Annotated in this window: 103 protein-coding genes, 2 tRNA genes and 1 pseudogene (2 of these 106 running past the window's edge); 70 read left to right on the top strand and 36 right to left on the bottom strand. The window is 71.4% G+C overall.

Annotated elements, in window-relative coordinates; all coding sequences use genetic code 11:
* Positions 1-719 carry the start of an ABC-F family ATP-binding cassette domain-containing protein gene (locus LVO85_RS03410; protein ID WP_232745980.1) on the bottom strand. Its footprint begins 925 nt before the window's first position, so the window shows 719 of its 1,644 coding nt (coding positions 1-719); its start codon is at positions 717-719; its stop codon lies off the left edge, out of view.
* Positions 719-1,720 carry a magnesium transporter gene (locus tag LVO85_RS03405; protein ID WP_232745979.1) on the bottom strand — a complete coding sequence of 334 codons (1,002 nt, stop codon included), beginning with the start codon at positions 1,718-1,720 and terminating at the stop codon, positions 719-721. The genes LVO85_RS03410 and LVO85_RS03405 overlap by 1 nt, the downstream gene beginning before the upstream one ends.
* A gap of 149 nt (positions 1,721-1,869) precedes the next feature.
* On the opposite strand from LVO85_RS03405, the gene LVO85_RS03400 reads away from it, so the two are divergent.
* Positions 1,870-2,622, top strand: a complete 753-nt coding sequence (locus LVO85_RS03400; RefSeq protein WP_232745978.1) for an SDR family NAD(P)-dependent oxidoreductase — start codon at positions 1,870-1,872, stop codon at positions 2,620-2,622.
* A gap of 47 nt (positions 2,623-2,669) precedes the next feature.
* On the opposite strand, the gene LVO85_RS03395 is transcribed toward LVO85_RS03400, so the two are convergent.
* The 3 genes from LVO85_RS03395 to LVO85_RS03385 form a co-directional block, all read right to left on the bottom strand.
* The gene (locus LVO85_RS03395; RefSeq protein ID WP_232745977.1) at positions 2,670-2,858 is read right to left on the bottom strand and encodes a hypothetical protein; all 189 of its coding nucleotides are present in this window, start codon (positions 2,856-2,858) and stop codon (positions 2,670-2,672) included.
* 105 nt (positions 2,859-2,963) lie between these two features.
* Complete coding sequence (locus tag LVO85_RS03390; RefSeq protein ID WP_232745976.1) at positions 2,964-3,263, bottom strand: WhiB family transcriptional regulator; 300 nt, start codon at positions 3,261-3,263, stop codon at positions 2,964-2,966.
* Positions 3,264-3,515: 252 nt separating this feature from the next.
* Positions 3,516-5,336, bottom strand: a complete 1,821-nt coding sequence (locus LVO85_RS03385) for a polysaccharide deacetylase family protein (protein WP_232745975.1) — start codon at positions 5,334-5,336, stop codon at positions 3,516-3,518.
* Positions 5,337-5,692: 356 nt separating this feature from the next.
* On the opposite strand from LVO85_RS03385, the gene LVO85_RS03380 reads away from it, so the two are divergent.
* Entirely contained in the window at positions 5,693-6,334 is a 642-nt protein-coding gene (locus LVO85_RS03380) for a DUF3159 domain-containing protein (RefSeq protein ID WP_232745974.1), read from the top strand.
* 47 nt (positions 6,335-6,381) lie between these two features.
* Entirely contained in the window at positions 6,382-6,702 is a 321-nt protein-coding gene (locus tag LVO85_RS03375) for a hypothetical protein (RefSeq protein ID WP_232745973.1), read from the top strand.
* Positions 6,703-6,957: 255 nt separating this feature from the next.
* On the opposite strand, the gene LVO85_RS03370 is transcribed toward LVO85_RS03375, so the two are convergent.
* The gene (locus tag LVO85_RS03370; RefSeq protein ID WP_232745972.1) at positions 6,958-7,443 is read right to left on the bottom strand and encodes a hypothetical protein; all 486 of its coding nucleotides are present in this window, start codon (positions 7,441-7,443) and stop codon (positions 6,958-6,960) included.
* A gap of 545 nt (positions 7,444-7,988) precedes the next feature.
* Complete coding sequence (locus LVO85_RS03365) at positions 7,989-8,402, bottom strand: hypothetical protein (RefSeq protein ID WP_232745971.1); 414 nt, start codon at positions 8,400-8,402, stop codon at positions 7,989-7,991.
* Between the two features lie 260 nt (positions 8,403-8,662).
* On the opposite strand from LVO85_RS03365, the gene LVO85_RS03360 reads away from it, so the two are divergent.
* The 8 genes from LVO85_RS03360 (at position 8,663) to LVO85_RS03320 (ending at position 20,389) form a co-directional block, all read left to right on the top strand.
* Positions 8,663-9,091 carry a hypothetical protein gene (locus LVO85_RS03360; RefSeq protein WP_232745970.1) on the top strand — a complete coding sequence of 143 codons (429 nt, stop codon included), beginning with the start codon at positions 8,663-8,665 and terminating at the stop codon, positions 9,089-9,091.
* Positions 9,092-9,566: 475 nt separating this feature from the next.
* The gene (locus LVO85_RS03355; RefSeq protein WP_232745969.1) at positions 9,567-12,140 is read left to right on the top strand and encodes an ATP-binding protein; all 2,574 of its coding nucleotides are present in this window, start codon (positions 9,567-9,569) and stop codon (positions 12,138-12,140) included.
* A 103-nt stretch (positions 12,141-12,243) separates the two neighbouring features.
* Positions 12,244-12,864 carry an OsmC family protein gene (locus LVO85_RS03350; protein WP_232745968.1) on the top strand — a complete coding sequence of 207 codons (621 nt, stop codon included), beginning with the start codon at positions 12,244-12,246 and terminating at the stop codon, positions 12,862-12,864.
* A 195-nt stretch (positions 12,865-13,059) separates the two neighbouring features.
* Positions 13,060-15,393, top strand: coding sequence for a M64 family metallopeptidase (locus LVO85_RS03345; protein WP_232745967.1), 2,334 nt, complete (start codon positions 13,060-13,062; stop codon positions 15,391-15,393).
* A gap of 454 nt (positions 15,394-15,847) precedes the next feature.
* On the top strand, positions 15,848-17,008 hold the full coding sequence (locus LVO85_RS03340; RefSeq protein WP_232745966.1) for a tyrosine-type recombinase/integrase: 1,161 nt from the start codon (positions 15,848-15,850) through the stop codon (positions 17,006-17,008).
* Positions 17,009-17,265: 257 nt separating this feature from the next.
* On the top strand, positions 17,266-17,415 hold the full coding sequence (locus LVO85_RS03330) for a hypothetical protein (protein WP_232745964.1): 150 nt from the start codon (positions 17,266-17,268) through the stop codon (positions 17,413-17,415).
* Between the two features lie 846 nt (positions 17,416-18,261).
* Positions 18,262-18,774 carry a hypothetical protein gene (locus LVO85_RS03325; protein ID WP_232745963.1) on the top strand — a complete coding sequence of 171 codons (513 nt, stop codon included), beginning with the start codon at positions 18,262-18,264 and terminating at the stop codon, positions 18,772-18,774.
* A gap of 1,087 nt (positions 18,775-19,861) precedes the next feature.
* Positions 19,862-20,389, top strand: coding sequence for a hypothetical protein (locus LVO85_RS03320; protein WP_232745962.1), 528 nt, complete (start codon positions 19,862-19,864; stop codon positions 20,387-20,389).
* A 176-nt stretch (positions 20,390-20,565) separates the two neighbouring features.
* On the opposite strand, the gene LVO85_RS03315 is transcribed toward LVO85_RS03320, so the two are convergent.
* Genes LVO85_RS03315 through LVO85_RS03305 form a run of 3 tightly spaced genes read right to left on the bottom strand, consistent with a single transcriptional unit; the run spans position 20,566 to position 22,464 of the window.
* Positions 20,566-21,165 carry a deoxynucleoside kinase gene (locus LVO85_RS03315; RefSeq protein ID WP_232745961.1) on the bottom strand — a complete coding sequence of 200 codons (600 nt, stop codon included), beginning with the start codon at positions 21,163-21,165 and terminating at the stop codon, positions 20,566-20,568.
* A 32-nt stretch (positions 21,166-21,197) separates the two neighbouring features.
* Positions 21,198-22,019 carry a dCTP deaminase gene (locus LVO85_RS03310; RefSeq protein ID WP_232745960.1) on the bottom strand — a complete coding sequence of 274 codons (822 nt, stop codon included), beginning with the start codon at positions 22,017-22,019 and terminating at the stop codon, positions 21,198-21,200.
* The gene (locus tag LVO85_RS03305; RefSeq protein ID WP_332875402.1) at positions 22,003-22,464 is read right to left on the bottom strand and encodes an NUDIX hydrolase; all 462 of its coding nucleotides are present in this window, start codon (positions 22,462-22,464) and stop codon (positions 22,003-22,005) included. The genes LVO85_RS03310 and LVO85_RS03305 overlap by 17 nt, the downstream gene beginning before the upstream one ends.
* A gap of 692 nt (positions 22,465-23,156) precedes the next feature.
* Here LVO85_RS03305 and LVO85_RS03300 point away from each other — a divergent pair.
* Complete coding sequence (locus tag LVO85_RS03300) at positions 23,157-24,056, top strand: DNA adenine methylase (RefSeq protein WP_232745958.1); 900 nt, start codon at positions 23,157-23,159, stop codon at positions 24,054-24,056.
* Here LVO85_RS03300 and LVO85_RS03295 read toward each other — a convergent pair.
* The 4 genes from LVO85_RS03295 to LVO85_RS03280 form a co-directional block, all read right to left on the bottom strand.
* Positions 24,013-25,527: a hypothetical protein gene (locus LVO85_RS03295; RefSeq protein ID WP_232745957.1), complete on the bottom strand. Its 1,515-nt coding sequence runs from the start codon at positions 25,525-25,527 to the stop codon at positions 24,013-24,015. The genes LVO85_RS03300 and LVO85_RS03295 overlap by 44 nt on opposite strands.
* A 420-nt stretch (positions 25,528-25,947) precedes the next feature.
* Positions 25,948-29,766 (bottom strand): MobF family relaxase, encoded by a 3,819-nt coding sequence (mobF, locus tag LVO85_RS03290; RefSeq protein WP_232745956.1) that lies wholly within the window; start codon positions 29,764-29,766, stop codon positions 25,948-25,950.
* A gap of 605 nt (positions 29,767-30,371) precedes the next feature.
* Positions 30,372-30,448 (bottom strand) — tRNA-Pro (locus tag LVO85_RS03285).
* Between the two features lie 95 nt (positions 30,449-30,543).
* Positions 30,544-31,479 carry a metallophosphoesterase gene (locus tag LVO85_RS03280; RefSeq protein WP_232745955.1) on the bottom strand — a complete coding sequence of 312 codons (936 nt, stop codon included), beginning with the start codon at positions 31,477-31,479 and terminating at the stop codon, positions 30,544-30,546.
* A gap of 62 nt (positions 31,480-31,541) precedes the next feature.
* On the opposite strand from LVO85_RS03280, the gene LVO85_RS03275 reads away from it, so the two are divergent.
* Complete coding sequence (locus LVO85_RS03275; protein WP_232745954.1) at positions 31,542-32,009, top strand: GatB/YqeY domain-containing protein; 468 nt, start codon at positions 31,542-31,544, stop codon at positions 32,007-32,009.
* Between the two features lie 43 nt (positions 32,010-32,052).
* Here the strand turns inward: LVO85_RS03275 and LVO85_RS03270 are convergent, their stop codons facing one another.
* Entirely contained in the window at positions 32,053-34,512 is a 2,460-nt protein-coding gene (locus LVO85_RS03270) for a transglycosylase domain-containing protein (RefSeq protein WP_232745953.1), read from the bottom strand.
* A gap of 10 nt (positions 34,513-34,522) precedes the next feature.
* A complete protein-coding gene (locus LVO85_RS03265) occupies positions 34,523-35,308 on the bottom strand; it encodes an alpha/beta hydrolase family protein (protein ID WP_232745952.1) in 786 nt (261 codons plus the stop codon).
* A gap of 64 nt (positions 35,309-35,372) precedes the next feature.
* On the opposite strand from LVO85_RS03265, the gene LVO85_RS03260 reads away from it, so the two are divergent.
* From LVO85_RS03260 to LVO85_RS03240, 5 genes are read left to right on the top strand one after another with little or no spacing between them, the layout of a single operon-like run.
* Positions 35,373-36,635 carry an NAD(P)/FAD-dependent oxidoreductase gene (locus LVO85_RS03260; RefSeq protein ID WP_232745951.1) on the top strand — a complete coding sequence of 421 codons (1,263 nt, stop codon included), beginning with the start codon at positions 35,373-35,375 and terminating at the stop codon, positions 36,633-36,635.
* A 42-nt stretch (positions 36,636-36,677) separates the two neighbouring features.
* A complete protein-coding gene (locus LVO85_RS03255; RefSeq protein ID WP_232745950.1) occupies positions 36,678-36,836 on the top strand; it encodes a DUF4177 domain-containing protein in 159 nt (52 codons plus the stop codon).
* Positions 36,833-37,306: a RidA family protein gene (locus LVO85_RS03250; protein ID WP_232745949.1), complete on the top strand. Its 474-nt coding sequence runs from the start codon at positions 36,833-36,835 to the stop codon at positions 37,304-37,306. Before LVO85_RS03255 ends, LVO85_RS03250 begins: the two co-directional genes overlap by 4 nt.
* Before the next feature lie 10 nt (positions 37,307-37,316).
* Complete coding sequence (locus LVO85_RS03245) at positions 37,317-38,180, top strand: NUDIX hydrolase (protein ID WP_232745948.1); 864 nt, start codon at positions 37,317-37,319, stop codon at positions 38,178-38,180.
* A gap of 3 nt (positions 38,181-38,183) precedes the next feature.
* On the top strand, positions 38,184-39,008 hold the full coding sequence (locus tag LVO85_RS03240) for an MBL fold metallo-hydrolase (RefSeq protein ID WP_408637664.1): 825 nt from the start codon (positions 38,184-38,186) through the stop codon (positions 39,006-39,008).
* Positions 39,009-39,018: 10 nt separating this feature from the next.
* Here LVO85_RS03240 and LVO85_RS03235 read toward each other — a convergent pair whose 3' ends face one another.
* A complete protein-coding gene (locus LVO85_RS03235; RefSeq protein ID WP_232745947.1) occupies positions 39,019-39,696 on the bottom strand; it encodes a Crp/Fnr family transcriptional regulator in 678 nt (225 codons plus the stop codon).
* Positions 39,697-39,767: 71 nt separating this feature from the next.
* On the opposite strand from LVO85_RS03235, the gene nth reads away from it, so the two are divergent.
* Together nth and LVO85_RS03225 are read left to right on the top strand one after the other, a co-directional pair.
* Positions 39,768-40,514, top strand: a complete 747-nt coding sequence (gene nth / locus LVO85_RS03230; protein ID WP_232745946.1) for an endonuclease III — start codon at positions 39,768-39,770, stop codon at positions 40,512-40,514.
* An 11-nt stretch (positions 40,515-40,525) separates the two neighbouring features.
* Entirely contained in the window at positions 40,526-41,137 is a 612-nt protein-coding gene (locus tag LVO85_RS03225; RefSeq protein ID WP_232745945.1) for an NUDIX hydrolase, read from the top strand.
* A gap of 14 nt (positions 41,138-41,151) precedes the next feature.
* Here the strand turns inward: LVO85_RS03225 and LVO85_RS03220 are convergent, their stop codons facing one another.
* Both LVO85_RS03220 and acs read right to left on the bottom strand, forming a co-directional pair.
* Entirely contained in the window at positions 41,152-41,673 is a 522-nt protein-coding gene (locus tag LVO85_RS03220) for a phage holin family protein (RefSeq protein WP_232745944.1), read from the bottom strand.
* 318 nt (positions 41,674-41,991) lie between these two features.
* Positions 41,992-43,956, bottom strand: a complete 1,965-nt coding sequence (gene acs, locus LVO85_RS03215) for an acetate--CoA ligase (protein ID WP_232745943.1) — start codon at positions 43,954-43,956, stop codon at positions 41,992-41,994.
* Between the two features lie 87 nt (positions 43,957-44,043).
* Between acs and LVO85_RS03210 the strand changes: the two genes are divergently transcribed.
* Positions 44,044-44,931 (top strand): Fic family protein, encoded by an 888-nt coding sequence (locus LVO85_RS03210; RefSeq protein ID WP_232745942.1) that lies wholly within the window; start codon positions 44,044-44,046, stop codon positions 44,929-44,931.
* A gap of 449 nt (positions 44,932-45,380) precedes the next feature.
* Here the strand turns inward: LVO85_RS03210 and LVO85_RS03205 are convergent, their stop codons facing one another.
* Positions 45,381-46,175: a CPBP family intramembrane glutamic endopeptidase gene (locus LVO85_RS03205; protein ID WP_232745941.1), complete on the bottom strand. Its 795-nt coding sequence runs from the start codon at positions 46,173-46,175 to the stop codon at positions 45,381-45,383.
* A gap of 139 nt (positions 46,176-46,314) precedes the next feature.
* Between LVO85_RS03205 and LVO85_RS03200 the strand changes: the two genes are divergently transcribed.
* From LVO85_RS03200 to LVO85_RS03130, 16 genes and pseudogenes are all read left to right on the top strand, one after another.
* Positions 46,315-47,451, top strand: coding sequence for a TadA family conjugal transfer-associated ATPase (locus tag LVO85_RS03200; protein ID WP_232745940.1), 1,137 nt, complete (start codon positions 46,315-46,317; stop codon positions 47,449-47,451).
* A complete protein-coding gene (locus LVO85_RS03195; protein ID WP_232745939.1) occupies positions 47,448-48,137 on the top strand; it encodes a type II secretion system F family protein in 690 nt (229 codons plus the stop codon). Before LVO85_RS03200 ends, LVO85_RS03195 begins: the two co-directional genes overlap by 4 nt.
* Positions 48,134-48,676 (top strand): type II secretion system F family protein, encoded by a 543-nt coding sequence (locus tag LVO85_RS03190; protein WP_232745938.1) that lies wholly within the window; start codon positions 48,134-48,136, stop codon positions 48,674-48,676. Before LVO85_RS03195 ends, LVO85_RS03190 begins: the two co-directional genes overlap by 4 nt.
* A 98-nt stretch (positions 48,677-48,774) precedes the next feature.
* Complete coding sequence (locus tag LVO85_RS03185) at positions 48,775-50,613, top strand: hypothetical protein (protein ID WP_232745937.1); 1,839 nt, start codon at positions 48,775-48,777, stop codon at positions 50,611-50,613.
* 120 nt (positions 50,614-50,733) lie between these two features.
* Positions 50,734-51,435, top strand: a complete 702-nt coding sequence (locus LVO85_RS03180) for a Crp/Fnr family transcriptional regulator (protein ID WP_232745936.1) — start codon at positions 50,734-50,736, stop codon at positions 51,433-51,435.
* Positions 51,436-51,467: 32 nt separating this feature from the next.
* Positions 51,468-52,898, top strand: coding sequence for an FAD-binding oxidoreductase (locus tag LVO85_RS03175; RefSeq protein ID WP_232745935.1), 1,431 nt, complete (start codon positions 51,468-51,470; stop codon positions 52,896-52,898).
* Between the two features lie 196 nt (positions 52,899-53,094).
* A complete protein-coding gene (locus LVO85_RS03170) occupies positions 53,095-53,337 on the top strand; it encodes a hypothetical protein (protein ID WP_232745934.1) in 243 nt (80 codons plus the stop codon).
* Between the two features lie 2 nt (positions 53,338-53,339).
* The gene (locus LVO85_RS03165; RefSeq protein ID WP_232745933.1) at positions 53,340-54,839 is read left to right on the top strand and encodes a phosphatase PAP2 family protein; all 1,500 of its coding nucleotides are present in this window, start codon (positions 53,340-53,342) and stop codon (positions 54,837-54,839) included.
* Positions 54,836-55,885: an alpha/beta fold hydrolase gene (locus LVO85_RS03160; protein ID WP_232745932.1), complete on the top strand. Its 1,050-nt coding sequence runs from the start codon at positions 54,836-54,838 to the stop codon at positions 55,883-55,885. Before LVO85_RS03165 ends, LVO85_RS03160 begins: the two co-directional genes overlap by 4 nt.
* A pseudogene (locus LVO85_RS17160) lies at positions 55,882-56,223 on the top strand (hypothetical protein); the annotation flags it as partial. The gene LVO85_RS03160 and the pseudogene LVO85_RS17160, both read left to right, overlap by 4 nt.
* A 40-nt stretch (positions 56,224-56,263) precedes the next feature.
* A complete protein-coding gene (locus LVO85_RS03155; protein ID WP_232745931.1) occupies positions 56,264-56,764 on the top strand; it encodes a hypothetical protein in 501 nt (166 codons plus the stop codon).
* A gap of 160 nt (positions 56,765-56,924) precedes the next feature.
* A complete protein-coding gene (locus LVO85_RS03150) occupies positions 56,925-57,725 on the top strand; it encodes a formate/nitrite transporter family protein (RefSeq protein WP_232745930.1) in 801 nt (266 codons plus the stop codon).
* A 309-nt stretch (positions 57,726-58,034) separates the two neighbouring features.
* The gene (locus LVO85_RS03145; protein WP_232745929.1) at positions 58,035-58,232 is read left to right on the top strand and encodes a DUF4244 domain-containing protein; all 198 of its coding nucleotides are present in this window, start codon (positions 58,035-58,037) and stop codon (positions 58,230-58,232) included.
* Between the two features lie 26 nt (positions 58,233-58,258).
* Positions 58,259-58,585, top strand: a complete 327-nt coding sequence (locus tag LVO85_RS03140) for a TadE family type IV pilus minor pilin (RefSeq protein ID WP_232745928.1) — start codon at positions 58,259-58,261, stop codon at positions 58,583-58,585.
* Positions 58,582-58,989 carry an Rv3654c family TadE-like protein gene (locus LVO85_RS03135; protein WP_232745927.1) on the top strand — a complete coding sequence of 136 codons (408 nt, stop codon included), beginning with the start codon at positions 58,582-58,584 and terminating at the stop codon, positions 58,987-58,989. Before LVO85_RS03140 ends, LVO85_RS03135 begins: the two co-directional genes overlap by 4 nt.
* Before the next feature lie 24 nt (positions 58,990-59,013).
* Positions 59,014-60,315 carry an acyltransferase family protein gene (locus LVO85_RS03130; protein WP_232745926.1) on the top strand — a complete coding sequence of 434 codons (1,302 nt, stop codon included), beginning with the start codon at positions 59,014-59,016 and terminating at the stop codon, positions 60,313-60,315.
* On the opposite strand, the gene LVO85_RS03125 is transcribed toward LVO85_RS03130, so the two are convergent.
* Both LVO85_RS03125 and LVO85_RS03120 read right to left on the bottom strand, forming a co-directional pair.
* Complete coding sequence (locus LVO85_RS03125; RefSeq protein ID WP_232745925.1) at positions 60,288-60,857, bottom strand: hypothetical protein; 570 nt, start codon at positions 60,855-60,857, stop codon at positions 60,288-60,290. The genes LVO85_RS03130 and LVO85_RS03125 overlap by 28 nt on opposite strands.
* 57 nt (positions 60,858-60,914) lie before the next feature.
* Positions 60,915-63,230 carry a DEAD/DEAH box helicase gene (locus tag LVO85_RS03120; RefSeq protein WP_232745924.1) on the bottom strand — a complete coding sequence of 772 codons (2,316 nt, stop codon included), beginning with the start codon at positions 63,228-63,230 and terminating at the stop codon, positions 60,915-60,917.
* Positions 63,231-63,346: 116 nt separating this feature from the next.
* Between LVO85_RS03120 and LVO85_RS03115 the strand changes: the two genes are divergently transcribed.
* The 3 genes from LVO85_RS03115 to LVO85_RS03105 all read left to right on the top strand — a co-directional run bounded on the left by LVO85_RS03115 (position 63,347) and on the right by LVO85_RS03105 (position 68,234).
* Complete coding sequence (locus LVO85_RS03115; RefSeq protein WP_232745923.1) at positions 63,347-65,665, top strand: sodium-translocating pyrophosphatase; 2,319 nt, start codon at positions 63,347-63,349, stop codon at positions 65,663-65,665.
* A 117-nt stretch (positions 65,666-65,782) separates the two neighbouring features.
* Positions 65,783-66,709 carry a hypothetical protein gene (locus LVO85_RS03110; RefSeq protein ID WP_232745922.1) on the top strand — a complete coding sequence of 309 codons (927 nt, stop codon included), beginning with the start codon at positions 65,783-65,785 and terminating at the stop codon, positions 66,707-66,709.
* A gap of 19 nt (positions 66,710-66,728) precedes the next feature.
* Positions 66,729-68,234 (top strand): DUF7059 domain-containing protein, encoded by a 1,506-nt coding sequence (locus tag LVO85_RS03105; RefSeq protein WP_232745921.1) that lies wholly within the window; start codon positions 66,729-66,731, stop codon positions 68,232-68,234.
* Here the strand turns inward: LVO85_RS03105 and LVO85_RS03100 are convergent.
* The gene (locus LVO85_RS03100) at positions 68,209-68,547 is read right to left on the bottom strand and encodes a hypothetical protein (RefSeq protein ID WP_232745920.1); all 339 of its coding nucleotides are present in this window, start codon (positions 68,545-68,547) and stop codon (positions 68,209-68,211) included. The two genes, LVO85_RS03105 and LVO85_RS03100, sit on opposite strands and share 26 nt — an antisense overlap.
* A gap of 306 nt (positions 68,548-68,853) precedes the next feature.
* Here LVO85_RS03100 and LVO85_RS03095 point away from each other — a divergent pair, with 306 nt between their 5' ends.
* From LVO85_RS03095 to LVO85_RS03085, 3 genes are read left to right on the top strand one after another with little or no spacing between them, the layout of a single operon-like run.
* The gene (locus LVO85_RS03095; protein WP_232745919.1) at positions 68,854-69,435 is read left to right on the top strand and encodes a TetR/AcrR family transcriptional regulator; all 582 of its coding nucleotides are present in this window, start codon (positions 68,854-68,856) and stop codon (positions 69,433-69,435) included.
* The gene (locus LVO85_RS03090) at positions 69,429-71,162 is read left to right on the top strand and encodes an ABC transporter ATP-binding protein (protein WP_232745918.1); all 1,734 of its coding nucleotides are present in this window, start codon (positions 69,429-69,431) and stop codon (positions 71,160-71,162) included. The genes LVO85_RS03095 and LVO85_RS03090 overlap by 7 nt, the downstream gene beginning before the upstream one ends.
* Positions 71,159-73,159, top strand: a complete 2,001-nt coding sequence (locus tag LVO85_RS03085; protein ID WP_232745917.1) for an ABC transporter ATP-binding protein — start codon at positions 71,159-71,161, stop codon at positions 73,157-73,159. Before LVO85_RS03090 ends, LVO85_RS03085 begins: the two co-directional genes overlap by 4 nt.
* A gap of 14 nt (positions 73,160-73,173) precedes the next feature.
* On the opposite strand, the gene LVO85_RS03080 is transcribed toward LVO85_RS03085, so the two are convergent.
* Positions 73,174-73,833: a hypothetical protein gene (locus tag LVO85_RS03080; protein WP_232745916.1), complete on the bottom strand. Its 660-nt coding sequence runs from the start codon at positions 73,831-73,833 to the stop codon at positions 73,174-73,176.
* Positions 73,834-73,948: 115 nt separating this feature from the next.
* Here LVO85_RS03080 and topA point away from each other — a divergent pair, with 115 nt between their 5' ends.
* Entirely contained in the window at positions 73,949-76,651 is a 2,703-nt protein-coding gene (topA, locus tag LVO85_RS03075; protein ID WP_232745915.1) for a type I DNA topoisomerase, read from the top strand.
* Positions 76,652-76,661: 10 nt separating this feature from the next.
* Here topA and LVO85_RS03070 read toward each other — a convergent pair whose 3' ends face one another.
* Complete coding sequence (locus LVO85_RS03070; protein ID WP_232745914.1) at positions 76,662-77,861, bottom strand: trans-sulfuration enzyme family protein; 1,200 nt, start codon at positions 77,859-77,861, stop codon at positions 76,662-76,664.
* A 111-nt stretch (positions 77,862-77,972) separates the two neighbouring features.
* Here LVO85_RS03070 and LVO85_RS03065 point away from each other — a divergent pair, with 111 nt between their 5' ends.
* The 6 genes from LVO85_RS03065 (at position 77,973) to LVO85_RS03040 (ending at position 82,571) form a co-directional block, all read left to right on the top strand.
* On the top strand, positions 77,973-78,458 hold the full coding sequence (locus tag LVO85_RS03065) for an Lrp/AsnC family transcriptional regulator (RefSeq protein ID WP_232745913.1): 486 nt from the start codon (positions 77,973-77,975) through the stop codon (positions 78,456-78,458).
* 30 nt (positions 78,459-78,488) lie between these two features.
* On the top strand, positions 78,489-78,965 hold the full coding sequence (locus tag LVO85_RS03060) for a hypothetical protein (RefSeq protein ID WP_232745912.1): 477 nt from the start codon (positions 78,489-78,491) through the stop codon (positions 78,963-78,965).
* An 18-nt stretch (positions 78,966-78,983) separates the two neighbouring features.
* A complete protein-coding gene (gene tmk / locus LVO85_RS03055; RefSeq protein WP_232745911.1) occupies positions 78,984-79,631 on the top strand; it encodes a dTMP kinase in 648 nt (215 codons plus the stop codon).
* Complete coding sequence (locus LVO85_RS03050) at positions 79,628-80,791, top strand: DNA polymerase III subunit delta' (RefSeq protein WP_232745910.1); 1,164 nt, start codon at positions 79,628-79,630, stop codon at positions 80,789-80,791. Before tmk ends, LVO85_RS03050 begins: the two co-directional genes overlap by 4 nt.
* Positions 80,792-80,865: 74 nt before the next feature.
* Positions 80,866-82,416, top strand: coding sequence for an alpha/beta hydrolase (locus LVO85_RS03045; RefSeq protein ID WP_232745909.1), 1,551 nt, complete (start codon positions 80,866-80,868; stop codon positions 82,414-82,416).
* 78 nt (positions 82,417-82,494) lie between these two features.
* Positions 82,495-82,571: transfer RNA gene (locus LVO85_RS03040), tRNA-Thr, on the top strand.
* Positions 82,572-82,639: 68 nt separating this feature from the next.
* Here the strand turns inward: LVO85_RS03040 and LVO85_RS03035 are convergent.
* The 3 genes from LVO85_RS03035 to LVO85_RS03025 all read right to left on the bottom strand — a co-directional run bounded on the left by LVO85_RS03035 (position 82,640) and on the right by LVO85_RS03025 (position 87,244).
* The gene (locus LVO85_RS03035; protein WP_232745908.1) at positions 82,640-84,157 is read right to left on the bottom strand and encodes a SulP family inorganic anion transporter; all 1,518 of its coding nucleotides are present in this window, start codon (positions 84,155-84,157) and stop codon (positions 82,640-82,642) included.
* Positions 84,158-84,369: 212 nt separating this feature from the next.
* Positions 84,370-85,656 (bottom strand): MFS transporter, encoded by a 1,287-nt coding sequence (locus tag LVO85_RS03030; RefSeq protein WP_232745907.1) that lies wholly within the window; start codon positions 85,654-85,656, stop codon positions 84,370-84,372.
* 34 nt (positions 85,657-85,690) lie between these two features.
* Complete coding sequence (locus LVO85_RS03025; RefSeq protein WP_232746186.1) at positions 85,691-87,244, bottom strand: peptide chain release factor 3; 1,554 nt, start codon at positions 87,242-87,244, stop codon at positions 85,691-85,693.
* Between the two features lie 163 nt (positions 87,245-87,407).
* Between LVO85_RS03025 and LVO85_RS03020 the strand changes: the two genes are divergently transcribed.
* The gene (locus LVO85_RS03020; protein ID WP_232745906.1) at positions 87,408-88,205 is read left to right on the top strand and encodes a hypothetical protein; all 798 of its coding nucleotides are present in this window, start codon (positions 87,408-87,410) and stop codon (positions 88,203-88,205) included.
* A 59-nt stretch (positions 88,206-88,264) separates the two neighbouring features.
* On the opposite strand, the gene LVO85_RS03015 is transcribed toward LVO85_RS03020, so the two are convergent.
* Both LVO85_RS03015 and LVO85_RS03010 read right to left on the bottom strand, forming a co-directional pair.
* On the bottom strand, positions 88,265-88,669 hold the full coding sequence (locus LVO85_RS03015) for a MerR family transcriptional regulator (RefSeq protein ID WP_232745905.1): 405 nt from the start codon (positions 88,667-88,669) through the stop codon (positions 88,265-88,267).
* 108 nt (positions 88,670-88,777) lie between these two features.
* Positions 88,778-89,338: a carboxymuconolactone decarboxylase family protein gene (locus tag LVO85_RS03010; protein WP_232745904.1), complete on the bottom strand. Its 561-nt coding sequence runs from the start codon at positions 89,336-89,338 to the stop codon at positions 88,778-88,780.
* A gap of 142 nt (positions 89,339-89,480) precedes the next feature.
* Here LVO85_RS03010 and LVO85_RS03005 point away from each other — a divergent pair, with 142 nt between their 5' ends.
* Positions 89,481-90,176: a Crp/Fnr family transcriptional regulator gene (locus tag LVO85_RS03005; protein ID WP_232745903.1), complete on the top strand. Its 696-nt coding sequence runs from the start codon at positions 89,481-89,483 to the stop codon at positions 90,174-90,176.
* 159 nt (positions 90,177-90,335) lie between these two features.
* On the top strand, positions 90,336-91,088 hold the full coding sequence (locus tag LVO85_RS03000; RefSeq protein ID WP_232745902.1) for a flavodoxin family protein: 753 nt from the start codon (positions 90,336-90,338) through the stop codon (positions 91,086-91,088).
* Between the two features lie 120 nt (positions 91,089-91,208).
* On the opposite strand, the gene LVO85_RS02995 is transcribed toward LVO85_RS03000, so the two are convergent.
* Entirely contained in the window at positions 91,209-91,724 is a 516-nt protein-coding gene (locus LVO85_RS02995) for an inorganic diphosphatase (protein ID WP_232745901.1), read from the bottom strand.
* Between the two features lie 159 nt (positions 91,725-91,883).
* Between LVO85_RS02995 and LVO85_RS02990 the strand changes: the two genes are divergently transcribed.
* The 9 genes from LVO85_RS02990 (at position 91,884) to LVO85_RS02950 (ending at position 101,095) form a co-directional block, all read left to right on the top strand.
* Positions 91,884-93,341, top strand: coding sequence for a D-alanyl-D-alanine carboxypeptidase/D-alanyl-D-alanine-endopeptidase (locus tag LVO85_RS02990; RefSeq protein ID WP_232745900.1), 1,458 nt, complete (start codon positions 91,884-91,886; stop codon positions 93,339-93,341).
* Between the two features lie 28 nt (positions 93,342-93,369).
* Positions 93,370-94,500, top strand: a complete 1,131-nt coding sequence (locus tag LVO85_RS02985) for a zinc-dependent metalloprotease (protein ID WP_232745899.1) — start codon at positions 93,370-93,372, stop codon at positions 94,498-94,500.
* Positions 94,501-94,506: 6 nt separating this feature from the next.
* A complete protein-coding gene (tilS, locus tag LVO85_RS02980; RefSeq protein ID WP_232745898.1) occupies positions 94,507-95,505 on the top strand; it encodes a tRNA lysidine(34) synthetase TilS in 999 nt (332 codons plus the stop codon).
* Positions 95,506-95,566: 61 nt separating this feature from the next.
* Positions 95,567-96,118, top strand: coding sequence for a hypoxanthine phosphoribosyltransferase (gene hpt / locus LVO85_RS02975; protein WP_232745897.1), 552 nt, complete (start codon positions 95,567-95,569; stop codon positions 96,116-96,118).
* A 117-nt stretch (positions 96,119-96,235) separates the two neighbouring features.
* Positions 96,236-98,257, top strand: coding sequence for an ATP-dependent zinc metalloprotease FtsH (gene ftsH / locus LVO85_RS02970; RefSeq protein WP_232745896.1), 2,022 nt, complete (start codon positions 96,236-96,238; stop codon positions 98,255-98,257).
* Positions 98,235-98,867, top strand: a complete 633-nt coding sequence (folE, locus tag LVO85_RS02965) for a GTP cyclohydrolase I FolE (RefSeq protein ID WP_232745895.1) — start codon at positions 98,235-98,237, stop codon at positions 98,865-98,867. The genes ftsH and folE overlap by 23 nt, the downstream gene beginning before the upstream one ends.
* 8 nt (positions 98,868-98,875) lie before the next feature.
* Positions 98,876-99,706 carry a dihydropteroate synthase gene (gene folP, locus LVO85_RS02960; protein ID WP_232745894.1) on the top strand — a complete coding sequence of 277 codons (831 nt, stop codon included), beginning with the start codon at positions 98,876-98,878 and terminating at the stop codon, positions 99,704-99,706.
* The gene (gene folK, locus LVO85_RS02955) at positions 99,693-100,589 is read left to right on the top strand and encodes a 2-amino-4-hydroxy-6-hydroxymethyldihydropteridine diphosphokinase (protein ID WP_232745893.1); all 897 of its coding nucleotides are present in this window, start codon (positions 99,693-99,695) and stop codon (positions 100,587-100,589) included. The genes folP and folK overlap by 14 nt, the downstream gene beginning before the upstream one ends.
* Complete coding sequence (locus LVO85_RS02950; protein WP_232745892.1) at positions 100,586-101,095, top strand: DUF3180 domain-containing protein; 510 nt, start codon at positions 100,586-100,588, stop codon at positions 101,093-101,095. The genes folK and LVO85_RS02950 overlap by 4 nt, the downstream gene beginning before the upstream one ends.
* Before the next feature lie 323 nt (positions 101,096-101,418).
* On the opposite strand, the gene LVO85_RS02945 is transcribed toward LVO85_RS02950, so the two are convergent.
* Both LVO85_RS02945 and LVO85_RS02940 read right to left on the bottom strand, forming a co-directional pair.
* Entirely contained in the window at positions 101,419-102,552 is a 1,134-nt protein-coding gene (locus LVO85_RS02945; RefSeq protein WP_232746185.1) for an NADH-quinone oxidoreductase subunit D, read from the bottom strand.
* Between the two features lie 41 nt (positions 102,553-102,593).
* Positions 102,594-103,580: an SAM-dependent methyltransferase gene (locus tag LVO85_RS02940; protein WP_232745891.1), complete on the bottom strand. Its 987-nt coding sequence runs from the start codon at positions 103,578-103,580 to the stop codon at positions 102,594-102,596.
* Between the two features lie 31 nt (positions 103,581-103,611).
* Here LVO85_RS02940 and LVO85_RS02935 point away from each other — a divergent pair, with 31 nt between their 5' ends.
* From LVO85_RS02935 to LVO85_RS02910, 6 genes are all read left to right on the top strand, one after another.
* Complete coding sequence (locus LVO85_RS02935) at positions 103,612-104,718, top strand: calcium/sodium antiporter (protein ID WP_232745890.1); 1,107 nt, start codon at positions 103,612-103,614, stop codon at positions 104,716-104,718.
* A gap of 64 nt (positions 104,719-104,782) precedes the next feature.
* A complete protein-coding gene (locus LVO85_RS02930; RefSeq protein ID WP_232745889.1) occupies positions 104,783-106,291 on the top strand; it encodes an AlkA N-terminal domain-containing protein in 1,509 nt (502 codons plus the stop codon).
* A complete protein-coding gene (locus LVO85_RS02925; RefSeq protein ID WP_232745888.1) occupies positions 106,288-106,797 on the top strand; it encodes a methylated-DNA--[protein]-cysteine S-methyltransferase in 510 nt (169 codons plus the stop codon). The genes LVO85_RS02930 and LVO85_RS02925 overlap by 4 nt, the downstream gene beginning before the upstream one ends.
* Before the next feature lie 73 nt (positions 106,798-106,870).
* On the top strand, positions 106,871-108,322 hold the full coding sequence (lysS, locus tag LVO85_RS02920) for a lysine--tRNA ligase (protein ID WP_232746184.1): 1,452 nt from the start codon (positions 106,871-106,873) through the stop codon (positions 108,320-108,322).
* Positions 108,323-108,332: 10 nt separating this feature from the next.
* A complete protein-coding gene (locus LVO85_RS02915) occupies positions 108,333-108,539 on the top strand; it encodes a hypothetical protein (protein WP_232745887.1) in 207 nt (68 codons plus the stop codon).
* A gap of 102 nt (positions 108,540-108,641) precedes the next feature.
* The gene (locus tag LVO85_RS02910) at positions 108,642-108,980 is read left to right on the top strand and encodes a histone-like nucleoid-structuring protein Lsr2 (RefSeq protein ID WP_232745886.1); all 339 of its coding nucleotides are present in this window, start codon (positions 108,642-108,644) and stop codon (positions 108,978-108,980) included.
* Positions 108,981-109,059: 79 nt separating this feature from the next.
* Here the strand turns inward: LVO85_RS02910 and ligD (LVO85_RS02905) are convergent, their stop codons facing one another.
* Together ligD (LVO85_RS02905) and ligD (LVO85_RS02900) are read right to left on the bottom strand one after the other, a co-directional pair.
* The gene (gene ligD / locus LVO85_RS02905; protein WP_232745885.1) at positions 109,060-109,950 is read right to left on the bottom strand and encodes a non-homologous end-joining DNA ligase; all 891 of its coding nucleotides are present in this window, start codon (positions 109,948-109,950) and stop codon (positions 109,060-109,062) included.
* On the bottom strand, positions 109,937-110,893 hold the full coding sequence (gene ligD / locus LVO85_RS02900) for a non-homologous end-joining DNA ligase (protein WP_232745884.1): 957 nt from the start codon (positions 110,891-110,893) through the stop codon (positions 109,937-109,939). The genes ligD (LVO85_RS02905) and ligD (LVO85_RS02900) overlap by 14 nt, the downstream gene beginning before the upstream one ends.
* 17 nt (positions 110,894-110,910) lie before the next feature.
* On the opposite strand from ligD (LVO85_RS02900), the gene ku reads away from it, so the two are divergent.
* Entirely contained in the window at positions 110,911-111,903 is a 993-nt protein-coding gene (gene ku, locus LVO85_RS02895) for a non-homologous end joining protein Ku (protein WP_232745883.1), read from the top strand.
* A 13-nt stretch (positions 111,904-111,916) separates the two neighbouring features.
* Here the strand turns inward: ku and LVO85_RS02890 are convergent, their stop codons facing one another.
* Positions 111,917-112,561: a hypothetical protein gene (locus LVO85_RS02890; protein ID WP_232745882.1), complete on the bottom strand. Its 645-nt coding sequence runs from the start codon at positions 112,559-112,561 to the stop codon at positions 111,917-111,919.
* A 178-nt stretch (positions 112,562-112,739) separates the two neighbouring features.
* Between LVO85_RS02890 and LVO85_RS02885 the strand changes: the two genes are divergently transcribed.
* On the top strand, positions 112,740-114,441 hold the 5' portion of the coding sequence (locus LVO85_RS02885; RefSeq protein WP_232745881.1) for an ATP-dependent Clp protease ATP-binding subunit. The gene runs 809 nt beyond the window's last position; 1,702 of the gene's 2,511 nt are visible here — the first part of the coding sequence; the start codon lies at positions 112,740-112,742; its stop codon lies beyond the right edge, outside the window.

Below are 114,441 nucleotides of genomic sequence, written 5' to 3'. Positions count from 1 at the left end.
TAGACCGCGACCCGGCGCTGGGCGAGGTCGAGCTCGACCACCGTGGTGACGGTGCGCGCGAGGAACTCGCGGTCGTGGCTGACGATGACGACCGGGGAGCGCAGACCGGCGACATACCGCTCCAGCAGGTCGAGGCCGTCGAGGTCGAGGTCGTTGGTGGGCTCGTCCAGCAGCACGACGTCGTGCCGGGACAGCAGGAGCGCGGCGAGCCCGGCCCGTGCCGCCTGCCCCCCGGACAGGGTCACCATCGGAGCCTGCGGGTCGACGTCGGGACCGACCTCGGCCAGCACCTCGGCGCGGCGCTCGTCGAGGTCGGCCCCGCCCAGGGACAGCCAGCGCTCCAGCGCGGCGGAGTAGGCCTCGTCGGCTCCCGCGGCCCCGTCCGCCAGGCCCTGGGCCCCGGAGGCCACCGCGGCGTCGGCCTCCGCGACACCTGTGGACCGGGCCAGGTAGGCCTCCACCGACTCGCCGGCCCGGCGCTCGGGCTCCTGCACCAGCAGGCCCACGGTCGCGGTCGGCGGGTCGAGCCAGACACTGCCCTCCTCCGAGGACAGCTGTCCGGCCAGGATGCGCAGCAGGGTGGACTTGCCCGAGCCGTTGGCGCCGACGAGCCCCACGACGTCACCGGGACCGACCACGAGGTCGAGACCGGCGAAGAGCACCCGTGCGCCGTGCCCGGCCGCCAGGCCCCGGGCCGTCAGGACCGCGCCGGCCGCCATCACGCGCCCCCGAGCAGCAGGGCCGCGACCACGAAGTAGATGAGGAGGGAGAGCAGGTCCTGCAGCACGGTGGCCAGCGGGCCGCTGCCGTAGGCGGGGTCGCGCCCGGCGCGCGTCATCAGCCACGGCAGCGCCATCGCCACCACGGTGGCCACCGCACACGCGGCCATCAGGGCGATGGACACCGCCAGGGCGAGGTCGAAGGAGCCCATCGCCCACCAGACCGCGGGCAGGGAGACCAGCGCGACCAGCACGCCGAGGGCGAGCCCGGTGAACAGCTCGAGGCGGAACATGCTGCGGATGGTGATGCCCACCGACTGGCCGCGGATGGCCAGCGCCACCGTCTGGGTGCCGATGGCGTCGGCCATGTAGACCACCCCCGGGATGAAGAAGGCCAGGCGCACGTCCGCCGCCAGCTGGGTCTCGAAGCGGTCCATGAGCAGCGCGGCGAGACCAGACCCCAGCAGGCCGACGACGAGCCACGGGGCACGCAGGCGGATCCGCTCACCCAGCGGCGCCTCGCTCGCGTGCCGGGCCGTGGCCTGCGAGGAGATCACCCCGGCCAGGCGGAAGACGTCCTCGTCGTGCTCCGCCAGCAGCACCCCCAGCAGCCGCGCCGGCGGGACCAGGCCCCGGAACGTGCCGTCCTGGCCCACGACCGCCAGGCTCGACTCGCCCTGGTGCACGGCCTTCCACGCCGCCTCCTCCTGGGGCAGCCCAGGGGCGACCACCGGCGGGTCGGCATCCATGAGCTCCGAGGCCGGGCAGTCGTCGGCGGCGGAGAGCAGCCGTTCGGCCGGGACGAGACCGACCAGCCGCGTCCCGACGCAGACAGCCACGTCGGCCACGCTCTCGTAGTGGTGGCCGTGCAGGGCCAGGCGCACGTCCCCCGCTCGCGCATCCGGTGCACAGACCGGCACCCGGACCGCGAGGTACTGCTCGATCGACCCGGGCAGGAGGGAGTCCGCGTCCTCGACGGCGGCGGGCTGGGGTGTCGTCATACGGTCAGTGTCTGCCTCTCGGCCACCCAGGGCCAGCGCCTCCCCGAGCAGCCCGGATTCCGGGATGGGCGCCGGCCAGCCTGACTAGACTGAGGTGTGCACTGCTGTGCATGTTGTCCGCCCGACAGGGCCCGAGAAGGAGAAGTCCTATGCGAGTGAAGGGCAAGAACGTCATCGTCACCGGAGGCGCCAGCGGCATCGGCCTGGCCAGCGTCGTGCGCTGCCTGGAGGAGGGCGCCCACGTCGTCATCTCCGACCTCCCGGACAGCGCGGGGGCCGAGCGCGCCGCGGAGCTGGACGGCACGCACGGGGGGCGCTGTCTGTTCACGCCGTGCGACGTCACCGACACCGCTCAGGTGGACCGCCTGTTCACCACGACGGTCGAGGAGCTGGGCAGCGTGGACGCCGTCTTCGCCAACGCCGGCATCGGCGGGATCGGCCCGTCCGACCAGGTGTCCGACGAGGACTTCCTCCGGGTCGTCGACGTCAACCTGACCGGTGTCTTCAGGGTGGCCCGGGCTGCGCTGCGCGTCATGTATGCCCAGGGCAGCGGCAGCATCGTCAACTGTGCCTCGATCCTCGGCATGGTCGGCCAGTCGCAGACCGCTGCCTACAGCGCAGCCAAGGGCGGGGTGGTCAACCTGACCCGTGCCCTGGGCATCGAGGCGGCACCCAAGGGGGTGCGGGTCAACGCCATCGGCCCCGGCTACATCGACACCCCGCTGCTCGCGGCGCTGGACGACGAGATGCTGCAGGGGCTCATCAGCATGCACCCGATCGGGCGGCTCGGCCGTGCCGAGGAGGTGGCCAACGCGTTCCTGTTCCTCGCCAGCGACGAGGCCAGCTTCATCACCGGCACCACGCTGATGGTCGACGGCGGCTTCACCGCCGGCAAGTCGTAGGCCGTCGGCACGTCAGGTGACGCGGGTGCGCTCGCGTCCCTGTGGGCTCAGAACGGCACCTGGGTCGCGAGCAGCCCGGCGGCCGGTGCGCGCCCGCTGACCGCGCGACAGAGCTCGAACGGGTCCATCGCGATGTGCTCGCCGTGCCCACCGTCGCCCTCCTGCCCGCGTCCACCTGCCGGCCCGGTTGTCTGACCGCACCAATGCACGCCGCAGCAGATGCACATCGGCGTCATGGTCGACGACCTCGAGGAGGCGGAGAAGCCCGTCAAGGAGCTCGGCGCGACCACGGCTGTCGGCGGCTCGACGGACGTGGCGGTCGCCGCCTTCGGGCAGCCCCGCTACCCGGCGTCCCTGCCGAGGAGAAGAGCGTCCGCGTTGTCAGCACGGATGGTCTTGCGGTCCTTCTCGGTCATGCCGCCCCAGGTGCCGTATGGCTCGTTGACGCGCAAGGCGTGCTCGCGGCACTCCTCCAGGACGGGGCACCGGCGGCAGATCGCGAGGGCTCGGGCCTCGCGCCACCGGCGGGCAGGACCTCGTTCGGCCTCGGGGTGGAAGAAGACCTCCGGCCCGGTGAGCCGGCACAGTCCTCGGCGCTGCCACTCCCACAGGGTGGCCTCGGGTGCGGGCTGAGCGCTCATGCGGATGGGTCCGTCGGATCGTCGGCGGACCGGGCCGCTCGCGTCGAGCCTGCTGTAGTCACGTGCCTCACGGGGACCCCCTGGGCGGTGTGGTGGATCGACCGCGTGCCGGGGTCCGGGGCAGGTGCCGAGAAAACTCTCAGCGTAGTCGCTCGGCCCGGTGAAAGCCACCCTTGACCGGCGCAGAGGTGCGACATCGGCCAGGGACTCGCGGACTACTCCAACGACGCCACCGAGAAGTAGGGATCGACCCTAGGGGGTGGCGAAGAGCTGGTCGATGGTGACGAGCACGTAGCCCTGACCGTGGAGCCACTCGATGACCGCGGGCACCGCGTCGGCGGTGGTGGGGTGGACGTCGTGCATCAGGATGATCGCGCCGGAGGTGGTCTGTGATTGGACCGTGGCCAGGGTCGTCGCCGGGTTCTTGTGCTCCCAGTCGCGGGTGTCCACGTCCCACAGCACCTGGGTCAGGCCACGGTCGGCGGCGATCGAGCGGACCGTGGCGTTCGTCGCGCCGTAGGGCGGACGCATCGCCCACGGCTGGATGCCGGTGGCTGCGGAGATCGCCGCGTTCGCGTCGGCCAGCTCATCCCGGATAGCGGCCTGCTCCAGACCGGGCAACGAGGGATGGGTCATGGTGTGGTTGCCGATCTGGTGTCCCTCGGCGGTGATCCGGGCGGCCAGGTCGGGGTAGGTGTTGACGTTGCTTCCGATGACGAAGAAGGTGGCCGGCACGCTGTAGGCCGCGAGGGTGTTCAGGACCCGCTCGGTCGGGCCCGGTTCGGGGCCGTCGTCGAAGGTGAGCGCGACACAGTCGTCCACCGCGCAGTTCACCCCCTGCCCCGGAGGTGCAGTCGGCTCCGGGTCAGGAGTGGAGGTCGGGGACTGCGGGTCCGTCAGAGTCGCGCCGCTGATCCAGCCGGTCCCGTCGTCCAGGTAGACCCAACCCCGGCTCATCGTGCCGGTGATCGTCGTGCCCTCGGCAGCCCCGCCGACCACCGGGTAGTCCGTACCCGGGCCGGTGCGGATGTTCGCGCCGGCCGCTGCCGAGACCACCCAGGTGCCTCTCTCACCCGAGGACGGGCTCGGCACAGGATCCGGCGTCGGGTCCGGCTCCGACGTCGGACTTGGCGTCGGACTCGGTTCGGAGGTGGGCTCTGGTGTCGGCTGGGGCTCTGACGTGGGCGTCGGTGTCGGCTCGGGCTCGGAGGTGGAGGTGGGGCTCGGCGTTGGTTCCAGGGTGGGGACCTGGCCGACCAGTGGCACCAGCGTGGCCTCTCGTGCTGCCTGGCCGAGGTCGGTCAGCCAGCCGTCGTCGTGTGCCTGGGGGAAGGTCACCGCAGGTGCGCCCTGGTATGACGGGGCTACGGCACCCTCCTCGAAGCCCACGAGCAGCTCGCCGCTCTCGGTGAAACCGAGCAGGGCCGCTCCCTGCTCCAGGAGCTCCTGGGCGGCGTCCGGGTCGAAGCCGGTCAACGGCTCCTCGAGCCGGGACAGGACCGCCTCGGTCAGTCCCTCCCGGTGCTCGGCGGCGATGAGGTCCGCCCAGGACAGCACCTTCTCCTCACGGGGGTCGAACCACGCTGTCTCCCGGGACCGGTGAGCCTCCTGACCGTCGTTCACCAACGTCTCGAGACCAAACCCGATCACCTCCTCCGACGCGCCGATGATCGTCAGCCGCCCGCTCAGCGAGGGCCGCCCCGCCACCTCGCCCCGGTCGGCAAGCATCTGCCGGTGTTCCTCGACGCGCTCGTCGGCCCACCGGCGCAGGTTCTCGTTGAAGACCGGGTGGTCCTCCAGCTGCGGGGCCGACAGGTAGATCCGGTCCTCCCAGTCAGTGACGGTGTGCAGGCCCAGGCCGGGGACACTGGCCGGGGAGGCCTCGGCCAAGCGCGGCCACTGGTCGGGCTGGGCCTGGTCGGGACTGGGCGGGGGCGCAACCGTCGCGTCCGGCACCGCCGATGCCGTCGTCGAGGACGGGCTCGAGGTGATCGGGACCTCTCCCGAGGGGTCATCGTCCGAGGTCGGGGAGCACGCCGCAACGCTCAGCGCCGCGATCACGGCAGGCGCCACCAGGCGGTGCACCCTCCGTAGACCCGGCCGCGGCCAGCTGACCGAGAGCCCCGGTGCACGCGCCCCATGCCCAGTCAATCCATGGCCGGTCTGGATAGGCGTCCGCATACGGACTCACGCTAGGGCAGGGCGCGTGGACCGCTGCAACTGAGCTGGGTCCGCATCGCACAACAACGGCACCACCTGCCCATGCACGACGGGACAGATTCTCAACCTGGTGGTGCACGGCTCGGGCGTTGGTCGGATTGTCCGTCGTCGGGCACGGCGGGGCCCGTTCGACGTGAGGGATCGTGCCGTGCGACGGTGGCATGGGTACAAGGCCATGGCGGGAACCTGGAGGAGGGGCGCAGGCGCATATGGTGCAGACCGTCGAGGGTAAGGTCCGAGCCGAGCTGGCGCACCGCCTTGGTGGGCTGCGTGGGTCCGTGGAGACCGCGCTTCCGCTCGTGGTGTTCGCCCTCGTCTACGTCACGACCGACGAGACCTGGACCGCGGTGCTGGCCGCCCTGGTCACGGCTGTTCTCGCCTACGGGATGCGGTTGCTGCAGCGCTCGGAGACGACCTTCGTCCGGCAGGGGCTGATCGGCATCGTCGTCGCCGTGGTGTTCGTCTCGATCACCGGCGAGGCTGAAGGCGCCTTCCTGCCCGGGCTGTTGCGCAGCGGCGGCTGGGCGCTCCTGCTGGGCATCTCTCTGCTGGTCCGCTGGCCTGCCGCCGGGTTCGTGATCGGCGCGGTCCTGGACGACATCACCGGCTGGCGCAGCAACCCCGCGATGCTCAGGCTGGCTGACCGTCTCACCCTGGTCCTCCTGGCGCCCATGCTCATCCGCCTCGCCGTACAGGTACCGCTGTACCTGACCGGTGAGGTGAGCTGGCTGGCCATCAGCCGGGTAGCCCTGGACTGGCCGCTACACGCCGCCACCCTGGCCGTGGCCGGCCTCATCCTGGTGCGCGGCAGGACGCCGCTACCCGATGACAGTGAACCGATGCCTGACTGAACGACCCCGCCAGATGTGGGGTCGACCCGACATGGAGGAGGTCCGTCATGGACGGATGGAAGACCGCGGAGCGTCGCGTGCGAGGGAAGGTCCTGCTCGACCACGCAGTCGCTGACGCCCGCGAACGCGGGTTCACGGTCCGTGAGCAGCTGCCCGGTCACGCGATCCTGACCCGCGCCGGGACCCAGCTGACGACGAAGGGCGAGAAGCTCCCGCTCGAGCTGACGGTGAGTCAGGCCGAGGACGGGGTGCTGCTGCGGCTGCGCTACGACACCTTCGCCCTCGCCGACACCGGGGACCTCGAGGGGTTGGTCGAGGAGATCGCCACCGACATCGGCCGCAGTGTTGACGCACGCAACGGTGGTTGACGGCCGAGTCCCAGCGACGCTCAAAGGCATAGGCGTCCTGCTGCGACAGGCTCGCCGGGACGTTCGACCCAGCCCGACCTGAACGGTCGGCCGAGCCTGGCCAGCTCATCGCGCACGCAGACCTCAGGGTCGTCACTGGCCGAAGAAGTCGTTGTGGGGCTCCGATCCACCCTCGATGTCGACACCACTGAAGGACTCCACTGGGAGTCCCTTACTCGTACCGACCCGGCGTCCTGAGTGAGGTATCTGGTCACCTCACTCGCTCCACAGGGTTGTGACCTCCTGTGCTGCGGCATCGATCCTTTCGGCATCCAGTGGCTCGGTGACGTCGATCCCGCGTGCCGGCCATGCGAGCGTGACCTGGAGATCGCCCTCCCCGGACTCCGGGAGTGGCCAGAGCCAGAATTCGTAGTCCCATGAGGTGAGCGTGCTCTGGCTGGACTCGAACGCCAGCACCGGACCCTCGGGCTCCGGCTGCTGAGCCGAACTGGCGACCTGGCCGTCCGGGTACGCCACGTCGATGCGCAGCAGCTCTTCAGGGAGGTCGTCCTCGGAGTCGGGTTGCGGAGAAGGACGGCCCATCTCGCCCATCGGGTCATCCGGTTGTGCCGATCCCTCCTCGGCCTCGTTCGGGTTGGTGCGCACAGCCACCTGCACCTGCAGCCCCGTGCTGTATGCGGTGATGTCCGTGATGGCTACGACCGCGTCGTCACCCTCGACGACGATGGGGTCGACCGCCACGGGCTGCCCGATCTCATCCTCGGGGGCGCCTGCCCACTCGGGCGAGGGCGTCCCTGGGGCAGCCTGACCCCGGCCGGGCTCCCCTGTCTCCGCTGCACCCTCACCGTCATCGGGAGCCGCCTCAGTGGTGACCTCCACATCGCTCGTCGCGGTGCCCTGCTCCGCAGTCTCGCCGTCTTGTTGTTGCTGTTGTGTCGCCTCATCCGGGGTTACCTGGTCGTCGGACTCCTGGTCTGCGGAAGAGCAGCCGCTCACCCCGATGGCAAGCGCTGCGACCACTGCGGCGTACCTCACGGACGCTCCTTCACGGTTGGTCGATTCGGACACCCAGTGAAGCCACGTGGATGGACCGCCCCCCATCGCCGGGCGTGGCCCGTGGCCCCCATCTGCCTACGCTTCCAGCGTCACACGTCTCAGCCTGCTCGCAACCGCGCCATCACGACGACCCAGGGCCCGGTGCCCTCCGCCGGCTGTCGCCCTCGCAGCCCGGCGTATGCCAGGAGGTGTCCGAGGGTAGGGCCAGGCCTCATCCGGCACCGGACTGCCTACTCGAGCCTGAACGCCAGCCCACGCCCGGCCACCGTGCTCAGGACGAGCGCGACGCCCAGCGGCAGGACCGGCGGCCCGACCACTGCCTGCACCACGTGTGCACCCATCATGGCCAGCACGACGGCCAGGATCGGCCCGAGCACTACTGTCGTCAGGCCAGTCACCACACGAGGACGCGCGGCCTCGTCGCGGAAGGCGATGACGAGCGCGGCCGCTCCGCCGAGGAAGGTCCCCGCACCCCCAGCCAGCGTCGCCCCGGCCAAGGCGTACAACCTTCCGGAGGCATCGTCCGCGAACGATGCGAGGAGCTGACCTGTGCCCAGGCCCAGGACAAGAGCACCGAGCACTCCGCCGACGAGTGCCGTGAGCACCGCACGCCGCAGCCGCAGGACGGGTTCCGCGGATGGCATCGGGCAATGCTTGCATCTCCGCACTGCACCGGCACGGCAGACCCCCAGACCACACGTCCGGAGAGGTGCTGCACGACGCTGACCACACGGGCGAGGGCCGCCAGGGCACACCGGGCGGGGCACACGCGGCTGTCTGCGTGCACGCGGGCAGGACGCCCGCCCGTGTCTCCGGTTGCAGCGTCAGTCCCAACCCCTAGCGTGGCGAGAGGGGGCCGGTGACCGGACCTTCCGGTCGCCGACCGGTCGGAAGGAGAGTGCTCATGCGACCTGCATGCCGACAGACCGAGGGCCGTGTTGTCGAGACCCCCGAAGCTCACACCCGTGCTCCGACGCGCCGTCTCCGCACGGCTCTCACCACCGCAGCAGCCGTCGCGGCCGTCTCCGCGTGCGCTCTGGGCGACCTGGTCGCGACGGGCTCCGATCTCGAGGACGCCGGTTACGAGGTCACCTCCCTCAACCATGACCTCGACCACGACGCAGCGACCGGTGATGTCGACGCCGACCTGGAGCTCCTCGAGGAGCACGTGGACGAGACGCACGGCGAGGAGGCAGCGGAGATCATCTGGCGGTCCATCGGCGACGAGGTCGACCAGATCGACCTTGAGATCGTCGGCGCGGACCAGAGCGACTACGCACGGACCTGGACCCGTGCCGAACTGCAGGACCGCTTCGGCGAACCCGAAGGCTGAGCCACCACGCCAAGCAGGACTACGACCACGCGTCGCCCCTCTCCCTCGCCGACCCAGCCACCGGCCACCGCGAGCTGACCCGGGACCGCGTACCGGTCACCGGAGTCGCCGCAGCACGACACCGAACAGCAGGCCTCGCTCCCGCGCGGCGTCTGGAGAGCGGCTGCTCACACTGCTCAAGCGGAGGGTCGACATCGAGGACGGTCGACACCTGCCGTCACGGGCCGACGCTGGCTTCATGGTGATCGAGGCGTCGTCCCTCCTCGCCCCGCGCGACGGAGGACCACACCGCGTCAACCACCGTTCGCCCATCTCCGCACCTACCTCGAGCTGCTGCTGCACCCCAATGGTGCCGGGCTCGTCGGTGGGGAGGGTCCGGTGAGCGTGGTCGGGAGCCGGGGCGCGGCGGCTGTTACGGTGAGAGCAACGTTGCGCACGCGGTGTCCCTCAGGAGCCGTTGCCCGAGGTTGCAGTCATGGACGAGCTCTATGAGCGAGACTCCACCCTCCGGGCCCTAGGTGAGGCGTTCGCCAGGGCTTCCCGGGGGGATGGGTCCGTCGCCCTGGTAGCCGGCGAGGCGGGAATGGGCAAGTCAGCGGTGGTCGACCGGTTTGCGCGGGACCTCGACTCCGCGGTCCGCGTGCTGGTCGGGTTGTGTGACGACCTGGCGATCCCTCGCCCGCTGGGGGCGTTCCAGGACGTGGCCGACCACCTGCCCGAGCCGCTGGCACACGTCATCCGGAGCGGGACCGACCGTCGCGACCTGCACGCGCTCCTCCTGCAGGAGCTGCGCTGCAGCCGGATACCTACTGTGCTGGTGCTCGAGGATGTGCACTGGGCCGATGAGGCCACGCTCGACGTCATCACAGTGCTCGGGCGGCGCGCCAGCGAGCTACCGCTCCTGCTGCTGTTGACCTACCGCACCGGTGAGACCGGGCCGGGTCACCAGCTGCACGCCGCGATCGACGCGATGCAGCGCACGACCTCGGTGCACGTGGAGCTCGAGCCCCTGTCAGTGGCGTCGGTGGCGCGGATGGCGGGTGAGGAGGCCGAGCGCATCTACGCCCTCGCCGGTGGGAACCCGTTCTTCGTCAGCGAGATGGTCGCCCACGAGGACGGACCGCTGCCGCCGTCGGTGGCCAACGCCGTGCTCGGGCGTGTGGCACGGCTGGACCGGGCCTCGCGGGAGGCTGTCGAACTGATCTCGGTGGTGCCCACGAGGGTATCCACCCGGCTGCTGGACCTCGTCGAACCGGGGTGGGCGTCGGCCACCGCGCAGGCCGAGCGTCGGCACCTGCTGACGAGCGACCCCGCTCACGTCCGGTTCCGTCACGCGCTGGTCCGTGCGGCGGTCCGCTCGAGCGTGCCTCCCTCCCGACGACGAGTACTGCATCGTCGGGTCCTGTGCGCGCTCCAGGAGGTGGGCGCGGACCCGGCCGAGCTGGTCCACCACGCCGAGGCGGCCGGCGACCTTGATGTCGTTGCCGAGCACGCGCTCGTGGCCGCTCGACAGGCGCGGGGCGCCAGGTCGCACCGGGAGGCGTTCGCGCACTTCAGCCGTGCCGCTGCCTTCGCGGACCGCCTGGACCAGCAGGGCCGTGCCCGCCTCTGGGAGGACCTGGCCGACGCCGCATACCTGGTGGGACGCACGGACGAGGCCCAGCATGCCGTTGGCTGTGCTGTCGCGGCCTACCGGGAGGCAGGTCAGATGGCGGACGCGGCGCGATGCCTCGGCACCCGAGCGCACGTCCACTGGGTGGCCGGGGACGGCGCACTGGCCCGGAGAGACGCCCGCACCGCAGTGCGCATGCTCGGGCGCGACGCCCCGGACCTGGAGCGGGCTCGGTGCTGGCTCCAGCTCGCCGAGCTCGCGACCCTCGCCGGTCGCACCACCGAGGGGATGCGGTGGGGGGAGCGGGCACTCCGCCTCGCCGGGACACAGCCGGAGATCCGAGCCCGGACGCTGGTCGTGCTGGGGACACTGCGGATGCAGGTCGACCCCGACGACGTGGAGCCGCTGTCGCAGGCCATGGCGTACTGCCGCACCCAGCACCTGCACCATCACATGCTGCTGGCACGCACCGGCTTCGCCTTCGTCAACCTGCACTGGGTCAGGCCGCAGGAGGCGTTGCGCCATGCTGAGCGCGGCCGCAGCGAGGCACGAGCGCATCAGATCGACACCCTGGCACGTTATCTGGACGGCATCTGCGCCTGGTTGCAGCTGCGTGCTGGTCGTCGGGAAGACGCCGAGCGCATGGCCAGACAGGTCCTCGACTCGGCGGGGCCGGCACAGGAGACCGTAGCCCACCTGCAGGCCAGGACGGTCCTGGCAGAGCTGGCGGTCCGCCGTGGAGACCCGGACGCGGACGACGTGCTCGACGCGCTGGTGGTGGCCGCCGACCGGACCGGCGAGCTGCAGCGGATCCTGCCAGTGCTGGAGCTTCAGGTGGAGCACGCCTTGACGCTCGGACGTCCGCTTCCGGTCGAGCGGTTCGCGCGGGTGCAGCAGATCGTCGGTGCCGAACCCCTCCGCCACGGCGGTCTCGGGGGCCGGTTCGCGGCCTGGGCGCGCCTGTGCGGAGTGCCGCCCACTGTCGCCGGCACAGCACCGCCGCCCCACGCTGCCATGCTCACCGGGGACTGGCGGACGGCCGCTCGCCGGTTCGAGGCGGCGGGCTGGGTTCACGACCAGGCCCTGATGCTGTCCCTGGAGGGCTCCCCGGACGCGCTGCTCGAGGCATGCACCCTGGCCAGGTCAGTGGGGGCAGGGCCCCTGGAGCGATGGGTCTGCCGGCGGCTGCACGAGATCGGCGTGCCCGCCCCGCGAGGCCCGCTGGCGTCGACCCGGTCCAACCCGGCCCAGCTCACCGACCGCCAGCTCGAGGTGCTGACGCTGGTCGGTTCCGGGAAGGGCAACACCGCCATCGCCGAAGAGCTGCACATCTCCCCGCGAACGGTGGAGCACCATGTCTCCACCATCCTGACCAAGCTCGGAGCACGCACCCGGGCGGAGGCCGTGGCCCGCTGCGCCGAGCTCGACCTGCTGTAGCGGCTCCGCGCCGCGGACCCAGGCCTCAGATAGGTGGGGCGACGCCCAGATCTGGGTGGCAGCACCGATGACCGGCCTCCGGGTGCCTCCTAGCCTGACGGGTATGGAGCTGGTCGACCCCGCCGACCGTCCCCGCTGTCCGGAGGAGGCAGTCATGACCCAGATCGAGTCCACCGAGACCAATGGCATCGACGTCACCGCCCTGGTCCAGACCATCGAGGCGACCAAGGAGGACCCGTCGCTCAGCTCGTTCACCTTCCGTGCCAGGAGCATCTGGCAGGACGGCACCCACAACGTCGGCCAGATCCACGGGTTCACCCACGCCGGAGCGCAGGACCACAGCCGCGCCGCGCCCTTCGTGCTGCACGGTGACGAACCACCGGTGCTGCTCGGCGCCAACAAGGGCGCCAACGCCGTCGAGCTGCTGCTACAGGGGCTGGCCTTCTGCTACGCGGTCGGCTTCGTCGCCAACGCGGCCGCCCGAGGCATCGAGATCAGCCGCATGGAGTACGAGGTCGAAGGGGACTTCGACGTCCGCCCGTTCCTGGGGATGCCCGGACAGCGGCCCGGGTTCTCCAGGATCCGGGCCACCGGCCGCGTCTCCAGCCCCAACGCGACCCCCGAACAGCTGCAGCAGCTGTGCCGGTACGTCCAGGACACCTCACCCGTCCGCGACTCCCTGGTCAACGCCGTGCCCGTCGAGACCACGCTGCAGGTCATCTGAGCAGGTGGCCCAGCCCAGAGACCCACGTTCCCGCCAGAAGACCCAGACGAGGAGAGCGCCATGTGCCACCCCGTCGAGCACCTGGACGTCGTCCCTGCGGCAGCCACCGCATACACGTGGCTCACCGCCGTGCGGCGACGGTCGTCCCCGTGAAGGACCACGACATCTGAGCCGTACCCGAGGGAGGAGTTGCAGATGACGACACTGAGGCAGGACGCACAGTGGCTCGGTGAGTTCCTGAGCGCGTTGTGGCCGGGCGCGTCCGAGCTGATCGGTGCGGAGTTCACGCACGCGGCCGTGACGGAGTTCAACCACGCGGAGGACGGTGCGGAGGACGGTCGGGACGAGGTCGTGTCGCGACCTCCGGGACCCCTCCGCGTTCCGTCCGTCACCGACCCGCTGGACCGCCTCAAGACTCAGCTGAAGGAAGCGGTGCTGTCGTCGATCGAGATGGACCAGTCCGCGACCACGATGGACCTCACCTCCGAGCCGTCCGCCAGGCCTGGCGCCGAGGTGGTCGAGGCGCACTTCCCGTCCGCCGGATCGGACCGGTACACGTTCACCACCCACATCCGGGCCCTAGGGCCGGTTCTGGGCAAGGTCGTCCGGTTCCGGGTGACGGTGGGTCTGCGCCTGACGGTCAGGTTCTCGGCGGCCGGCGAGCCGGAGGTCGTCGTCCACGAACCCACGGTCGACACCAACAGGCGCGGCGAGTTCGTCAACGACAAGCTGCGCGCCTGGAAGGACGACATCAAGGCCCAGCTGAACGACAGTGACCTCACCGAGGAGCTCGGCTTCCTGGGACAGGCCCGGTACGACGCCGAGGCCGCCCGTACGGCGTCCCCGGAGCTGGTGGTGCCGGACCGCAAGCTGCTCACCGACGGCGTCAACGTCGTCCTCGTCGCCGACGGGTTCCAGGACTCCGAGCTCGACACGTTCCACGACTACGTCGACGCTGCCCGCCGGCGTCTCTACGAGCCCAATGACGACCACGTCCACGAGCCGTTCCACAGCTTCACCTCGGGGCTGCACCTGTGGACGCTGGTGCCCGAGCGACCCGACGACACCGACCACAGCGACGCGGCCTCGAAGGCCAGGGACGACGTGGTGGTCGGCGTCCACCATGACGGCGACAGCCATCGGACCACGCTGGGCAACCTCGCCCGGCTCGCGGCAATCGGCCGGTCGGCGCAGCGGTCGATCTCCGGCCCGGTGATCCTGGTCTTCGTCGCCAACCACGCCGGCGACCCCTTCGCCGACGCGCGCAAGGACGGGGCGCGGGCTCGTGCGATGGCGATGGGCAACGTGGTCATGCACCCCACGAGCACCTCGGCGGACCACTGGGCCGAGACGTTGCTGCACGAGCTGGGTCACACCACGTTGGGCTACCTCGCCGACGAGTACGTCGAGGACAACCGCGCTGACGAGGAGTACCGGGGCCAAACCCGGGCGGCAGCCAACCTCATGGGGCCCGACCGTGGGCAGGACAAGTGGCAGCGGTGGCGCACGGGCACGGACGTGCTCCCTGCCTGGAACGCCTTCCCGGTCGAGGAGACCGAGGGGGCTGGGTACTTCGGGTCGAAGATCTGGCGGCCGGCCGCGCGCTGCGCGATGCAGACCCATCAGGACGACCAGAAGCCGGAGTTCGCCCAGTTCTGCCCGGTCTGCCGGGAGGCACTCACCAGCGGAGTCCGTGAGGCGATGGGGCTGGACGAGTTCCTGGTCGAGGTCAGCGACGCAACCGACACGGACCGGGTCGTCCGGCTCCGAGCCCAGCACCGCACGGACACATCGCTGAGCGACCACGTCTTCGTCGCACCGAAGGGCTCCTCCACGGTCACCGTGACCCTGGCCGCCGGGACTCTCCCAGAGCCGTGGCAGGTCGAGGCCCACCTCGACGGCACCGGTGAGCTCACGTCGTCCACTGACCACCGGGGCAGGAGGGAAGGCTCGCCGGTGCCCTTGCGGTCCTGGACCTTCGAGGGGTCCGACGGTGACACGCTCACCCTCACCGTCCGCTCCGAGTGTCCCTTCATGCCCTTCAGCGAGGATCTCCCGACGTACACCCTCGCGCTGCGGTGTGCGCCCGACCCGGATGCGGTCGACCCACCGGAGAAGCCGAGCAGCGTCACCGGCACCCAGACCCCCAACAACAAGCCCGGCACCCCGCAGCAGGTCACGTTGTCAGCCGCGACGAGCGACCCCAACGGCCAGGACGTGCGACTGGAGTTCCAGATCGTCCCGGACACGAAGAGCTTCGTCCATGCCGACACCCAGCGGACCGACTGGCTCTCGCCGTCATCAGGACATGCCCGCGTCGATGGGCAGGTGACCTTCCGCAAGATCGACCGCCGGTACACGTTCCGTGCCCGAGCAGTCAACGAGTCCGGACGGGCCTCGCCCTGGTCTTCGACCTCGTCGATCACGGTCGTCATGCCGGATCCCGGCGGCGGAGAACACGGCCCGGGCAAGGGAGGCAACGGAGGCCGCCGCCCGCCCGACGACAACAACCCCACCCAGCCCCTGTGACCGCCCCGGGCAGACCCGCCTCACCAGCCTGCGCTCAGCGCGCGGCTGGTGACCTGGACGAGGCCCGGCGTCAGGCTGTTCGCGGTGCCGGCGATGGTTGCAGTGGAGCTCGGCGGAGTCGCAGTGGGAGCACCACAGGTGGCACGAGCTATCCTCACCTGTCACCTGTCCGCTCGTGTCACCACGTGGGTTGTGCCCTGGTGGTGTCCGAGCGACGACGTCACGCGGACTGAAGGTGTAGAGCTGAGAGCGACCGCCGGTCAGAGACCTGCGGTTGTGGTCGGGGTGACAGGATTTGAAATAGACACATGGCCCATTTTGGCTCCCTGTGACCATCAGCGCATATGCCCCTTGAACTGCACGAAGGTCACACTGTTACCTTTGTCAGGAGGGGACAGGATGATGCACAAGTGACCATAGTTCATGGCACGTTCATGGCACGAAAGGCGGCGGCATGGCACGCGAGCGACGGTTCGGCTCGGTGCGCCGACTCCCGTCCGGGAAGTGGCAGGCGCGCTACACCTGGGACGCGCTGGAGCACAAGGCGCCGCGCACGTTCGCGAGCAAGGACGCCGCCGAGGCGTGGCTGCGCACCAAGCGCACGGAGCTCGACACCGGGTGGATCCTCACCCGGGAGAGGGAACGCCGGTCGGTCACCTTCGGCGAGTACGCCCGCGAGTGGCTGGAGGAGCGGCAGGACCTGAAGCCGCGGACGCAGGTGCTCTACGCCGGTCAGCTCGACCGTTGCCTCCTTCCCACGTTCGGCCGGCTCACCGTGAACGCGATCACCACCGACGCGGTGCGGGAGTGGTGGCGCCGCATGGACCCGGACAAGGCCACGGCTCGAGCCCACGCCTACGCTCTGCTGCGCACGATCCTGGAGTCCGCCCGGAAGGACGACCCACCCCTGATCGACGTCAACCCCTGCCGGCTGCGCGAGGCGGGCTCACCGCCACGTCGCCGCCACCGCATCCAGCCGGCGACCCCGGCGGAGCTGGCGACGATCATCGAAAACATGCCGCCTCAGCTGCGGGCCGCTGTGCTGCTGTCCGCCTGGGGCGGACTCCGCTGGGGCGAGGTCGCGGAGCTGCGACGCAAGGACCTGTCCGGCAACGTCGTCCATGTGACGCGCGCCGTGGTGCGCCTGCCTGGAGAGGACCCTGAGACGGTGGCGGCGCGCCGGCGACCACGGTTCGTCGTGGGCGACCCCAAAAGCGAGGCCGGTATCCGCGCCGTCACGATGCCGTCCGCGATCATGCCGGCCATCCAGGCGCACTTGGACGCCATGGAAGACAAGCGACCGGACGCGCTGTTGTTCCACGCCAAGAGCAACCCCGCTCAGCACCTGGCCGTGTCTACCCTCAACAAGGCATGGCACCCGGCGCGGGCCGCGGCCGGGCGGCCTGACCTGCGCTGGCACGACCTGCGACACACGGGAGCGGTGTTCGCGGCGCAGGCAGGAGCGACGTTGGCTGAGCTCATGGCGCGGCTTGGCCACTCGACGCACAAGGCGGCACTGCGCTACCAGCACGCCGCGGCGGACCGAGACGCGAGGATCGCTGAGGCACTGTCATTGATGGTGCAGGCCGGTCTCCCGAGCGACGAAGGACGATGAGCGGACGCGCCCGCTCAGCAGCGGGACACCCACGGCCGCTTCGCGCGTTGGATCTTGTTGCGTTTTTGGTGTTTACGTGAGGATGGGCATATGGAGAACGACACGATGGTGAAGACGGGAGCGGTCGCTGAGCTGCTCGGCGTCTCGCGCCAGCACGTCGTCGACCTGTGCACGCGGGGCGACCTGCCCAGCATAAGGTAGGGGCGCACCGGCGGATCCGTCGCTCAGACGTCGACGCGCTGCTGGAGGGCCAGGCGATGACCGACGCGCAGCGCAAGCAGCTGTGGATGCACCAGGCGATGCTCACCCACCTGCTCACCAGGCCGGAGGAAGTCATGGGTCTGGCGCGGGAGAACATCCGGCGCTGGAGCTCGATGCACCGCCAGGACGGCAGGACGGTCGAGTAACTCCGCGAGTGGGACAGTATCCTCGCCAGGGGACTCGGGGAGACCGTTGATATCGTCCTCAGCACGAGTCCTCGTGCGCGCGACCTGCGCCAGAACTCCCCGTTCGCGGGCGTCCTGAACCAGACCGAACGGATGCAGGCGCTGCGTACCTTCCGCGATAGGCGCAAGCCGTCCGCGTGAATCGCCAGCAGCTGGCGCGCCTACTCAAAGCTGCGTGCGACGTCACTAATGACCCGAGGGTCCTGGTCATGGGCGCGCAGGCAGTCCTGGGCACGTGGGACGAGGACGAGCTGCCGCCTCAGGCCACGGCCTCCATGGAGGTCGACATCCCCTGGACGACGGCCCGGACCGAAAGAAGGCCGACATGATCGAGGGCGCTATCGGTGAGCTCTCGCAATGCACGCTGCCGAGGGGATCTACGCCGAGGGGATCTCGGTGAGCACGTCGACACTTCCCGACGGTTGGCAGACGCGCCTGTGCACGTGGAGCCTGGCCTCATCCGCGCCCGCCCGGCCCCTGTTCCTCGAGACGGAACACTGGTCCAGCGGAATGGGTTGAGCGGGCATGAGCGGTTTCCTGCCCACGAACCCGAGGACTCACAAACCTCGGCGTCCTTGCGGGTTGTGCGGAAGGGTCACGAAGCTGACGAAGACCCATGTCCCGCCGCGTGGGGCGTTCAACAGTGGCATCGGCAAGCGCATGGTCGTGGGTCCGAACGGCTCGTACGTGCTTGAGTCGATGGGGAGACCGGGCGGTCTCGCGCCTTACGGACACTGCGAGCAGTGTCGGGCAGACACGTCGCCTTGGGATGACGAGTACATCCTCTGGGCTAAGAGCCTCGTTCAGATGCTGGTGGAGTCGCCGGCGGCGCGCAGGCGACGGGTGGTTCAGTTCGCTGCGCCACGGGTCCGGCCTGGCCGGTTTGCGCGTGCTGCATTGGCCGGCATGGTCGTGCTTGCCGAGAACTTGTGGCAGACGCACCCGGATTTCGTCGAGGCTGTGCGGACCGGTGAGCCGTTGAGCGCGGATGCTGGAATGAGGTTCCTGATGGGCGTTACCCCGTGGGAGGAACGCCGAGAGATTCATGGCGCTCACCGGCGCGTGGCCGCGTCGGTTTTGTTGGACGGGTCACCGCCGGCGAAGCCGGAGAAGACTTTGTCGGCGATGGTGCAGTGGGCCCCCTTCAGCTTGGTTCTGGTCGATTCGGAGGTTGCTGCGACCTACCCGCACACGGACTGTACGCCGTGGCTCGAGTTCGGCGTCAACGAGGTGGTGCCTTTGTCATTGCAGCTGCCGTGCGTGCGCATTGTGTCCGACTGGGTTGCGACGGCGCGGGACTACGAGCACTCGCTGGTTTGAGGGCCGCGTCGGGACTCGGCGACGGCTGGCCATGGTCCGGAATGCAGCCTGCGGGCGCTTCCCCGAACGTGCCCTACTGGTCCGGATCATCGCGCCCGCGGCTGTAATCACATCTTCGGCGTGAGAGCCCTATCAGCCACGCAGAAGACTGCCGCATGAACGTGATCACCCTGACCTTCGGCGCGCCAGGGCCGGCCGAGGTCGCGTCCCGGGTCCTTGGTGCATGCCGCGACACCATCACAGGTGTCACCCACTGGTATGAGGCGGCACAGAACGCGTCGCCCGGGCTCGCGTTATCCACGTTGTACTCCCGGCCAAAGCCGCGAAAAGTCATCGCTCAATGCGACCACCGCTGGCCTCACAAGTCACGGCCAATCCGCAGGGACCTCCACCTCTTCTGAGTAGGTTGTCGGCCTCGGGTGGTCGAGGCCCTTGCTCCACTGGTGGCGCTGGCCGTTGTACTCGGCGTCGCTCTCCAGCGGATCGCCCCCGCGAGAGTGTGCTCCGCATTCGCATTGCCAGTGGTATAGCGTCCGGGTCTTGGTGGCTCCAACCGAGTGGTCCGAGCCTCCCAACCGTCGCAAGAATTTGCCGAGCATCACCTGTCTCCGTTCCCTGTGAGATGTCATTGGCGCCGGTCGCTCAAGAGGCACCGCCCGAGGTGGGGTGGATCCGCCCGTTAGCACCTCAGGTTTACCGCCTGGCGGCGGTCGCCGCGAGGGTTCTGGCGCGCATGATTACCGGGAAGGCTGCGGCTTCCGCCGTCATGCAGGGCCTCGACGCGCAAGGCCCGACCGACAACGCTTCCCTCCTCACGCCGAGCCTCTACTTCGTCGTACGACTGGCGGTTCGCCAGGGCGTCAGGGGCACGCGGCAGGAGCCGAGCCTTGCCACCTCGTTTTCCGGACGCCCCACGGCAATATTAGACGCACCGAGGGCTAGCGTCCTCCGGGTGGCAAGAGCGTGCGTCTGAGACTCAGGTGTCGTGACGACTGCATGTCGGCAGCCTGTCCGTTGCTGCGCCCGAGCCCAAGGCATCCCTTGGACTTCGGAGGGTCTGTCGGTGGCCAAGGCGAGGATGGGCCCCGTGATCGAGATTGCGGCCGTCAAGGCAATGGAACTAGCCATCGAGACGCTGGGGCGCATCGGTGTCTCCTCCCTGCAGAAGCGGGCGCGGGAGCCGGCGGACCGTCGCAACGCCTACCGGCGGCTGGTGACGACGTGCATGCGTACGCGGTTCAGGCTGCAACTGGTCCAGCGAGTGCACGCAGTGCGAACCCACCCTCTCGCCCTGATGACTCACGCCACAGCGCTCCCTATGCACGCTGAACTATTGGACCGCTTCAATGAGGATCTCCTCGATGTCATGACAGCGTGGGAGGAGGTCCGCGAGGTCGGGACTGAGGCAGTGCAGGATCGCGCTGATGCGCTCTTCCGAGCATTGGCTGCATTGGCCATCCCAGGTGCGTCATCTCTCGCTGGACCGCTGAAGCGGAGAAGGATTGAGCGCAAGCGAGCTGCCGCTGCAAAGCAATTTGACCTTACTCTCACAGACTTCCTACATGCGGCCCGAGATGACTTGGGGAACGATGAACTGCCCCGGGTCGGTGAGTAACGGCATGTGCCCGACAGCGGCAATAACGTGTCTTTACGACCAGCTCTGTCAGGGAACCCTCCGTGCCTGCCGACTCGATCAGGTGTTCCCCTATAGCACCCCTCAACCCGTAGATACGGAACGGCAATTCAGCGTCATTGTCCTCGGTCGAAGGGCTGTACGGGTGGCGCACGGCCTCAACAGGCTCCTTCTCGGTTCCTCTCCATCGCTTCTTCTACCAACTTTACAACCTGCGCCCGCCCCTGCCCAGTCCGGAAGTCGAGTGCATGCGAGTCGACATAGCATGCCGGAAGAGGGATGCGTCCCAACACCGACTCGCGTCTCTGAGAGACGGCGGACAAGTACTCGGTCGTCGGAATGGAGTCACCGGGCCGACTTCTCTCACGCACACGGTCAATCAGGACGCTAGGCGGAGTGGAGAGGACCACGAAGAGATCCGGGGCCACAATCGTAGCCATCATCCGATGGTGTACTTGGTCGAGAAGAGAAGAGTCTTCGTCCTTTAGCCAGCCGAGCTTTGCGAACTCCGGCGAATGCACAAGGGCCACCTCCTCAACGGAGTGATCCATGACGCCACCATGCTCGTTCAACTTGGCGCTTGTGCTGTAGGCCTCCGACAGGAACCATAGTTGATTGGGGAAGCACCAGCGCGCGGCATCGTGCTTCATTCTCGCGAGAAACGGATTATCTTCGGGCGATTCCAGCAGCACCGGCAATTTCAGGGCGCGACCGAGAATCCGCGCCAGGGTCGTTTTACCGGACCCAATGCTTCCCATCACTGCGATTCGTGGTGGTGTCAAGAGTCCAGTCAGCCTTTGCGTCGTAGGTTGGTAGCGAACCACGTGAGCAGCCAAAAGCCGAGGTTCGACACGATTCCAAGAACCACCGCCGCCACAATTCCGAGTCGCTCTTCCCGCCCGAAGGCCAACGCGATGACGCCAACAAGTGTCGTCAGGTACACCGCGGCGGCGAGGAGCAATCGTCGCTCGTATCGAAAGACCCGTTCGACCACGGCCCCGAAGTCAGGACCATATGCTCGAACTACCTCAGCCGTCGGGTCTTCTATGCGTTTGTCGTCTTTTATTTCTTGTGGCGTCAGCTTGAGGTCGTGCCTTATTGGCCAAATGTGAGTTTGGTATCCGTGCTGACCGTCGTATGGCCGTGAAACGTCGTGGTGCAGTCGCACGAATTCGATCTTCGCTATCGTCATGCCAGGAGGGATTCTTAAGTAATCATTAGATGCGTTGATCAAGACTATCCCGAGTTTACCGGAGAAACCAGGGTCGGCGTATGTGTTGACTGGCACCACCCCTAGGCTAAAAAGTTGACCTTTACTTAACACCCGCCCCAAAATGTCGGGCGGAAGTTGCAGCTCTTCCTCCGTAATGAAGACCAAGATCTGCTTGGGCTTCAGCAATATGTTGCCGTCGGCTCCGGCCTGCCGGGGACGGTCAGGCGCGGCCAAGTCGTAGTACGTCTCTGACGCGCTCAACTCATAACAGGCCTGTTTGATCCGCGCCTCACTGAACCCATTGACGATTAATCGGCCCTCATGGGCCAGTGCGATAATGTCCGCATCCGTAAGCGTGCCCTTTGGCGCATCTGGGGAACCGTTAGCTGTTGTGTTCATTTTTCTCGCCGATCCGTTCCGGGGTTGCACTCAATGATAACTGTAGTTCTTCTAGAAATCGCCGAGTTGCAGTTCCCATAGGCATCCGAGTCGCATTTTTCAGTCCTGCCCACTGGGTTTCTAGCAGCTCATCTGTATCGGGATGTATGGCCAGCCGGTCTCCAAGCCTGCCTACGAAGAAGTACACCGTTCCTTCAACTAAATCGGCTGGCTGGCTTCCGAAGAGGATCAGGTCTTCATGTGAGATTTGAAGTCCGAGTTCCTCGGATAGCTCTCTATGGATGGCCTCTTCAGGAGACGCGTCGTATGGATGGATCTTGCCACCAGGCGGTTGCCAGAGATTGGGGAAGCTTCGGGTGCGCACGAGAAGGACACTTGACCCACGTAGCAACGCAGCGACGGCGACGTCTCCCGCCTTCCCTGGCGTCGGTGGCTCGGTAAGCACGAGCCAAGGGTGGCACACCTGTCTGTGGTCTTCAGAGGTCCCGCCGGGCGATGTGCTGCTGGTGCCTGTGCCTCACCAGGGACGAAGACGTTTGGCCATACCTTGGTGCAGGGGTCCTCAGAAGCCTGCACCGCAGTGAAGTTCGCTCTGGCAAGGGTCACCGTTGACGAGGTTCGGGTGCCCAGTGGGAGGGGGAGAGGACATGGTCGTCGCGGACGACAGGGTGGGGCAGTACCCGACGTGGCCATGTCACCTCCCTGCTGCATACTTGTGAACCTTGGCGACGGTTGTCGCCGCCCTCCTAGCACTGAGACGGAGGTGTGCTGTACGAGCCGCGGGCTCGCCGTTGGGCCGTGACCCGTCGTGTCTTCAGATCGCATGCCCAGTCGACCCGCCGCTGATGGGTTGGACCTTCAACACGCCGTCGATAGGCTCCCAAAAGCTAGGAGTGACAGCTATAACTGTCACGTGAACGTGCGCATCCCCGACTGGGCCGACTCCGTGGCTGACCTCGAAGACGACGCTCTGCAGGACCTCAGCATGCAAGTCCGCCTCGAGCGGCTGCGTCGAGACAAGAGTTGGGGGCAGTGTGCAGTCTGCGGAACACCATTCCCAGCGCGTGCAGACGCTCGATACTGCTCAGGGCGCTGTCGGACCGCCGCCTATCGTCAGCGCCTTCATCAGGCAAGAGCGTGAGAACGAACGTCCGGGTGGCCGCGGGGCGCCGCTTTGGCACCTTATCGCCCTTGCGCTATCCCGGTGGGAAGGCGTCGCTTGCCGGGCTGTTTGCCGATCTGATAGCTGAGTTATGCGCCACAGATGTCACGTACGTCGAGCCTTACGCAGGTGGGGCGGGCGCTGGCATCGCATTGCTTCGCGAAGGGTGCGTCGAGAAGCTCGTTATCAACGACATCGACCCGGCTGTCTTCGCCTTTTGGAAGTCTGTAACCGAGGAGAACGCGGCGTTCCTTGACTGGGTCAACAGTGTTCCACTGACCCTTGAGGAGTGGCAAAAACAACGCGCGATATATCGCAACAAATCCAGCGACGCTTTTACGCTTGGCAGAGCCTTCTTCTACCTCAACCGCACCAACAGGTCCGGTGTGCTCAACGCGGGTGTGATTGGCGGGAAGGCCCAGCAGGGCAAATACAAGATCGATGCACGGTTCAATCGGGCCACTCTGACTGAACGACTTGCAGCGATCGGCAGGCTAGCGCCGGCTATAGAGGTCTCGGACCTTGACGGACGCAGCGTGATCCGACGCTACGGCAGCAACCGATCGACTTTCATGTACATCGACCCGCCATACATCCAGGCTGGATCGCAGCTTTATCTGAACGCTTTTGATGGGCGCGATCACCGGGCTCTGTCCAAGGTGGTGAACGAAATAGCCACGGCTGACTGGCTGATGACCTACGACCTCGCGCCTCTAGCAGAAGGCCTTTACGTTGGCCATTTCCAGGCGACGCTCGACCTCAACTACTCGGCGAGGTATCCCGGCCGGGCTGAGGAACTCCTGGTCGCATCACCTGCGGTGGCCGACATCCTCAAGAGGCGGGCCCGCTTGCCGGCGGCCGAAGAAGGTGCCTGAGCAGCGGCTCAAGCAGCCCAAACGCGGCGTGTACCTGCTTGGTATCGACCAGGAGATCAGCGCTGTGTGAGGCCAGGTTGAACCATTGGGCGCTCCCTGGCACTCCCGTTCCACCGGACTGGATGCGGTTAATTGAGTGCTGAAGGCTCTTGGTCTTCCCGTACGCCGAAATGACGACCTTGATCGTCTCGCTGAGCTGTCCGACGGCAGGGGTTGAGGTGCCTTCAAAGTGGAACTTGATGGTGGTCTCCAACACCGAGCGCAGCAGGAGCGCGGCCGCGACAGGGTTCTCCTTAAGGTTCACCTTGCGCAGCTCGTGATAGCGGCGCTGCAGGTTGGCCGAAGTGTGGGTGGTGTAGTCAAGACCCGTGAGTGACAGTGTGGCCTTGGTGTCGGGGTGGTTGGGGCCGCGGCCATCTGCACTGCCCGACTCCCGCTCGTCGTCTGACGCAGTGTCGGTGCTGCCTTGGTCCGGCGCGTCGGCCCCCGATGGGCTGCCACTGTTCGGCCGATCGTCCGGGTTGGCTACCTCCGACGTGGTCTCCTGGTCGGCACTGCCGCTAGCCTCGTCCTGTCGAGCGTCATCGCGATTACCGGCGAGCTCGGCGACCAGTACGGCATGCTCGGGGGTCGCCTTCTTGAACTCGGTTGAGCGAGTGTTGAGCCGCTTCGCACGGAACTCGATCATGAGGTACTCAATCGCCGCGCGCTGTTGGTCGGTGAGGTCAGCAGCGATCGCCTCAGGACGTTTTGTGGTTGGGCGCACGTGACCGTCGATGTTGAAGGAAACGCCGATCGCTTCCGCGATGTCGGCGCTGCGGTAAGCATACTCGAACGCTGACATCGCCAGTCCGGGGCCCGTAACGTAGTTGCGAAGACTCGGATCCCGGTAGGCGACCCCGGACAGGAACCGTCGCATCTCGGCCATCTTGATGAACCTGACCACGTCGACGTCGGGATAGTCCGCCTTGATGTTGTCGACCGCAACGCCCGGACCGAGCAGGGAGTAGTAGTAGTTGGCCTGCTGGTCGCGGCTCCAACGCTTTTTCGGCACAGTGGTATGCAGTCGGGCGATGTGGGGATTCGCTGCCTCCCGTGACGGGGCGACCAGGACTCGGATGGCCTTGGGCAGGTCCTCGGCCTCTACGGCGTACCGCTTCAGCAGCATTCTCAAGTCGTGCGCGTGCGAAGGGACGCTGTTCGGGTCGAGGAGGCCCTTTAGCGCGCTGACCCGGCGATTGCCCTCAAGCACGACGTATGCGCCGTCCTCCTCAACAGCGATCGGGACCTCGTTGTCGAAGTAGCCGTCTCGCAGAATCAGTTTCGCCGCGCCTAAGACGTCTTCCTCCGCGAAGAGGTAGTTCAAGGCGGCTGCCTCGTCGTCGGGACGCGTGGGGATCCGATAGTTGGCGAGGTCGAGCAACAGGTCTCCGACGTCGACCTCCAACATTGGCAACTGCACGTAAGTCATCGCATCCCTTCCCTCCGGCGGCGGACCGAGCATGTCACGAAAGGGAGTCCTGTTGTCGAAGAACTGCCGATTGGGGTGTCGGCAACCCTCTCGAAGTGAGCGCCGACGCCCTGCATTGCGTTCAGTCGGCCGCCGGCGCGAAGGCGTCATCGCTGAGCTCGATCATCGCCACGTCTAGCAGCCGAGCGACGGGATGCCATCCGACAGGGCGGGTTTGCAGACTTTGACCACATGGCCAGCGGCGTTGTCCCGCTTGCTCTGCACGAGGGTGCGTGATGACGCACAACGTCGCAACAACCGTTTCCACTGCTTTCGGCGGTGGCCGAGGCTCGGAGGATGACGTTCACCTAGGCGCCCTGTATTCGGCATGTCGCGATGTATCGACCACCGTCTCGCGGGGTCGTCGCCGGTCAGGGCCGGTCACCAGGAGGGTCCGGTCACGTCGCGTGAGGGGTGTTGGTGGAGCCGATGGAGCTCGGCTTGTCGCTGGCTGGTTCGTAGCTTCCACCGCTCAGCGTCTGCCGTCGGTCTGCCGAAGACCGAAGACGGTGCGCTGAGTCGCCGGTTGAGTCGGGTCTGGTGTCTGGCTGCGTCGGGTTCCTTCGTGGGTGGACCGGTGGGGGTGGGCTCGGTGGGTGGGATGCCGTGGGCGGCGCGATAGACGGCGAGGTCGCCGATCAGCTGGTCGTCGACGTGCGGGGGCAGCGCCCGTTGCCAGGGCGTGCGGTTAGCGGCACCGGCCTGCTGGGCCTCGTCGGTGACCCGGTGCTTGAGCATGTCGACTCGGTGGGTGAGCCGGTCGAGATAGTCGCTGGTCTGCGCGTCCTGTCGTAGGACGGGTGGGATGTCGGGAAGCCAGGGCAGCGGCGCGTCCCGGTACGACGGCGAGGTAGCGCCGGCGACGCGCCAGGCCAGGGCGGCGGCGGGGTCGTCGGCCTCAGTGAGGGACTGCATGCCGCGGTACCAGGTGGTTTGCTCGACCACGGTCTCCGGGTGGGTCCCGTCGACCCAGTGCAGCGCGAGCTGTCCCCGCAGGTGCGGGTACGCCGGTTGCTGCGTGAGGCCGGGGATCCACCGGTCCAGCGCGTCGTCCAGCGCAGCCATCCGCTCACCTCCGAGGTGCTGCTGGGCCAGGACCGGAAGGGCGTCCTGGTAGGCCAGCACCGCCTGCCGCAGCTCTCGTGCGGCGTCGCCCCGCTCGACGGTCATCGCGGACTGTGCACGGCCGTCCCGGGCGAGGATGTCGGTGAGCACCTCCCGTGGGTCGGCCGCAGGCTCCGCCACCTTCGGGCCAACACCGTCCAACGTTGGCGTGGGGGACCCGAGGTAGAGGTGGTTTGTCTGCCGGCCGCGGGACAGGGCCACGTACAGCCCCTGACGGGTCTCAACCCCGGTGAGGACGGTGTGGGTGGTGTCCACGGTGGCGCCCTGCGCGCCATGGATCGTGCTGGCATACCCCAGCTGCACATGTGCGGCCACGTACCCCGCGGGGAGGTCGGCGCGAGCGGTGCTGCTTCTGGCTCTGGTGTCGTGGCGTTCCACGCGGACGCTGCCGTCGGGGTGGCAGGCGAGGACGTGCCACCGGTCGCCGTTCTTGACCGAGGACCCGTCCCCGACGCCCAGGCGCCGGTCGTTGAGACGTGTGATGACGGTGTCGCCTGCGCTGACTCGGGTGCCGTCAACCAGGGCCACCTCGCGCCCGGGTGGTCGACCGGTGGCGGCGTGGCGGTCCTGGCGTGCGCGTTGGTTGAGGTCGCGGACGGTGTCCCGTGTCGCCGCGAGCAGCAGGCTCGAGAGCCCGGCCTGCTGGTCGGCGGCCCAGGCGGCGTATGCCGCGTCGGTCGCCGTGCCTAGGTCGCCGGTGTGAACGCGGCCGCGGTCGAGGTAGTGGTCCAGGGCGGCGGGGTCACCGTCGCGGATAGCGAGGGTGGCGGCGCCTTCGGCGGGGTCGGTGAACCGGTGAAGCTCGGACAAGTTGGCGGTGGTGCCGTGCGCGTGGCCCTGCTCGGCCAGGTCAGCGAACACGCCGCCGGCGGCGACGGCGGCCAGCTGCTGGTCGTCCCCGACCAGTCGCACACTGCCACCGGCCCCGACGACATGCCTCACGACGGCCGCGAGGTCGCGGGTGCCGGCCATCCCTGCCTCGTCGATCACCACCAACGTCCCCGGCCCCACGTTCGGGCCCACCTGGTGCCCGTGGCCGGGACCGTCCGCGGCGTTGCGCGTGGTCTGGTGAAGGTACTTGGCGAGCGTGTCCCCGGGGACGTTGGTGGCGCGGCCGAGCTGGTCAGCCGCCACCGCGGTCGGTGCCAGTCCCAGGACGGTGCCCCCGGATACCTCCCACGCCCGCGCGAGGACACGCAGCGCGGCGGTCTTGCCAGCCCCGGCCGGGGCGAGCGCGACCTGCACCCGGCACCCGCTCGTGGCCAGGTTGCGCACCATGGCGGCCTGGGACCGGTCCAGGCTGAGCCCGTCCGCGTTCTGGCCGATCAGGACGGCGTCCACCACTGCGGGGCTCACCTGCCGGCCGTCCCGGCGCTGGCCCAACGTCAACAGTTCCTCTTCGGCGGCCAGGATCGCCCGGGACGTGTACGCCTGGCTGCCGTGCACCGTGTGGGCGGACTGACCGTCCGGGCGGCGCAGCACCTCAGGCTCGCCCAGCTCCGGTGGCACCCCGACGGGCACGGACAGCCCGGTCAGGACGTGCCGCTCCACGTCCCGCACATAGTCGTCGAGGTCCGTCCGCGGCACCTGTGCGGCGCGCGCCTGACGCAGGGCCTCGGCCCGGACGTGCCACACCTGCCACGTCGCCCTCGACCCCTCCAACACCTCCCGGACCCGGTCGGCGACGTCCTGGGGACCCACGCCCCCACACCGCCGCTCCCGGTCGCGTCCCTGGAGCGTCCCCACCCGCTGACCTGCGGTGATGCCCCCGTCCCCACCGCGTTCCCGGTTGCGTCCCTGGTGCGTCCCCACCACCGCAGCGATGAGCTTGGCGACGGCCTCGTCCCCACCGCCCCCGCCCCCGGCGTACAGGGCGCTGGCCTGCGCCCACCACTCCCGCCGCTGCTCGGCCTCGGACCGTGGTTGGTGTTTGGCCGGGCGGGTCTCCAGGTTCGCCTGCTGCGCCAACGACAACGACTCAATAGCCGTCGGGGCCCGGCCGTGCTCGCCCCGGAACACCGACACCAGGTCTTGCTGGCGGAGCTCGATGGCGTGCCGGCGGCTGGACCACACCGCGAGCAGCCCGGCGTCCATGCCGGCGATCTCCCGCACCGGCCTACGCCCCTGCGGGCCGGGGCGGTCCACGAACCGGACCCCGAGCCGGTCGACCAGGCTCGCTTCGAGGTGGGTGTTGTAGTGCTCGGAGGCCATGACCTTGGCCTTGAACAGCATCCGCCCGTCCAGCGTCAACCACCGGCCTCCCTCCTCGGGCAACGACTGGACCTTGTTGGAGACGACGACGTGGGTGTGCAGGTCCGGGTCCCCGGTGCGCGAGTCGCGGTGGTCGAACGCCGCCGCCACCAACCCGACCACGGGCACCTGCCGGATGCCACCCTTCCCGACCCGCGTGAACGACACCTCCTTCTCCAGCATCGCCAACGTCGCGCGGACCGCGTCCTCGTGCGCCGCCTCCACCTGCTTCGCAACGTCAACCGGGGCGAGGGCCCACAGCGCCGAGACCGACTTCACCGGCGAGAACGTCAGGTCATATCCCGCGACCGGGACCTGCGCCGGCCGCGACGCCGACGCGACAAACGTCGTCAGCTCGCCCTCATCCACCGGCGCCCGGCCGTGACGGTCCACGAACACCTCGCGGGCGACCTGGGTGCGGATCACCGCCCGCACCTCCGCCGCGATCGGGTGGTTCCAGGCCAACCCCTGGGCGGTGTTGTGGTCACTGAACGCCCGCGCGATCACCTGCCGCAAGGTCGTTGCGTCGAACGTCGGGAACGCCCGCCCCAACCCACCCCACCCACGCTCAGCCGCCTCTGGTTCGTCGGCGCGGGGGTGCCGGCCCTGCCCGAACAGCAGCTTCATCTGCTCCTCGGTGACCACATCCCCCACGGTCAGGTCCAGACCGGCCAGGCCGGTACCGAGCCAACGCCCCGGTGCCTCGCCCTTCTCCTCGTAGTAGGAGGCGAGCCCGACCTGCCGTTTCTCCGTGGCGTCGTGGGCGGCGACCTGCTTCGTCAGGTACGTGTACCCGCTCCCGGCGGCGAGCTTGTGCAACGTCATCACACCTCCCAATGCGGAGCAGCAGCCCTCTGGGGGTCACCCAGACTGCGACAGATTTCGCCGAGTGCACCAGGTGTGTCCTTATCGAGCGCAGCGAGGACTGAGGTGACCGTCGGCGAAGGCTGAGAGCGCGGCAGGGGGATGTGCGTGCGCGGGCAAGCGGTCGCGGTGGTCCTCGGGCGAGGACCGGGAGGCTGCGCTCGACTGGACGCTGTGGTCGGCTGACGAGGTGAGTGTGCTGGCGCTGTGCGGTCTGCCTGGGTCGAGGCCTACGAATCTGAGCGGGCAGTCACGGTCTCAGCGCCTGCCGGGTCCCTGGGAACGTCGCGTGCCTGACGGCGACCACGCACGTGACCGACGTCGAGGTGGTGCACAGCTGTGGGCATCGCCCATCATGGGGCTGGAAGTGCCACGCGGTGCACGGCCGGACCTGCGGGCGGTGGCGCTCGGATCAGGCACCGGCCGGGCTGGCCACCCGGGGGTCCGGGGGGGCTCACCGAGCCGACTGGTGGACGGCGAATCTCAAGGCACGCTCAAGGCACGACCGGGAAAACAGAAGGGCCGTTGAACCTGCGTTTGCGCAGGTCAACAGCCCTTTTGTGCCATGGTCGGGGTGACAGGATTTGAACCTGCGACCTCTTCGTCCCGAACGAAGCGCGCTACCAAGCTGCGCCACACCCCGTGGCACGCGCCCTGATGGGCGCGTAGCGACGGCAAGGATAGCCCACGGGTGAGGGCCCGGCCGAATCGTCCGGGCGAGGGTGTTGCCGGAGGGTGTCAGTCGCGGGGCACCAGGGTGAGCAGCGTCGCCTCGGGCCGGCAGGCGAGCCGGAACGGGGAGTAGGGCGAGGCGCCGAGGCCGGCGGAGACGTGCAGGTATGCGGCGTCGGCCGGGGCCTCGTCGCTGGGGGTGGACCCCGCGCCCTCCCACCACCGGGACAGCCCCTTGACGCGCCCGGTGTCCAGGTCGCAGTTGGTCACCAGGGCACCGTGGAAGGGCACGCAGACCTGCCCTCCGTGGGTGTGGCCGGCGACGAGCAGGGCGGCGCCGTCGCGGGCCATGGCGTCCAGCACGCGCTGGTAGGGCGCATGGCAGACCCCGATGGTGAGGTCGGCGTCGGCAGCCGCCGGGGCGGAGACGAGCGGGTAGCGGTCGTAGCCGAGGTGCGGGTCGTCGACCCCGACGAGCTCGAGGTCCAGGCCGGCGACCGGCAGGCGGGCACGGGCGTTGTCGAGGTCGGTCCAGCCGGCCTGGGTGAACCCCCGGACGAGGTCGTGCGTCGGCAGCCTGCGACGCGTCAGCTCGGACCCGCGCCGGTGGCTGTCGTCGAAGTAGCGCAGCGGGTTCTTGGGCACGGGCGGGAAGTAGTCGTTGGACCCGAGCACGAAGGCGCCCGGACGGTGCAGCAGGGGGCCGTAGGCGTCGAGCACGGCGGGTACGGCCGCCAGGTGCGCCAGGTTGTCACCGGTGCTGATGACCAGGTCGGGCTCGAGCGCGTCCAGCCCACGCAGCCAGTCGGCCCGGTAGTCCTGCCCCGGGACCAGGTGCAGGTCGGTGACGTGCAGGACGCGCAGCGCCGCCGACCCCGGCGGCAGTACCGGCACCTCGGCCCGGCGCAGCACGAAGGCCCGCGGCTCTACCAGGGTGCTCCAGGCCAGGACGCCGGCGCCGAGGCCGACGACCCCCGCGGTGAGGGCGGTTGCAGGGTGCATGCGGTGATCCTGCCAGCACAACGGTGGGTGGACCCAGCCCGGTCGGTGAGATCATGGCGCCCATGACCGACACGACGCCCGGCCTCAAGGCCACCCTCCAGCACGACCTGCACACCGCCATCCGCGAGCAGGACAAGGTCCGGTCCGGGACCCTGCGCATGGCGCTCACCTCGGTCACCAACGAGGAGGTCGCCGGCAAGGCGCACCGCGAGCTGAGCGATGCCGACGTCATCGGCGTGCTGACCAAGGAGGCCAAGCGCCGCCGGGAGGCCGCCACGGCCTACACGGACGCTGGCCGCCCCGAGCTGGCCGCGCGGGAGGAGGCCGAGCTGGCCGTGCTGGAGGCCTACCTGCCGGCCCAGCTGGACGACGCCACCCTCGACCGGATGGCGGCCGAGGCCGTGACCGAGGTCGGCGCGAGCGGTATGCAGCAGATGGGCCAGGTCATGAAGGTGCTCCAGCCGCGGGTGGCCGGCCAGGCGGAAGGCGGCCGGGTCGCCGCCGCCGTGCGACGGGCGCTGCAGGCCTGAGGCGCCGGCTCAGCACCGACGGCTCAGCACCCGGGTCGTCGGCTCAGCCGTTGCCGTTGCCGGCCCCGGTGCCGCCGCCCTCACCGAGGCTGCTGGGGGGCGGGGCGTTCTGCCCGCCCGAGACGAAGATCTCGAGGGGGTCGCCCGACCGGGTCCGTGAGCCGGCGCCGGGGGAGGTGTAGAGCACCGTGCCCTCGGGCGACCCGGAGGCCACCCGGATCGCCGTCCCGGCGAGCCCTGCGTCGGCCAGCTCGTCCTGGGCCTCGTCCACCTGCAGGCCACTGACGTCCGGCACGGTGCGCTGCTCGCCCTCGAGCATGGTCTGGGAGGGCTCGTCGAACTGCTGGACGTCCACGCCCTGCAGCGCGTCCTCCATGAGCACCTTCCACATCGGAGCGGCGAGCTTGGAGCCGTAGAGCTGGCCCTCGACGTTGTAGTCACCCAGCCTGATGTCACGCAGGTTGCCGTCGTACTTCTCGCCCGGTGAGCCGATCCAGACCGCCGTGGAGACCTGCGGGGTGTAGCCGGCGAACCAGGTGTGCTTGGACTCGTCCGCGGTGCCGGTCTTGCCCCCGGCGGGCTGGCCGCTGTCCAGCACGGCACGGAAGCCGGAGCCGTTGAGGCTCACCACCTCCTGCATGAGCTCGGCGGCGCCGGCGGCCACGTCCTCGTCGATGACCTGCTCGCACTCCTGCACCGGGATCGGGATCTCCTCACCGTTGGAGTCGACGATCTGCTCGACGGGCACCGGCGGGCAGTAGAGGCCGCCGGAGGCGATCGTCGCGTAGGAGTTGGCCACGGTGAGCGGGCTGGCGTTGTCGGACCCGAGGACGAACGTGGGGGGCACCCCGGCCCCGCCCGCACCGAACGCGTCACCGTCGGCGCTGGTGAGACCCATCTTGCTCATCGTGTCGCGGATGTTGCAGGTGCCGACCTGGGTGGCCATGGTCGCGAAGGCGGTGTTGACCGAGGCGGCGGTCGCCCGGCGCAGGCTGATGAGCGGGTCGTGGTTGGCGTCCTCCGCGTTGCGCACGCTCCAGTAGTCGGTGCCGATCGTGCACTCGCTCTCGAAGTCCTCGGGGAAGAAGATGCCGGCGGGGTGGGTGCTGCCCTCGGGGCTGGTCACCGGGTCGTCCGGGTTCTCCAGCCAGGCCCCGGTGGAGTCCACGGTCTCCGGCTCGCGGATCGCCAGGTTCGTCTCCACCGGGGTGCCCCGCTCCAGGGCGGCGATGATGCTGAAGGCCTTCGCGATCGAGCCGATGTGGAAGCCCGAGCTGCCCCCGTAGCGTCCGTCGACGCTCCAGTTGACCGAGGTCGCGGTCAGCCGGTCCTCCGACTCCTGCAGGGCGTAGTCGGAGGACTGGCCGATGGCCAGCACCTTGCCGGTCCCCGGCTCGACCATCGCCACGGCACTGCCCAGGAGGTACTCGTTCTCCTGGGGGGTGAACTCGCGGGTGGTCTCCCGGACGAGCTGCGACAGCTCCGGGTCGAGGGTGGTGGTGATCGTCAGGCCACCGGTGGTGAGCTTGGCCTCGCGCTCGTCCCGCGTGGCACCGAGGGCGTCGCTCTGCAGCAGCCACTCCGTGACGTAGTCGCAGAAGTAGGGGTGGGCGGAGTTGAGGCAGGAGCGCTGGCTGTCGCGCAGGTTGAGCTCCAGCTCCGACTCGCGAGCCTCGCGGTAGGCCTTCTCCGAGATCATCTCGTTGTCGTACATCCGGTCCAGCACGACGTTGCGGCGGGCGACGGCTGCCTCGGGGTTGTTGACCGGGTCGGTCACGCCGGGTGCCCGGACGACACCGGCGAGGAGCGCAGCCTGCGGCAGGTTCAGCTCGCTGGCCCGCACCCCGAAGTAGTGCCGGGCCGCCGCCTCGACGCCGTAGGTGCGGTCGCCGTAGTAGGCCAGGTTGAGGTAGCCCTCGAGGATCTCGTCCTTGGTCAGCCGGTCCTCGAGCGTGACGGCGTACTTCATCTCGCGCAGCTTGCGGACGTAGCCGTCGATCCCGCTGCGGGCCTGCAGCGCGACCAGGGCGTCGCTGTCGCCCTTCTGCCGGGCCTCCTCCTGCAGCGAGAGCTTGACGTACTGCTGGGTCAGCGTGGAGCCACCCTGGGTGTCGTCGGTGGTCGCGTTCGTCACGAACGCCCGGCCGAGGCCCTGCAGGTCGACACCGCCGTGCTCGTAGTAGCGCTCGTCCTCGATCGCGACCTGGGCGAGCTGCATCACCTCGGCGATCTGGTCGAGCTCGACGATGATGCGGTTCTCCTGGGCAGGCGTGGCGATGAGGTCGCCGTTGGCCGCCTCGATGCGCGACTGCTGTGCCAGGGGGTTGGACTCGAGGTCGCCGGGCAGCTCCTCGAACATGCCGACGCCCTCGCGTGCCGCCGACCCGGCGGACCCGACGAGGGGCAGCAGGAGGCCGGCCCCGATCAGACCCATGAGCACCGAGATGGCCAGGAAGGCCCCGAGCAGGGAGGTCACCTTGGCCAAGGTCGTGGCAGTCCGCATAACTACCACATTACGGGGCGAGCCTGAGTGCGAGGTCAACGACGACACGCTCCACGACGTCGAACGCCGGTGAGCGCGGGTCGACCAGGTCGTAGTGCCCGGCGCCCTCGACCAGCGTCAGCATGTCGGTGCCCGGCCGTCCGGCGGCGGCCCACCACGAGCGGGAGACCTCCACCGGCACCTCGGTGTCCTCGGTGCCGTGGACCAGCCGCACCGGCACCGGGCACGAGCCGAGGCGGGCCGGGTCGGCTGCCTCACGCATCGCGGTGCGCTCCTCGGGTATGCCGGACAGCAGCGCCTGTGCCGCGCCGTCACCCAGCCCGAGCTGCGCGACCAGGGCCAGGTCGACGCAGCCGGCCAGCGACAGCACGCCACGGACGCCCTGCGCGGCGGGCTGGTGGGCGGCCCACAGTGCCAGGTGGCCACCGGCGGAGTGGCCCACGAGCACCACGGGGGTGTCCGGACCCGCCTCCGCGGCACGGGCGACCTGGACCGCCCGCGCCACGTCCAGACCGGTGCCCGGCCAGCCGCCTCCCGGCATCCCCGTGCGGCGGTACTCCACCAGCACCGCCCGGTGACCTCGTCCGGCCAGCCCGGCCGCGAGCGCGTGCAGGTGGGTGCGGTCGTGGCGTGCACGCCAGAACCCTCCGTGCACCAGGACCACGCAGACCCCCGACGCCTCGGTGCCGGGGCCCGGGTCGTGGACGTCGTACACCTCGTGCTCGCCCGGGCCGTAGTGGACGCTGCGGCTGGGTGGGGGAGCGGGGCGGGTGAGGACGTCCTCGGGCTCGGTCATCGGCACAGTCCACCCCGGCCGGGCCGGCGGGGCAAGGCCAGCCCGCGCTGGTAGCGTCCGCGGCATGGCTCACGGACCCGCAGCCCCCCGTCACGTCGTGGTGGTCGGAGCAGGGATCGCCGGACTGTCGACCGCGTGGTTCCTGCAGGACCACGGGGTCGAGGTCACCGTGCTCGAGCGCTCCGCGGTGGCCGCCGGTGCGTCCTGGGGCAACGCCGGCTGGATCACGCCGGGTCTGGCCATCCCGCTGGCGGAGCCCTCGGTGCTGCGGCACGGGCTCACCGCCCTCACCGACCCCGCGGCGCCCCTGCACATCCCCGCCTCCCCCGACCCCGGCCTGTGGTCCTTCCTGCTGAGGTTCGCCGTGCGCTGCACGATGCCCACCTGGCGGAGGACGATGGCCGCCCTGGTGCCGGTCAACCGTCAGGCGCTCGCGGCCTACGACGTGCTGGACGCCTCGCTGCCGGAGGACGTCCGCAGCCGCGCCCGCCCGATCATGGCCGCGTTCACCGAGCCCGAGCACGCCGAGGGCCTGCTGCACGAGTTCGAGCTGGTGCGCGCTGCCGGTCAGCAGCTCGACGCGCACGACATCGACGCCGCGGCGCTGCACGCGCTGGCCCCGACGCTGTCGGCGCGGGTGCGCAGGGCGGTGCGCATCGACGGCCAGCGCACGGTCGACCCGGGCAGGTATGTCGCGGCCCTAGCCCGCGTGGTGCGTGACCGCGGTGGCGACGTGCGGGTCGGCGCCGAGGTGCGGCGGCTGCGCCACGGCCCGGGTGGCATCGCCGTCGACGTGCTGGGGGGCACCCCGGTCTGCGCCGACGCGGTGGTGCTGGCCAGTGGTGCCTGGCTGCCCGAGCTCGCGCGTGGCTACGGCGTGCGGGTGCCGCTGCGCGCCGGGCGCGGCTACTCCTTCGCCCTCGACCAGCCGGAGGGGGAGCGGGTCGAGGTGCCTGTGTACTTCCCCCACCAGCGGGTCGTCGCCTCGCCCCTGGGCGACCGGCTGCGTCTGGGCGGCACGATGGAGTTCCGCCCGCCAGACGCCCCGCTGCAGCCGGCGCGCATCGACGCCATCGTCGCGGCGGCGCGGCCGCTGTTCCAGGGGCTGGACCTCGACCGCCGCCGGGAGGAGTGGGTCGGGTCCAGACCGGTCACGGTCGACGGTCTGCCGCTCGTCGGCCCCGTCCGCGCCCCCGGGGTGTGGGTGCACGGTGGGCACGGCATGTGGGGGATGTGCCACGGGCCGGCCACGGCGCGGCTGCTCGCGGACCGGATCGTCTCGGGTGTCGCCGCTCCGGAGCTGGCCGCCTTCGACCCGCTGCGCTGACCGGCCGCCCCGACGTCTGTGCGACGGGGCTAGAGTCGCCCCATGGCTTCATGGGAATACGCAACAGTGCCGTTGATCATCCACGCGACCAAGCAGATCCTCGACCAGTGGGGCTCCGAGGGGTGGGAGCTGGTCCAGGTCGTGCCCGGCCCGGACGGCGGGTCCAACCTCGTCGCCTACCTCAAGCGGGAGACGTCGTGAGCGCCGTCGAGGAGCGCCTGCAGGCGCTGGGCTTCAGCGTCCCGGAGGTCGCGGCCCCCGTGGCCGCCTACGTGCCGGCGATGCGGCAGGGAGAGCTGGTCTTCACCTCCGGCCAGCTGCCGTTCGTCGACGGCACGCTGCCGGCGACCGGCAAGGTCGGCGAGGGTGCAGGCCTGGTCGACCCGGCCGAGGCCAAGCGGCTGGCCGGGCTCTGCGCGCTCAACGCCATCGCTGCGGTCAAGTCCGTCGTCGGTGACCTCGACCGGGTGACCCGGGTGGTCAAGGTCGTGGGCTTCGTGGCCAGCGACCCGGCCTTCACGGGGCAGCCCGGCGTCATCAACGGCGCCAGCGAGCTGCTGGGTGAGGCATTCGGCGAGGCCGGCGTGCACGCCCGCTCCGCGGTCGGGGTCGCCGTCCTGCCCATGGACACCCCGGTCGAGGTGGAGATCACCGTCGCCGTCCGCGGCTGAGGACGACGCGGTGCACCGGGACTTCCCGATGCCGGGCCCGCTCGTCGCCTCCGCGCGGGCCTGGCTCGCGGACCCCTCGCGGGGGGCGCCGCAGGCCAGGCCCTCGGCCAGCGTCCTGCTGCTGCGCGACGGCGCCGACGGGGTCGAGGTCTTCGCGTTCCGCCGCGCCGCCACCATGGCGTTCGCGCCGGACGTCATGGCCTTCCCCGGTGGCGGTGTCGACCCCCGGGACGCCGACGCCGACCCGCCGTGGGCCGGACCGTCGGCCCAGCACTGGGCACGGGCCCTCCACCTCCCGGAGCCGCAGGCCCGACAGGTGGTCCTCGCGGCCGCGCGGGAGCTCTTCGAGGAGTGCGGGGTGCTACTGGCCGGCCCGCACGGCGACGACCTCGTGGGTGAGCTCGACGACCCCTCGTGGCACGCCGACCGGCAGGGCCTGCTGTCCCGCAGCCACTCCTTCGCCGAGCTCCTCACCGCACGGGGACTCGTGCTGCGCAGCGACCTGATGAGCCACGTGGGCCACTGGGTCACGCCGGTGTGTGAGCCCCGGCGCTACGACACCCACTTCTTCGCCGCGGCGATGCCGCAAGGGCAGGAGGCCGACGGCCACACCACCGAGGCGGCGCAGGCTCGCTGGGTGCCGGCCGCGCAGATGCTGGCGGAGCAGGCCGCCGGACACGAGGACATGCTGCCGCCCACCCAGGTGCTGGCCGAGCAGCTCGTGGCCGCCGGGTCGGTCGCCTCCTTCCTGGGCTCGGTCCGCCCGGTGCGCAGGGTCCAGCCCTGGCCCGTCGAGCACGCCGGGTCGCTGTGGATGCGCGCGCCCGTGGACGCCGACGGCGACGGGGTCCTTGACGCGCCGGACGAGGGCTGAGCGGTGCGGTCGGGCACCGCCGGCACGGCACCGGCCTGGGAGGGCGGGGCCTGGGGCGAGCGGGCGTGGTGCCGTCTGTGCCCCAACCCCTCACCGATGACGCTCGACGGCACTAACACCTGGGTGCTGCGCGAGCCTGGTGCCGACGTGGCCGTGGTGGTCGACCCCGGGCCGCTCGACGAGGGTCACCTGGCCCGGGTCCTGCACGACGTCGACGCCGCCGGCGCCCGGGTGGGCCTGGTCCTGCTCACGCACCACCACGCCGACCACGCCGAGTCCGCGTCGCGGTTCGCAGAGCTCACCGGGGCCCCGGTGCGTGCGGCGGGCCGGGGGCACGACGACCTGGCCGACGGCGAGGTCATGGTGGTCGGCGGGCTGGAGCTGCTGGTGGTGGCCACCCCAGGTCACACGGCCGACTCCGTCAGTCTCCTGCTGCCCCGTGAGCAGGTGATGCTCACCGGAGACACCGTGCTCGGACGAGGCACCACCGTGGTCGCCCACCCGGACGGCGAGCTCGCGGCATACCTGGCCTCGCTGGAGCGTCTGTCGCGGCTCACCGGCAGTGGTCAGGTGACGAGCATCGCGCCCGGGCACGGCCCGGTCGTGCCCGACGCGGAGGGCACGGTGCGCTACTACCTCGAGCACCGCCGTGAGCGCCTGGCCCAGGTGCGCGAGGCCGTCCGTGGGGTGGGCGACGTCCCGCGGGAGGCGGGAGAGGACCTCGCCGACCTCGTGGTGCGCACGGTGTATGCCGACGTGCCCCGCGAGGTGTGGCCGGCGGCACGGCTCAGCGTGCTCGCCCAGCTGGCCTACCTCGACGAGGGGTGAGTGAGCGCCGTCAGCGAGCCCGGCGGCGCAGCCGGTCGAGGTCGAGGAGCGTCACCGACTTGGCGCCCAGGCTGAGCCAGCCCCGTCCGGCGAAGTCGGCCAGGGCCTTGTTGACGGTCTCGCGGGAGGCGCCGACGAGCTGGGCCAGCTCCTCCTGGGTGAGGTCGTGCCGGACCCGGACGCCACCCTCGGCGGGCTGCCCGAAGCGTCCCGCGAGGTCGAGCAGCGCCTTGGCCACCCGGCCGGGAACGTCCGTGAAGACCAGGTCGGACAGGCCCTCGTTGGTGCGCCGCAGACGGCGGGCCAGGCCGGCCAACATCTGCATCGCCACCTCGGGGTGGTCGGCGAGGAAGGCCCGCAGGTCCTTGTTGTCCAGGCCGATGAGCTCGGTGTCGGAGACCGCCGTCGCGCTGGTCAGGCGGGGGCCGGGGTCGAACAGGCTGAGCTCGCCGAACATCTCGCCCGGCCCCAGCACCGACAGCAGGCTCTCCCGTCCGTCGCTGCTGGCCCGGCCGAGCTTCACCTTGCCCGAGATGATGACGTAGAGCGAGTCCCCACGGTCCCCCTCGTGGAAGAGCTGCTCCCCGCGCGCCAGCATGCGTGGGGACATCGAGGTGACCAGGCGCTCGGCAGTGTCCTCGTCCAAGGCGGCGAAGAGGGGCGCTTTCATCACGATCTGACTGTCCACGCTCGACATACTGCCACCAATGTGACGAATCAGGCAGGGGTGTGTCGCCGTGCCGACGTAGGCTGCCCGACGTGACGACCCCTTCGGCACCCCGTCCCCCACGCCGTGCCCTCGACGTGTCCGGCGAGTCCGCGCTGGCCCTCAAGCGTCGGGCGCGCCGGACCTACCGCCTCCTCGCGCAGCGCTACCCGGATGCCCACTGCGAGCTGGACTTCGCCGACCCCTACCAGCTCCTCGTGGCCACGGTGCTGTCCGCGCAGACCACCGACGTGCGGGTCAACGGGGTCACCCCGACGCTGTTCGCGCGCTACCCCGACGCCCGTGCACTGGCAGGTGCAGCCCGCGAGGACCTGGAGGCGGTCATCCAGCCGACCGGCTTCTTCCGGGCCAAGTCCGAGTCCCTGCTGCGCCTGGGCGCGGCGCTCGTGGAACGCTTCGACGGGGAGGTGCCGGGCCGGCTCGGCGACCTGGTGACCCTGCCGGGGGTCGGTCGCAAGACCGCCAACGTCGTGCTCGGCAACGCCTTCGGGGTGCCCGGCATCACGGTGGACACGCACTTCGGCCGCCTCGTGCGGCGGCTGGGGTGGACCGACCTGGAGGACCCGGTCAAGGTCGAGCACGAGGTCGGTGCGCTCTTCCCGCCGCGGGAGTGGACCCAGCTCTCCCATGTGCTGATCTTCCACGGGCGTCGCACCTGCCACGCCCGCCGTCCCGCCTGCGGGGCCTGCCCGGTCGCCGCGCTGTGTCCTTCCTACGGTGTCGGCGAGACCGAGCCGGAGGCGGCGCGTGCCCTGCTCAGGACGGGGCCGCCGCGGTGAGGCCGTCGTGGATGGACGAGCTCATCGACCGGGTGGGCACGGTCCCGGGGGAGTGGTTCAGCCGTTTCCTGCCGCCCGAGGGCGGCGGGCGGCGCGAGTCGGCGGTGCTGATGCTCTTCGGGGTCGCTCACGACGGCCGCACCGAGGTGGTGCTGACCGAGCGCTCGCACAGCATGCGCTCCCACCCTGGCCAGGTGTCCTTCCCCGGCGGTGGCCGGGAGCCCGGCGACCCCGACCTGGCCGCCACGGCGCTGCGGGAGGCGCACGAGGAGATCGGGCTGGAGCGTGCGGGAGTGGAGGTCGTCGCCCAGCTGCCGGCGCTGCACATCCCGGTCAGCGGCTACGACGTGACCCCGGTGCTCGCGTGGTGGCAACGGCCGGCGCCGGTCTGGGTGCGCCAGCCCGAGGAGGTGGCGCAGGTGCTGCGGGTGCCGGTCGACCACCTGGTCGACCCGCGGCGCCGCTTCCTGGTGCGGCACCCGAGCGGGTTCGTCGGGCCGGCCTTCGACGCGGAGGGCCTGCTGGTCTGGGGGTTCACCGGTGGCCTGCTGGACAAGGTGCTCGACCTGGCCGGGCTGACCCAGGAGTGGGACCGCGGCGACGTGCGTGACCTGTCGGCCTGAGACCCGCGACCGGGTCAGGCGTGCCGCGACTCCGTGGCCGCGGTGGCGCCCGACGTCGCGACAGCGGGCCCGACGCCGGCGGGCGCCGGCTGGTCAGGCTTCCGAGCGGGCGGCTTGACCACGGCGACCGTCTTCTGGGCGTTGTCGATCGCCTTGACCGGCTTGCCCTGCACCTTGCCGACCTGCTTCTTGCCCACCAGGGCCAGGATCCCCGCGACGAGGAAGAGCGCGACGGCGACGATGAGCAGCCCCGCCCACAGCGGCAGACCGGCCGCCGCCAGCCCCCAGGCGGCGGCCAGGAGGAGCAGACCGAAGCCGTAGGCGGACAGCGCCGCGGCACCGACGAACATCCCGATGCCCTTGCCGGCGTGCGTGACGTCCTGCGTGATCTCGACCTTGGCCAGCTCGATCTCGCTGCGCACGATCGCGGACATGTCGGCGGAGGCGTCAGCGACCAGCTGGCCGATGGTGCGCTCGGGCACGACCCCCTGCGGCGGCGAGGGCGGCGCGTCTGTCGACTCTGCTGAGGTAGCCATGGCGCGACTCTATCTGGTCGTCCCTGGGCTCGCCGGACGAGCGACGCCTCGCCTCAGGACGCGTGCGGAGGGAGGAGCCCGAAGCAGGGACCGGACGTTGTTGGTGCCCACCCGACACCCCCTGTTTGTGTCGGGTGGGCACCCATCGACGCTGCACCGGTCCCGTGACAGCCGGTGGGCGTGCACCTGGTGGTGCGGCTCCGCGTCGACACCTCCATGATGCATCCTCGCGGGTCAGGCGAGCAGTCCTCGTGGGCAAAGATTTGGCAAAACTTCACTCCTTAAGCACGCTGCCCTCCGGGGCTCCCGGGTGACGGCTCAGCTCTGCGCCATACCCGCCTTGATCGTGTCCATCACGCTCGAGTCGGCCAGCGTCGTGACGTCGCCGACGTCGCGCTGCTCCGCCACGTCGCGCAGCAGCCGGCGCATGATCTTGCCCGAGCGTGTCTTGGGCAGCTCGGCGACGATGAGGATCTGCCGCGGCTTGGCGATCGGACCGATCTGCGTGGACACATGGGTGCGCAGCTCCTGCACCAGCTCGCGGCCCTCACCGGGCTCGTCGGCCTCCTCCACGGCCTCCGAGCGCAGGATCACGAAGGCACAGACGGCCTGGCCGGTCATCGCGTCGGTCGCGCCCACCACGGCTGCCTCCGCGACCTTGGGGTGGGACACCAGCGCCGACTCGATCTCGGTGGTGGACAGCCGGTGGCCCGACACGTTCATCACGTCGTCCACCCGGCCGAGCACCCAGATGTTGCCGTCCGTGTCCTTCTTGGCGCCGTCACCGGCGAAGTACCGGCCCTCGTAGCGCGACCAGTACGTCTCCCAGTACCGCTCCGGGTCGCCCCAGATGCCGCGCAGCATCGCCGGCCAGGGCTCGGTGACCACCAGGTAGCCTCCCGAGCCGTCCGGGACGGACTCGCCGGCCTCGTCGATGACGTCGACCGAGATCCCGGGCACGGCCAGCTGGGCCGAGCCGGGCCGGGTGGCGGTGACCCCGGGCAGCGGGCTGACCATGATCGCGCCGGTCTCGGTCTGCCACCAGGTGTCGACGATGGGGCACCGCCCGCCGCCGATGACCTCGCTGTACCAGACCCACGCCTCGGGGTTGATCGGCTCACCGACCGAGCCCAGCAGGCGCAGCGAGGAGAGGTCGAACCGGGCCGGGATCTCCTTGCCCCACTTCATGCAGGCGCGGATGGCGGTGGGCGCGGTGTAGAAGATGGTGACGCCGTGCTGCTGCACGATCTCCCACCAGCGGCCCTGGTGCGGCGTGTCCGGGGTGCCCTCGTACATCACCTGGGTGGCCCCGAGCGCCATCGGCCCGTAGACGATGTAGGTGTGCCCGGTGACCCAGCCGACGTCGGCCGTGCACCAGTAGACGTCGGTCTCCGGATGGATGTCGTGGACGTACCTGCTGGTGAACGCTGCCTGGGTGAGGTAGCCGCCGGTGGTGTGGAAGATGCCCTTGGGCTTCCCGGTGGTGCCGGAGGTGTAGAGGATGAACAAGGGGTGCTCGGCGTCGAACGCCTGTGCCTCGTGCTGGGCCGGGGCCTCCGCCAGGGCGACGTGCCACCAGACGTCACGCTCGGTCCAGTGCGTGTCCTGCCCTGTCCGGCGCACGACGAGCACGTGCTCCACCGTGCTGTCGCCGTCGACCGCGGCGTCCACGGCAGGCTTGAGCGCGGACGGTCTGCCCCGCCGGTAGCCCCCGTCGGCGGTGATGACGACCTTGGCCTCCGCGTCCGCGATGCGGGCTCTCAGAGCGTCGGAGGAGAACCCGCCGAAGACGACCGAGTGCGGGGCGCCGATGCGGGCGCAGGCCAGCATCGCGACGGCCGCCTCGGGGATCATCGGCAGGTAGACCGCCACCCGGTCCCCGGCCTGGACCCCTAGGGCGAGAAGGGCGTTCGCGGCTCGCTGCACCTCGTCGTGGAGCTCGGCGTAGGTAATGTCCCGCGTGTCGCCGGGCTCGCCGACGAAGTGCAGGGCCACCCGGTCGCCGTGGCCGGCCTCCACGTGCCGGTCCACCGCGTTGACGCACGCGTTGAGCTCACCGCCCACGAACCACTTCGCGAACGGGGCGCCGCTCCAGTCGAGCGTCTGCGTGAAGTCGGTGTCCCAGTGCAGCAGCTCGCGGGCCTGCTCGGCCCAGAAGCCGAGACGGTCCTGTTGTGCACGGTCGTAGAGCGCACGGGTGCCGTTGGCCTGCGCGGCGAACTCCTCGCTCGGTGGGAAGGTCCGCTCCTCGTGGAGCAGGTTGGACAGCGTTTCCTCGGTCACAGTGCCTCCTGAGCGACGTCGGTCGGAGTTCTCACTCAACCTACTCGCCGCCGTTTCGGCAACGGCAGTGCACGTAGGCTGCCGGGCGTGACGGACATCTCCCGGCCCCGTGGCGCCACGGCGCCGGACCCGGTGGCGGCGCTGCTCGACCTTCCGGGGGTGGCCGACGCGGTCGCCTCCGCCAGGGACGCGTGCACCCGGCTGCGGTGGCACCAGGCGCTGCGCCGGCGGATCCCGGAGGCGGCAGCGGAGTCCCGGGTGCGGGGTGCGACGGCGAGCGCGCTGCTGGAGGGGGCCGAGGTGGCGGGCTCCCAGGGGAGCGTGCGCGTGGTGCGCGACCTCGTGCGGGGGGCCCAGGAGTGGCCGGTCGAGCCGGACCCCGTATGGCGCACGCTGCGCTGTGCGGTGCAGGTGACCGCGGCCACCGAGCACGTCGGTGCGGCGCAGCTGGCTGCTCCGGCGCAGGTGCTGGCCCACCTGCACGTGGCTGCTGCCTCCCTGGTGCTGCCGGCCGGCCAGGTGGGCCGGCCACGTGGCGCGGGCGAGGAGTGCGCGGAGTGGGTCGAGCTGGGGCCGCCGCCGGAGCCGGTGGACCTGGCGGGCCGGCTGGCCGGGCTGGCCGAGCTGCTGGGCGGAGTGCCGCAGGGCCGCGCGCCGGCGCTGCTCGTGGCCTCCCTGGTGCACGCCGAGGTCGTCGCCGCCCGCCCGTTCGTCCAGGGCAACGGGCTGGTGGCCCGGGCGCTGGAGCGGGTCGTGCTGCGGGCGGGCGGGCTGGACCCCACCGGCGTGGCCGTCCCCGAGGCCGGGCACGCCGAGAAGGTGGGCGCGGACTACCGGGGTGCGCTCACGGCATACGTGTCCGGAGGGCCGGAGGGGGTGCGGCTGTGGCTGCTCCACTGCGCCGAGGCGGCGGAGACAGCGGCCGCCCACGGCATCGCGGTCGCCGACGCCGTGCTCGCAGGTCGCACCGTCTGACCTGCGGCGATGCGGGTTGTCCTTGTCTTTGCGTCGCCGCGGGTGTATCAAGGGGGAGAGGTTTTCGCCCGTCGGAAACCTCCGGCGGTGACGGCCTGAGGACCCACGCGCGGGCAGTCCACTGATGGACCGGTCTGGCTGGGCTTGACCCATCCCGACGGCTAGAGATGCACGCTCTGTTCCCTCGGACGCCATCGCCGCGAAGACGCCTCGCTGGACGAGGCGTCTTCGCGCGTGGCACGCATCCTGAGGACCTCCGGCAAACCCCCGGGGGCGTGCTTGCAGTTGGCCCACCCGACGTGCATACTTGATCGCACAGCGCTCCCCTTCGGGGTTGAGCGCGGGCGTTCGGGGCCACCCCCCAGGCTTCGAGCGTCGACGGCCCCGGCTACCCCCCCAGCCGGGGCCGTCCCCTTGCCACCTCCAGGTCGGTCGGGCAGCCGGCCAGGTCAGTCCAGCCGGGTCGCGACAGCCCCGAAGAGCACGCCCAGCCCGTTGGTCGCCCAGTGCAGCCCGACCGGTGCCCAGAGGCTGCCGGTGCGCCGGCGCAGCTCGGCGAAGACCAGCCCACCGAGCGTGGTGAGGACCACCGTGCCGAGCACGATCCCGACCCGGGCCGCGGGCTCGTCGCCGAGCGTCGCGACGGCCTGGTTGGCCGTGGAGTCGAGCGCAGGGAGCACGTGCCAGAGCCCGAACAGCCCTGACGTCGCGGCCATCACCTGCCAGGCGGGTGCGTGCCGGGCCAGGAAGGCCCACAGCACGGAGCGGAAGGCGACCTCCTCGAACAGCACCGTCCCCAGCGGGATGACGACCAGGGCCGTGGCGAGTGCCTCCAGCGCGGACCCCTGGTAGCGGGTGTCGACGAACGCCGTCCGGGTGGCGGGCAGCAGCACACCGACGAGGTACACGCCCCCCACGACGGCGGCTGCGCCTGCGCCCCAGAGCGCTCCGCGGGCCAGGGTGCTGCGGGAGAGGCCGAGCTCGTCCCAGGACAGCCCCGACCATCGCGCGAAGGCCAGCAGGGCGACCGCCGCCGGCGGGCCGAGCCACAGCATGTCCCAGCCGAGCGCGTGCCGCCCCAAGGGCACGAGCACGAGCGCGCCGACCACTGTGGCGGTGGCCCAGCCTGGGCGCAGCCTTCCGGGCAGGGCCGGACCGGGGTCCGCAGGAGCGCCCAGGCCCTCGAGGCGACGGCGCAGGGCCGGGACGAGACCGCCCACCGTGCCGCGGTGCCGGTGCGTCACGCCGACCCTCCCTCTGCTGGGTGCCCTCAGGATAGTGCGTGGGGGGTCGCATGCACAGGGTCGACGCGGGGTGGTCGCGGCACCTGCGACCTGTGGACGACACGCTCCGTCCGCCCACGCCTGCCTACCGTCACACTGCATGAGCCAGGTCGACCCGCTCCTGCACGCCGAGATCCTCCGCGGCAACCTGCCCACCCCGCACCGGGTGGGCAGACTGGCCCGGGCCAGGGCGGACGCCCCGGAGGCCGACCCGGGGGTGGCCCGGCAGGACCTGCACCGCGCCGTGCTCGGGCTGGGGCCGTTGGAGGACCTGGTCGCCGACCCCCGTGTCACGGACGTGCTCGTGAACGGCGCCGGGAGCGTCTATGTCGACCGCGGCCGGGGCCTGGAGGCAGCGGCGGTCGAGATCCGGGACGAGCCGTCGCTGCGCCGCCTCGCCGTGCGGCTGTCGGGGCTGGCGGGGCAGCGGCTCGACGATGCGGCGCCCTATGTCGACGGTGTGCTGCCCGGTGGCGTGCGGCTGCACGCGATCCTGCCGCCCCTGGTCGAGGGGGCAGCGCACATCAGCCTGCGGGTCCCGCGCAGGCAGGTGCCCAGCCTGGAGGACCTGCAGGAGTGGCGGATGCTGGACCCGACGACCGCCGGCCTGCTGCGTGCCGTGGTCGGTCACCGGGTGGCCTTCGTGATCGGCGGCGGCACCGGCAGCGGCAAGACGACCCTGCTGGGCGCCATGCTGGCCGTGGTGCCGCCGCAGGAACGCATCGTCGTCGTCGAGGACACCCGCGAGCTGCGGGTGGACCATCCGCACGTGGTGCACCTGCAGGCGCGGGGGCGCAACGTCGAGGGGCGCGGCGAGGTCACCCTGACGACGCTGGTGCGCCAGTCGCTGCGGATGCGTCCCGACCGGCTGGTCCTGGGGGAGGTCAGAGGCGCGGAGGTCCGCGAGCTCCTGGCCGCGATGAACACCGGCCACGAGGGCGGGTGCGGCACCCTGCACGCCAACTCCGCCGCCGACGTGGTCGCCCGGTTCGAGGCTCTCGGGGCGCTGGCGGGGCTCGACGGGCCGGCCGTGCACACCCAGGTCGCCTCGGCGGTGCGGGTGGTCGTCCATGTCGGCCGCCGGTGCGGGGTCCGCAGGGTCGAGGAGATCGCGGTGCTCGAGCGGTCGGGCGCCGCGGCCGAGGTGCACACGGCGCTGCGGGCACAGGGCGAGGGGTGGCACCGCGGCCCCGGCTGGCCGCTGCTGCGGCAGCTGACCGAGGGTGAGGCGCGGTGACGGCGGCGGCGGTGCTGGTCGTGGTCGCGCTCCTCCTGCGGCCGGGCGGACCGGCGATGTCGCTGACGGCTGTGCGTGGTCGCCGGGCACTGGACCGGGGGAGCACGTGGGCGGCGCGCCGCCTGCGCCGGGGCGGGGGCGGGACGGACACCCGTGTCGTCGAGCTGCTGGACGACCTCGGAGCGGCGCTGCGGGCGGGCCTCACGCCGGCCGAGGCACTGCGGGCCTGTCTGGTGGTCGACCGGGACGGATGGCGCTCCACGGTCCTCGGCCCGGTGCTGGGAGCCGCTGAGCAGGGCCGTCCGGCCGGCGCGGTCTGGGAGCGGGTGGCCCGACACGAGCAGCATCCCGAGATCGCGGCGCTGGCCCGGGCCTGGGGCCTCAGCGAGCGTCTGGGGTGCCCCCTCGCCGAGGCGGTGTGCTCCACGGCGGCGTCGTCCCGGGCGCGCACCCAGCTGCGTCAGCGGCTCGACACCGCGACCGCGGGTGCCCGTGCGACATCCACCCTGCTGAGCGTCCTGCCCGTGCTGGGGGCGCTGGCTGCTCTCACCCTGGGGCTGGGGCCGGACCAGCTGTACGGCACCCTCCTCGGGGCGCTCTCGCTGGGCAGCGGGCTCGTCATGCTGCTGGTGGGGCGGTGGCTGGTGGCACGGATGATGCGCGGCGTGGTGCGGGAGATCGCGTGAGCGCGGCCCTGGCACTCACGCTCGCGGTCCTGCTCTGGCCCCGGAGCCGTCCGTGGCGGGTGGCCGGCGCAGCGAGTGGCCGCCGAGACCGTCGTCCGGGCCACGCGCTCGAGGCGGGCGTGCCCGAGTCGCTCGAGCTGCTCGCCCTGGCCATGGACGGAGGCACCGACCTGCAGGGAGCCCTACGGCAGGTCGCCCGGGCCGTGGGCGGCCCGCTGGGCAGACAGCTGCTCACCGTGGCAGCGGGCGTGGCCTGGGGGCTGGACGACGACGAGGCGTGGGAGCTGGTGCCGGCGCACTGGGACCCGGCGCGCCGTGCGCTGGGGCTGGCGGGGCGGGCCGGTGTGCCTCCGGCAGGGCTGCTGGCCTCCGCCGCGGCAGACCTGCGGCGAGACACCCTGGCCGGGGTCGAGACCGCCACGGCACGTCTCTCCGTCCGCCTGGTCGTGCCTCTGGGGCTGGCCTTCCTCCCGGCGTTCGTGCTCACCACCGTGCTGCCGGTCGTGCTCGCGCTGGCCTCCGAGCTGGTCGCGTGGTGACCGGTCGGTCGGAGTGACCCGCCGAGATGGCCCTCGGTCGCGACCTCACGGACGAGCGCGGTTAGCCTGGGGAACGTCCACGAGCTCGGGAGCACACCATGTCAGACCGCCTGTCCTTCGGCGACGTCCCACGACGAGGCCCTCGGCGCCGGGGCGTGGCGGCCACCGCCATGCTGGCGTTGCTGCTCGTCGCGTGCTCGCCCGGCTCGGACGGGGACGACGTCGAGGGAAGTGACGGTGCCCGTGGCACCGACGGCTCCTCCGTCGACCCCGACGCCCTCGTGGCGACGGTCTCCACGGCCCAGGAGGGCACGGTGGTGCTCGACGGTGGTGACCCCGGCACCCTGGGTGCCGCCACGAGCGCCCACTTCTTCGCCCAGGCCCCCGTTGTCGTGCTCACCTCCGCCGAGGAGCAGCTGCGGGCGGCGTCGGCCGCGGTGGCCCTGGGCGTCCCCGTGCTGGTGGACGGTCCCGGGACGTCCGACGAGCTGGCCCGGCTGGGCACCGAGGTGGCCCTCGTCGTCGGTGCCGTGCAGGACCCAGGCATCGACGTGGTCGTGCCCGCCGACGACGCGGAGCTCGCCTCCCTCGTCGCAGGTGAGGCCGAGCGCAGCGCCGTGGGACCGGACGACCAGGTGCAGCAGGTCGCCGACCTGGACCAGGCCTCGCCTGTCATCCTCGTGCCGGACGGGTCGAGCGGCACAGGAGACGACGGCACCGGAGACGACGACGCGACGACGGCCGCCCCGGCACCCAGCGACGCGGACGGCTCCACCGAGCCACCCGGCGACGGGTCCACGGGGGAGGAGGCCGACCGTGCCGGGAGCACCGCCGGGCCGCAGACCCCGGCACCCCTGGAGTCCGACCGGGACGAGCTGCCCCAGACCGCGCCCCCGCCACCGCTCGACGGCGCCCTCGTCCTGTCGACCGGGGACCCCGCACAGACCTCCGCCGTCGGGACGGCCCGGGCCGCCGGGGCACAGGTGCTCGTCCTGCCCGAGGGTGACCCGGGTGCCACGTCGGAGTCCTTGGCCGCCTTCGCCGACGCCGGCTCGGACGTGACGAGCCTGGTGGGACTGGGTGCGGAGTTCGGCGACCCCGACTCGCTGGACTGGCGCGCACGTGCGGCGGCCACGGGTGTCGAGCTGCCCGGAGGCGGTCTGACGGCGCTGCCGGGCAAGACCTACGTGGCGCTCTACGGCACCCCGAGCACCGGCGCGCTCGGCGTGCTCGGCGAGCAGCCGATCGAGCAGACGATCACGCGGGCCCAGGAGCACGCGTCCTGGTACGAGTCCCTGACCGACCAGCCCGTGGTGCCCACGCTGGAGATCATCGCCACCGTCGCCGCCCAGGAGGCTGGTCCTGACGGCAACTACTCCAACGAGCTGCCGGTCGAGCAGCTGCGGCCGCTGGTGGAGCTGGCCGCGGAGAAGGACGTCTACGTCGTCCTCGACCTGCAGCCGGGGCGCACCGACTTCCTCACGCAGGCACAGATCTACGAGGAGCTGCTGCGGCTGCCGCACGTGGGGCTCGCGCTCGACCCGGAGTGGCGCCTGGGCCCCGACGAGAGGCACATGGTGCGGATCGGCTCGGTCGACGTCGAGGAGGTCAACCAGGTCGTCGACTGGATGGCCGGGCTGGTGCAGGAGCACGACCTGCCGCAGAAGATCCTGGTCCTGCACCAGTTCCAGATCCGGATGATCCCGGGTGCCGACGACGTGGACCGGTCCCGTCCCGAGGTCGCCGTCCTCATCCACGCCGACGGGCAGGGACCCCACGGAAGCAAGATGGACACCTGGCGGGCCCTGCAGAACCACGCGCCGAACGTGGAGCACTGGGGCTGGAAGAACTTCTACGACGAGGACGTCCCCGGGCCGTTCACCCCCGAGGCCACGATGCAGGTCGAGCCCACCCCCGACTTCATCTCCTACCAGTAGGACCGTGCGGCCGGGGTGCACCCTCGGTCCACTCGCTCGTTGCGGGAAGGCGGACTACCAGCGTGGACCCCGGGTCCGGCCTCGGAGCTCCTCGGCAGATGGCACCCGTAGGGTCGGACTGTGGATCCTGACGTGCTGACGGCTGTGGGCAGGTCTCACCTGCGCGTGCTGCCGACGGAGGTGCTGGACCGGCTGCTCGCCGGCGCGGTCCGGACCAAGGTCCCGGCCGGCTCAGTCACCCACCGCGAGGGTGAGCCTGCTCCGCACCTGGAGCTCATGGTAACTGGTGTGGTCAGGGTCTTCGTGACCGCACCCGATGGGCGCACCATGACGGTTCGCTACTGCCGGCCGGGTGCGCTCGTCGGGTCTGTGTCCTTGTTCTCGGACCGGTTCGTCATGCCGGCCTCGGTGCAGGCGGTGGTCGACGCCGAGCTGCTCAGGATGAACGCCGCTGTCGCTCGGCGGGCCGCTGCCCACGACGTTCGCGTGGCCAACGCATTCCTCGTCGAGCTCAGCGAACGGGTCGTGAGCTTCGTCGAAGAGATCCCCGGCAGCGCTTTCGCAACCGTGCGTGAGCGGGTGGCCCGGCATCTGCTCGACCTTGCTGCCCAGCAGGACCCAGGGCGCGATCCGGGAGACGAGATCGAGGTCCGGGTCACCCAGCGGGAGGTGGCCGATGCCGTGGGGACGGTGCGTGAGGTCGTGGTCCGCGTGTTGAGGGAGCTGCGACGGGAGGGCGTGGTGAGGACCGAGCGCGACCAGATCGTCATCGTGGATCCGCACCGCCTGGTTCCTGCGCCGGGGTGGAACCTAGGTCCCTGACGCGCGTCCCGTGCGGGCACAGAATCGACGTCATGACAACCGAGCCCAGGGCAACGAAGCGGCTTCCCGTCGACGTGAGCGACGCCGACGAGCTCGCTGCGACTCTTCGCGGCGAGCTCGTCCGGCCAGGGGGGCCCCGCTACGAACAGCACCGCCGGGTGTGGAACGGCTCCATCGACCGCCACCCCGCGCTCATCGCTCGCTGTGCGGGCGTCGCCGATGTCAGGCGGTCGATCCGGCACGCCCGCGACCATGCCCTGGCTGTCGCGGTGCGTGGTGGTGGCCACAGCTTTGCGGGTCACTCGGTCTGTGACGACGGCATGGTGATCGACCTCTCTCCCATGAAGAGCCTGCGGCTGGACCCCCTTGCTCGCAGAGCCCACGTCCAGGCCGGGGTCCTTCTGGGCGAGCTGGACAGCGAGGCCCAAGGGCTGGGGCTCGCTGTCCCCTCGGGGATCGTCAGCCACACCGGCGTCGCCGGACTCACGCTTGGCGGCGGCCTCGGCTGGCTGCAGCGCAAGCACGGGCTGACCGTGGACAACGTGCTCTCGGTCGAGCTCCTCACCGCGGACGGCGAGCTCGTCAGGGCCAGCGGCTCGCACCATGGCGAGCTGTTCTGGGGCCTGCGCGGCGGCGGTGGCAACTTCGGCGTCGCGACCGAGTTCGAGTTCCGGCTACACCCGGTCGGGCCCGAGGTGTACGCGGGACCGGTCTTCTGGGCGATGGAGGACGCCCCAGAGGTCCTGCGCTTCTACCGCGACTGGATCGCCGAGTCCCCGGACGAGCTGACGACGATCGTCGTGCAGCGCCGGGCAGCGGATCTCCCGGGCATGCCGCGCGAGATGGTCGGTCGCCATGTCATCGCGGTCACCGCCTGCTATGCCGGTGCCATGAAGGAGGGCGAACGTGTCCTGCACCCGCTGAAGACCTACGGCAGGCCGGTGCTGGACCTGTGCGGGCCGAAGCCGTACCTCGTCCACCAGTCGATGTTCGACCCCGCCTTTCCCCACGGGTGGTGGTACTACTTCCGCTCCTGCGACGTCGATGAGCTCACGGACGACGTGATCGACGTCATGGCCGAGCACGGGCGACGGATCGTCTCACCCGTCACGAGCGTCGCCTTGTGGCAGATGGGCGGGACGCTGGCCCGTGTCGACGAGGGCGCCACGGCGTTCAGCGGCCGCGGCGCCGGCTTCACCTTCAACATCAACGGCAACAGCAAGGGTCCTGACGGCTTCGACGCCGAACGCCGGTGGGCCCGGGACTACTGGTCAGCGCTAGCGCCGCACCACTCCGGTGTCTACGTCAACTTCTTGATGGACGAAGGGCAGGACCGCGTGCGCCAGGCCTACGGTCCGGCGAAGTTCGAGCGGCTACGTGCGCTCAAGCGGCGGTACGACCCCGACAACGTCTTCCGGCTCAACCAGAACATCCAGCCCTCCCCGACGGAGACCACAGCCTGACACCTCGGTCTCGAGAGCACCGCACCGTTCCCGCCCCAGACACGTGCACCCGTGAGAAGCACGCCGGTCCGGTGGTGCTGACCCCTGGCCTCCCACTCAGCCATCTTCGGGCTCGTGGCCTAGCATCGCCGCAGGGACGCGTTCTCTCGCCACGACGCGGCACACAGTCCGACCGACGCGCGCAGGAGGGTTTGTCATGGGCACGTCCCGGGGTCGCGCTCATGGCGAGCCCAAGAAGCCTGGCGGCGACCTGTTGTGGCTGTGGCTTCTCCTGGGGGCGCTGGCCCTGGTGATCCTTGCGTATGTGGTGGACGGAGCGTTCCGCGACGACGAGCAGGACGCCGATCGGTTCGAGACCGCACAGCCGGCCGAGATCGTCGCGGGTCCGCCCCGGTCGTCCCCTGTGTGCCTGGAGCGGAACGCTGGCGGGAAGGCGTGACGGTGAGCGATCAGCACGACCGGTCCGGTGCGGCACGGTTCGCGGGCAGGAGCCTGCTCGGGCTGGGAGCGGTGCTGGTGGCCGGTCTCGTCTTCGCCGGCGTCCTCATCCTGGTGATGTCCGCGTGGCCGCCCCTGCGCGACGTCGATGTCGGCGTCGTGGACAGTCTGAACGCAGCGGTGAGCGAGCGCCCATGGGCGGTCACGGCGTTGCAGCTCGTCACCGACCTGGGCGGTGCTGAGGCGGCCTGGATCCTGTTGCCGGTCGCCGTGGTGTGGCTGCTCATCCGTCGCCTGCCACGGCTGGCCGCCTACGTGGCCGTCACCGGGCTCGGCGCAGCGGTGCTCAACACCGGGGTCAAGGCACTGGTGGACCGCGCCCGGCCGGTCGTGGACACGCCGCTGCTCGAGACCCCCGCTGCGGGCTTCCCGAGTGGACACGCGATGGGCTCGACCATCACCTACGGGGTGCTTCTGCTCGTCTTCCTGCCGGTCGTTCCGGTGCGTCTGCGCAGGTCGGTGACCGCTGGGGCGGTGGTGCTGGTCGCGGCGATCGGGCTGACCCGCATCGCCCTGGGGGTTCACTACCCCTCCGACGTGTTCGCGGGGTGGCTCCTGGGCATGCTGTGGCTGACGGTGACTGCCGTGGCCTTTCGCAGCTGGCGCCAGGAGGAGGGGCTGGGCGAGCGGCCGGCACGGGAGCGGCCGGCACGGGAGGGGCTGGCCCCTGAGGACCGGGCGGCCCTGGAGCCGGCCCCGGCCCATGAGGCGCCGTTGCCTGCCGGGTGGGTCGCGGTCGCCGTCCTGGTCACTGCGGGGGTGATGATCTGGGGTGCCTTCGTCGGGCTGGGCCTGCTGATGACCGATGTCCTTGCTCCGGTGCGCCAGGTCGACATGGCGGTGATCGAGTGGTTCGCACAGGTGCGCACCCAGACGCTGACGCCGGTCGTGGTCGCGGTCAGCCACCTCGGCAGCACCATCGGCATCGTGCTGGCCCTGCTCGTCGCGGTCCCCCTCGCCCTGGGTCTGACCCGGCGGTGGGGACCGCCGCTGTTCCTGGTCGTCGTGACGGTCGGCGAGACGGCGCTGTTCCTGGCGATCTCCACCGTCGTCGGGCGGCAGCGGCCCGAGGTGGACCCGCTGTCGGCCGCGCTGCCTCCGACCTCGTCCTTCCCCTCAGGGCACGTCGCGGCGGCGTTCGCCACCTACGGTGGCATCGCGTTGCTCGTGCTCGCCTGGACCCGCGGCAGACTGGCCTACCTGGTGCTCGTCGTGGCGGTGCTCGCGGTGGTGGGTGTGGCCCTGGCACGGGTCTACCGCGGGGTGCACTACCCCTCGGACACCCTGGCCAGCCTGCTGTTCACCGCAGCCTGGCTCGCCGCCTGCTGGTGGGCGTTCCGCCCTGGGCGCGGCTCACCCTCGGCGCAGGACCACGCCGGACCGGACACGGACCAGGGGGCGCGGACACCGTCACCTGCCTCAGCCGTGAGGAGCGAGCGGTGAGGTCAGCCGGTCCAGCCTCGGGGGCGGCGCTCTCCGTCCTGGGCGCCGCGGCGGCGGCGGTGTGGGCCCGGCGCGGATGGACCCGACGGTTGGCACGTCTCACGAACGGCGTCGGGCCGGGGGTGGTGACCGACGACGGCGTGCTCCTGCATACCCGGGTCGAGGGCTCCGGCGACGCGCCGGTGACCGTTGTCTTCGTCCATGGCTTCGCTGTCCGCTCCGAGGAGTTCGACGCTCAACGTCGGGCGCTGGGCTCTGGAGCCCGAGTCGTGCTCTTCGACCATCGCGGTCACGGTCGCAGCGGGTGGGCAGGCCGACGCCCCGCCGCCATCGACCGGCTGGCGTGCGACCTCGGTCAGGTGGTCGACCAGGCCACCGGGACCGGCCCGGTGGTCATCGTCGGGCACTCGATGGGGGGCATGGCCACGATCGCCCTGGCCGAGCAGCGACCCGAGCTGTTCGGCAGCAAGGTGGTGGGGGTGGCCCTGATCTCAGCCTCCGCGGGCCACCTCGCCTCGCTGGCCCTCCCCCCGACGGCGGCCCACATCGCCCTGCGCAGTGGACTGGCGCACGCACTGCTGTGGGGTATGTGGCTGGTTGCGCCGGTGGTCGATGCGGTCGCGCCGTTGCGCAGGTCATGGGGTCTGCGGTGGCTTGACCGGCGGCTGTTCGGGTCGGACCAGGCGTCCGGGGACACCGTCCGCACGGTCCAGGACATGTGGGTGCGCACGCCCCAGTCGATGGTGGCCGCCTTCTTCTTCGCGATGACGTTCTTCGAGTCCACTGAGGCTCTGGAGGTGCTGGGCAGGGTTCCCACGCTCGTACTCTCCGGTGCCGACGATGCGACCATCCCCGCCCGGCGCGCCGAGCTGATCGCCCAGGGGATCGGGGACAGTGCCTGTCTTGTGCTTGTGCCGGGAGCCGGTCACATGGTGAACATGACCTACCCAGGGGTGGTCAACGCGGCACTGCGGGCCCTGCTGGACCGCGTCCTGTCGTCTCGCTGCGAGGACGGCGATGGAGCCGAGGCCGAGGAGCACCGATGAGACATGTCCTGAAGCATGCGGCCGTGGCGTTGACGGCCTTCCTGGTCCTGCTCGTCGCCTACGAAGTGCTCGTGGAGCCACGCCTGGTCCTGCACGAGCGACGCTACACAGCGTCGTTGCCTCACCTCGGCCAGGAGTGGGAGGGCGCGGAGATCGCGGTGTTCTCCGACCTGCAGGTAGGGATGTGGTGGGCCAACACCGGCATGGTCGAACGGGTGACCGACCGGGTGGTGGAGGCCGACCCCGATGCCGTCCTCATCGCCGGGGACTTCCTCTACACCCACGACCCCGGTGCCCCGGTGCAGATCGACACGGTGCTGGACGTGCTCGACCCGCTGCTCGAGACCGACATCCCGGTCTTTGCGGTGCTGGGCAACCATGACCACGAGGTCGGTGCTGCCGAGGAGCTCACCGACGCGCTGGAGCGCCGGTGTGACGGTGCTGCGCAACGAGGCGGTGCCTCTGCCCGGTCCGGACGGGACCGCCGCCGAGGCACAGCTCCATCTGGTCGGTGTGGGCCCCGCCCGGCCCGGGCTGGCCGACGTCGAGCGTGCACTGCAGAACGTCCCCGAGGACGCCGCCCGGATCGTGCTCATGCACAACCCGACGACCTTCCCGGACTTTCCCGAGGGGACTGCCCCCCTCGCCGTGGCAGGACACACCCACTGCGGACAGGTCTCCCTGCCCGGCACGCCGGACTGGTCCTACCTGGGGCTCACCGAGAAGGAGGCCATGGTCGCCGACGGGTTCGCCCCTCAGGGGTACGGCTCTGCGGGCAACCAGCTCTTCGTGACCTGCGGCATCGGCTTCAGCCTGGCGCCGATGCGCATCGGCGCACCACCACAGGTCGTCATCTTCGAGCTCATGGGGGAGCTGTGAGCCGGGGCGGTCCGACGACGGCGGACCGTGCCGCCGTCCTGACGGCCATCGGGCAGACCGGTGCAGCGGTTGAGCCGAACGGAAGCACGCGCACCGCGCCCGCCCGACGGGCCGAGCGGCGAGGATGTCCCTGCCCCTCTCCGACCGGAGGTGTCACCCCATGAACAGCGCGCTGCCCCACCCGCCGGCCCTGGATCCTCAGGAGATCTACGAGCGCGCCGAGGCGGAGGGGGAACGCCGTCTGTCGATGACGCTGCAGGACCAGGCGATGACGGGCTTCATCGCCGGTGTCACGGTCGTCTTCGGGATCGTCGCGCTCGGTGTGGTGGAGGCGCTCGTCGAGCCGAGCCTCGGGGCCGAGGTCGCGAAGCTGGCCGGTGCCCTCGCCTTTGCGATCGGCCTCGTGTTCCTCATCGTGGGGCGCACCGAGCTGTTCAGCGAGAACTTCTTCGATCCGGTCGCCGCCGCGGTCAAGGAAGGAGGTGCCGGGGCGTGGGCACGGCTGGCCCGTCTCTGGGTCACCATCCTGGTGCTCAACCTCGTGGGTGGTGCCGTCCTGCTGGCCGTCGTGAGCATCGACGGCGCCCTGCCGGACGGTGCACCGCAGGCGCTGGTGGTCGCCGCCGAGGAGATCGCAGCCAAGACATGGGTGGCGACGCTGGCCAGGTCGGTGCTGGCCGGGGCGTTGGTCGCGTTGCTCTCCTACATGCTGAACGCAGTCGACACGGTGGTCGCCCGCATCATCGTGGCCTACATGGTCGGGTTCCTCCTCGCCCTCGGACCCTTCGACCACGTCGTGGTCTCCGCACTGCACCTGCTGTTCGGCGTCTGGGCGTCCTCCGCCGTCGGCTACGCCGACCTGGGCGTCAACCTCGCACTGGCCACGGTCGGCAACATTGCCGGCGGGTTGCTGTTGATCACGCTCACGCACACCGCGCAGGTCCAGAGCGAACGAGGATGAGGCGCCGGTGGGCCGGCCTCCCCGCATGCGGTCGAGCCAAGGTCAGCGCAGGACGTCAGAGCGCCGCTCACGTGTGACGAGGCGCGGGTCAACGGGCCGAAGCACTGCTGCGCAGGCCGGTCGAGGCACGCGTCAGCGTGGGCTGCTCTCGTTTCGTCCACACCAGGCACCGGCTCCCGGGGGCGTCCACAGTCGGTGCCGGGGTGCTCCTCCTCCCGGTGCGCTCGGGACAGCCTGCTGGTGGCGGGTGGTCGCACCTGCTCTCCGGTGCAACGGCTCCGGGGACGACGGAGTGGGAGGAGCAGGATCATGAGGGTTCGACGGTGGGCTCACCTGGTGGGCGAGTGGGGGCGCAGGCCCGAGGCGGGCATGACGACGGCCGAGTATGCGGTGGGCACGCTCGCGGCGTGCGCGTTCGCGGCCGTGCTGCTGGCAGTGGTGAAGTCGGGTGGCATCTCGACGCTGGTCACGGAGGTCATCACGATGTCCCTGTCGGTCGGTCTCTGATGGCGCGCGGGCCCCGTGAGTCGGGGATGGCGACCGCCGAGCTGGCGCTCGTGGTCCCCGTCGTGCTCCTGGTGCTCGCGATGTGCCTGACCGGTCTGGGCCTGGCCGTCGACCAGGTCCGCTGCGCCGATGCGGCGCGCGTGGCTGCGCGTGCCGCATCGCGCGGCGAGCCGGAGCAGGAGGTGCGTCGACTGGCCGGCGCGGGAGCACCCGAGGGGTCGCGCGTCACGCTGCGCACGGGGCGCCAGGAGGTGACGGTGACGGTGACCGCGCCGCCACGCCTCGGGCTGCCGGGGATGCCCCGGGCACAGGCCGGCGCCACCGCACCCCGTGAGCCGGTGCTCGCGCCGTGAGCGGGACAGGCTCCGACCGTGGTGCGGCCTCGGTGCTGGGGCTGGCGCTGGTCGCGGTGCTGGTGACCGTGCTGCTCGCCGGGCTCATGGTGGGCGCTGCGCTGACCGCCGGGCAGCGGGCCCGCACTGCCGCCGACCTCGGCACCGTGGCCGGCGGGCAGGAGCTGCTGCGCGGCGCACCCGAGCACCGGGTGTGTGCGCGGGTCGCCGCGCTCGCCACGGCCAACGGGGCCCAGCTGGTCGCCTGCGAGCTGCTCGAGGCAGGCCCTGCGGGCGCCGGCGGTGTCGGGGGCGCCGAGGTCGGTCCGCGGGTGTGGGCCAAGGTGCGGGTCGCCACCGGAGTGCCGGTCGTGCCCTGGGCCCATGGCACGGCGGTGGCAGGTCTGGTGCCCCTGTCTCCGTGACGGTCCGGGCGACATACTGGACCGATGGCATCGGTCCGTGACCGCGTCGTCGACCTCGTCCGCGCCGCGAGCATCCTGGTCGTGGTGCTGGGGCACTGGACCATGGGTGCCCTGACCCAGGACGCCACGGGCGCGGTGTCGGTCCGCAACGTCCTGGAGGTCTCGCCGCTGCTGCAGGCTGCGACCTGGCTGTTCCAGGTCATGCCGCTGTTCTTCTTCGCCGCGGGCTTCGCCAACGCCACCTCGCTGTGGCACGGTCGGTCGCTGAGGCTCTTCCTGTCCGGGCGGATCGACCGGGTGCTGCGCCCGGTGCTGCCGTTCCTCGTGGTCTGGCTGGTGCTGGCACAGGTGCTGGTGTGGGCCGGGGTGCCGCACCGCCTCGTCGTGACGGCGGGGGCCAACGCGGCGATGGTGCTCTGGTTCCTCGCCGTCTACCTGCTGCTGGCTCTGGTCGCACCGGCTCAGGTCGAGGTGCACCGGCGCCATCCGTGGGCTCTCGTGCTGCTGCTCCCTCCCGTGGCGCTGGCGCTCGACCAGCTCCAGGGCACGCCCTGGGCAGGGGTCGGGCTGCTCAACTACGTGGTCGTCTTCGCCTTCTGCCAGCAGCTCGGCATCCTCTACGCCGACGGGCGGCTGCTGCGGTGGCCGCCGCGCGCGTGGTGGGCCGGAGTGGCCCTGGCTCTGCTGCTGCTCGTCGTCGCCACCGGGCCCGGCCCCTACCCGGTCAGCATGATCGGGCTGCCGGGCCAGGAGATGTCCAACATGCTGCCTCCCAGCGTGTGCGTGGTGCTGGTCGCGGTCCTGCAGGTCTCACTGGTGATGCTGCTCCGGTCACACCTGCTCCGGTGGCTCCAGCAGGCCTGGCTGTGGAAGGCCACCGTCGCGGTCAACCTGTCGGTCCTGACCGTCTTCCTGTGGCACCTGACCGCCTTCGTCACGGTGGCGGGCGTGGCCCTGGCCCTGGAGGTGCCCCTGCCCGAGCCGGGCTCGCTGCTGTGGTGGGGGCACAAGCTGGTGTGGGTGCTGGCCTGCGCGGCCGTGACCGTGCTGCTGGTGCTGCTCCTGCGGGGAGCCGAGCGCACGCAGCGGGTCGAGGTGGCCGGACGTTGGGCCGTGGCGGCGACCGTCCTGGCGGTGGTGGGCCTGGCCATGGTGGCCGCGGCAGGTTTCGCCGACCCTTTCAGCAGCGGAGGTGTCACCCTGGCGGGGCAGCAGTTCGCCGCGGCTCCCGGAGCCGTCCTGGTGGCGGCAGGCTGGCTCCTGAGCCGACGTCCGACGGTCAGCCGGCCGGCGGTGGCTCAGGTGCCGGGCGGCGGCGGGGCCTGACCGGGCCGGTCCTGCAGGCCGTCCCGGTCACCGTCCGAGGGAGCGTTGCCGGGGTCCCGGGTGCCGGCGCCTCGGGTGTCGGCGCTCCGGTCACCGCTGCGGGGGGCGGGGGCGCTGCCGGCCGGACGGCTCAGCGGAGCGGTGTCCTGCGTGCTCGGCCGGTGCTGCCGCGACGAGGTGGTGCCGTCCTGGGTGGCAGGCTCCGACGGCCGGGAGGACGTGGCCGCTCCGCTCGGGGTGCGGGAGCCGGAGTCGGGGGATGTGCGCGCGTCCGCCGGTTCGCTGGTGGCGACCTCCTTGCGCAGGCGCTTGATCTCCGAGCGCTTGGCGCGCTGCCGCTTCAGGCCGGCCGACAGCACCACGGCACCCAGGGACAGCAGCAGGATGGTCCCTGCACCGACGCCGAAGAGCTGGAAGGGCGTGAGCTCCGCGGTGAAGATGCCCCAGTCGATCTCCATCGCCGGCAGCCCGGCGGTGGCGAACCACACGTAGACCACCACGACGACCGCGATGAGGACGAGGATGAGACCGAGGGCGACCATGCCTGCCACCTTCCCTTCTGTCGGTGCGCGCCCCGACGACGAGGTGCCCTGTCGAGACTAGTCGAGGTCGCCGGACGGCGGCACCCCGGAGAGCAGGTGCCGCAGGGCTCGCACCGCGCCCTGCTTGTCGAGGGGCTCGTTGCCGTTGCCGCACTTGGGCGACTGCACGCAGCCCGGACACCCCGTCGCGCACTCGCAGTCCTCGACCGTCTGGAGGGTCGCCCTCAGCCAGGCGCGGGCACGGTCGTGCCCGCGCCGGGCGAACCCGGCCCCGCCCGGGTAGCCGTCGTAGACCATGACGGTCGGCAGCCCGGTGTCCGGGTGACATGCGGTCGACACCCCGCCGATGTCCCAACGGTCGCAGATGGCCACGATCGGCAGCAGCCCGATCGAGGCGTGCTCGGCGGCGTGCAGCGCCCCCGGCACGTCGGCCTCGCCGACGCCGGCCAGGGCCAGCTCCTCCTCGGGCAGGGTCCACCAGACCGCCTGGGTGCGCAGCGTGCGGGACGGCAGGTCCAGTGGGTGCTCGCCGATGACCTCGCCGCCGGGCAGACGCCTCAGGAACGAGGTGACCCGCGTCGTCACCTCCACCCGGCCCGCCGAGAGCACCGCGGGGCCCCACTGCGTCGTCCGGTCGGTGCCCACGATGCTGAACTCGCTCACCGAGCGTGCCTGCGTGCTCCAGCCCGGGTCTCCGGCGACCACGAAGGCGCTGTCGTCCTCGAGGTCGAGCTGGGTGACGACATACGGCTGCCCCTGGTGGACGTAGACCGCGCCCGTGTGCACCGCCGAGTGAGCCCTCGCACCGTCGACGGTGCCCAGCACCCGGCCGGTGCGGGTCTCCACGATGCGCACGGCCGCCCCGGCCGTCCGCAGGCTCACATGGTCGCTCGCGCGGTCGGACCGGGCCCAGAACCAGCCGGCCGGCCGGCGGCGCAGGACACCGCCGGTGACGAGGGCGTCGGCCAGGGCAGGCAGGTCGGGGCCGAACCACCGCACGTCCTCGCTCGTCAGCGGCAGCTCGGCCGCGGCGGCGGCCAGGTGCGGGGTGAGGACGTAGGGGTTGTCCGGGTCGAGCACGCTGGCCTCGACCGGTGCCTCGAAGATCCGCTCGGGGTGGTGCACGAGGTAGCTGTCCAGCGGGTCGTCCCCCGCGACCAGCACGGCCAGCGACTCCCCGCCCGTCCGCCCGGCCCGCCCCGACTGCTGCCAGAAGGAGGCACGGGTCCCGGGCCACCCCGCCAGCACGACGGCGTCCAGCCCCGCGATGTCGATGCCCAGCTCGAGCGCCGTCGTCGCCGCCAGCCCGAGCAGGGACCGGTCGCGCAGCCGCTCCTCCAGCCGGCGCCGCTCCTCGGGCAGGTAGCCCCCGCGGTAGGCGGCGACCGCGTCGCGCAGGTCGGGGCGCAGCTCGCCCAGGTGCCGGCGGGCCGCCTGCGCGACGACCTCGACCCCCGCCCGCGACCGTGCGAAGACGACGGTCTGCACGTCGGCGGAGGTGAGGTCGGCCAGCAGGTCTGCGCTCTCGGCGACGGCGCTGCGCCGGGTGCCGTCCTCTCCCAGCGGCGGCTCCCACAGGGCGAACGTGGCGGCGGCCCGGGGAGAGGCGTCGTCGGTGACGGCGACCACGGGTCGGCCCACCAGGGTGGTCGCGTGCTGCGCCGGGTCGGCGACCGTCGCCGAGGCCAGCACGACGGTGGGGAACGAGCCGTACCGTGCTGCGACGCGCAGCAGCCGCCGCAGCACCGCCGACACGTGGGCCCCGAACACCCCGCGGTAGACGTGGCACTCGTCGACGACGACGTAGCGCAGGGCGCGCAGGAACGGTGCCCAGTGCTGGTGCCCCGGCAGCAGGGAGTGGTGCACCAGGTCGGGGTTGGTCAGCACGTAGTGGGCGTGCTCGCGGACCCAGCGGCGCTCGTCCGTCGGGGTGTCACCGTCGTAGGCCGCGACCCGCACCCCGGGCACGGCCAGGGCGTCCAGCCGCGCCTCCTGGTCGGCGGCCAGCGCCTTGGTGGGGGAGAGGTAGAGCGCGGTGGCGCCGCGACCGGAGGCCGCCTCCCGGCCGTCGACCAGCGCGGTGAGGACAGGGAGCAGGTAGCCCAGGGACTTGCCCGAGGCGGTGCCGGTGGCGCACACCACGTGGGTGCCGGCCCGCGCCAGCTCGGCGACGTCGCGCTGGTGCGTCCAGAGGTGCTCGATCCCCGCCCCGAGGCAGGCCGCCTGCACCGGCGGCGCGACCCAGGCGGGCCAGGGCACGGTGCGGGCCTGCCGCGGTGGCACCGTCCGGACGTGCAGCAGACGCCCGCCCCGGTCGCCGCGCCCCAGGTGGGCGAGAGCGCGGGCGGGCACGAAGCGGTCGGTCGGAGACATCGTCGCCACGGTATGCCGAGGCCTGGGTGACGGTGCCGGTGCCCTGGTCTACTGTGAGCCGCACACAACGGTCACCCACGTCGCGCGACGCTGCGCGACGCTGCACGGAGGTAGCAATGACACCGATCGTCATGCAGGACGTCGAGCTGGGGGTGGGGGGCACGTCCATCGTGGTCGTCGTCCTCCTCATCTCCCTGGCAGCCCTGGTGATGGGTCTGCGGTTCCGCAAGGAGGTGCTGGCCACCTCTCCGGGGACGGCCGGCATGCAGGAGATCGGTGCGGCCGTCCAGGAGGGTGCGCAGGCCTACCTGCGCCGCCAGTTCTCCACCCTGGGTGTCTTCGTCGTCATCGCCTTCTTCCTGCTGCTCGCGCTGCCGGCCGACGACACCTTCGTGCGCGTCGGACGCTCGGTGTTCTTCGTGCTGGGTGCGGTCTTCTCGGCGACCATCGGCTACCTGGGGATGAGCCTGGCGACCGCGGCCAACATGCGGGTCGCCGAGGCGGCCCGGACCTCCGGCCGTGACCTGGGCATGCGGATCGCCTTCCGCACCGGCGGCACGGTGGGCATGGCCACGGTGGGCCTGGGTCTGCTGGGCGCCGCGCTGGTCGTCCTCGTCTACCAGGGCGACGCGCCGAAGGTGCTGGAGGGCTTCGGCTTCGGCGCCGCGCTGCTGGCGATGTTCATGCGGGTCGGCGGCGGCATCTTCACCAAGGCCGCCGACGTCGGTGCAGACCTCGTGGGCAAGATCGAGGCCGGCATCCCCGAGGACGACCCGCGCAACGCCGCCACCATCGCCGACAACGTGGGTGACAACGTCGGCGACTGCGCCGGCATGGCCGCCGACCTCTTCGAGTCGTATGCCGTGACGCTCGTCGCGGCCCTCATCCTGGGCACGGCGGCGCTGGGCTCGGTCGGTCTCACCTTCCCGCTCATCATCCCGGCGATCGGTGCGCTCACCGCGATCCTCGGGGTGTTCGTCACCAAGGCGCGGCCCGGGGAGAACGGGCTCACCGCCATCAACCGCGGGTTCTACCTCTCCGCCATCACCGCCGCCGTCGCCTCGGTCATCGCGGCGATGATCTTCCTGCCCTGGAGCATGGAGGGCATCACCTCCTCCGACCTGGCGATCTTCGGTGTCACGCAGACCCCCGACCTGAACCCGGCCATCCGGGGTGCCGGGGCGGTCATCATCGGCATCGTGCTCGCCGCCTTCATCCTCTGGCTGACCGGCTACTTCACGGGCACGGACTCCAAGCCCACCAAGGACGTCGCACGCACCTCGCTGACCGGTGCGGCCACCGTCGTGCTCTCGGGCATCGGGGTGGGCCTGGAGTCGGCGGTCTACACCGCGGTGACGATCGCCGGGGCGATCTACCTGCTGTTCACCCTCGGCGGCGGCTCGCTGATCCTGTCGCTGTTCTTCGTCGCGCTGGCCGGCTGCGGCCTGCTGACCACGGTCGGGGTCATCGTGGCGATGGACACCTTCGGCCCGGTCTCCGACAACGCCCAGGGCATCGCCGAGATGTCCGGCGACGTCGACGGCGAGGGCGCACAGATCCTCACCGAGCTCGACGCCGTCGGCAACACCACGAAGGCCATCACCAAGGGCATCGCGATCGCCACGGCAGTCCTGGCCGCCACCGCCCTGTTCGGTGCGTACTGGGACTCCGTCAGCACCTCCCTGGAGGAGCTGGCCGGTGGCAGCGCCGAGGCCAGCGACTCGCTCTACCAGTCGTTCCTGGTCTTCGACCCGCGCGCGCTGGTCGGCATCCTCATCGGCGGCTCGGTGGTCTTCCTCTTCTCCGGGCTGGCGATCAACGCCGTGACGAGGGCGGCCGGCGCGATCGTGTTCGAGGTGCGACGCCAGTTCCGCGAGATGCCCGGCATCATGAACTACACGCAGAAGCCCGAGTACGCCAAGGTCGTGGACATCTGCACCAAGGACTCGCTGCGCGAGCTCGCCACGCCCGGGCTGCTGGCCATCTTCGCCCCGATCGCCGTGGGCTTCGCGCTCGGCGTGGGTGCCCTCGCGGGCTACCTCGCCGGCGCCATCGGCACCGGTGTGCTCATGGCCGTCTTCCTGGCCAACTCGGGCGGGGCCTGGGACAACGCCAAGAAGATCGTCGAGGACGGCCACCACGGCGGCAAGGGCAGCGACGCGCACGCCGCCACGGTCATCGGCGACACGGTGGGCGACCCGTTCAAGGACACCGCGGGCCCGGCCATCAACCCGCTGATCAAGGTGATGAACCTGGTGGCCCTCCTGATCGCGCCGGCCATCGTCACGATGTCGGTGGGAGACGGCGCCAACGACGTGCTCCGCTGGAGCATCGCGGGCGTGTCGACCCTGGTCATCGTCGTCGCCGTCTGGGTCAGCAAGCGACGCGACCTCGCCATCGCCGAGGCACCCGCCACGCCCTCGACCTCGGCGTGAGGCAGCCGGGGCACACGCCCGCGGTGCCGCGACGCCCGCGGAGGCGGCAGCGGCCCCCGCGGTGGCCCTCGGTTGGATAGTCTGCTGCTGGGCACACGAGCACGCGGGGAGGTTGCCATGGTCATGGTCAGCCAGGGTGACGCGACGTCGTCACGGGCCGCGGACCTGCTCCGCCGTCTGCTCGCCGAGGACGAGGAGTACCGCAGCCGCTGGCAGCACTACGTCCGCCGGTCCAGCCCCGGGCCCCTGCACCAGGGGGCGGTCTCGCAGGTGCTCGCGGACTACCTGACGGACATCGGCGCCATGCCGGCCGAGCAGCAGTCGCTCCCGCGCAGCCTCAAGGACACGGTGGGCCGTGCCCTGTCCGGACGTCTGACCCCGCAGTCGCTGGAGTGGTTCATCGCGGCCTTCGAGATCTCCGCGGCCCATCGCGACCTGCTCTGGCGCCGGTTCGCCGAGGACCAGCCGGAGGCCGCGCGGGTCGCGGACGAGCCCGCACCGGGCAGGGCTCCGGCGCCGGAGACGGCATACCGCACCGTCGCCCTCGACGAGCTGCACGTGGTCGGTGCGGACGGGGTGCCGCACACCCACCGCAGCGTCCAGGTGATCCGGGCGCTGGAGCCGATGACGCGCTACAGCTACCGCTTCGACACCTCGGCGGTCGCGATCGACGTCGTGCGCGGCGGCCGTCCCGGCCAGGTCTACGCCACCGACATCCCGGGCGTCTGGGCGGTCGACATCCACCTGCACGACACGGTCCCCGCCGGCCAGACGGCGGTGCTGGAGTACCGCACCACCTTCCGCTACCAGGACTCGCCACCCCCGGAGTTCCGACGCGGCCTCGCCCGCACGACGGGAGCGGTGACGCTGCAGGTGCAGTTCCACCCCGCCAAGGTGCCGGCGCAGGTCTGGTTCGGCACCTGGGAGGCGCTGGACGCTCCACCGGCCGGCCTGACACCGCAGCAGGTCGGCCCCGACCATGCGGTCCACTGGTTCGGCGAGGACGTGCACCACGCGCTGGTCGGTTTCACCTGGCAGTGGTGAGCGCGGCTAGCCTCGCCACGTGACCACGCCTGCCACCCCCGCTCCCGCCGGCTCGCCCGCGCAGCTGGCCGCCCTGCGCGAGGACCTCCGGGCCGCCCCCTACACGGTGGACCGGGTGGAGCAGGTGCTCGGCCCGGTCGCGGAGGCCGCGCTGCACCGGGAGCAGCCGCTGCCCGCCGACCTGGCCACCCGGGGGAGCGAGGACCCGGTCGCCACCCTGCTCCGGGTCTTCGTGCTCGGGCTTCCGGTGTCCGCCGCGGCCCTGGCGGCCGCCCTGCCCCGCACCGGGGTGCGCGGCGTGCAGGCGCTGGGGCTGGTGGGGCAGGGCTCCCGGGTGAGCGGCCTGTGCGACCTGCGGCCCTACGGGGAGGACCAGCACACCTGGTGGGTGGCCTCCGACCTCACGGAGACGGCGACCGGTCGGGCCCTGGGCACGGGTCACGTCCTCGGGGTCGGCGGCGCGTCCACGACCCTGGCCTCGTGGACCCCCCGGCCCCGGGTCCGCCGGGCCCTCGACCTCGGGACGGGCTGCGGGGTGCAGTCACTGCACCTGGCGGGGCACACGTCGCACCGGGTCGCGACCGACCTGTCGGCCCGGGCGCTGGACTTCGCGCGCTTCACCGCGGGGCTCAACGAGGTCGAGCTGGACCTGCGGGCGGGCTCGCTGTGGGAGCCCGTGGCCGGTGAGGAGTTCGACCTCGTCGTGTCCAACCCGCCGTTCGTCATCACCCCGCGCCGGGCCGACGTGCCCGTCTACGACTACCGCGACGGTGGGGCGACGGGGGACGAGGTCGTGGCAGGCCTGGTGCGCGGCATGGAGTCACACCTCGCGCCGGGCGGGATCGCCCAGCTGCTGGGCAACTGGGAGCTGCGCAGCGGTGAGAGCTGGCAGGAGCACGTGAGCGGCTGGCTGGAGGGCACCGGGCTGGACGCCTGGGTGGTTCAGCGGGACATGCAGGACGTCGCGGAGTATGCCGAGACCTGGGCGCGCGACGGCGGGCACCGACCCGGGACGGCGGGGTTCGACGGCCTGTACGAGGCGTGGCTGTCCGACTTCGCGGCGCGCGGGGTCGAGCGGGTCGGCTTCGGCGTCCTGACCCTGCAGCGCCCGGGCCAGGACCGTGCCCCGTGGCGGGTGCTGGAGCACCTCCCGTCCCCGACGGCCGTGCCGATGGGCCCGACCGTGCTCGCAGAGGTCCGGGCGCGGACCTGGCTCGCGCTGCACTCTGACGACGAGGTGCTCAGCGTCCCCTGGAGCGTCGCCGACGACGTGGGCGAGGAGAGGGTCGGATATCCAGGGGCTCCCGACCCTGCGGTGATCCGGCTGCGCCAGGGTGGGGGCCTGCGCCGGGTCGAACAGCTGGACACCCTGACGGCAGCGGTGGTCGGCGCCTGCGACGGTGACCTCTCAGCGGCGCAGATCGTGCAGGCCGTGGCGGTGCTGACCGACGTGGACGCCGGTGAGGTGAAGGCTCAGGTCGTGCCCCGGCTACGGCGGCTCATCGCCGGTGGCCTGATGCACTGAGCTGGTCCGGCCGGCGCTGGTCGGACCGGTGCTGGCGGGTGCGGTGCTGGGCGGGCTGGTGCTCGTCGGGCGGGTGCTGGTCGTGGTCGCGACGGTCACCCAGCAGGGAGCGCCACAGCTGGCTGCTGGTGTGGTCGTCCATCGCGAAGGCGGCGATGAACAGCCCCAGGACCCGCGGGGACAGGGTCTTGCCCGACAAGGCCCTGCTGACGACGTCCTTGAGCTGGCGCGGCAGGTCGACGTTCTGACGTGGCTCGGCACCCGTGGCCCACAGGTGGTCCGCGAGCACGTGGGCGACGGCCCCCTGGTGCACCCCCCGCCCTCCCCGTCTGGTGTGCCGGGACCAGGCCTGACGGTAGGCAGGGCGTTCGCGAAGGAGACGACAGAGCATCTCGGCGGTGCGAGCGCGGGCGACTGCGGGTCCGGTAGGGCTGGACAAGCGACTCATCAGGGGAGGCCTTCCGTGCATGGACGTGTGTGGTTACCCCCGAGGAACCGTTGTGCCGCATCCTGATACATGAGTGTGCTCCAATGTGACTCAGAACACAACAGACCCATGGGTTGAACCTGTCGCAGCCGCCCCTGGCATGAGTGAGCACTCACTCAGTTATCCTGCGGTATGCCGTCCCGCGCCCCCTCTCTGCCGCCGGACCAGCGGCGTGCCCAGCTGGAGCTGGCCGCCGTGCGCGTGCTCCACGAGCGGGGGCTTGCGGTCACCACCCGGGAGATCGCCGCAGCGGCGGGTGTCGCGGAGGGCACGATCTTCCGGGTGTTCGACTGCAAGGAGGACCTCCTCCGTGCCGCCCTGCACCGTGCGTTCGACCCCGAGCCGCTGCTGGCGCGGCTGGACGGCGTCGACCCCGGGCTGCCGCTGCGCGAGCGTCTGGTCGCCGTGGTGGCGGCCCTGCAGGACAGGCTCGTGGACCTCTTCGACCTGATGACGGCCGTGGGGATGATCCGACCCCCGGAGGACCTCTCGGCCGACGACGCCCAGGAGTGGCAGTCCCGGCTGGACCGCCGGATGACGGCCCTGGTCGCGGTGGACGCGGACCAGCTCACCGTGACCCCTGAGGAGCTCGTCCATCTGGTCAGGCTGCTGACCTTCTCCGGCAGCAACCGGCACATCGCGCGGGGCCGGCTGCTCACGCCGGAGCAGATCGTGGACGTGCTGCTGGACGGCACGAGGAGCCCCTCGTGCTGATCGCCCTGCTCCGCCGCCACCTGGCGCCCTACCGCACGCCCATCCTCGTGCTGCTCGGTCTGCAGCTCATGAGCACCCTGGCCTCGCTCTACCTGCCCAGCCTCAACGGCCGCATCATCGACGAGGGCGTGGCGGTCGGCGACACCGACCAGATCGTCCGTCTGGGCGCCCTGATGCTGGCGTTCACCGTCGTGCAGATCCTGCTGACCGTCGCCGCGACCTACCTGGCCTCCCGGACCGCTGCGTCCACCGCCCGCGACCTGCGCGGGAGCGTCTTCGACCGGGTGAGCACCTTCAGCGCCCAGGAGGTCGGGCGCTTCGGGGCGCCGACGCTGATCAGCCGCAGCACCAACGACGTCACGCAGGTCCAGACCGTCGTCTTCATGGCGCTGGCGATGATGGTCACCGTGCCGATCATGATGGTCGGCGGCATCGTCATGGCGGTGCGCGAGGACGCCGGGCTGTCCTGGCTGATGGCCGTGGCCGTGCCCCTGCTCGCGGTCTGCATCGGCCTCGTCCTGCGTCGCATGGTGCCGCAGTTCACGATCATGCAGAAGGCGGTCGACGAGGTCAACCGGGTGCTGCGGGAGCAGATCACCGGTGTGCGGGTCGTCCGGGCCTTCGTGCGGGAGGACCAGGAGAAGGCGCGCTTCGCCGAGGCCAACGACGACTACACCGGCGCCGCCCTGTCCGTGGGCAAGCTCATGGCCCTGGTCTTCCCGATCGTCATGTTCATCCTGAACGCCTCCACCGTGGCGGTCATGTGGTTCGGAGCCCACCGCATCGACGCCGGCCAGATGCAGATCGGCTCCCTCGTCGCCTTCATGGCCTACCTGCTGTTCGTGCTCATGTCGGTGATGATGGCCACCTTCATGGCCACGATGATCCCGCGCGCCTCCGTCTCGGCGGGGCGCATCATGGAGGTCCTGCAGACCGACACCACCGTGGTCGACCCGCTGCAGCCGCAGGCCCTGCCGGAGGGACCGGTCACCGTGGAGTTCCGGGACGTGACGTTCAGCTACCCGGGCGCCGAGCAGCCGGTGCTCCAGGACGTCTCCTTCACGGCCCACCCGGGTCAGATGACGGCGCTGGTCGGGTCCACCGGCGCGGGCAAGACGACCGCGGTGTCGCTGGTGACGCGCCTCTACGACGTGACCGGCGGCGCGGTGCGGATGAACGGTGTCGACCTGCGCCGGGCCGCGCTCGAGGACGTCTGGGGCAAGGCGGGCATCGTGCCGCAGCGGCCCTACCTCTTCTCCGGCACCGTGGCGTCGAACCTGCGCTACGGCAACCCCGCCGCCACCGAGGACGACCTCTGGGACGCCCTGCGCATCGCCCAGGCGGAGGACTTCGTGCGGGCCATGCCGGGGGGGCTGGAAGCCCCCGTCGCACAGGGCGGCACCAACGTCTCCGGTGGCCAGCGGCAGCGCCTCGCGATCGCCCGGGCGCTGGTCAAGCGTCCGGAGGTCTACGTCTTCGACGACTCGTTCTCGGCGCTCGACGTCGCCACCGACGCCCGCCTGCGGGCCGCCCTGCGTGCGCGCACCGCCACCTCGACGGTGCTCGTCGTCGCCCAGCGCGTCTCCACCATCACCCGGGCCGACCGCATCGTCGTGCTCGAGCACGGCCGGGTGGTGGGCACCGGCACCCACGACGAGCTCCTGGCGAGCTGTACGACATACCAGGAGATCGTGGCCTCCCAGCTCACCGCGGAGGTGGGCTCATGAGCGAGGGAGTGAGGTCGGCCGAGGAGAAGGCCGCCGAGGCCCGTCGCGGCCCGCCCGTCGTCACCCGCGGACCGCGCCGCACGATGGGGGCCCCGGTCGAGAAGCCGCAGGACTTCCTGGGCTCGGCCAGGCGCGTGCTGGGCCTGCTGCGCCCGGACCGGGCCGCGTTGCTGGTGGTGCTGGCCCTGACGACGACCAGCGTCGTGCTCAACGCCCTGGGCCCGGTCATCCTGGCCCGGGCGACGGACCTGATCTTCGCCGGGGTCTTCGGCCGGCAGCTCGCTGCGGGCGTCAGCCAGGAGGAGGCGGTCGCCGACCTGCGAGACCGGGGGGATGACACGGTCGCCGACATCCTGGAGGCGATGGACTACGTCGTGCCCGGTCAGGGCGTCGACTTCGGGGCGGTCGCCGACGTGCTCCTCGTCGTGCTCGGCATCTACCTCGTCGCCGCACTGCTGTCCTGGGGCCAGGCGCGGATCCTGGTGGTGGTGGTGAACCGCACCATCTACAACCTGCGCCGTGACGTCGAGGCCAAGCTGCACCGCCTGCCGCTGCCCTACTTCGACCAGCAGCCCCGCGGGGAGGTCCTCAGCCGGGTGACCAACGACATCGACAACGTCGCGCAGAGCCTGCAGCAGACCCTGAGCCAGCTGCTGACCTCGCTGCTCACCGTCATCGCGATGGTGACGATGATGTTCGTCATCTCGCCCCTGCTGGCGCTGGTGGCGCTCGTCACGATCCCGCTCTCGCTCCTGGTCACCGCGGTGGTGGGCAAGCGCGCCCAGGGGCTGTTCATCCGCCAGTGGAAGCACACGGGCGAGGTCAACGGCATCGTGGAGGAGGCGTTCAGCGGTCACGAGCTGATCCAGGTCTTCGGCCGTCGGCAGGAGAGCCGCGCCGTCTTCACCCGGGCCAACGACGACCTCTACGAGGCCGGCTTCGGCGCGCAGTTCGTGTCCGGCCTGATCATGCCGACGCTGATGTTCATCGGCAACCTCAACTACGTCGTCCTCGCCGTGCTGGGCGGGCTGCGCGTCGCGAGCGGCCAGATGAGCCTGGGCGAGGTCCAGGCGTTCATCCAGTACTCCCGCCAGTTCACGCAGCCGCTGACCCAGGTCGCCTCGATGGCCAACCTGATGCAGTCGGGGGTCGCCTCGGCCGAGCGGGTCTTCGAGGTGCTCGACGCTCCCGAGCAGGAGACCGAGCGCGCGTCGCCGCAGGGCTGGCAGTCGCCCCGGGGGCGGGTGGAGTTCCAGGGGGTGGCCTTCTCCTACGACCCCGCCGCGCCCCTGATCGAGGACCTCGACCTCGTGGTGGAGCCGGGCCAGACGGTGGCCATCGTCGGGCCCACCGGCGCCGGCAAGACCACCCTGGTCAACCTGCTCATGCGCTTCTACGAGCTGGACGCGGGCCGCATCACCCTGGACGAGGTGGACGTCACCTCGCTCACCCGGCACGACCTGCGCTCCCGCATCGGGATGGTGCTGCAGGACACCTGGCTGTTCAAGGGCACGATCCGCGACAACATCGCCTACGGCCGACCGGAGGCCACCGACGCGGACGTCCTGCAGGCGGCCCGGGCCACCTACGTCGACCGGTTCGTGCACTCGCTGCCCCTCGGCTACGACACCGTGCTCGACTCCGAGGGCGGCAGTGTGTCCGCGGGGGAGAAGCAGCTCATCACCATTGCGCGGGCCTTCCTGACCGACCCGGCGCTGCTCATCCTGGACGAGGCCACCTCCTCGGTCGACACCCGCACCGAGCTGCTGCTGCAGCACGCGATGGCGGCGCTGCGCCAGGACCGCACGTCGTTCGTCATCGCCCACCGGCTGTCCACCATCCGTGACGCCGACCTGATCCTGGTCATGGAGGCAGGCCGCATCGTCGAGCAGGGCAGCCATGAGCAGCTCCTGGCCGCAGGAGGGGCGTATGCCGCGCTCTACCGCTCCCAGTTCGAGGCACCGGTCGACTCGGAGGACGTGCCGGCGGGTCCGTGAGCGTCCGGAACGGGTCAGCCGGTGCTGTAGGCCTCCCGGGCCAGGGTGAACCCGTGGCTGGAGTCGAGGTCACGACAGGTCACGTCGGTGAACGAGCTGCGGCAGAGCATCGACCCCACCTGCAGGGAGCTGTCGTAGGTCAGGACGGCGAGGTCGGCGCCGTCGACCTCCTCGGTGTCGCCCACGCCCTCGCCGGCCCACCAGCCGCCCAGGTCCAGCGCGGCCTGCCCGCGGATCGTCTCCGAGGTGCAGCCCCACGTGGCGCGGGCCCCTGCCAGGACGGTGACCGCGTCGGCCGAGCCGGTGTCGCACGCCCCGAGAGCCTGCGGGTCGAGGTCGTCCTGCCCCGGGTCGAAGTCCTTCTCCGAGATCTGGCACACCACGGAGGCCGCGCGCATGACGCACTGGATGTTGCCCGAGGGCATCACGAAGCTGGCCTGGTCACCGGTCGCCAGAGTCGTGCCGTCACTGGCGGTCGTCACGCTGCGCTCGGTGCTCCCCGAGGTCGCGGTGCTCGTCGCGTCGTCCTGGCCCGCGGGTGCCTCGCCGGCCGACGGTGGGTCGGAGGGCGGCTCGACCACGACCTCGCTCGTCCGGGGAGCCTGTGAGCATCCGGTCGTCAGGCCGACCAGGAGACAGGCGGCGGCGACTCCGGAGAGGCGGGGGATCGACATGCGATCAGGGTAGCCAGCCCGGGCACCCTGTCCGGTCCGCTACCGTGTGCGCCGGGGCCCCGTCCGAGTCGCGACGAATCCGCGGCACGAGGCTCCCCAGAAGGAGTGCTGTCCCGTGACCCACAAGCTCGTCATCGTCGAGTCTCCCGCCAAGGCGCGGAAGATCGGTGAGTTCCTCGGCAAGGACTACCAGGTCGACGCCAGCGTCGGCCACATCCGTGACCTGCCCAACCCCAGCGAGCTCCCTCCGGACATGAAGAAGGGGCCCTACGGCAGGTTCGCCATCAACATCGAGGAGGGGTTCGACCCCTACTACGTCGTCGACGGCGACAAGAAGAAGAAGGTGGCCGAGCTCAGGCGCGCGCTGAAGGACGCCGACGAGCTCCTGCTGGCCACCGACGAGGACCGCGAGGGGGAGGCCATCGCCTGGCACCTGCTCGAGGTGCTCAAGCCCACGGTGCCGGTCAAGCGCATGGTCTTCCACGAGATCACGCGTGAGGCCATCCAGCGTGCCGCGAACGACACCCGTGACCTGGACACCCGGCTGGTCGACGCCCAGGAGACCCGGCGCGTGCTGGACCGGCTCTACGGCTACGAAGTCTCCCCGGTGCTCTGGCGCAAGGTGAAGCAGGGGCTGTCCGCGGGGCGTGTGCAGTCCGTGGCCACCCGCATGGTGGTCGAGCGGGAGCGGGAGCGTATGGCGTTCCGCTCCGCCTCCTACTGGGACGTCGAGGGCGAGTTCGCGCCCTCGAGCAACAGCGGCCAGGCCTTCGTCGCGCGGCTGACGGGTCTGGACGGCGAACGGGTGGCGACCGGCCGTGACTTCGACGACTCCGGTGCGCTGCGGACGCGCACGGTGCGCCGGCTCGACGCCACACTGGCCACCTCGGTGGCCGAGGCGATGCCGCAGGCCCGGGTCGCCGTGCGTGAGGTCTCCGAGAAGCCCTACACACGCCGCCCCTCGGCGCCGTTCACGACCTCCACGCTGCAGCAGGAGGCCAGCCGCAAGCTCCGGCTCAACAGCCAGAGCACGATGCGCACCGCGCAGCGGCTCTACGAGAACGGCTACATCACCTACATGCGCACCGACTCCACGACCCTGTCGCAGTCGGCGGTGGCCGCGGCCCGGGGCCAGGCGCGTGACCTCTACGGCGCGGAGTTCGTCCCGGAGGCCCCTCGGGTCTACGGCAAGAAGTCCAAGAACGCCCAGGAGGCCCACGAGGCCATCCGTCCGGCGGGCGACTCCTTCCGCACGCCCGCCCAGGTCGCCGGCGAGCTCAAGGGGCAGGAGTACGCTCTCTACGAGCTCATCTGGAAGCGCACGGTGGCCTCCCAGATGGCCGACGCCCGCGGGTCGACCGCCAGCGTGAAGCTGGGGGCCAGCCTCCCTGGGGGCGTCGGTGCCAAGGACGCGGAGTTCTCCGCCTCCGGCACCGTCATCACCTTCCGCGGCTTCCTCGCCGCCTACGAGGAGGGTCGTGACGAGGAGCGCCACGGGCGCAGCGAGGCCGAGACGGAGCGCCGCCTGCCCAAGCTGTCCGAGGGCGTCGGTCTGGACACCCTGCGCGCCGAGGCCCAGGGGCACCAGACGAACCCGCCGGCCCGTTACACGGAGGCGACCCTGGTCAAGGCGCTGGAGGAGAAGGGCATCGGCCGTCCGTCCACCTACGCGGCCACGGTCGGCACGATCCAGGACCGTGGCTACGTGCGCACGCGAGGGTCGGCGCTGATCCCGACCTGGCTGGCCTTCGCGGTGACGCGGCTGCTGGAGGAGCACTTCTCGCGGCTCGTCGACTACGACTTCACCGCGTCCATGGAGGCCGACCTCGACCGCATCGCCACCGGCGACGAGCAGCGGGTCGCCTGGCTGAAGCGGTTCTACTTCGGCGACGAGGCCACCAGCGCGGAGGGCCTGCGGGACCTGGTGCAGGACCTGGGCGACATCGACGCCCGCGCCGTCTCGACGGTCGAGATCGGCGAGGGCATCGTGGTGCGCGTCGGGCGCTACGGCCCCTACGTCGAGGACACCACCGCCGAGGGGGAGACGCGGCGGGCGAGCATCACCGACGACCTGGCCCCGGACGAGATGACACCGCAGAAGGGTCGTGAGCTGCTGGAGACCGCCGCGGACGACGGTCGGGTGCTCGGGCAGGACCCTGCGACCGGGCGCGACATCGTGGCCCGGGCCGGCCGCTACGGGCCCTATGTGACCGAGGTCCTCCCGGAGAGCGACGAGGCACCGGCCAAGGGGGCGAAGAAGGCGGCGAAGGTCAAGCCGCGCACCGCGAGCCTGTTCACGGACATGGACCTGGCCACCATCGAGCTCGACACGGCCCTGCGGCTGCTCAGCCTGCCTCGCGTCGTCGGCGTCGACCCGGAGTCCGGCGAGGAGGTCACGGCGCAGAACGGCCGCTACGGTCCCTACCTGAAGAAGGGCACCGACTCGCGCTCGCTGGCCACCGAGGAGCAGATCTTCGGGATCGGCCTGGAGGAGGCACTGGCGATCTACGCCCAGCCCAAGCAGCGGGGCCGGGCCGCGGCGGCACCACCGCTCAAGGAGCTCGGGGACGACCCGGTCAGCGGCAAGCCGGTCGTGGTCAAGGAGGGCAGGTTCGGCCCCTACGTCACCGACGGCGAGACCAACGCGACGCTGCGCAAGGACGACGACCCCCAGGACATCACGCCCGAGCGTGGGTTCGAGCTGCTCGCCGACAAGCGGGCCAAGGGCCCCACGACCCGCAAGCGGGCCGCCAAGAAGACGACGAAGAAGACCGCGAAGAAGGCCACCACCCGCAAGACGGCGACCAAGAAGGCCTGAGCTGCGGGGGTCAGGCGGTCAGTGTGGCCGAACGCCGGCTGACCTGCTGCAGGGACTGTCCGAGGTCGGCGATGAGGTCGCCGGCGTCCTCCAGGCCGACCGAGAGGCGCACGATGCCGGCGCCGGGCCGGGCCTCCGGGGCCACCGGCCGGTGCGTCAGCGACGCCGGGTGCTGGATCAGGGTGTCCACCCCTCCGAGAGAGACGGCGTGCGTGACGAGGCGGCAGCCCTGCGTGACCGCAGCCGCGGCCGCGTAGGAGTCGAGCTCGAAGGCCAGCACCGAGCCGGTGCCGGTCATCTGCGTGCCGACCAGGCCGCCGGGGTCGCTGTCACCCAGGCCGGGGTAGTGGACGGCGCGCACCTGGTCGTGGGTGGCCAGCCACCGGGCGACCACCTGCGCGGTGTCCTGCTGGGCGCGCACCCGCACCGGGAGGGTCTGCAGCCCGCGGTGGGCCTGGTAGGCGGCGAGCGGGTAGAGGATGCCGCCGGTCAGGGCCCGGACACTGCGGATGCGGGCGGCCCACTCCCCGTCGGTGGCGATGACACCCGCGAGGAGGTCTCCGTGACCGCCGAGGAACTTCGTGGCCGAGTGCAGCACGATGCGAGCGCCGTGGGCCAGGGGCCGCTGCAGGACAGGGGTGGCGAAGGTGTTGTCGACCAGGACCGGGACGTCACCCGCCTGGGCGACCACGCCCTCGATGTCGACGAGGTCGAGGGTCGGGTTGGCGGGGGTCTCGACCACGACGAGCCCGGTGCGCGGGGTGACCGCCTCGGCGACCGTGGCGGGCGTCGCCCAGGTGACCTCGGTGCCGAGCAGGCCGGTCGCGAGCACATGGTCGGTGCCGCCGTAGAGCGGTCGCACCGCGACGACGTGCGGGGTGCCGGCGCTCACGGCCGCGAGCAGCACGGCCGACAGGGCCGCCATGCCGGAGGCGAACGCCACCCCTTCCTGTGCGCCCTCGAGGTCCGCGAGCGCCCGCTCGAAACGGGCCACGGTCGGGTTCCAGAGCCGCTGGTAGACAGCGCTCTGCCCGGACTGCAGCGCTCCGCCGGTGGCCAGGTGCTCGTAGGACGCACCGCCGGTCTCGACGTCGGTCACCGGGTAGGTGCTGGACAGGTCGATCGGGGGCACGTGCACCCCGAGTGCGGCCAGGTCCTCACGGGCTGAGTGGACGGCACGGGTGTCCAGAGAGACATCATCGTCAAACATGCCTTCTATGTTGCTGATCATGCGGCCCACAGTCAAGTATAACGCAGGTGCTGCGACAAAAAGACTCGAAAAACGAAGGAAATGCCTGCAAGACCGGGTAAACTGCCACGCATGGCGAAGCCCGTGCAGACGTCCGAAGAGCGACCCCTGGACGCGATCGACCAGCGGCTCGTGCGGCTGCTGGAGGAGGACGGCCGCATGTCCAACGCGATGCTGGCGAGGGAGGCCGGCATCGCGGAGTCGACCTGCCTGGTCAGGGTGCGCTCCCTGCGCGAGCGCGGGGTGATCCTGGGCATCCACGCCGACATCGACCCGGCCGCGGTCGGGCGTCCGGTCCAGGCGATGATCGCGGTCCGCTTCGGCGGGCACCGACGCAGCCACTTCGAGGCGTTCCGTGACGAGGTGCCCCGGCTCCCGGGCGTCATCGGCGCCTACCACGTCTCCGGGGCGACGGACTACCTCGTCCATGTGGCCGCGGAGTCGGCCGACGCGCTGCGTGACTTCGTGCTCGACCACCTGACCAACCGGCCGGGGGTGCTGCACGCCGAGACCGCGCTGATCTTCGAGTCGCTGCGCGGCGACGGCCCGCTGACCTGACCCGACGAGAGCAGCGAGGGACGGGCAGGCATGCCGCAGACGCTCACCGTGCACGTGGAGCCGCCGGAGGTGCGGCGCGGCAAGGTCACCTTCCGCTGGGCGCAGGACGGGCAGAACGCGCTGCAGACACGCAACCGCTGGTTCGTCGACTACCACGGCGTGCCCGTCGGGCGCATGGACCGGCGGCTGCTCTACGACGTGCTGCTGAGCCTGCAGCTGCCCACGCGATGGCCGACCGGGTCGAGGTCCACCTGCCGGAGCCGTTGGGCCGGGGCCGCCTGGAGTTCTGGCGCGCCTACCACCACAGCTCCAGGGTGGGCTTCGCCGGTGCCGTGGACGACACCCGCGGCTACGACCCGGGGAGGGCCGGGGGCACGCGGCCGGTCGTCGTCGAGGTCAGGCGCCACATGGTCGTGGGCAGCCGTCATGCCGACACCTCGCCTACGGGCCTGGGCCGACGCGTGGGGAGTGCCTGGTGTGGACGGCGCGGCCACCGGTGTCAGGTGACTGTCCTAGGCTCCTGCCATGCCCGCCGTCCGTGACGTCCCGCCGACCCGGGGGTGCTTCGTGGCCTTCGAAGGTGGTGACGGGGCAGGTAAGTCCACCCAGTCCGCACTGCTCGGTGCGTGGCTGCGCGAGGGGGGCCGTGAGGTGGTGCTGACCCGAGAGCCCGGCGGCACCCCCGTCGGCATGGCCATCCGGGACGTCCTGCTGCACGGGGAGCACGTGGCGCCTCGCGCCGAGGCGCTGCTCTTCGCCGCGGACCGCGCCCACCATGTCGCGACCGTGGTCCGCCCGGCCCTCGAGCGGGGTGCCGTGGTGCTGACCGACCGCTACATGGACTCCTCGGTCGCCTACCAGGGGGTCGCGCGCTCCCTGGCCCGCGAGGACGTGCGTGGGCTCTCGCTGTGGGCCACCGAGGGCCTGCTGCCCGACCTGACCGTGGTGCTCGATGTCACCTCGGGGGAGGGCCGGACCCGCCGGGGACACGTGCACGACCGGCTGGAGCGCGAGGACGACGGCTTCCACGACCGGGTGCGCCAGGGCTTCCTCGACCTCGCCGCGGCCGATCCGGGACGCTACCTCGTGCTGGACGCCACGGCCCCGGCGCAGCAGATCCACGCTGCCGTGCGCGAGCGCTTCGGGCTGCTCGCCGACGAGGCGGCCGTGTGAGCGTCTTCGACCAGCTCGTGGGACAGGAGCGTGTCGTGGACACGCTGCGCCGCGCTGCCACGGTGCCTGCGGCGATGACCCACTCGTGGCTGTTCACGGGACCCCCGGGGTCGGGCAGGTCGGTGGCGGCGCGGGCCTTCGCGGCGGCGCTGCAGTGCGAGCGCCCGCAGGACCCCGGGTGCGGGCAGTGTGGCGCCTGTCGCACGGTGATGGTGGGCAGCCACCCCGACGTGACGGTGCTCAGCACCAGCGAGACCTTCATCCGAGTGGAGCGCGCCCGTGAGCTCGCCCTCGCCGCTGCCGGCCGCCCGACGCTGGGACGCTGGCGCGTCATCGTGGTCGAGGACGCCGACCGGCTCAACGAGCAGGCCGCCGACGCGCTCCTGAAGACCCTGGAGGAGCCGCCCCCGCGCACCGTGTGGCTTTTGTGCGCCCCCACCCTGGACGACCTCATCGTGACCGTGCGCAGCCGGTGTCGCCACGTCCGCCTGGGCACGCCTCCGGTCGACGACGTCGCGGAGCTGCTGATCCGGCGGGACGGCATCGAGCCCTCGATGGCCCACTACGCCGCCCGGGCGGCACAGAGCCACGTCGGCATCGCCAAGCGGCTCGCGACCGACGAGGCCGCACGGTCCCGACGGCGTCGGGTGACCGGCATACCGCTGTCCCTCACCTCGCTCGGCGAGGCACTGGCCGCCGCCGCGGAGATCGTGGAGGAAGCCACCCAGGGGGCCCAGGCGGTGTCCGGCGAGGACGCCGCGCACGCACGTGCCGAGGTGCTCCGACAGCTGGGCGCCGACCCGGCCGCCCGCACCCAGCCGCCCGCGGTGCGCGCCCATCTGCGGCAGCTGGAGGAGGACCAGAAGCGGGTGGCGCGCCGACGCCAGCACGACACCATCGACGCCGCGCTCACCGACCTGGCCTCCGTCTACCGTGACGCGCTCGTGCTCGGATCCGGCGTCGAGCCGGTCAACGCCACCGAGGCCGAGCAGGTCGCCCGGCTGGCCCGCGCGCTGGGCCCCGAGGGCCTGCTGCACGCGCTGGAGACCATCAACCTGGCCAGGCAGCGGCTGATCGCCAACGGTGCGCCTCTGCTGGTGGTCGAGGCGATGATGGTTGGGTTGGTCCTGCCCCACGCCCGCTCGGGAGCCCGGGGATGACGATGCGGAAGGACGGCGCGGTGCGCAGACGGACAGGTGGCCTGTGGGCCCGACTCTCAGCAGGGGCAGGGGTGATGAGCCTGCTCGCCGCCTGCTCCGCGGGGGCGCCCGAGACCGAGAGTCCGCAGGTCTCCGCTCCCTCGGAGTCGCCGCAGGACAGCGGGGACGCGGGCACGGCGACGCCCGAGGCCTCCGAGGACGCGACACAGGACGCGCCGCAGGACGCGACGGCACCCGAGGGGCTGGAGACGTTCTACTCGCAGACCCTGGAGTGGAGCGAGTGCGACGGCGGCGAGTGCGCCACGCTGACGGTGCCGATCGACTACGCCGACCCCGAGGGGTCCACGATCGAGCTGGCGCTGCTGCGGGCCCCGGCCACCGGTGAGCGACAGGGCAGCCTGATGGTGAACCCCGGGGGGCCCGGAGCCTCCGGGGTGGAGTATGCCCGGCTGGCCGAGTTCGTCGTGTCCCCGGAGGTGGCCGCGGCCTACGACATCGTCGGTTTCGACCCCCGTGGGGTGGCCGGCTCCGCTCCCATCACCTGCTTCGACGACGGCGAGATGGACGAGTTCCTCGGTGCCGACCCGAGCCCGGACACGCCGGAGGAGGAGGCCGAGACCGACGAGCTCGTGCGGTCCTTCGCCCAGGCGTGCGCCGAGGCGGCACCCGAGCTGCTCGGCCACGTATCGACCGTGGAGGTCGCCCGCGACATGGACGTGCTGCGGGCCGCGTTGGGCGAGGACACGACGGACTACCTGGGTGCGTCCTACGGCACCTACCTCGGGGCCACCTACGCCGAGCTCTTCCCCGAGCAGGTCGGGAGGCTGGTGCTCGACGGCGCCCTCGACCCCAACCTCTCCGGGCTTGAGATCGGGCTCGGCCAGGCGGCCGGCTTCGAGCAGGCCACCCGCTCCTACGTGCAGCACTGCCTGGACGAGGGCGACTGTCCGCTCGGCGGCTCGGTCGACGCCGGCATGCAGCGGATCACCGACTTCCTCGACGAGGTCGACCAGCAGCCGCTGCCGGTCGACGGCGACGCGATCGGGGAGCTGACCGAGGGGTGGGCGCTGCTGGGCATCATCGTGGCGATGTACGACGAGTCGGCCTGGGACATCCTGACCCAGGCGCTCGGGCGGGCCTTCGACGGAGACGGCTCCATGCTCATGCTGCTGGCCAACATCTACGCCGACCGCAACGCCGACGGCACCTACAACGGCAACTCGATGCAGGCGATCTATGCCGTCAACTGCCTCGACCGGCCTGCGGGGGAGGACGAGCGCACCGACGAGGAGATCCTCGCCGAGTTCGAGGAGGTCGCCCCCACCTTCGGTCGCTACCTGGCCGGCGAGGGCGCCTGCGGCGTCTGGGAGGCCGAGGCGGCGCAGACCCTGGACGACTACAGCGCAGCGGGCGCGGCGCCCGTCGTCGTGATCGGCACGACCGGTGACCCCGCCACCCCCTACCAGTGGGCCGGCGCGCTCGCCGAGACGCTCGAGTCCGGGGTCCTGGTGTCCTACGAGGGCGAGGGGCACACCGCCTACGGTCGTGCCAACGACTGCATCGACGGTGCTGTCGACGCCTTCCTCCTCGAGGGCACGGTGCCCGAGGACGGGCTGACCTGCTGAGGCCCCGGGGCCTCCGTCTCGCGATTCGCGGCGGCGGGGGTCGGTCGGTTATCCTCCCTGCGCACCCTTGAGGTGTCCGCCGCCTTAGCTCAGTCGGCTAGAGCGATTCACTCGTAATGAATAGGTCATCGGTTCGATTCCGATAGGCGGCTCCACCCAAAGCCCCAGGTCAGAGATCTCTCGCCTGGGGCTTTGTCGTGGCCTGGGGTGCCCTCGGCAGGGGTCAGTGCCCCGCTCCGAGCTGTCCGGTGAGGGTGCCGTGCCAGGCCTGGCTGGCGTCGTTGAGGCCGACGATCTGCACGTTCTTGCCCTTCTGGTGGTACTTCATCTCGATGGCGTCGAGGGCGGCGACGGTGGAGGAGTCGTAGATCTGTGCCTCGCTGAGGTCGATGACGACGTTCTTGGGGTCGCCGGCGTAGTCGAACTGGTAGACGAGGTCGTTGCTGGAGGCGAAGAAGAGCACGCCGCGCACGGCGTAGACCCGGGTGTCGGCGTCGGGGTGGGCGATGTCGACGACCTCGGTGAAGTGGGCCACCCGGCGGGCGAAGAAGATCGTGGCGACGATGACGCCGAGGATGACGCCGTAGGCCAGGTTGTGGGTGTAGACGGTGACCGCGACGGTGGTGGCCATGATCGCGGTCGCGCTGAACGGCATCCGGCGCAGGGTGGCGGGGTGGATGCTGTGCCAGTCCATGGTGCCGACGGAGACCATGATCATCACGGCGACCAGGGCGGCCATCGGGATGGTGGCGACGAGGTCGCCGAGGCCGACGACCAGGCCGAGCAGGAAGACGCCGGCCAGGAACGTGGAGATGCGGGTGCGGGCGCCGGAGACCTTGACGTTGATCATCGTCTGGCCGATCATCGCGCAGCCGCCCATGCCACCGAAGAAGCCGCTGACGACGTTGGCGCTGCCCTGTCCCCAGGCCTCGCGGGTCTTGTCCGAGTGGGAGTCGGTGACGTCGTCCACGAGCTTGGCGGTCATGAGCGACTCCAGCAGGCCGACCAGGGCCATCGCGAACGCGTAGGGCGCGATGATCTGCAGGGTCTCCAGGGTCAGCGGCACGTCGGGGACGAACAGCGAGGGCAGGCTGTCGGGCAGCTCGCCCTGGTCACCGACGGTGGGCACGTTGATGGCCAGCAGCACCGCGGCGCCGGTGAGCACGACGATCGCCACCAGGGGCGCGGGCACGGTGGTGGTCATGCGAGGCAGGGCGACCATGACGACCAGACCGAAGACCACCATCGGGTAGACCAGCCAGGGGACCCCGATGAGGTAGGGGATCTGGGCGGTGAAGATGAGGATGGCCAGGGCGTTGACGAAGCCGACCATGACGCTGCGGGGCAGGAAGCGCATCAGCTTGGCCACCCCCACCAGGCTGAGCACGACCTGCAGGATGCCGGCCAGGATCACCGTGGCGATGAGGTAGTCCAGGCCGTGCTCGGCCACCACGGGTGCGATCACCAGGGCGATCGCACCGGTCGCCCCGGAGATCATCGCGCGACGGCCACCGACGAACGCGATCGTCACCGCCATCGTGAAGGAGGCGAACAGGCCCACGCGGGGGTCCACGCCGGCCAGGATGGAGAAGGAGATCGCCTCCGGGATGAGGGCCAGGGCCACGACCAGCCCGGCCAGGACCTCGGTGCGCAGCCGCTGCGGAGAGCGCAGCGCTGCCCGCACGGAGAAGTCCGACTCGGGCTCGTCGACGGTGGTCACGTTGGGGCGTGTGGGAGTCATGGTGCTCCAAGGAGAGGGGCAGGCCGAACGGCATGCGGTGGTGGCTGCGACGCCGGACAGGGCCGCTGGGGACAAGCGAGGGGTCGCCCTGGGTCAGGGCAGGAGGTTCAGCGGCATCCTTGCCGCGGGGGGCGCCGGGACATCACGGCGACATACGACGACCTGACCGTGCGTCCGGCGACGCACCATCAGGTCGATGCGGCAACTGTACCCTAACGTGAGAGTTGGTCCCGCATCGCGCTGTCGGGCGAGGAGGGGAGGGGCGCGGCCAGTGCGGCTGCGGCGACCAGGAGGGGGAGCACGGTGCCGGCGAGCAGGATGGTGGTGTAGCTGCCGGTGAGGTCGTGGCCGAGGGAGAAGGCGAGGGGGCCGAAGGCGGTGGAGCCGACGCTGACGGAGGCGACGACGCCGCGGATGCTGCCGAGGTGCAGCACGCCGAAGTAGGCGGGGACGGCGGCGGCTTCGGCGATGCGGATCGAGGCGCCGGCGGCGCCGATGGCTGCGCCGAACCCGATGGCTGACCAGCCGGGCACGGCGAGGGTGGCCCACACGAGTGCTGCGACGTGCAGGGTCATGGACCCTGTGACGACCCAGCGGATGCTGAGCCGGTCGATCATGGACCCTGTCACCAGGGTCGCGGCGATGCCGGCGAGGGTCTGCGGGATGAAGTTGGCCGCGGCCTCGGTGGGGCTGAGCCCGCGTTCTCCCAGGAGGCTGATCTGGTGGAACGCCACGGCGGTGCAGAGCAGGCCGGAGGTGGCGACGCCGGCGACCAGGACCCAGAAGTAGGGCTCGGCGAGGGCCTGGCCTCGGGTGTGGCCCCACCGCGGGGGCAGTGGTGTCCCGTCGACCGGTCGGGTGCCGTCGGGGCGCTGTCCGAGGTCGGCGGGGTCGTCGCGCATGCCGAGGACGGCGACGGGGATGACCACCAGCCAGACGGCCACGCCCATGACGACCCAGGCGACGCGCCAGCCCTGGGCGCTGATGAGCATCTCGCTGAGCACGGGGGTGAGCGAGATGCCGGCCGAGCCGAGGGCGGAGACGATGCCGAGGGCGCGGCCGCGGCGGCGTTCGAACCACCGGGCTGCCGCGGTGGTCGCGGTCAGTCCCAGGGCCCCTTGGCCCAGGGAGCGGATGCCCATGAAGCCCAGCAGCAGCCCGACGGGCCCGGCGACGGTGCTCATGAGCAGCAGCGCGAGGCCGAAGGCGGCCCCGATGACCAGCATGCTGGCCCGCACCCCGAAGCGGTCGATGAGGCGGCCGACGAACGGCAGGGCCAGGGCGCCGGTCAGGGTGCCGACGAGGTATGCGGTGGAGATGCCGGAGCGGCTGATGCCGAGGTCGGCGATCATCGGGTCGATGAAGGTGGAGACCCCGGCGGTCTGGCCGGGCGCGGTGGCGATGAGCACGAGCGCGGAGAACGCGGTGACGTGCCATCCGTAGAAGCCGTCGGGCCGTCGGCTGCGCAGGCGCGTCGGTGCTGGTGCGGGCGCGCTCACCGCGGGACCACGGTGCCGCGCTGGGTCGGCGTGGTCACAGTCCGCCGGCGGGCAGCTCGGTCAGGGTGATGCCGGGGTTGTTGCGGGCCACGGTGCCGGCACGCCAGCGGTCGGGGAAGAGCGCGAGCAGGGCGCCGTCGCTGCGGCGCAGCACCTCCACGCCCCGGGCGGCGTTCACGGTGGGGGCGTCCTGTTCGCTGACCGAGCGGGCCAGGGTGTAGTCGAGGTGGTCCAGGTCGACCTGGACGCCGAACTCGCTGGCCAGGCGCTGCTGGACGACCTCGAACTGCATGAGGCCGACGGCGGCCAGCACCGGGGCCTGGTCGCCGCGCAGGTCCGAGCGCAGGACCTGGACCACGCCCTCCTCGTCGAGTTGGTCCATGCCCCGGCGGAACTGCTTCTGCCGGCCGTTGTCCTTGGGCCGGACGACGGCGAAGTGCTCGGGGGCGAAGCGGGCCATGGCGGGGTAGCGGATGACCGGCCCGGTGTGGATGGTGTCGCCGACGGTGAGGGCGGAGGCGTTGACCAGCCCGACGATGTCGCCGGGGTAGGCCGTCTCGACCGAGGCCCGCTCGCGTCCGAACACCGCCTGGGCGTACTTGGTCGTGAACGGCCGTCCGGTGTCCGCGTGCTGCACGACCATGCCGCGCTCGAAGACGCCGCTGCAGACCCTGGCGTAGGCCAGGCGGTCGCGGTGGGCGGCGTCCATGCCGGACTGGACCTTGAACACGAACGCGCTGAAGTCGCCCTCCAGGGGCCGCAGGGAGCCGTCCTCACCTGCCTGTGGTGCCGGGGCGGGCGCGACGTCGAGCAGCACCTGGAGCAGCTGGCCGACCCCGAAGTTCAGCAGCGCGGAGGCGAACAGCACCGGGGTGGTGACCCCGGCCAGGAAGGACTCCTGGTGGTGGTCGGCGCCGTCGGCGGCCAGCAGCTCGTGCTCCTCGACGGCGGTGTCCCACCACTGGCCCTGGGCGAGCCGGGCCTCGGATGCCGGGACCCGCCGCTCGGGGGCCCGGGTCGCCCCGCCGGCGGTGCGGGTGAACTCGACGAAGTCACCGCTGGAGCGCTCCAGCACGCCGCGGAAGTCGCCGGCGATGCCGACCGGCCAGGTCAGCGGGGTGGGACGCAGGCCGATCTGCTGCTCGATCTCGTCCAGGAGCTCCAACGGGTCCTTGCCGGGGCGGTCCCACTTGTTCACCACCGTGATGACCGGGATGCCCCGGTGCCTGCAGACCCGGAAGAGCTTGAGGGTCTGCGGCTCCAGGCCCTTGGCGGCGTCGATGAGCATCACCGCGCAGTCGACCGCGGACAGCACCCGGTAGGTGTCCTCGGAGAAGTCGGAGTGACCGGGGGTGTCGACCATGTTGACGATGTGGTCCCCGAACTCGAACTGCAGTGCCGCCGAGGCGATGGAGATGCCCCGGTCGCGCTCCATCTGCATCCAGTCCGACACCGTCGCCTTGCGGCCTGCCTTGCCGTGCACCGCGCCCGCCTCGGAGAGCACCTGGGCGTGCAGCGCCAAAGCCTCGGTGAGCGTGGACTTGCCGGCGTCCGGGTGGCTGATCACCGCGAACGTGCGCCGAGGCAGGGCACCCCCGACATCGACGGGATCGTCGACGCGGCGACGACCCGCCGTCGTGCCGGTGTGGACGTGCGGGGAGTGACTCACGTAGGACAACGCTAACGCAACGGTAGGGTGGAGCCCAAAAGGCAGGGTGGACCCCACCAGGGGAGAAGGGGCTGAGGCGAGCATGGCCGTGACCCCGTCCTGTCCCCGCTGCGGCGAGACCGACGACCTGCACGGCCGTCCCGACGGTGCGGACATCCGGCTGACCTGCGGCCGATGCGGCCATGCCTGGCTGCGCGGGGTCTCCCCGTGCGCGACCTGCGCGGGCACCGACGTCGTCCACCGGCCGCAGTCGATGACGCGCACGCCCCGCGGCAACCAGCTCGCCATCATCGGCACCCGGTCCATCGCCCTGTGCCAGACCTGCGACGCGCCCGTGCTGCAGACGTCCCTGAGCCGCAACCAGCCCGTCCCCGAAGGCTACGTCGCGGCATACCGGCAGCCACGCGACCACCCGGCTGCAGGCCAGCACCCGCCCCTGGTCCGCACCCCAGCCTCCCCGCCCGCCCCTGTCACCCCGCCTGCGCCACCGCACGGTCCCCGGACCACGCCCCGCCCGCAGGTCGGCACCCCAGCCGGCCGGAGCACTCGCCGCTCCCGGCCCGCCGCTCCTGCGACCGCGCCCGCCGACCCGACCATCAGGCAGGCCGTCGCAGCCGTCATGGAGGAGCGCACCGACCTGGACGCCACCACGGTGCTGCTCCTCGGCACCCACCTGGGCACCACCACCCGTCTGTCGCACCTGGACGACGCGACCGGCACCGCAGCCCTCACCTCCTGGGTCCAGGCGACCTGGCCCGACGCCACCTCCATCCGTGGCCGCATGTCACGCGCCACCCTCCGCGCGGTCGTCGACGACTGGAGGACACGCGGATGGCTCGAGCACGACCTCGCGGCGGGGCTACGACCAGGCTCCGAGTGAGCCGGCCCCGGGGCGGTGAGGGACGCACCGTGTCAGCACTCAGGTCGCCCCGGCCCGGGTCATCCCGAGGCGGTGTCGGCGAGGCGGTGCCCGAGGCTCGTGGCGAAGTGCTCCGCCTGTTCGAGGTCACGCCGGGCCTTGTCGACCCGGCTCAGGGCCGCCTGGTGGAAGTGCTCGACCACGGCCCGTGCCTCCCGGCCCTGGTCGTCACCGGCGGCAGGGTCCTGCATCGTGTCGACGGCGTGCAGGAGGTCGCCCATCTCCTCCAGCGAGAAGCCCAGCGGCTTCATCCCGCAGACGGCCCTGAGCCGCGCGACGTCGCTCGGGGAGTAGAGGCGGAACCCGCCCACGCTCCGTGCCGAAGGCGTGATGAGGCCCACGTCCTCGTAGTGCCGGATCGTGCGCACGCTCAACCCTGTCTGCGCGGCGACCTCGCCGATCTGCAGACGTCCCGTCTCGCTCATGTCCCAGCTCGGCTTCCCGTGGCGTCGAAGGTGCCCCCAGGCTAGCGGCACGTCAGGGACCGGCGTCCCGGGCCACCCACCCACCGAGCCCTCGGCTCGTGTCTGGCCTCAGGCAGCAGACTCCGAGCGCAGCTGCGGGGCGGCGGGGAGGTCGAGCTCGGTGCCGACCATGTGGTTGAAGTAGTTGGCCAGCAGGTTGACCGTCATGTGGGTCGTCACCTCAGCAAGCTCCGCGTCGCTCCAGCCCGCCTCCAGGGCCTCCTGCCAGGTGGCGTCCGCGACGTACCCCGTGTCGGCGGTCGCCTCACGGGCGACGGCGAGCAGCGCCGCCAGCCGGCGGTCGCTGTCGTAGGAGCCCTCACGGATGGCGATCATCTCGTCGCGGGTCAGGCCCGCTGCCTTGCCGGAGGCGGTGTGTGCGGACTGGCAGTAGGTGCACTCGTCGACCGCGGCGACCGTGAGCGCGATGGCCTCACGCGTGCGGGCGTCCAAGGTGCCGTGCTCGGCGATCACACCCTGCAGAGCCGCGTAGGAGTGCAGGACGACAGGAGCATGCGCCATGCCGCCGTGGATGTTGAGGACCTTCCCGACCTGCGCGGCGACCTCGTGCAGGACGGCGCGGCTCTGGTCCGGGGCACTGTCGACGGTGTGGGTGGGGATGCGGGGCATCTGACTCTCCTCGTGGTCTGTCGGGTGCTGCGGTGCGCTCGGGGAACAGGGTGTCGAGACAGTGTCTTCCGGAACCGTCATCTGGACGACACTCTCCGGGCGGCCTGCTGCGCCGAGGACACACAGGTGGGAGACTCCGGGCGTGGGCGCGCCTCGCGGTGAGCAGTCGGCAGCGTTCCGCGACGCCCTGTGGGTCTCGCGGTGTGTGGGCGACCCGCACACGTCCCCGCTGACGCCGACGGACCTCGAGGGACTGGCCGAGACGCTCGGTGTGCGTCACCTGGCACCGGGTGAGCCGCTGCAGCGCCGAGGTGAGCAGGCGTCGGCCGTCCGCATCGTCCGGGACGGTCGCCTCGAGCTGTCCGTGCCTGCGGACGGGGGCCGGCTCGTGGTGCAGACGGTGCGTCGAGGCGGGATCGACGGCGACATCCAGATCCTGCTCGGCATGCCCATGCCCTACGACACGCGGGCCGGCACCGCCACGACGTGCCTGGTCCTGGAGCGCAGCGACTTCGACGACCTGCTGGCCCGCCACCCGGGACTGTCCCGGCGGTGGCTGAGCAGTGTCGCGCAACGCCTCGCGTACTCCCACCAGCGGCTGACGAGCCTGCTCGGGCGGTCGCTGCAGTCACAGCTGGCCCAGCTGTTGCTCGACGAGAGCGTCGACGGCGTCGTCGAGCTGCCGCAGGCCGCCCTGGGCGCCCTCGTCGGTGTGCAGCGCCAGTCGGTCAACACGGTGCTGCGTGCGTTCGTCGAGCGCGGGATGGTCGATGTGGGCTACGGCCGTGTGGACCTCCGCGACCGCGCGCAGCTGGAGGCCGTCGCCCGGCACGCCTGAGCTGCTCCAGTGTGGCCCGGCGGCCCCGGCGAGGCGTCGGTTCCTGGAAGCCGGGCGACGCCTCACCGGGTTCCGCTCGCGCGACGGCCACGCCGTGCCGTCGCGCCACCCGGGTCGCGGTGCGGACCACCTCGCCCCTTGTCACGACGCGAGGTAGAGATGCTCCCATCTCCTGTGCAGCGGTTCATCGACGCCGAGGTCACCGCGAGCCCGACGGACTTCTCCGACCTACGGGTGGTGGTCCTCAACGGCACCCTGAAGCCGAGCCCGGAGCCCAGCCACACCGACGGCCTGGTCGCCGTCGCCCGGCGGGTGCTGGACGGGGTAGGGGCCCGCGTGGACGTGGTGCGGACGGTGGACCACGAGATCCCCCCAGGGGTCTACACGGACATGCGGGAGCACGGCCGTGCGGTCGACGACTTCCCCGCGCTCTACACCGACCTCATCGCGCCGGCGGACATCGTCGTGCTGGCCTCGCCCATCTGGCTGGGAGACCAGTCGTCGATGACGCGCCTGGTGATCGAGCGGCTGTACGGCTACAGCGGGCAGCTCAACGACCGTGGGCAGTGGTCCTACTACGGCAAGGTCGGAGGGGTGCTCGTGACCGGCAACGAGGACGGCGGGAAGCACTGTGCTGCACAGATGCTCTACGCGCTGTCCCACATCGGGTTCACCATCCCGCCGCAGGTCGACGCCTACTGGGTGGGTGAGGCCGGGCCCGGACCGTCCTACCTGGACGAGGCAGGCGGTGCCACCAACGCCTGGACGACCCGCAACACGGTCTTCGCGGCGTGGAACATGCTGCATGCCGCGCGCCGGCTCAAGGACCTCGGGGGCGTGCCGGCGCACGGCAACGTCACGAGCAACTGGGACCTGTCGTCCCCCGACGCACCGAACCCGGAGTACCGGTGACGGCCTGCCCGGCGGTGACCCGCCTCACATAAGGACGACTTCCGCAACAGCTGCAGCCACGGCATGGTTGGCCGTCCGGGAGCCCGCTCGCCGGCGGGCTGCCCGGGTGGCCCGGGGCGGTCAGTGCGGGCCGGGCCAGCGCTTCGTGCTCACGCCCTCGCGCGTCGCGCGGTCGATGGCCTCGTGGTAGCACTGCTCGGCGTCGGCACGGCCGCCCCAGTGGGCGCCCTCGACGGACTTGCCGGGCTCGAGGTCCTTGTAGACCTCGAAGAAGTGCTGGATCTCCAGCCGGGTGTGGTCGCTGATGTGCTCCAGCTCGCGGATGCTGCCCTTGCGGGGGTCGTCGGCGGGCACGCAGATGATCTTGTCGTCGCCACCGGCCTCGTCACGCATGTGGAACATGCCGATGGGGCGGGCAGCCACCAGGCACCCCGGCCAGGTCGGCTCGTCGAGCAGGACCAGCGCGTCCAGCGGGTCACCGTCCTCGCCCAGCGTGTCCTCGATGTAGCCGTAGTCGGCCGGGTAGCGCGTGGAGGTGAAGAGCATCCGGTCGAGGCGGATGCGGCCGGTGGCGTGGTCCACCTCGTACTTGTTGCGGCTGCCCATCGGGATCTCGATGGTGACGTCGAAGTGCATGTCGGCCCTGCCCCTTCACACGGTGTGGTGGTCTGTCTGCTGAGTCGCAGAATCTCACACTTCGGCAGGTCGCGGGTGCGACGGACCTCGACCTCGCCTGCAGGCGACGGTCGTAGAGTGGCCCACTCCGCACCCCCGCCCGGCCCGAGAGGAGGACGTATGTCGCGCGCGCGCATCTCCGCGGGCAGGACCGTCGCCGGCCTGGGTCTGGCGCTCGTCCTCGCCGGTGGGCCCTCGCTGGCGACCGGCACCGGGACCCAGGACGACGCGCCACCGGAGAGCATCCTGTCCGCACAGGCCGCCGTGCGTCCGGTGCCTGCGGGTGCCCGTCCCGCGCTGGACCCCGTGCAGCAGGGCGCTCTGCCGACCTCCGAGGGGGTCCTGGCCGCCGTGGATGACGCCTGGGACTCCCGGTGGCTCGGCCGGGAGTCCCGGCGCTCGCTGGTGGTGCAGGACGTGCAGTCCGGACAGGTGCTGGTCGACCTGCGTGGCGACACCGCGCTGACACCGGCCTCCACCGTCAAGCTGCTCACCGCGGCCGCGGTGACCGTGACGGTGGACCCTGAGGAGACCTTCCCGACCCGGGTCGTCGCGGGCGCCCGCCCCGGGGAGGTCGTGCTCGTCGCCGGGGGCGACCTGCTGCTCCGGTCCGGTGCCGGCGACCCGGACGCCGTCGTCGGCCGTGCCGGCCTGGCCGACCTCGCCGAGCAGACCGCCGCAGCCCTGGCCGACGCGTCCCGGGCCGAGGAGACCGACGGGGCCGAGGCCACTGCCGCGGGTCCGGTGCGGGTGCTGCTCGACACGGCGTATGCCGAGGGGGCGGACGTCGCTCCGGGGTGGACGGACTACTGGGTCGACACGGGGTATGCCGGGCGCGTCACGATGCTGGGCCTCCAGCAGGACCGGGCCGTGCCCTTCGACCCCTCGCCGGCCGACCCGCCGCTGGTCGCCGCCGAGGCCTTCCGGGACGCCCTGGTCGAGGCCGGGGTCGAGGTCGACGAGTCCGACGTGGTGCGCACCGACCCGGTGGCCGATGACGCCGAGGTGCTGGCCGAGGTGCGCTCCGCGCCCCTGCGTGACGTGCTGGGTCTCGCGCTGGCCAGCAGCGACAACGCGATGGTCGAGCAGCTCGCGCGGCAGGCCGCGGTCCGGGACGGCGCTGACGCCGACCAGGAGTCGGTGAACGACTGGGTGCTGAGCACGCTGCGCACGGCATACGGCCTCGACACCACCGATGCGGTGCTCGCGGACACCTCCGGGCTCTCCGACGGCACGGAGCTGCCCATGCGCCTGGTGGCAGAGGTCGTGACCGCGGGTGCCGACGGCTCGCGGCCCGGGCTGCAGTCGGTGCTGGCCCGGCTCCCGGTCGCGGGCTACACCGGCACCCTGTGGGACCGGTTCGCCCTCGACGACGCCACCGACGGCGTGGGCGTGGTGCGGGCCAAGACCGGGTCACTGCCCGGCACCACCTCGCTGGCCGGCACGGTGGTGACCGCGGACGACCGGTTGCTGGCCTTCGCGGTCTCGGCCACCGACATCGGGCCCGACGGCCAGGCGCTGGAGGCGCGCGCCGTCGTCGACGCACTGGTCTCCGATCTCGCTGCCTGTGGGTGCTGAGCCCCAGGGCGCGGGTTACGTTGGCACCATGACGACCCACGACGCCCGCACGGCCGGCACCAGCGATGCACCGGGTGGTCGCGCGGGCCGCGACTACGTGGACTGGGACTTCGCGGCGAAGGCGGCCCGGCGCATCGTGCCCGCCGGGCCCAAGGCATCCCAGGAGGAGATCCGAGACCTGGTGGCCGAGCTGCGCCAGGCGGCCTCCCGCGCTGTGGAGCCGGTCGCGCAGACCAGCGGCCTGCGGGCCCCCGCCGGCGCCCCCCGGCCCCTGGTCGTGGACCGTCCCCGGTGGATCGAGACCAACGTCGCCTCCCTGCAGGGCATGCTCGGGCCGGTGCTGGACGAGGTGGTCGAGCGGCACCGCCGGGTCGACCGTGAGCGGGGGCGCGTGGCCGGCAAGGACGCCCCGGTGGCACTGCAGAAGGTGGGCGGCGCGCTGACCGGCACCGAGGTCGCGGGCATGCTGTCCTGGGTCAGCACCAAGGTGCTGGGGCAGTACGACCTGGCACCCCAGGGCACCCCGCGCCTGCTGCTCGTGGCCCCCAACATCATGTCGGCCGAGCGTGAGCTCGAGGTCGACGAGCACGACTTCCGGCTGTGGGTCTGTCTGCACGAGGAGACCCACCGGGTGCAGTTCACCGCCGTGCCCTGGCTGCGCGACCACATCGTGCAGGCCGCGCGGAGCCTGGGCTCGCGCCTCGTCCCCGAGGGTGACGCGCTCGGGCAGCAGCTGCAGACCGTCGTCACCGGCCTTCCGGGCGTGCTCCGCGGCGAGACCGACATCACGCAGCTGCTGGCGACACCGGAGCAGCGGGAGCAGATCGCGGCGATCACGGCCGTGATGTCCTTGCTGGAAGGGCACGCCGACGTGGTGATGGACGAGGTCGGGCCGGAGGTGATCCCCACGGTGGCCCTCATCCGGGAACGCTTCACGCAGCGCCGCAAGGGCGCCGGGGCGGTCGACGTCCTGCTGCGACGCCTGCTGGGCATGGAGGCCAAGATGCGGCAGTACCGCGACGGCGCCGTCTTCGTGCGGGCGGTCATCGACGAGGTCGGCCTGGACGGCTTCAACCGTGTCTGGACCTCCCCGGAGACCCTGCCGCGTGCCCTCGAGATCCCCGACCCCGGCGCCTGGGTGCGCCGCGTGCACGGCTGAGCCGACGTGCCCGGCCCACCGCCTGCCGTCGCCGCCGTGCGGGTGGCGCTGCGCCGCGCGCTGGAGCAGCACGGCCTGCTGGGCGCCGACGTGGTGGTCGGCTGCAGCGGCGGGGTCGACTCCCTCGCGCTCGCAGCCGCAGCTGCCTTCGTCGTGCCGAGGGGAGGTGGTCGGGCCGGGGCCGTCGTGGTGGACCACGGCCTGCAGCTCGGATCGCACGAGACCGCCGCGGCTGCAGCGGCGGCCTGCCGACGGCTCGGCCTGTCACCGGTGGAGGTGGTGCCGGTCGACGTGCGCCATGCCGGCACCGGCCCCGAGGGCGCTGCGCGCACCGCACGGCTGGCCGCGCTGACCGCTGCCGCCCACGGCCATGGCGCGAGCGCGGTGCTGCTCGGGCACACGCTCGACGACCAGGCCGAGCAGGTGCTGCTGGGCCTCGTGCGGGGCTCCGGCACCACCTCGCTGTCGGGGATGCCCCCCGCCCGTCCGCACGGTGACCCGTCGGTGCTGCTCCTGCGCCCGCTGCTGGGGGTCTCCCGGGCCGTCACCGCTGCAGCCTGCGCCGACCTCGGTCTCACACCGTGGGCCGACCCGCACAACGACGAGCTCCGCTACACCCGCGTGCGGGTGCGGCGTCTGCTCCCGGTGCTCGAGGAGCAGCTGGGGCCGGGAGTGTCGGCAGCCCTGGCGCGCAGCGCCGACCTGCTCCGCGACGACGCGAGCGTGCTCGACGACCTCTGCTCCACGGCATACCGACGGCTGGGGGAGCAGCCCTGGATGGTGGACCAGCTGCGTGAGCACCCGCCCGCCGTGCGCCGACGGCTGTGGCGCCGGCTGGCGATCGAGCACGGGGTGCCTGCCGGCGCGCTGGGCGCCACCCACCTGCTGGCGCTGGACGACCTGCTCGAGCACTGGCACGGCCAGGGCCCGATCGACCTGCCGGGGGGTGTCCGTGCCCTCCGGAGCCAGGGCCGCGTGTGGCTCCAGCGGCCCGGGGCTAGTTGAATGGCACCCACCCCGGGGGCGCAGATCACCGACCCGAGCACCTGACGACACTGGAGGACGCGTGGACGCCGAGCACATGGGAGCAGACCTGGCCAAGGTGCTGCTGACCGAGCAGGAGATCCAGGCCCGCCTGGGCGAGCTCGGCCAGGAGATCTGGGCCGACTACCACGACAAGAACGTGCTGCTCGTGGGGGTGCTCAAGGGCGCCGTCGTCGTGATGGCCGACCTGATGCGGGCGCTGCCGGGCTCGGCCGAGATGGACTGGATGGCGGTGTCCTCCTACGGGTCGGGCACCAAGTCCTCCGGTGTCGTGCGGATCCTCAAGGACCTCGACACCGACATCACCGACCGGCACGTGCTGATCGTGGAGGACATCATCGACTCGGGTCTGACCCTGTCGTGGATCCGCACCAACCTGCTCTCCCGCAGCCCCGCCTCGGTCGAGATCTGCACGCTGCTGCGCAAGCCGGAGGCGGCCAAGGTCGAGATCGACGTGCGCTACGTCGGGTTCGACATCCCCACCGAGTTCGTGGTCGGCTACGGCCTCGACTTCGCCGAGGCCTACCGCAACCTGCGCGTCGTCGGAGTGCTTGCGCCGCACATGTACACCTGAGCGTCTGGAACACTGGGCGACCGCCACACGTTGTGGCGAGCAGGTCGCCGGGCTCCGGCCGACCGCTACTGTTGACAGAACGGACCAGGAGGAGCGGGGCACCGGCCCCGGACGCCGATGAGCAAGAAGAAGCAGACTCGCAGTCCGTGGGTGTGGGTCATGATGATCCTCGGCCTGGGGCTGCTGTGGTATGCCCTGGCCAGCCCCAGCGCCTACACCCGGATCGAGACCTCCGAGGCGATGGAGCTCATCACCGACGAGCGGGTCGCGTCCGTGACGCTGACCCCGGACCGGATGGACCTGACCCTCAAGGAGGATGAGACCTTCTCCAACGACGAGGTCGAGGACCTCAGCGAGGTGCAGGCGTTCTACGTCGAGAGCCGCGGTCCCGTCATCGTGGAGACGCTGGAGCAGCACCCGCCGAGCGAGGGCTTCACCGACGACCCGGCGCGACAGAACTGGTTCGTCTCGCTGCTCTTCACGATCATCCCGCTGCTGCTGATCCTGGGTCTGTTCCTCTTCCTGCTGACGCGGATGCAGGGGGGCGGCCGAGGCGTCATGCAGTTCGGCAAGTCCAAGGCCAAGCTCGCCTCGCCGGACATGCCCAAGGTCACCTTCGCCGACGTCGCCGGTGCCGACGAGGCGGTGGAGGAGCTGCACGAGATCAAGGAGTTCCTCGCCGAGCCCCGCAAGTTCCTCGACGTCGGCGCCAAGATCCCCAAGGGTGTGCTGCTCTACGGCCCGCCCGGCACCGGCAAGACGCTGCTGGCGAGGGCCGTCGCCGGCGAGGCGGGCGTGCCGTTCTACACGATCTCCGGCTCGGACTTCGTCGAGATGTTCGTCGGTGTGGGTGCCTCCCGCGTCCGTGACCTCTTCGAGAACGCCAAGGAGAACGCGCCGGCCATCATCTTCGTCGACGAGATCGACGCGGTCGGGCGCCACCGTGGTGCCGGCCTGGGAGGCGGGCACGACGAGCGCGAGCAGACGCTGAACCAGCTGCTCGTCGAGATGGACGGCTTCGACGTCACGACCAACGTCATCCTCATCGCGGCGACCAACCGTCCCGACATCCTCGACCCCGCGCTGCTGCGCCCCGGCCGCTTCGACCGGCAGATCGCCGTGGAGGCGCCCGACATGATCGGGCGTCACCACATCCTGCAGGTGCACGGCAAGGGCAAGCCGATGGGCGAGGTCGACCTGCTCGCCGTCGCCCGCCGGACCCCCGGCTTCTCCGGTGCCGACCTGGCCAACGTGCTCAACGAGGCGGCCCTCCTCGCTGCGCGCAAGGAGGAGAAGGTCATCACCGACCACCACCTCGACGAGGCGATCGACCGTGTCATCGCCGGGCCGCAGAAGCGCAGCCGGGTGATGAGTGCCAAGGAGAAGAAGATCACCGCCTACCACGAGGGCGGTCACGCCATCGTCGCGGCGGCCATGCGGCACACCGAGCCGGTCACCAAGATCACGATCCTGCCCCGCGGCCGCGCCCTCGGCTACACCATGGTGCTGCCGGCCGACGACAAGTACTCGACCACCCGCAACGAGCTTCTCGACCAGCTGGCCTACGCCCTGGGCGGCCGGGTGGCCGAGGAGATCATCTTCCACGACCCGACCACCGGGGCGTCCAACGACATCGAGAAGGCCACCGGGCTGGCGCGCAAGATGGTCACCCAGTTCGGCATGAGCGAGCGCATCGGCGCGGTCAAGCTCGGCTCCGGCGGCGGGGAGGTCTTCCTCGGACGCGACATGGGGCACGAGCGCGACTACTCGGAGAACCTCGCCGGGGTCGTCGACCAGGAGGTCCGGCGCCTCATCGAGGCCGCTCACGACGAGGCCTGGCACGCCCTCAACGAGAACCGTGACCTGCTCGACCGCCTCGTCCTGGAGCTCCTCGAGCGGGAGACGCTGAACACCGAGGAGCTCGCGGCCCTGTTCGCCGACGTCGTGAAGCGCCCGCAGCGCCCCGTGTGGCTCTCCAGCGACCAGCGCACGGTGCACGAGCGCGGCCCGGTGCTCACCGAGGCGGAGCGCCGGTCGATGTCCAACGGGCACCACCCGAGCCACGACGAGCAGACCCACCCCCCGACCAAGGTCATCGAGATCCCAGAGGGCGGCCATGTCGATCCTGGACACCACTGACCACGCGGACGTCGACGACACCGACCTGCCGCTGCGCACACCGGTCGACCACGCCCGGATCGAGGCGGCCGTCCGCGAGATCCTCGTCGCGGTGGGCGAGGACCCCGACCGCGACGGGCTGCTCGACACCCCGGCGCGGGTGGCCCGGGCCTACGCCGAGATCTTCTCCGGGCTGGCCCAGGTGCCCGAGGATGTCCTGACGACCACCTTCGACGTCGACCACGAGGAGCTCATCCTGGTGCGCGACATCGACCTCTACAGTGTGTGCGAGCACCACCTGGTGCCCTTCCACGGCGTGGCCCACGTCGGCTACATCCCCGGACGGGACGGGCGCGTGACCGGCCTGTCCAAGCTCGCCCGGCTGGTCGACGTGTTCGCCCGCCGCCCTCAGGTGCAGGAGAGGCTGACCTCGCAGGTCGCCGACGCGCTGGAGGAGCAGCTCAGCCCCCGCGGGGTCATCGTCGTCATCGAGGCCGAGCACCTGTGCATGTCGATGCGCGGCATCCGCCGCCCCGGCGCCCGCACCATCACCTCCGCCGTCCGGGGCCAGCTGCGGCAGCCGGCGACCCGTGCCGAGGCCATGAGCCTGGTGCTCGCCCACCGCGGGTGAGCGCGCCCGTGACCCGCATCGTCGGGGTGCTCAACGTGACCCCGGACTCGTTCAGCGACGGGGGCGAGTGGGTGCAGCCCCAGCGTGCCGTCGAGCACGGGCTCGGGCTCGTCGAGCAGGGGGCCGACATCGTCGACGTCGGCGGAGAGTCCACCCGGCCAGGCGCCTCCCGCATCAGCGCCCGGGAGGAGGCCCGCCGGGTGCTGCCCGTGGTCCGCGGGCTCGCGGCGCAGGGGGTCCGGGTCTCGGTCGACACCATGAAGGCCGACATCGCCCGGGAGTGCCTGGAGGCAGGTGCCGCCGTCGTCAACGACGTGTCCGGCGGGCTCGCCGACCCCGGCATGCCCGCCCTGATGGCCACCGCCGGGGTGCCCTACGTCGTCATGCACTGGCGCGGACACTCCGACACCATGGACGAGCGCGCGACCTACGACGACGTGGTGGCCGAGGTGGTGGGTGCCCTGCGTGCACGGGTGGCCGCCCTCGTGGCCGACGGGGTGCCGGCGGCGCAGCTCGTCCTCGACCCGGGTTTCGGCTTCGCCAAGGACGCGGGGCACAACTGGCGGCTGCTGGCCCACCTGGACGCCGTGACAGCCCTGGGTCACCCGGTGCTGGTGGGCACGTCGCGCAAGCGCTTCCTGGGCAGGCTGCCTGCGCGCCCGGGTGCCGCCGTCGACGAGGCCGCCGAACCCCGGCCCCCGGCCGACCGTGACCTCGCGACGGCTGCGACCTCCCTGCTCGCCGCCCAGGCCGGGGCCTGGGCGGTGCGCGTCCATGACGTCGCTGCCACCCGGGACGCCCTCGCCGTGTGGGAGATGGTGCAGCGTGCGCGGACCTGAGAGCTCGCAGGGCGACCTCGTCACGCTGCGCGGCGTGACGGCATACGGCTATCACGGGGTGTTCGACGTCGAGCGGCGGGAGGGCCAGGAGTTCGTCGTCGACGTCGAGATGGGTCTCGACCTCGGCCCGGCCGCCGCCACCGACGCGCTGCACCGCACCGTGCACTACGGCGAGGTGGCGGCCACGGTCGTCGAGGTCGTCGAAGGGCCCCCGTGCGACCTCATCGAGAAGGTCGCCGGCCTGGTCGCCGACCGCGTGCTCGCCACCCAGCCGCTGGTGGAGACCGTGTCCGTCACCGTGCACAAGCCGCAGGCGCCCGTGGGGGTGCCGTTCGGCGACGTCGCGGTCAGCATCCGCCGCACCCGTGACGTGCCCGTCGTCATCGCGCTGGGTGCCAACCTGGAGGACCCGGTGCGCACCGTGCAGCAGGCCGGGCGGCGGCTGCAGCGCGTGCGGGGCCTGCGCAGGGTGCGGCTGTCGCGGCTCTACGGCACCGACCCGGTCGGCGGGCCGCAGCAGCCCGACTACGTGAACGCCGTCGCCGTGGGCCGCACCCGGCTCACCGCCGGCTCGCTCCTCGCGGCGCTGCACGACATCGAGGCCGACTTCGGGCGCACCCGCGAGGTGCGCTGGGGAGCCCGGACCCTGGACCTCGACCTCATCCAGTGGGGCGACCCTGCCGAGGGCACCGACCTGGTGAGCGCGGACCCCGAGCTGGTGCTGCCCCATCCTCGTGCCCACCAGCGCGCCTTCGTGCTGGTGCCCTGGGCGCAGGTCGACCCTGCGGCGGTGCTGCGCGTCGGCGAGGAGGTCCGGGCGGTCGCCGAGCTGGCCGACGAGACCGGCGACGCGGGCGTGCGTCCCCTGGCGGAGCCCGGATGAGCGCCCCGACGCCCCAGCCGGACGGCATCCGGGTCGGCGCTGCTGTGGTGGCCGCGGTGGCCTCGGGGGTCGTGGGGTGGGTCGGCCTGACCCTCTGGCGCTCCTGGGGCCGGGAGTTCCCGCTGCTGCCGTGGCTGGGTCTGGTGCCGCTGCTGCTCCTCGCGGTGGCCGTCCTCGTGAGCGGCTGGCAGGTCCGGCGCTACGTGAAGGGGCAGGGCACGTTCCGGCCCAGCCCGCAGTGGGCCCGTGGTGCGCTCGTCGCGGCCCAGGCGTGTGCCGTCGGTGGTGCCGTCCTCCTCGGCTGGTATGCCGCGAACGTCGTCGTCCACCTGCCGGACCTGGACGTGGCCTCGGTGCGCGGGATGGCGCTGCGGGCCGGCGCCTCCGCGGTCGCCGCCGCGCTGGTCTCGGTGAGCGGGTTCGTGGCCCAGTCGTGGTGCCGGCTGCCCCCGCAGGACGAGGACGACGACGGCACGCCGGAGCCGGGGGACCTGGCCTACGGCTGACCCGTTGCGAGGGTTTTGCGGTGTCCGCCGGCGCGTTGCTCGGGGTTTTCCGGTGTCCGCCGGCGCGTTGCTCGGGGTTTTCCGGTGTGTCGGCCGGGGTGATCTGCTCACAAGGTCATCTGACCTCGGCGAGCCGACCCATCGGGGCATCGCCCGGCCAGCTGGGTCACGTGTCCTTGCCGGCCGACATCGGGCGATCTCCCTGGCAACGGGGTGTGGCGGGGTGCAATCTCCCTGGCAACGGGGTGTGGCGGGGTGCAATCTCCCTGGCAACGGGGTGTGGTGGGGTGCAATCTCCCTGGCAACGCGTGGGGGGAGCCGGGCTACTTGTCGACGTCGCCGACCACGAAGAACATCGAGCCGAGGATGGCGACCATGTCGGCGACCACGGTGCCCGGGAGCAGCTGGGCCAGCGCCTGCACGTTGTTGAACGAGGCCGACCGCAGCTTGAGCCGCCACGGCACCTTGTCACCCCGGCTCACCAGGTAGTAGCCGTTGAAGCCGAGCGGGTTCTCGGTCGCCTGGTAGTGCTCACCCTCGGGGACCTTCAGCACCTTGGGCAGCTTGACGTTGATCGGGCCCGGGGGCAGCTCGCGGAGCACAGCGGTGCAGCGCTCGGCCAGCTCCAGGCTGACCTCGACCTGCTCCAGCAGCACCTCGAGCCGGGCGTGGCAGTCGCCGGCGGTGCGGGTGACGACCCGGCCCGGCCCGCCCTCGGCGAACAGCTCGGCATACGCCAGGTAGGGCTCGTCGCGACGCAGGTCGACGTCGAGCCCGCTGGCCCGGGCGATCGGCCCGCTGACCCCGAAGGCACGGGCCACGTCGGCGTCCAGCACCCCGACACCGAAGGTGCGGGCCTGCAGGATCTCGTTGCCCACGAGCATCGCCTGCAGGTCGGGCAGCCGGCGCCTCACGGCGGCGATCGCCGTGTCCACCCGGTCGAGCCAGCCATTCGGGATGTCCTCGCGCAGGCCCCCGACTCGGGCGATCATGTAGTGCATCCGCCCACCGGAGATCTCCTCCATGACGGCCTGCAGCTCCTCCCGCTCCCGGAAGGCGTAGAACATCGGTGTGATCGCACCGAGCTCCAGGGGGTAGGACCCCAGGAACATGAGGTGGTTGAGCACGCGGTTGAGCTCGGCCAGGAGGGTGCGGGCCCAGGTCGCCCGCTCGGGCACCTCCATGCCCAGCAGCGCCTCGACGGTGAGCGCCACCCCGATCTCGTTGCTGAACGCCGACAGCCAGTCGTGCCGGTTGGCCAGCACCATGATCTGCCGGTAGTCGCGCACCTCGAAGAGCTTCTCGGCCCCGCGGTGCATGTAGCCCACCACCGGCTCCGCGGCGGTGATCCGCTCGCCGTCGGCCGTGATGCGCAGCCGCAGCACCCCGTGCGTCGCCGGGTGCTGGGGGCCGATGTTGAGCACCATCTCGGTGGTGCTCAGCCCGGCCGCGCCCATGCTGACGTCGAGGCTCCTCGTGCCCGTGGGACCGCTCTCGCTCACGCCCCCACGGTAGTGCCACGCTCTGCCAGCACCCACCAGAAGCCGCCCAGACCGCCCCGGGCGGCCAGCTCTCTGCGGGTCGACTGCTCCGCCAGCGCCTCCAGGTATGCCGTGGGGTCCGAACGGGCGAGGTCGTGCGGGGCGGCCTGGGGCGGGCCGAGCAGGTCCTCCAGCACCTCCCGCTGGCGCAGCACGCGCACCCCGGCACCGGGTGTCGCCGCGGCCAGCGCGTCGACGGCGACGTGCGCGGTGAGGTCACAGGACCCGTCGGGCACCGGGACCACCTGCTCGCCGTGTCGGTATGCGGTGAGCGTGCCCTCCGGCGGTCGGTCGGCCAGCGTGTGCCCGTAGTCGACGGCGAGGACCAGCCCGTCGTCGACCCGGGAGACCAGGTCGGCCCAGGCGAGGTCGCGGGTGATGCCGACCTCGGCACGCAGGGCGGACGGGCCGGCCCACCGGTCCAGCCAGGCGGACTCGTCGGCGGACGGCGGGCCGTCGACGCTCTCGTGGCCGGTGCGCGGCTCGACGGTGAGCACACGCCATACCCCGTCCTCCCGCGTGGCCACCGTGCACGGGACGACGTCCAGCCACTCATGGGCGAGGACCAGGGCGTCGCCGAGACCGGTGAGCGAGTCCGGGAGCGCGGCCCCGCCGGGGGAGCGGACCCAGCCGACCGACGGCGCGACCCCTGGCGGACGGTCGACCACGTCGACCGCGGTGACGCGGAGGGCAGGCAGCAGCTCGGCGACCGCGGAGGCGAGCTCGCCTCGGCCTGCGCCCACATCGACGACGTGCGTCAGCCCGTGTCGCCGGGCCAGGGTGACGACCGCGCGCGCCAGCAGCGCGGTGCCGTGGGGCAGGCCCTGGGCCGACGTCGCGAAGTGCCCGGCGGGGCCCTCGGCACGGCGGTAGAACCCCTGTGGGCCGTAGAGCGCCGACTGCCAGGCGTCCTGCCAGGGCACGGGCTCCGCGTCGACCACCATCCCGTCATCCTCCCAGCCCTACACTCGCGGCGTGGACATCCTCGACGTCGGCCGCATCCTCGCCGGTCTGCTCCTGCTCGTCGTCGGCGGCGAGCTGCTGGTGCGTGGGGCCGCCAACCTCGCGACCCGCGTCGGCATCTCCCCGCTCGTCGTCGGCCTCACCGTCGTGTCGATCGCCACCTCCGCCCCCGAGCTCGCCGTGACCACCGGGGCCGTGCTGACAGGGGAGACCGACCTGGCGGTCGGCAACGTGGTCGGCAGCAACATCGCCAACGTGCTGCTCATCCTGGGCCTGTCGGCGCTGGTGCTGCCGCTGGCGGTCCGGCGCCAGCTCGTGCGCCTGGACGTGCCCTTCCTCGGTGTGCTCAGCATCGGTCTGCTGCTGCTGTCGCTCGACGGCACGATCAGCACCCTCGACGGGCTGCTGCTGCTTACGGCCTGGGTCGCCCACTCCGTCATCGCCGTGTGGGTCAGCCGGCGCGACAAGGGGGAAGGACGTGTGGATGGCGAGGAGGAGGAGCGGCACCGGCCCCGGATGTCGCTGCTGACCATGGTCGTGCTCGTGCTGGTGGGGGTCGGGCTGCTGGTCGTCGGGGCGCAGCTGCTCGTGACCGGGGCCGTCGCCATCGCGACCGGTCTCGGGGTCAGCGGTCTCGTGGTCGGTCTCACGATCGTGGCCGTGGGCACGTCGCTGCCCGAGCTCGTCGCCTCGGTCGTGGCCGTGCGCCGGGGTGAGGGCGACATCGCCGTGGGCAACGCCGTCGGCAGCTGTCTGGCCAACATCGGTCTCGTGCTCGGTCTGCCGTCCATGCTGGCCGCCGGTGGTCTGCCCGTGCCCAGTGCTGCGGTGGCGGTCGACATCCCGCTCATGATCGCCACAGCTCTCGCGCTGCTGCCCGTCATCTTCACGGGGTTCGTCATCGCCCGCTGGGAGGGCTGGCTGTTCGTCCTGCTCTACGCCTCCTACACGACCTACCTGGTCCTCAACGCCACGGAGCACGACGCCGAGCAGGGCTTCAGCGCGGTGATGCTGCTCTTCGTCCTGCCTCTCGTCGGGCTGACCCTGGTGCTCCTCGCGGTGTACGAGGCGGGGGTCCTCCGGGGCCGTCGCGAGGTCAGGGCACAGCCGAGGGAGTGACCCGCCCGAAGGGCATGTCGGATTCCTGCTAGATCCCTGTCGTGTCCCGGGGCAGACTGGCCGCATGCACACCGACCACGAGGCCTGCGCCGCCGCCGTGCGCAGCCGGGACCCCCGCTTCGACGGGTGGTTCTACACCGCGGTCGTCACGACCGGCATCTACTGCCGGCCGAGCTGTCCTGCGATGACCCCGCACACCCGCAACATGCGCTTCTACCCGAGTGCGGCGGCGGCTCAGGGTGCAGGCTTCCGCGCCTGCAAGCGGTGCCGCCCCGACGCCACACCGGGGTCGCCGCAGTGGCACACCCGGGGCGACCTGGTCGCGCGGGCGATGCGTCTCATCGCCGACGGTGTCGTCGACAGCGAAGGGGTCGAGGGCCTGGCCCGCCGGCTCGGCTACAGCCCCCGCCAGGTCGAGCGTCTGGTCACCGCCGAGCTCGGCGCAGGACCGCTGGCCCTCGCCCGGGCCCAGCGGGCCCAGACCGCGCGCACCCTCATCGAGACGACGGCGCTGCCGATGGCCGACGTCGCCTTCGCCGCCGGCTTCTCCAGCATCCGCTCCTTCAACGACACCGTGCAGGCCGTCTTCGCGACCACGCCCAGCGCCCTGCGCGGTCACGGCCGGGCCCGGCGTCCGGGGGCCGGCACCGCCCACCGCCTGACCGTGCGCCTGCCGCACCGCAGCCCGCTGCACGCCGACTCGCTCTTCGGCCACCTCGCGGCGACCCTGGTGCCGCACGTCGAGCGGTGGCACGACGGTGGGCTGGAGCGCACCCTCCGGCTGCCGCACGCACCGGGGCGCGTCCACCTGCGCCCCGCCGAGGGGCATGTGCTGGCGGCGCTCACGCTGCTCGACCTGCGTGACCTCACGGCAGCCATCCACCGCTGCCGCAGGCTGCTGGACCTCGACGCCGACCCGGTCGCGGTCGACACGCACCTGGCCGCCGACCCGGTGCTGGCCCCCCTCGTCGGAGCCCGCCCGGGGGTGCGCATCCCCGGCACGGTCGACCCCGCCGAGATGGCGCTGCGGGTCGTGCTCGGGCAGCAGATCTCCACCCGGGCCGCGAGCACGCTGGCCGGGCGCATCGTGCAGCGGGTCGGCGACCCGCTGCCGCCGGCCCTGCGCGAGGGTGAGGGGCCGGACCACCTCTTCCCCGAGCCCGCCGCCCTCGCCGGGCACCCCACCGAGGACCTGCCCGGTATGCCGCCCGCCCGCCTGCGCACGCTGCTGACCCTGGCGGCCGCGCTCGGGGACGGCTCCCTGCGGCTGGGCCCGGACACCCCCTGGAGCGAGGCGCGGGCCGCGCTGCACGACATCCCCGGCATCGGCCCGTGGACCGCGGAGATGGTGGCCCTGCGAGGTCTCGGTGACCCCGACGCCTTCCCGGCCACCGACCTGGCCGTCCGTGCCACCGCGGTCGCCCACGGGCTCCCGGGGGACGTGCGGGCACTCGTCGCGCGCAGTGCCGCGTGGCGGCCCTGGCGCTCCTACGTCACCCAGACCCTCTGGGCCTCCAGCGGCCACGCGGCTGCGCGGACGCCCGACCCGACCCCACCCTCGGAGCAGTCATGAGCACCTGCCATCTCGTCGTCGACAGCCCGGTCGGCGACCTCACCCTGGTCACCGACGGTGCCGCGCTGACGGCCGTCTACTTCGTCGAGCACAGGCACGCACCGGACGTCGCCCGCCTGGGTCCGCGGGTGGACGCCGGCGACGCACCCGAGGTGCTGCAGCGCACCGCCCGCCAGCTGGAGGAGTACTTCGCCGGACGGCGCACCGACTTCGACCTGCCGCTGGCCCCGACGGGCACCGCCTTCCAGCAGCAGGTCTGGGCCGCGCTGCAGGAGATCCCCTACGCCCGCACCCGGTCCTACGGCCAGCTCGCGCTCGCGCTCGGCAGGCCGGGTGCCTCGCGCGCCGTCGGCCTGGCCAACGGGCGCAACCCGATCTCCATCGTCGTCCCCTGCCACCGCGTCATCGGCGCAGACGGCTCGCTCACGGGCTACGGGGGCGGGGCGGCGCGCAAGCAGGCGCTGCTCGACCTGGAGCGTAGCGTCGACGGCGTGTCCTTGTGGTGAGCCCGGGCTCGTTACCCTTGACACCGTGACGGACACCCCCCTGCCCACCCCCGAGTCCGAGCTGCCCGAGCAGATGCGCGTGCGGCGCGCCAAGCGTGCGGCCCTCCTGGAGCAGGGGCACGAGCCGTATGCGGTGCACGTGCCGGTCACGCACTCCATCGGTGAGGTGCGCGAGCAGTGGGGGCACCTGGAGACCGGCCAGGAGACGACCGACGAGGTCGGCGTCGCCGGCCGCGTCGTGTTCGTGCGCAACACCGGCAAGCTCTGCTTCGCGACCCTGCAGGCCGGTGACGGCTCCCGGCTGCAGGTGATGCTCAGCCTCGCCGAGGTAGGGGAGGAGGCACTGGCCCGCTGGAAGCACCTGGTCGACCTCGGTGACCATGTCTTCGTCCACGGACGGGTCGTCTCCAGCCGGCGCGGGGAGCTGTCGGTGATGGCCGCTGAGTGGCGCATGGCGAGCAAGGCCCTGCGGCCCCTGCCGGTGCTGCACAAGGAGCTGTCCGAGGAGCAGCGCGTGCGCCGTCGCTACGTCGACCTCATCGTGCGCCAGGAGGCTCGCGACATGGTGCGCCGGCGTGCCGGGGTGATGCGCGCCATCCGCGAGGTGCTGGACTCGCACGGCTACGTGGAGATCGAGAGCCCGATCCTGCAGACCATTCACGGTGGTGCGACGGCCCGCCCGTTCCACACCCACCTGAATGCGTTCGACATGCCGATGACGATGCGCATCGCGCTGGAGCTGTATCTGAAGAGGGCTGTCGTCGGAGGGATCGACCGGGTCTACGAGATCGGGCGCATCTTCCGCAACGAGGGCATCGACTCCAGCCACAGCCCTGAATTCACGATGCTCGAGGCCTACGGAGCCTATGGTGACCAGACGACGATGGCCCACCTCACCCGGGAAATGATCCTGGCGGCCGCCGACGTCGTCGGCAGCAGGCGCATCGAGACACCCGAGGGCGTCATCGACCTTGACGCCGAGTGGACGTGGCTGCCTTTCTACGACGCGCTGTCGGACGAGGTGGGTGAGGAGATCACGGTGGAGACCGGTCGCGACGTGCTGCTGGCGGTCGCCGACCGTCGCGGCGTCGAGGTGGACCGCGGCTGGGACAGTGAGAAGCTCGCCGTGGAGCTCTTCGGTGAGCTGGTCGAGCCCCGCCTGCTGCAGCCGACCTTCGTGTGCGACTACCCGGCGTCGGCCCAGCCACTGGCGCGCCCACACCGCACCAAGCCGGGGCTCATCGAGGCCTGGGACCTGATCATCGGGGGTGTGGAGCGGGGCACCGCGTTCACCGAGCTCATCGACCCCGAGATCCAGCGGCAGCGGCTCACCGAGCAGTCGCACCGGGCGGCGGACGGGGACCTCGACGCCATGCAGCTCGACGAGGACTTCCTCCAGGCGCTGGAGTACGCGGCGCCGCCCATGGGCGGCCTGGGGCTGGGCATCGACCGGGTCATGATGCTGCTCACCGGCGCCGGGATCCGCGAGACCATTCTCTTCCCCTTCGTGAAGCCCGAGGCCTGAAATGTCGGTGGTGCAGTCGATCTGGCCCTATGTGGCGGCCCTGTTGCCGACCATCGGGCTGGCCTACCTGTTCTGGGTGATCATGAAGCACATCCTCGAGGGCGACCGTAGGGAAAGGGCAGCCCAACGCGAGTGGGAGCGGAGCCTGGACGCCCAGAAGGCGGCCACCGGCGAATCCGGGAGCGAGCAGGAAAGCGACGATTCTCCACAACAATGACATCTTTCTTGTGTCGCAGTCGCCGGAGCGATATCGTGAGATTGCGGCCAATCCCGTGAACGAAGGCCGTTCCCCATCCCCATTCAAGAAGCAGAGGTACGCATGGCTCAGCGGGTGCAAGTGATTCTCGAGGACGACATCGACGGTTCCGAGGCTTCCGAGACAGTGGAGTTCTCGCTCGACGGTGTCACCTACGAGATCGATCTGAACGACCAGCATGCTGCGCAGCTGAGGGACGACTTCGGCAAGTGGGTGGGCCAGGCCCGCCGCTCCGGTGGTCGTCGGCAGACTCGGCGACGCAGCTCGGGCACCTCCTCGTCCTCCTCCAGCTCGGCCGACCTGGCCAAGGTGCGGGAGTGGGGCCGTGCCAACGGATACAAGGTGAGCGACCGGGGTCGGGTCTCCCAGGAGCTCCAGGACGCCTACGCGGCGGCGCACTGACACGTCCGCCGCTGCTTGTCGGCCCCCGTCAGCCCTGGACGACGGGGGCCGACGCATGTCCGGGTGCCGGCGGAGCCGGTCAGGTGTCGGCGTCGGCCGCGGACCCGAGGGCGAGTGCCTGCTCGTAGGGCAGCTGGGTCAGCTCGGCACGCCCGTCGGCGGCGGCCTCCACCTCGGCCCAGGAGCGCGGGGCGGCGACGCGCGGGTGGTCGCGGCCCCGCAGCGACCACGGGCAGATGGTCGTCTTGGCCGCGGAGTTCTGCGACCAGTCGAGCAGCACCTTGCCCGGCCGTAGGGCCTTGGTCATCTGCCACACCACCAGAGCGGGGTGGCGCTCGCTGAGGTGCTGGGCCAGGGCCTTGGTCACCGCGCTCACCTCGTCGGCGGAGCGCTCGCCGTCGAGGCCGGCGTAGACCTGCATGCCCTTGCTGCCGCTGGTGACCGGTGCGGGGTCCAGGCCGACCGCTGCCAGCTGCTCCCGCACCAGCAGCGCCACGCGGGCGCACTCGCCGAGCCCGGCGCCCGGCCCCGGGTCCAGGTCGACGACCAGCCGGTCCGGGGGCTGCGGCACACCCTCGGCGTCCACCCGCCACTGCGGCACGTGCAGCTCCAGGGAGCCCAGGTTGACCAGGTAGACGAGCGCGGCCAGGTCCCTGACCAGGGGGTAGGTCACGCTCTCGCGGCCCGAGCGTGAGCCGTGACCGCGGATGGTCACCGACTCCAGCCAGCGGGGAGCGCCGCTGGGCAGGTTCTTCTCGAAGAAGTGCTCGCCGGTGACCCCGTGCGGCCAGCGGATGCGTGTCACCGGCCGGTCACGCAGGTGTGGCAGCAGCCGGTCGGCGACGGAGACGTAGTACTGCAGCACCTCGCCCTTGGTGGTCCCGGTGGCGGGGTAGAGCACCTTGTCCAGGCTGCTGACCCGCAGGGTCCGCCCGGCCACCTCCACCGTCTGCGTCTCACCGGTCGCCACCGGTCACCTCCTGCGGGTCGAGGTCGGGGCGCTGCCCCTGGTAGGACGGCTGCCGCAGCCGGCCCGCGGAGGTGACCCCGAGGGAGGCGACGTCGACGACCACCTCGGGCCGCAGCCACCGGGCGCCGGTGCTGTCGGCGCGCGGCACCTCGTCGACGAAGGGGCACCCGGCCGCGGGCACCTCGGACAGCCGGGCCGCCAGCTCGGCGCCGGCCCGCCCGGCCAGACCGCTGCCGACCCGGCCCCGGAAGGACAGCCTTCCGGGCTGTCCCGCGGCCGGCACCCCCACCAGCAGCGCGCCCAGGCGCGAGCGACCGGTCTCGGGTCGCCAGCCACCGACGACGTAGCTCTCGACCTCGCGGTGCGGGAACTTCAGCCACGCCGGGCTGCGCACCCCCGGCAGGTAGGTGGAGTCGACCCGTTTGGACACGATGCCCTCCAGACCCTGCTCGGCCGTCGCGGTGAGCAGTCCCGGCCCGTCGGCATACGTGGGTGACACCTGCCAGGACGGTCCGGGCGGCAGGAGGGCCTCCAGGGCCGCCCGGCGCTCGCGCCACGGCAGGCCGGTGAGCTCCAGCCCGTCCAGCCGCAGCAGGTCGAAGACGAGGTATGTCGCAGGCCGCGCGGCCCGGGCGCGTGCGGCCTCGGCCGGGGTCGCGACGTGCACACGGTCGACGACCCCCGAGAAGGTCGGCCTCCCCTCCAGCATGGCCACCGCCTCACCGTCGAGCAGCATGTCGTCGGCGACGTCGACCAGACCGGCCAGCTCGGGAAAGCCCACCGCGACGTCCCGACCCGAGCGGGTCAGCAGCCGGAGCCGGCCCCGGCTGACATCGGCCAGCAGGCGCACGCCGTCCCACTTGATCTCGTGCACCCACTCCGGCCCCGTGGGCACACCGGTGCCCGGCCGGGCGCTGCCCGAGGTGGCGAGCATCGGTCTCATGGGTCCATCCTGGGGGAGTGCGAGCGATCTGGAAGGGAGCCGTGTCCTTCGGGCTGGTCAACGTGCCGGTCCGGCTCTACTCGGCCACGGAGAACCACGACGTCAGCTTCCACCAGGTGCGCGCCTCCGACGGCAGCCGCATCCGCTACAAGCGGGTGGCGCAGGCCGACGGGGAGGAGGTGGCCTACCGTGACATCGCCAAGGCCTACGAGACGACCGACGGCAAGACGGTCGTGCTGACGGACGAGGACTTCGCGAGCCTGCCCAACCGCAGCAGCAAGGAGATCGCGGTCGAGCGCTTCGTGCCGGTCTCGCAGATCGACCCGATCCTCTACGACAAGGCCTACTACATCGAGCCCGACGCCATGGGCGCCAAGGCCTACGGGCTGCTGCGGGAGGCGCTGCGTGAGAGCGAGCGCGTCGCGGTCGTCACGGTGTCGGTGCGCACCCGGATGACCATGGCCGTGCTGCGGGTCGTGGACGAGGTCATCGTGCTCCAGACGTTGCTGTGGCCCGACGAGATCCGGGATGCAGGCCAGCTGGACCACCTCGACGAGGTCTCCGAGCCCAAGGAGTCCGAGGTCGCGATGGCGCGCATGCTGGTCGACTCCATGGCCGGCGACTTCGAGCCCGAGGGGCACGAGGACGACTACCAGCAGGCGGTGGAGGCGCTGGTCCGGTCCAAGATCGAGGGCGGCGAGGTCACTGAGAGCCCGGACACCGAGGACGAGGGCGACACCGGCGAGGTCGTCGACCTGCTCGCTGCGCTGCAGCGCAGCGTGGACCGCGCGAAGGCCGCTCGGGGTGAGGGTTCCTCGTCGGACGCCGAGGAGGGGTCGGGCACGACGCCGGCTGCCAAGAGGACCACCGCGAAGAAGGCCACTGCCAAGAAGACGCGTGCGAAGAAGGACACCGCGAAGAAGACGCCCGCCAGGAAGACGGCGGCGAAGAAGACCTCGAAGAGGTCCTCGGCCAAGGACACGACGGACGAGGAGACCAAGGCCGGCTGACCCTCGTGGTGGCTCAGCCGCCGTCGGTGGGGGCCGACTCGTAGGCCTGCGTCGGGAAGCAGCCGACCGACTGGTCGATCTGGGTCACGAGCCTGCGCACCGGGCTGCGGAGCTCCTCGGTCAGCTCGGCGGCGGGCCCGGACAGCCCCTCGACCTGGAAGGCGTAGGGACCCGGCCCGCCGGGCTGCCCCTCCAGCTCGGGCAGGTTGCACTGCATGAGCGCCACCGTGCGACCGGGCACGACATAGGACTCGCCGAGGAACGCCGGGCCCCGCTCCATCCCGTCGGCGTCCGCGAGCTCGGCGCGGAAGGCCTCGGTCTCCTCCTGCCCGTTGGGGTACACGCTCAGGCGCAGCACGGTCTCGTAGCTGTCGCCGGTGACCAGGTTGACCTCGCACACCCACGCGTCGTCGTCGTTGCTGACCATCGACTCGCGGGCCCGGTCCAGGGCACCGTTGGTGGCGGTCGCCACCAGCTCCTCCTCGATCAGTGCGCAGTACCAGCCCGTGTCGGAGGCCGTGCCGGCCTCGGCCGGGCCGGGCGCCGAGGTGAGCGTCACGACGTCGGGCTCCGCAGTGTCCGGCCCGTCGCTCGTACAGGCGGCGAGCAGCAGTGACGCACCGGCGAGCGCGGCTGCAGAGGTGGGGAGGTGGCGCATGAGGGCAGAGTATGACGTGTACGGCTGGGGGAGCCGTCGCCGTGGTCCCACCGCCGCTTATGCCGTGGGCGAACACCGCGGCCACAGGGGCCCGGATGTGGAACAGTCCTGCGAAACACCGCGTTGAGCCCAGCAGACGCACGTACCATCGAGTCTTCTCGACGATTCAGGAGAGACCATGTTCGAACGGTTCACCGACCGGGCCCGCCGGGTTGTGGTGCTCGCGCAGGAAGAGGCGCGGATGCTCAACCACAACTACATCGGCACCGAGCACATCCTGCTCGGGCTGATCCACGAGGGGGAGGGCGTGGCCGCCAAGGCCCTGGAGTCCCTGGGCATCTCCCTGGACGCCGTGCGCGAGCAGGTCCAGGAGATCATCGGCCAGGGGCAGCAGTCGCCCACCGGGCACATCCCGTTCACCCCCCGCGCCAAGAAGGTGCTGGAGCTGTCCCTGCGTGAGGGCCTGCAGCTCGGCCACAACTACATCGGCACCGAGCACATCCTGCTCGGCCTCATCCGCGAGGGGGAGGGCGTCGCGGCCCAGGTGCTGGTCAAGCTCGGCGCCGACCTCAACCGGGTGCGCCAGACCGTCATCCAGCTGCTGTCCGGCTACCAGGGCAAGGAGGCCGCCGCCGCCGGTGTCGGCGCCAGCAGCCAGGAGGGCCAGCAGGCCGGCTCCCTGGTGCTGGACCAGTTCGGGCGCAACCTCACCCAGGCCGCCCGGGAGGGCAAGCTCGACCCGGTCATCGGCCGGCAGGCCGAGATCGAGCGGGTGATGCAGGTGCTCTCCCGCCGCACCAAGAACAACCCGGTGCTCATCGGTGAGCCCGGCGTCGGCAAGACGGCCGTCGTCGAGGGGCTGGCCACCGACATCGTCCGCGGCGAGGTGCCGGAGACGCTGAAGGACAAGCAGCTCTACACCCTCGACCTCGGGGCGCTCGTGGCGGGCAGCCGCTACCGCGGTGACTTCGAGGAGCGCCTGAAGAAGGTGCTCAAGGAGATCCGCACCCGCGGCGACATCATCCTGTTCATCGACGAGATCCACACCCTGGTGGGTGCCGGTGCCGCCGAGGGGGCCATCGACGCTGCGAGCATCCTCAAGCCGATGCTGGCCCGCGGCGAGCTGCAGACCATCGGCGCCACGACGCTCGACGAGTACCGCAAGCACATCGAGAAGGACGCCGCCCTGGAGCGCCGTTTCCAGCCGATCCAGGTCAGCGAGCCGACGCTGTCGCACGCCATCGAGATCCTCAAGGGTCTGCGCGACCGCTACGAGGCGCACCACCGGGTGTCGATCACCGACGCCGCCCTGGTCGCCGCGGCCACGATGGCCGACCGCTACATCAACGACCGCTTTCTGCCGGACAAGGCGATCGACCTCATCGACGAGGCGGGCGCGCGTCTGCGCATCCGCCGGATGACGGCTCCGCCGGACCTGCGCGACTTCGACGACAAGATCTCGCACGCCAAGCGTGAGAAGGAGTCGGCGATCGACGCGCAGGACTTCGAGAAGGCTGCGCGCCTGCGGGACGAGGAGCACAAGCTCACGCAGGCTCGCGCCGCCCGGGAGAAGGAGTGGAAGGCCGGCGACATGGACGTCGTCGCGGAGGTCGACGAGGAGCTCATCGCCGAGGTGCTGGCGGCCTCGACGGGCATCCCGGTCATGAGGCTGACCGAGGAGGAGTCCAGCCGGCTGCTCCACATGGAGGACGAGCTGCACAAGCGGATCGTCGGCATGGAGGACGCCATCACGGCGCTGTCCCAGGCGATCCGCCGCACCCGCGCCGGGCTGAAGGACCCGCGCCGTCCGGGTGGCTCGTTCATCTTCGCCGGGCCCACGGGTGTCGGCAAGACCGAGCTGGCCAAGGCGCTCGCGGAGT

The organism is Ornithinimicrobium sediminis, assembly GCF_021272345.1.
Lineage (GTDB): Bacteria > Actinomycetota > Actinomycetes > Actinomycetales > Dermatophilaceae > Ornithinicoccus > Ornithinicoccus sediminis_B.
The sequence above is the reverse complement of the archived record's forward strand: the minus strand, read 5'-3'. Positions and strand labels throughout refer to the sequence as shown.

Coding starts and splice junctions, on each gene's coding strand:
- LVO85_RS03405 (WP_232745979.1), bottom strand. CDS start 1,720: ATGACGACACCCCAGCCCGCCGCCGTCGAGGACGCGGACTCCCTCCTG.
- LVO85_RS03400 (WP_232745978.1), top strand. CDS start 1,870: ATGCGAGTGAAGGGCAAGAACGTCATCGTCACCGGAGGCGCCAGCGGC.
- LVO85_RS03395 (WP_232745977.1), bottom strand. CDS start 2,858: ATGACGCCGATGTGCATCTGCTGCGGCGTGCATTGGTGCGGTCAGACA.
- LVO85_RS03390 (WP_232745976.1), bottom strand. CDS start 3,263: ATGAGCGCTCAGCCCGCACCCGAGGCCACCCTGTGGGAGTGGCAGCGC.
- LVO85_RS03380 (WP_232745974.1), top strand. CDS start 5,693: ATGGTGCAGACCGTCGAGGGTAAGGTCCGAGCCGAGCTGGCGCACCGC.
- LVO85_RS03375 (WP_232745973.1), top strand. CDS start 6,382: ATGGACGGATGGAAGACCGCGGAGCGTCGCGTGCGAGGGAAGGTCCTG.
- LVO85_RS03365 (WP_232745971.1), bottom strand. CDS start 8,402: ATGCCATCCGCGGAACCCGTCCTGCGGCTGCGGCGTGCGGTGCTCACG.
- LVO85_RS03360 (WP_232745970.1), top strand. CDS start 8,663: ATGCGACCTGCATGCCGACAGACCGAGGGCCGTGTTGTCGAGACCCCC.
- LVO85_RS03355 (WP_232745969.1), top strand. CDS start 9,567: ATGGACGAGCTCTATGAGCGAGACTCCACCCTCCGGGCCCTAGGTGAG.
- LVO85_RS03350 (WP_232745968.1), top strand. CDS start 12,244: ATGGAGCTGGTCGACCCCGCCGACCGTCCCCGCTGTCCGGAGGAGGCA.
- LVO85_RS03345 (WP_232745967.1), top strand. CDS start 13,060: ATGACGACACTGAGGCAGGACGCACAGTGGCTCGGTGAGTTCCTGAGC.
- LVO85_RS03340 (WP_232745966.1), top strand. CDS start 15,848: ATGGCACGCGAGCGACGGTTCGGCTCGGTGCGCCGACTCCCGTCCGGG.
- LVO85_RS03330 (WP_232745964.1), top strand. CDS start 17,266: ATGACCGACGCGCAGCGCAAGCAGCTGTGGATGCACCAGGCGATGCTC.
- LVO85_RS03325 (WP_232745963.1), top strand. CDS start 18,262: ATGCTGGTGGAGTCGCCGGCGGCGCGCAGGCGACGGGTGGTTCAGTTC.
- LVO85_RS03315 (WP_232745961.1), bottom strand. CDS start 21,165: ATGGGAAGCATTGGGTCCGGTAAAACGACCCTGGCGCGGATTCTCGGT.
- LVO85_RS03310 (WP_232745960.1), bottom strand. CDS start 22,019: ATGAACACAACAGCTAACGGTTCCCCAGATGCGCCAAAGGGCACGCTT.
- LVO85_RS03295 (WP_232745957.1), bottom strand. CDS start 25,527: ATGACTTACGTGCAGTTGCCAATGTTGGAGGTCGACGTCGGAGACCTG.
- mobF (WP_232745956.1), bottom strand. CDS start 29,766: ATGACGTTGCACAAGCTCGCCGCCGGGAGCGGGTACACGTACCTGACG.
- LVO85_RS03280 (WP_232745955.1), bottom strand. CDS start 31,479: ATGCACCCTGCAACCGCCCTCACCGCGGGGGTCGTCGGCCTCGGCGCC.
- LVO85_RS03275 (WP_232745954.1), top strand. CDS start 31,542: ATGACCGACACGACGCCCGGCCTCAAGGCCACCCTCCAGCACGACCTG.
- LVO85_RS03270 (WP_232745953.1), bottom strand. CDS start 34,512: ATGCGGACTGCCACGACCTTGGCCAAGGTGACCTCCCTGCTCGGGGCC.
- LVO85_RS03265 (WP_232745952.1), bottom strand. CDS start 35,308: ATGACCGAGCCCGAGGACGTCCTCACCCGCCCCGCTCCCCCACCCAGC.
- LVO85_RS03260 (WP_232745951.1), top strand. CDS start 35,373: ATGGCTCACGGACCCGCAGCCCCCCGTCACGTCGTGGTGGTCGGAGCA.
- LVO85_RS03255 (WP_232745950.1), top strand. CDS start 36,678: ATGGCTTCATGGGAATACGCAACAGTGCCGTTGATCATCCACGCGACC.
- LVO85_RS03225 (WP_232745945.1), top strand. CDS start 40,526: ATGGACGAGCTCATCGACCGGGTGGGCACGGTCCCGGGGGAGTGGTTC.
- LVO85_RS03220 (WP_232745944.1), bottom strand. CDS start 41,673: ATGGCTACCTCAGCAGAGTCGACAGACGCGCCGCCCTCGCCGCCGCAG.
- LVO85_RS03200 (WP_232745940.1), top strand. CDS start 46,315: ATGAGCCAGGTCGACCCGCTCCTGCACGCCGAGATCCTCCGCGGCAAC.
- LVO85_RS03185 (WP_232745937.1), top strand. CDS start 48,775: ATGTCAGACCGCCTGTCCTTCGGCGACGTCCCACGACGAGGCCCTCGG.
- LVO85_RS03175 (WP_232745935.1), top strand. CDS start 51,468: ATGACAACCGAGCCCAGGGCAACGAAGCGGCTTCCCGTCGACGTGAGC.
- LVO85_RS03170 (WP_232745934.1), top strand. CDS start 53,095: ATGGGCACGTCCCGGGGTCGCGCTCATGGCGAGCCCAAGAAGCCTGGC.
- LVO85_RS03155 (WP_232745931.1), top strand. CDS start 56,264: ATGACCACGAGGTCGGTGCTGCCGAGGAGCTCACCGACGCGCTGGAGC.
- LVO85_RS03150 (WP_232745930.1), top strand. CDS start 56,925: ATGAACAGCGCGCTGCCCCACCCGCCGGCCCTGGATCCTCAGGAGATC.
- LVO85_RS03145 (WP_232745929.1), top strand. CDS start 58,035: ATGAGGGTTCGACGGTGGGCTCACCTGGTGGGCGAGTGGGGGCGCAGG.
- LVO85_RS03140 (WP_232745928.1), top strand. CDS start 58,259: ATGGCGACCGCCGAGCTGGCGCTCGTGGTCCCCGTCGTGCTCCTGGTG.
- LVO85_RS03130 (WP_232745926.1), top strand. CDS start 59,014: ATGGCATCGGTCCGTGACCGCGTCGTCGACCTCGTCCGCGCCGCGAGC.
- LVO85_RS03125 (WP_232745925.1), bottom strand. CDS start 60,857: ATGGTCGCCCTCGGTCTCATCCTCGTCCTCATCGCGGTCGTCGTGGTG.
- LVO85_RS03120 (WP_232745924.1), bottom strand. CDS start 63,230: ATGTCTCCGACCGACCGCTTCGTGCCCGCCCGCGCTCTCGCCCACCTG.
- LVO85_RS03115 (WP_232745923.1), top strand. CDS start 63,347: ATGACACCGATCGTCATGCAGGACGTCGAGCTGGGGGTGGGGGGCACG.
- LVO85_RS03110 (WP_232745922.1), top strand. CDS start 65,783: ATGGTCATGGTCAGCCAGGGTGACGCGACGTCGTCACGGGCCGCGGAC.
- LVO85_RS03095 (WP_232745919.1), top strand. CDS start 68,854: ATGCCGTCCCGCGCCCCCTCTCTGCCGCCGGACCAGCGGCGTGCCCAG.
- LVO85_RS03085 (WP_232745917.1), top strand. CDS start 71,159: ATGAGCGAGGGAGTGAGGTCGGCCGAGGAGAAGGCCGCCGAGGCCCGT.
- LVO85_RS03080 (WP_232745916.1), bottom strand. CDS start 73,833: ATGTCGATCCCCCGCCTCTCCGGAGTCGCCGCCGCCTGTCTCCTGGTC.
- LVO85_RS03070 (WP_232745914.1), bottom strand. CDS start 77,861: ATGTTTGACGATGATGTCTCTCTGGACACCCGTGCCGTCCACTCAGCC.
- LVO85_RS03065 (WP_232745913.1), top strand. CDS start 77,973: ATGGCGAAGCCCGTGCAGACGTCCGAAGAGCGACCCCTGGACGCGATC.
- LVO85_RS03060 (WP_232745912.1), top strand. CDS start 78,489: ATGCCGCAGACGCTCACCGTGCACGTGGAGCCGCCGGAGGTGCGGCGC.
- tmk (WP_232745911.1), top strand. CDS start 78,984: ATGCCCGCCGTCCGTGACGTCCCGCCGACCCGGGGGTGCTTCGTGGCC.
- LVO85_RS03045 (WP_232745909.1), top strand. CDS start 80,866: ATGAGCCTGCTCGCCGCCTGCTCCGCGGGGGCGCCCGAGACCGAGAGT.
- LVO85_RS03035 (WP_232745908.1), bottom strand. CDS start 84,157: ATGACTCCCACACGCCCCAACGTGACCACCGTCGACGAGCCCGAGTCG.
- LVO85_RS03020 (WP_232745906.1), top strand. CDS start 87,408: ATGGCCGTGACCCCGTCCTGTCCCCGCTGCGGCGAGACCGACGACCTG.
- LVO85_RS03015 (WP_232745905.1), bottom strand. CDS start 88,669: ATGAGCGAGACGGGACGTCTGCAGATCGGCGAGGTCGCCGCGCAGACA.
- LVO85_RS03010 (WP_232745904.1), bottom strand. CDS start 89,338: ATGCCCCGCATCCCCACCCACACCGTCGACAGTGCCCCGGACCAGAGC.
- LVO85_RS03000 (WP_232745902.1), top strand. CDS start 90,336: ATGCTCCCATCTCCTGTGCAGCGGTTCATCGACGCCGAGGTCACCGCG.
- LVO85_RS02995 (WP_232745901.1), bottom strand. CDS start 91,724: ATGCACTTCGACGTCACCATCGAGATCCCGATGGGCAGCCGCAACAAG.
- LVO85_RS02990 (WP_232745900.1), top strand. CDS start 91,884: ATGTCGCGCGCGCGCATCTCCGCGGGCAGGACCGTCGCCGGCCTGGGT.
- LVO85_RS02985 (WP_232745899.1), top strand. CDS start 93,370: ATGACGACCCACGACGCCCGCACGGCCGGCACCAGCGATGCACCGGGT.
- ftsH (WP_232745896.1), top strand. CDS start 96,236: ATGAGCAAGAAGAAGCAGACTCGCAGTCCGTGGGTGTGGGTCATGATG.
- folE (WP_232745895.1), top strand. CDS start 98,235: ATGTCGATCCTGGACACCACTGACCACGCGGACGTCGACGACACCGAC.
- LVO85_RS02950 (WP_232745892.1), top strand. CDS start 100,586: ATGAGCGCCCCGACGCCCCAGCCGGACGGCATCCGGGTCGGCGCTGCT.
- LVO85_RS02945 (WP_232746185.1), bottom strand. CDS start 102,552: ATGGGCGCGGCCGGGCTGAGCACCACCGAGATGGTGCTCAACATCGGC.
- LVO85_RS02940 (WP_232745891.1), bottom strand. CDS start 103,580: ATGGTGGTCGACGCGGAGCCCGTGCCCTGGCAGGACGCCTGGCAGTCG.
- LVO85_RS02930 (WP_232745889.1), top strand. CDS start 104,783: ATGCACACCGACCACGAGGCCTGCGCCGCCGCCGTGCGCAGCCGGGAC.
- LVO85_RS02925 (WP_232745888.1), top strand. CDS start 106,288: ATGAGCACCTGCCATCTCGTCGTCGACAGCCCGGTCGGCGACCTCACC.
- lysS (WP_232746184.1), top strand. CDS start 106,871: ATGCGCGTGCGGCGCGCCAAGCGTGCGGCCCTCCTGGAGCAGGGGCAC.
- LVO85_RS02910 (WP_232745886.1), top strand. CDS start 108,642: ATGGCTCAGCGGGTGCAAGTGATTCTCGAGGACGACATCGACGGTTCC.
- ligD (WP_232745884.1), bottom strand. CDS start 110,893: ATGAGACCGATGCTCGCCACCTCGGGCAGCGCCCGGCCGGGCACCGGT.
- LVO85_RS02890 (WP_232745882.1), bottom strand. CDS start 112,561: ATGCGCCACCTCCCCACCTCTGCAGCCGCGCTCGCCGGTGCGTCACTG.